The organism is Brevundimonas sp. NPDC046655 (assembly GCF_044901625.1).
GTDB lineage: Bacteria > Pseudomonadota > Alphaproteobacteria > Caulobacterales > Caulobacteraceae > Brevundimonas.
The window spans coordinates 1,239,055-1,353,061 of record NZ_JBJDPV010000001.1 but is presented as its reverse complement, the minus strand read 5'-3'; the positions used below and the strand labels follow the sequence as shown (position 1 = coordinate 1,353,061).

The following is a 114,007-nucleotide window of genomic DNA, read 5'->3' as shown; positions in this document are numbered from 1 at the left end:
GAGGGCTTCAAGGCCATCCATATGCCGTCCAACACTGGCGCGGGCGTGATCCTGGCCGGCCTGTCGACGGTCGTGGGCGTCGCCCTGATCTGGTATATGTGGTGGCTGGCCGCGCTCGGCTTCTTCGCCCTGATCGCCTACGCCATCTTCCATACCTTCAACTACAAGCGCGACTACTACATCCCGGCCGAGACGGTGCAGGCGACCGAGGACGCGCGCTCCAAGGCCTTGGCGGCCGCAACGTCGCAGGGATGATCCGATGAGCCACGCTTCTTCCCTGAACCCCGACTACGTCGACGAGGCCGGGCGGCCGATCTATCACCCGGTCGAGGAGCCGCATCACCCGGAAGGCCACAGCACCATGCTGGGCTTCTGGATGTATCTGATGAGCGACTGCCTCATCTTCGCGATGCTGTTCGCCGTCTATGCGGTGATCGGCGGCAACTATGCCGCCGGCCCGGCGCCCAAGGACCTGTTCGACCTGCCGCTGGTGGCGCTGAACACGTCCATGCTGCTGCTGTCGTCGATCACCTACGGCTTCGCCATGCTGGCCATGGTCAAGAACCGCACGGCCCAGATGCAGACCTGGCTGGCGATCACCGGCCTGTTCGGCCTCTGCTTCCTGGGGATCGAGCTCTATGAGTTCGCCCACATGATCCACCTGGGCGCCACGCCCCAGCGCAGCGGCTTCCTGTCGGCCTTCTTCTTCCTGGTCGGCACCCACGGCCTGCACGTCACCTTCGGCACGATCTGGCTGGTCACCCTGATGGTCCAGGTCTGGCAAAAGGGTCTGATCCCGGCCAACAAGCGCCGCCTGATGTGCCTCAGCCTGTTCTGGCACTTCCTGGACGTCATCTGGATCGGCGTCTTCACCTTCGTCTATCTGTTCGGGATGCTGCGATGAGCGCCGAGGCCCACAACGAACACGCTGTCGATCATCACGACGATCACTACCACGGCGACGATCACGACCATGGCTCGTTCAAGAGCTACATGATCGGCTTCCTGCTGTCGGTCGTGCTGACGGCGATTCCGTTCTGGCTGGTCATGACCGAGGCCCTGGCGCCCCAGACGACCGGTCTGGTCATCACGGCCTTCGCCGTGGTGCAGATCATCGTGCACATGATCTTCTTCCTGCACATGAACCATAAGTCCGAGGGCGGATGGAACATGCTGGCGCTGATCTTCACCATCGTCATCGTGGTGATCGCCGTCGCGGGCTCGGTCTGGGTGATGTACCATCTGAACGTCAACATGATGCCCACCCACGACATGCAGACCATGGGCTGAGCCCCAGCGGGGGAGGCAGGGAGAAGCGCCATAGAGCCGTCGTCGCGACCTGTCCGGCCGCCGCGCAGCATGACCGCCCTGATCCTGGGCGCGGTCGTGTTCGCGGTTCTGTTCGCGGGCTTCTCGGCGCTCGGCGTCTGGCAGGTGCAGCGGCTGGCATGGAAGCAGGACCTGATCCGTCAGGTCGACGCCCGCATCCACGCCGCGCCCGTCGCCGCGCCGCCGCCGGGCCAGATCATCACGCGCCAGGCCGATCAGTATCGTCGGGTCGTCGTCAGCGGCCGCTTCGATCATCGGCGCGAGGCCCTGGTGAAGGCGGTCACGGACCTCGGTCCAGGCTATTGGGTCGTGACGCCGCTGACGACCGATCAAGGCTTCACCGTCCTGATCAACCGGGGCTTCGTTCCGCCCGAGCGTCGGAAGGCGGCGGATCGCGCCGCGGGTCAGATTGGGGGGCCGCACACCGTTGTCGGCCTGCTGCGTCTCAGCGAGCCGGATGGTGGTTTCCTGCGCGCCAATGATCCGGCGGGTGACCGCTGGTTCTCGCGCGATGTGACGGCCATCGCCAAGGCGAGGGGCCTCGAAGGGCCGGTCGCGTCCTACTTCATCGACGCCGACGCCACCCCCAATCCCGGCGGCTGGCCGCGCGGCGGCCTGACCGTGGTGCGCTTCGCCAACAGCCACCTGATCTATGCCCTGACCTGGTTCGGGCTGGCGCTGATGTCGGCGGCGGGCTTTGTCTTCTTCCTGCGCGAGGAAAGGAAGCGCAGGCGATGAGCGCGATGCGGTTCGCGCGCAGCCTGCTGGGTCTGGACGACCGGGCCGAGGCGTCGGTGTCGCCGGGCGCGGCGGGGCGGCGCAACATGCTGTTGCTGATCCAGTTGCGCTGGCTGGCGGTGATCGGCCAGGTGGTGACGATCACTGTCGTCCACTGGGGGCTGAAGATCCCGCTGCCGCTGGGGATGCTGTTGCTGGCGCCGGCCGGGCTGGCGATGATGAACCTGGCCAGCGCCCCGGTCACCCTGCGTCGTCAGAGCGTGACCGATCCCGAACTGATGCTGGCGCTCTTCGTGGACGTGGCCGCTCTGACCTGGCTGCTCTTCTTCAGCGGCGGGACCAGCAATCCCTTCGCCGCCCTCTATCTGATGCAGATCGTGCTGGCGGCGGTGCTGCTGCGGCCGCCCTACGCCTGGGGCTTTGTTCTGGTCACCAGCGCCTGTCTGGCCTGGCTGGCGGTCTGGCACCAGCCGTTGCCGCTGCCGCCCGACACCGACGCCCACATGGGGCTGATCCAGGCCGGCGCCCTGGTCAACTTCATCCTGATTGCCGTGCTGCTGGTCGCCTTCGTGACGCGCACGACGCAGAACGTGCGGGCGCGCGACGCCTACCTAGCCGACGCGCGGCAGCAGGCGGCGGAGCAGGATCACATCGTCCGCATGGGGCTGCTGGCCTCGGGCGCGGCGCACGAACTGGGCACGCCCCTGGCCTCGCTGTCGGTCATTCTGAGCGACTGGAAACGGATGCCGGCCCTGGTCGCCGACGCGGACCTGACGTCCGACATCGCCGAGATGCAGGCCGAGGTCGAGCGTTGCAAGACCATCGTCACCGGCATCCTGATGTCGGCGGGCGAGGCGCGGGGTGAGGCGCCGACCATCACCACCCTGGGCGGCTTCCTGTCCGAGATCGTGGCGGACTGGCGTGAAAAGTCGAACGACGCCATGGGTGTGGTGCTGAAGGATCCAACGCCGCGCAATCCGCGCATCATCGCCGACCCCGCCCTGAAGCAGGTGTTCAGCGCCCTGCTCGACAACGCCCATGAAGCCGGGGCCGAGCGAATGGTCATCGCGGCGACGCTGGGCGACGATCTGCTGTCGGTCGAGTTCAACGACGACGGCCCCGGCTTCACGCCCGACATCCTCGAGCGGCTGGGCCAGCCCTATCAGTCGACCAAGGGACGGGCGGGGGCGGGGCTGGGGCTCTTCCTGCTGGTCAATGTGATGCGCAAGCTGGGCGGCGGCGTCGTCGCCGTCAATCGACGCGACGGGGGCGCCAGCGTGCGCCTGACCCTGCCTCTGGAGGCCCTGGCTCCCAAATGACCGAACCGAACGACGCCCCCCGCCAGTTGCTGATCGTCGAGGATGACGAGGCCTTCGCCAAGACCCTGCGCAAGTCGTTCGAACGACGGGGCTATGAGGTGGTTGCGGCGCGCAGCCACGAGCAGCTGGTGGAACTGCTGGCGGTTCATCATCCGCGCTACGCCGTGGTGGATCTGAAGCTGGGGGCGGCCTCGGGCCTGACCTGCGTTCAGACCCTGCATGCCTTTGATCCGGAACTGGATATCGTGGTCCTGACCGGCTTCGCCAGCATCGCCACGGCGGTCGAGGCCATCAAGCTGGGCGCGCGTCACTATCTGGCCAAGCCCGCCGGCACGGACGAGATCGAGGCGGCCTTCGCCCGACAGGAAGGCGACCCCGACGCCGCCCTCAGCGCCCGTCCGACCTCGATCAAGACCCTGGAGTGGGAGCGCATCCATGAGGTTCTGGCGGAGACCAATTTCAACATCTCCGAGACCGCGCGGCGTCTGGGGATGCACCGCCGCACCCTGGCCCGGAAGCTGGAGAAGCGTCAGGTCACCTGACGCCGCTGGTCAGTGCGCGCCGCGTCCGAACAGGCGCAAGGCCTGATGCAGCAGAACGGCCAGCGCCCCGCCGACGATCAGGCCCAACAGGGCCGACAGCAGGGCGGTGATCGTCCAGCTGATCGCGCCGGCTAGCGGCCCGAACACCGCCCCGACCGCATGAGCCAGATGCTCCACGGGTTCCGCAGGCCAGGCGAGGCCCAGCGTGTGCGTGCCGTGCAGCAGAATGCCGCCGCCGACCCACAACATGGCCACGGTGCCGATGACGGACAATGACGAGAAGACGCCCGGCATGGCCTTGACCAGGCCGCGCCCAACGGCCCGGCTGGTCCTGGATGCGCGTTCGGCCATGTGCAGGCCGATGTCGTCCAGTTTCACCAACAGGCCCACTGCGCCGTAGACGGCCACGGTCATGGCCAGGCCGACCACGATCAGAACCCCGGCCTGGGTGGCGAGCGGCGCGTCGGCGACGTCGGCCAGGGCAATGGTCATGATCTCGGCCGACAGGATCAGGTCGGTCCGCACGGCGCCTGCGACCGTGGTCTTTTCCAGATGGGCGGGGTCGTCGCTGACTGGGGCTTCCTCGGCCTCGTGGCCGCCGAACATCTCCAGCACCTTCTCCGCCCCTTCGAAGCAGAGGTAGGCGCCGCCGCACATCAGCAGGGGCGTGATGGCCCAGGGCGCGAAGGCGGTCAGCAACAGCGCGACCGGCAGGATCAGCAGCAGCTTGTTACGGATCGAGCCCACGGCGATCTGGCCGATGATCGGCAGCTCGCGGCTGGGCGACAGGCCAGTGACGTACTTCGGCGTGACTGCGGCGTCATCCACCACGACCCCGGCCGCCTTGCTCGCGGCCTTGCTTGATGCGGCGCCGACGTCGTCGATGGAGGCGGCGGCCAGCTTGGCGATGCTCGCTACATCGTCGATCAGGGCCATCAGTCCAGAGGGCATGGGCGCACCAGCAAGGCAGTAGGAAGGGCAGAGCCTGTTTCCTGCCTGCGACAATGAGTCTTGGGAAGAGGCTGCGCTTCGCCTTCAACAGGAACGCAGCGAATGGCGCGCCGATATCCCCCGAGAAGGGAGAGCCTGGTCTGGACATATTTGAGAGAGACGATGGTGGGTGATCACAGGTTCGAACTGTGGACCCGCTGATTAAGAGTCAGCTGCTCTACCAACTGAGCTAATCACCCGTACCGTCGTCTGCGCCCTTGGTGTGGCGCCGGTTCTTCGCAGCGACCCGCTGGGTTGCCCGAAGGGCCGTCCTATTACTCAGGAAGCGGAGCGGGCGCAAGGGCTGATTGCGGGATTTTCTAAAGTTTGTTCCGCGCGCTAAGGTCGCGGCCGGAATCAGCCGCCGGCAGACGCGGCACGAGGAAATTACACACATGGCGTTCTGGAACCGTCGGCGATCGATCGATGCCATGCTGGTCCCGCATGAGGGGCCGGCGCTGAAAAAGACGCTGAGCTGGCCGCACCTGATGGCCCTGGGCGTCGGCGCCATCGTCGGCACCGGCATCCTGACCCTGATCGGGGTCGGCGCCGGGCTGGCCGGTCCTGCGGTGCTGATCAGTTTCGCCCTGGCCGGTCTGGTCTGCGCCTGCGCGGCTCTGGCCTATGCCGAGCTGTCGACCATCATGCCCGCCTCGGGCAGCGCCTATACCTATTCCTACGCCTCGCTGGGCGAGATCTTCGCCTGGGTCGTGGGGTGGAGCCTGATCCTGGAGTATTCGCTGGTCGTCTCGGCGGTGGCCGTGGGCTGGTCGGGGTACGCCATTCCCTTCCTGGCCGGCCTGGGCATCGACCTGCCGCTGGCCCTGACGGTCGGCCCGCACGTCGAGGGCGGTCTGATCAACCTGCCCGCCGTCTTCATCATCGCCGTGGTGACCGGCCTGCTGCTGATGGGCACCAAGGAAAGCGCCACGCTGAACGCCGTGCTGGTGCTGGTGAAGATCGCCGCCTTGGTGGCTTTCGTCGCCATCGCCCTGCCGAACTTCGACGCCGCCAACTTCACCCCCTTCATGCCGCACGGTTTCGGCGCCCCCTTCGTCCAGACGGGCGTCATGGCGGCGGCGGCCATCATCTTCTTCGCCTTCTACGGTTTCGACGCCATCGCCACGGCGGCCGAGGAGACCAAAAAACCCGAGCGCGATCTGGCCATCGGCATCATCGGCTCGATGGTGGTCTGCACGGTCCTCTATATCGTCGTCGCCGCCGCTGCGATCGGCGCCGCGCCCGTCGCCAGCTTCTCGGACAGCCCTGAGCCCCTGTCGCTGATCATGCGCGGCCTCGGCCAGGGCGTGGCCGCCCAGTGGATCGCCGCCGCCGCCGTCATCGCCCTGCCGACCGTGCTGCTGGCCTTCCTGTTCGGCCAGAGCCGCATCTTCCTGGGCATGGCCCGCGACGGCCTGCTGCCCAACCGCCTGGCCAAGATCTCCAATCGCGGCGTGCCGGTCGTGGTGACGGTCTTCACCGCCGTCGTCGTCGCCATCCTGGCCGGCATCATGCGTCTGGATGAACTGGCCTCTCTGGCCAACGCCGGCACCCTGATGGCCTTCATGGCCGTGGGCGTCAGCCTGATCGTGCTTCGCGTGCGCGAGCCGAACCGCGAGCGCAAGTTCCGGACCCCGCTGTGGTGGCTGGTCGGCGGCATCGCCATCATCGGCTGCATCGTCTTCTTCTTCAGCCTGAAGGCCTCGACCCAGCTCTACTTCCTGCTGTGGAACCTGTTCGGCCTGGCCATCTATCTGCTGTGGTCGTCGAAGAACGCCCGTCTGGCCAAGAGCCCGGAAGCCTGATGGCGCGACGTGATCTGACGGGGGCGGTGGATTTCACCGTCCTCGAGACCATGACCGGCGGCATGGATGATGTGACCGAAGAGGTGCTGGGCCTGTTCGTCCAGCAGGCGGCCCTGTGGTCGCCGCTGCTGGACGCGGCGTCCGAGGGCTGGCGCGATGCCGTCCACACCATTCGCGGGGCCAGCGCCGGCATCGGCGCGCGTGATCTGGCCGCGGTCTGCCATGAGGTTGAGCACGGCGAGCAGGCGCTGGCCGCGGCGGGACTGGAGCGGGTCAGGACGGCGCTGGACGTGGCCCTTGGCGACATCGCCGCCTACCGCCACGAACTGATGCTGAGGGGTCTGAAGGGGTGACCCTTGGTCCTTCTCCCTCAAGGGGAGAAGGAAAGTTTAGCCCCGCGTGGCGTCGTACTTGGCGAACTCGTGGGCGATGCAGCGGTCGATCAGCAGACGCCACACCGGCTCGGCGATGTCGGGCGACAGGCCGGCGGGTTGGGCGGCCGCCAGGACCTTGGCCACCACGTCGTCGATGCGGGCCTGGTCGAAGACGGCGTCGCGGTTCGGCTTGATGCGGGCGGCGGCGTCCATGTAGCGCTGACGCTCGGCCAGCAAGGTCACCAGGGCGCGGTCGAGGGCATCGACGCCCTGACGCACGTCGACCATGGTGGCGCAGTCTTCCGGGGCCTTGCGGTCGTCGATGGCGACGGTGCGGGGGGCGGTCATCAGGTCAGCCGACAAAGGCGCGCTCCAGAACATAGTCGCCGGGTTCGGCGTTCGAGCCTTCCTTAAGGCCGTAGGATTCCAGCAGTTCGCCGGTCTCCTTGATCATGGCCATCGAGCCGCACAGCATGACGCGGTCGCTGTTGGGCGAGAAGCCGATGGGCAGTTGCAGGTCGGCGAAGACGTCGCCCGACTTGATGCGGTCGGTGATGCGGCCCGGCGTCTCGAACCGTTCGCGGGTCACGGTCGGATAATAGGTCAACTGGGCCTTGGCCTCGTCGCCGATCAGCGGATCGTCGTGGATCTCGTGCGTAAAGAAGTCGCGGTAGGCCAGGTCGGCGACGTTGCGCACGGTGTGGCAGACGATGACCTGCTTGAAGCGGCTATAGGTCTCGGGATCGCGGGCGACCGACAGCCAGGGCGCCAGGCCCGTGCCTGTGCCGATCAGCCACAGACGCTCGCCGCCGGTCAGGGCGTCCAGCACCAGGGTTCCGGTCGGCTTCTTGCCCATCAGGACGCTGTCGCCCGCGACGATCTTCTGCAGGCGCGAGGTCAGCGGGCCGTCCTCGACCTTGATCGAGAAGAACTCCAGTTCCTCGGCCCAGAAGGGCGAGGCGATGGAATAGGCGCGCAGCACCGGCTTGCCGCCGTCTTCGCCGGGCAGGCCGATCATGACGAACTCGCCCGAACGGAAGCGGAAATCCTCGGGCCGTTTCACGCCGAAGCTGAACAGCTGGTCGTTCCAGTGGCGGACCCACAGGACCTCGAGGTCGTGGAAGGGGCTGGCCTTGACGGGGGGCGTAGCGAGGGAGGCGTCGGACATGGGGCCTAACTAGGCGGTCGCGGGCGAATGCGAAAGGCTCGCGGGCGTCGCAGCCGCGCAGATTTGCGGATGACGGCGGAAGATTCCGCCTCTAGCTTCGCCGCCATGCGCACATTTCTTCTTGCTTCGACGATCCTGATGGCCGCGACCTCGGCCTTCGCCCAGTCCACGCCGCAGCCGGCGACGCCCCCGGCGGCGACGGCGCCCGCATCCTCGATCCTGACGGTCGAGCGGGTCTTCGCCAATCCGTCCCTGTCGGGGCCGGTGGCCAAGGGCGTCAGCCTGTCGCCCGACGGCGAACTGCTGGCCTTCCTGCGCTCGCGCGAGGACGACGTGGACGTGCTGGACCTGTGGGCCGCGCCGGTGAAGGGGGGCGAGCCGTTCAAGCTGATCGACGCCCGCGCCCTGGTGCCGGACGCCGGCGAACTGTCCGAGGCCGAGAAGGCGCGCCGCGAGCGCATGCGCATCAGCCAGCGCGGCGTGGTCGAATATTCGTGGGACGAGCAGGGCCGCTACATCCTGGCCCCGCTGGAAGGCGACATCTTCCTGGCCAACCGCGCCGACGGCAGTGTGCGTCGCCTGACGGAAACCACGGCGGACGAGATCGACGCCAAGGTCTCGCCCAAGGGCTCCTTCGTCAGCTTCGTGCGCGATCAGGACCTGGTGGTGCTGAACCTGGCCACGGGCGCCGAGCAGGCGATCACCACGGACGGCGAGGGCCTGATCACCTGGGCCACGGCCGAGTTCATCGCTCAGGAAGAGCTGGATCGCGACACCGGCTACTGGTGGAGCCCGGACGAGCGCTTCATCGCGCTGCAACGCACCGACGAGACGCAGGTGGATGTGATCCCGCGCCTGGACATCACCGGCGGCGGCGCTTCGGTGATCGAGCAGCGCTACCCGCGCGCCGGTCGCCCCAACGCCTTGGTCGAGCTCTATGTGCAGGACGTGCAGGCCGGCAAACGGGTCAAGGTCGACCTGGGCGCCAATGCCGACATCTATCTGGGCCGCGTCAACTGGGCCAAGGACGGGCGGACCATGTACGTCCAGCGCCTTTCGCGCGACCAAAAGACCCTGGACCTGCTGAGCGTCGATCCTGCGACCGGCGCCAGCCGCGTCATCGTCACCCAGCGTTCGACCGCCTGGGTGCCGCTGACCCATAGCTTCAAGGCGCTGGAGGACGGCAACTTCATCTGGGCCTCGGAAGAGAGCGGTTGGAACCACCTCTACCTCTATAACCGCGACGGTCGCCGCCTGCGCGCGATCACGCAGGGGAACTATCCGGTCAAGTCGCTGGCGGGCGTCAATCCGACGACGGGCGAGGTCTTCTTCACCGCCTCCATGCGCGACGGCAAGGAATACCCGATCGAGCAGCAGCTGTTCCGCGCCAGCTACAAGCGGACCGCAGCCCCGACCGAGATCACGCCGCGCGGCGGCTGGTGGAGCGCCTCGGTCAACGACACGGGCACGGCCTATGTCGGCAACTATACCGACGTGAACACGCCGTCGCAGTCGGCCCTCTATTCCATTGACGGCACGCGCGTGCGCTGGATCGAGGAAAACAAGCTCCAGCCCGGCCACCCCTTCTGGCCCTATGCCGAGCGCCAGCAGAAGCCGACCTTCGGCACGCTGCAAAGCCACGGCGAGACCCTGATGTGGCAGATGACCACGCCGCCGGGCTTTGATCCGACCAAGACCTATCCGGTCGTCATGCAGGTTTACGGCGGCCCCTCGGGCGGCGGGGTCAAGAACGCATGGCAGGGCGCGACCAACCAGCTTCTGACCGAGGCCGGCTACATCGTCTTCCGCCTGGACAACCGGGGCGAGGGCGACCGTTCGGCGGCCTTCAAGCAGGCCCTCTATCTGAAGATGGGCCAGCCGGAGATCGAGGATCAGGTCATCGCGGCCGACTACCTGCGGTCGCTGCCCTACGTTGACGACAGCCGCATCGCCATGATGGGCTGGTCCTATGGCGGCTTCATGAGCCTGATGGCCCTGACCGAGCCGAAGATGGGTCTGGCCTCGGCCCTGGCCGGCGCGCCGCCGACCGAGTGGAGCCTCTACGACACGGCCTATACCGAGCGTTACATGTCGACGCCGCAGGCCAATGTGGAAGGCTATGCCGCATCCGACGTGCTGGGGCGTCTGGACAACCTGACCGGACGTCTGCTGCTGCTGCACGGCATGGCTGACGACAACGTCATCTTCGAGAACACGACGCGGGTGCTGGACGGGCTTCAGGCCAAGAGCATCCCGTTCGAGACCATGCTCTATCCCGGACAGCGCCACGGCGTGCGCGGCAATGAGAGGCAGCTTCACCTATGGCGCACCTACCTCGACTTCCTCGACCGCACCATCGGCACGCGGGCGCCCGTCAAGGCGGATTGATCGCGGCGGCGGCTGCCGGAGCTCTCTGTTGGGGGGCTGCAACCCCGGCAGCCGCACAGGCGACGGCATCCCATTCCGGCTGCCGATTGCTCAGCCAGATGGCTCCTGCCGAGCAAGCCGAAATTCGTCGCGACGCCGCCGCGCGCGGACGTTCCATTCCGGATGGAGCAGACGTCGAGATCTGCCGAGAGAGGGCGACCTCTGCGGCGTCGTTCATCGGAATGCTGCAGACCATGGATGAGCGCTACCGAAGCGTGCTGCGATGGTCGCCGCCAGACGCCTTGAGGATACAGGACGGAGGCAACGCCCAGATGCAGGGCGTGATGGTTCTGCTCAAGGACAACATCGAAAGCCGCGACATGCCGACCACGGCCGGTTCGCTGGCCTTGCTCAGCCATGCGCCCGGCCGTGACGCGCCCATCGTGGCGCGGCTGCGAGATGCGGGGGCTGTCATCCTCGGTAAGACCAATCTGTCGGAGTGGGCCAATATCCGCTCGTCGGACTCGATCAGCGGCTGGAGCGCCGTCGGCGGCCAGACGCGCAACCCCTATGACCCGGCGCGCACGCCCTGCGGCTCGTCTTCGGGCAGCGCGGTGGCGGTGGCCATCGGACTGGCGCCGATCGCCATAGGCACCGAGACGGACGGCTCGATCACCTGCCCGGCCTCGGTCAACGGCGTGGTGGGGTTCAAGCCGACTGTGGGCCTGGTCAGCCGCACCCATATCGTGCCCATCAGCCATTCCCAGGACACCGCCGGTCCCATCGCCACGACGGTCGAGGACGCGGCCATCGTCCTGAGCGTCATCGCCGGTTCCGATCCCGCCGATCCGGCCACCGTCGAGGCGGATGCGCGCAAAGTCGATTATCGCGCGGCGCTGGACGCCAACAGCCTGCGCGGCGCCCGCATCGGGGTGATGCGCTTCCTGCTGCCCGCCTATTCGGCCGAGACGCGCGCGGAGTTCGAGCGGGCCCTGGTCGCCCTGCGCGCGGCGGGGGCCGAGGTGGTCGAGATCGAACAGGCCCCGCCCGACCTGCGCGCCATCGGCGGCTGGGAGCTGACGGTCCTGCTGACCGAGCTGAAGCACGATCTGAACCTCTATCTGGCCTCGACCGACCCCGCTCAGGTCAAGGCGCGAACCCTGGCGGACGTCATCGCCTTCAACGCCGCCGAACCGCGCGAAACGGTCCTGTTCGGCCAGGACCTGTTTGAGCGGGCCCAGGCGACTGGCGGCCTGACCGACCCCGCCTATGTCGAGGCGCGGGCGAAGTCGCTGAAGGCGGCGGGACCTGACGGGATCGACCGCATGATGGCCGAGCACCGCGTCGTGGCCCTGATCGCGCCGACCACCTCGCGCGCCTGGACCAATGATCCCAAAGACGAGGACGACATGCAGGGCTCGGCCAGTCGGCTGGCGGCGGTGGCGGGCTACCCGCACCTGAGCGTGCCCATGGGCTTTGACCGGGGGATGCCGGTGGGCCTCAGCTTCATCGGCGGCAAGTGGGACGACGCCCGCATCCTGTCGCTGGGCCATGCCTATGAGCAGGCCACGCATGAGCGCCGACCGCCGCCCATGCCCCAGCCTGCCCTCTGAGCAACCTCGGCCGTTCAGGCGGGTTAAACGGCCATGGAAAAGCTGTTCAACCATTTCGCCAATACGACGGCCAAGGTCGCGGGACGGCCGTGGACCTTCATCCTGTGTCTGCTGCTGGTGCTGGGCTGGGCCGTAACGGGCCCGGTCTTCAAATTCAGCGAGACCTGGCAACTGGTGATCAACACCGGCACGACCATCATAACCTTCCTGATGGTCTTCCTGATCCAGAACACCCAGAACCGCGACGCGGCGGCCATGCACGCCAAGCTGGACGAGCTGGTCTATGCGGTGAAGAAGGCCGATGCGGGCTTCATCGGCATCGAGCACCTGACCGACAAGGAACTGGCGGTCATCCTGAAGGAGGTCGAGCGGCGCGGGCGCGACATCCACGCCGGACAACCGGCGCGAGCGGTCCGGGGACGGCCGGCCTCTCGTGTCGAGGAGGACGGCGCGGTCGAAGGCGGGACGAAAAATAGAGTCTAATTCGTCTGAATAGTCTGAAATCCCTCCGGGGCGCTGGCGGACCGCTCACTATGGCGCATGAAGGGACGGGCGCGCGCCAAATGGGCCAGAGAGGCGCGCAAACGCCGTGATTTTCAGGGATTGGAGCGGCGAGGTAGGCGGGCGACATTGATTTCAATGTTGCGCCGACACCCCTCATCCGGCCCTGACGGGCCACCTTCTCCCTCAAGGGGAGAAGGGGCGCGGGGCTTAGTCGCGGTAGTTGAGCGCCGGGGCGCGGTCGCCCAGCAGGGCCTCGTATTTGAAGTCCGGTCCGCGGCGACGCTCGAACTCGGTCTTGGCGGCGGCGATGGTGTCCGGGCTCTGGAACAGTTCGGCGGTGGTCAGGGCCAGGGTCTTGGCGGCCAGGTGCGCGCCCTTCAGGCCGATGGTCGAGCCGGCGGCGACCACGTTCTGCCAGCTGTGGCCCGCCGAGCCGGGGACGAAGGTGGCGGTGGACAGGCCGACGGTGGGTGCGACCCAGGACACATCCGAGACATCGGTCGAGCCGCCGAAGTCGCCGCCGATCACGGCCGGCTCGATCGTGCCGACGGAGGCCAGGTCCGGTTTGGTCGGCAAGGTCTTCTGGATCTCGGTGGCGAGGGCGATTTCCTCGGGCGTCCAGGTGATGCCGCCGACATGGCGCAGGTTGCGGTCCATGACGGTCATCAGGGCCTCGTTCGGCAGCATGGAATAGACGCCGCCGATGGCCTCGAACTCGACGCGGGTGCCGGTGCCGAGGGCCGCGCCTTCGGCCGCCTTCTTCACCCGCTCCAGCACGTCGCGGACGATCTGCGGGTCATTGTGGCGGACGTAGTAGTAGCTCTCGGCGAAGGCGGGGACGACGTTGGGCGCCTTGGCCCCGTCGGTGATGGCGTAGTGGATGCGGGTACGGTCGGGAATATGCTCGCGCATCAGGTTGACCATGGCGTTCATGGCCTCGACCCCGTCCAGGGCCGAGCGGCCGCGATCGGGGGCGGCGGCGGCGTGGGCGGCCGTGCCGTAGAAGCGGAACTTGCCCGAGACATTGGACATGGTGTCGCCCTGACGGGCGCTGTTGACGTTGCCGGGGTGCCAGTGAACGGCCACGTCCACGTCGTCGAACAGGCCGTCGCGGACCATATAGACCTTGCCCGAGCCGCCTTCCTCGGCGGGGGTGCCATAGACGCGCAGTTCGCCCTTGATGTTGTTGGCGACCATCCAGTCCTTGACCGCGATGGCGGCGTGGACCGAGGCGGCGCCGAACAGGTTGTGACCGCAGCCGTGACCGGCGTGGCCGCCCGCGCTTTCCTGCACCGGGTTCATCGTCTGCGACAGCCCGGGCAGGGCGTCGTATTCGGCCAGAACCGCGATGACCGGGCCGTCGCCGTTCTTGAAGCTGGCCAGGAAGGCGGTGGGTTCATTGGCGATGCCCGGCGTGACCTGGAAGCCGGCCTCGCGCAGCTGGCCCTGCAGCAGGTTCGAGCTTTGGGTCTCCTGATAGCCCAGCTCGGCGAACTTCCAGATTTCGAGCGCCGCGTGGTCAAGGGCCGGCTGGTTGCGCTCGACCGTGCCGGTGATCTGGGCGCGGGCCTGGGGCGACAGTTCGGCGGCGAAGGCCGGGAGGCTGAGGCCGGTCAGGGCGGCGGCGAGCGCCAGGGCGCGCATCGAGACGGGTTTCATCGGGAACTCCACAAACGGACGGCGAATAGACGAAGGGCGGAAGACGATGGCTCGCCTTCCGCCCGAGAGGATCAAGACCAGATCAGAAGGTCTTGCGGAAGCTGGCGTACCAGTAGCGGCCATAGGGCTGATAGACGGTGCCGACGAAGCCCGCGGCCGACAGGGGCGGTTCCTCGTCGGTCAGGTTGCGCACGCCGACGCGCACAGCCGTTCCGGCCAGGCGGCCCTCGTCGAACTGATACTCGCCATAGAGGTTGGCGGTGATGGTGGCGTCCACCGTCCAGTAGTCGCCCGCCGAGTTGGTCAGGCTGTCGTCATAGAGGGACGAGATGTACTGGGTGAAGGCGCCGACGGTCCAGGCGTCCTTGCGCCAGGTGCCGGACAGGGACCACTTCCACTCGGGGCGACCCAGATCGCGGATCATGTCGCCCATGCTGCCGCCCAGGGAGATCGACGAAGCGATGTCGCCCTTCTCCTTGGCGTCCACCAGGGCCTGAGCGCCCGGCGCCAGCTCCAGGTAGTATTTCAGCAGGTGCGAGACGTTCAGGTTCAGGCTGAAGTCGCCGTAAGCCGTGTCACGCAGGCTCCACATGGCACCCAGATCCAGACCCTCGACAGTCTGGGGCTGCTGGTTGGTGTAGGCGTCGGTGATGTATTGCACCTCGCCGACGGCGGTCAGGCCGGTGCCTGCGAAGATGGCCTGATCGGCGGCGGTCGCATCGGCGCGCACGACATTGGGGTTCGAGCTGCCCTGCTTGCGCAGCAGGTAGTCCAGGATCAGGGCGTTCTGGCCGCGGAACAGACCGACCATGCCGGTCTGCTCGACCTGCCACCAGTCGGCGGTGAAGGTGAAGTTTCCGAACTGTTCGGGGACGAAGCGGGGCTGAACGACCAGGCCGAAGGACAGGGTTTCGGACTCTTCCGGCTGCAGGTCGGGGTTGCCGGAGCGGCGCTCGGCCGTGAGCTTGCGGACGTGGGTCTGGCTGGCGTTGGCCTTGTCCACGAAGCTGTTGGGGATGCCGGAGACGGTGCTTGCGCCGCACTGGCTCATATCGGTGATGGCTCCCCGACGCAGCAGGGCCTCGCAGTAGATGTAGTCGTTCGAGCTGTTGGAGCGGGTGATCACCGTGGCGTTGATCTGCTCCAGGTTGGGGGCGCGGAAGCCCTGGGCCCAGGAGCCGCGAACGCGGAAGCCGTCGACGATGTCCCAGGCGGCGGCGACCTTGGGCTTGGCCACGTCGCCGAAGTCTGAATAGTTCTCGAAGCGGCCCGCGACCTGCACTTCCAGATTGTGAACCAGCGGGATGTTCATCTCGGGCGACACCAGGGGCGCGGCGAACTCCAGATAGGCGGAGAAGACGTCGCGCTCGCCGTAGGTGTCGGGGTTTTCCGACGAGTTGATCAGGTCGCTGTAGGTCGCGCCGGATTTGTCGGTGTAGCGGATCGTGCCGTCGATCCGGCTGTCGCGATCATCCAACTGGGTCTCGGTGCGCGCCTCGATGCCGGCCGCCATGCCGACCGGGCCGCCGGGCAGGGTGAAGAGGTCGGGACGAGAGATCTTGAAGTCCAACAGGCCCAGCTCGGTCTTGGTCTTGCGGACCATGTCGACGCGAATGGCGTCCAGAGCTTCCTGATTCGACGGGGTGGCGTCGCCGAAGCGCGGATTGGCCGGGTCGCCGCCGTTGAAGAAGTTGTAGGCGTCAGGCGTCGACTTGGCCGCCCATTCCGCCAGCCGGGTCGTCGAGATGTTGTCTGACACGTCCTTGGCGGTGGCTTCGGACCAGAGCAGGGCCGATTCCCAGTTCCAGCCGCGCCATTCGCCGCGCAGGCCGCCGAGGGCGCGGAATTGCTCGTTCGTCACCTCGACATTGATCGGCCCCATGTCGTTGAAGCGATAGCCGGTCAGGCGCACGTCCCGCTTGAACGGGTTGTAGTAGTTGGTCCCGGCGATGGTCATCACGACCGACGACAGGGTGTTGATGGGGGCCTGGCGCGCATTGGATTGCGCGTAATAGGCGCCCAGTTCGCCGAAGGCCTCGACCGCGTCGTTGATCTGATAGCGGCCGGTCAGGAAGAGGTTGAAGCGATCGACCTCGGGCACGACGGTCAGGTCTTCCTTGGCCGTGTCCGCCAGCAGGGAGGCGTCGACATTGGTCGTCCGCTTCAGGCACAGGCCGTCGGCCAGGGCGGCGGCGCATCCCGCCAGGGTGTTGGGCTGGATGGTGAAGGTCGTGAAGCTCTGACCGCCGTAGGAGGCGGCGCTGGGCAGGGTGAACTGGCCCCAGGGCGTCAGCGACGACAGGCCGTTCAAGGCCGAGCCGGTGAAGCCCGTGCCGTCGAACAGGGGCCGCTTGTCGTCAGAGGCGGTGAAGGACTGATCCAGCGTCGAGAGCTCGTCGCGGTGGTCATAGTTGAAGAAGAGCGAGACGTTGCCGCGTCCCTCGGCGATGTCCTGGCCGCCGTAGAGGGAGAAGTTGGTCTCCCACATATCCGTGCCCTCGGCGAAGCCGTACTGGGCCGAGACGGTCCAGTCGGTCATGTCGTCGCGCAGGACCGTGTTGATCACGCCGGCCACCGCGTCCGCGCCGTAGATGGCGGCGGCGCCGTCACGCAGGACTTCAAGCCGCTTCAGCCCTGACACCGGGATGGCGTTGGTGTTGTAGGTCAGGACGGGGACCAGGTGCTCGTTGGCCTGGGACGTCGGGTGACCGACGACGCGGCGGCCGTTCAGCAGCACCAGCGTGTTGCCGATGCCGAGGCTGCGCAGGTTGACCGACCCGGTGTCGCCGCGCGCCGAGTTGGAGCTGGCGGGCAGGTAGGAGGAGTTGAAGGTCACGTCGCCCATCTGCGGGATGGTGCGCAGCAGTTCGTCGCCCGAGGTGGCGGCGGCGGCCAGGATCTGCTCCTCGCCGACCACGGTGACGGGCAGGGCGGCGGTCACCTTGGCGCCGCGGATCTGCGAGCCGACCACGACGATCTCGTCGACCTGGGTGGCCTGTTCCTCGGGGGCGTCCTGAGCGACGGCGCCGGTCGTGGCGCCGAACAGGGCCGTGGTGGCCAACATGGCCGTCTTCAAGCTTCGACGAGCGAAGGCTGCACGCATGATCTGGTTATCCCCTGTGGTGGTCATCGAGCTCGGTATCCCCCCGAGGCACGAGTGGTGGCGGTCGGACTGTTGGCAGACGTGAAACGCACGCCGGGCGCCGCACATGGCAATGCGCCTGGCCCGGATGTTCTGTCTCGAGGTTGACTAGAAGCCGCCACAATCGCGCCGTCAACCGTTTAAGGTCAAATATTGCTGTTGTTCAAGATTCTGAGCAAGGTAATCACCTCAAAACGGCCTTGAGTTCGCTCTTTCGGCAATGCTATCGCTCTAAGCAGGCGTTCTTCGTCGAGCGCGGCCTGGTTCCAGGCTTCATGTTTCGATGAATTTGACGCGAATTGTGACGGGGTGGCTATGCGTTCTCACGTGAAGATTCTGGCGGTCGCCGCGGCGGCTCTGTTGGCGGCGGCGCCCGCGCTGGCGCAGGAAGCGGCGGTCCCGACCCGGCCCGCGGTCGGCAGCGGCGGCGACATCGTCAGCTATGGCCAGATCCACAGTCCAACGATCGGGCGGGGCGGCATGGTGGTGAGCCAGAGCGCCCTGGCGACTCAGGTCGGCGTCGACATCCTGAAGCAGGGCGGCAATGCCGTGGACGCGGCGGTTGCGGTCGCCTTCGCCGAGGCCGTGACCCTGCCGCGCGCGGGCAACATCGGCGGCGGCGGCTACATGATCGTGCATATGGCCGCGACGGCGGATCGCCCGGCCCAGGACATCGCCATCAACTATTACGGCACGGCGCCGCGCGCTGTGACCCCGGACTTCCTGCTGGACGACAGCGGCAAGTTCGACCGCCGCGCGCCCTCCAGCTTCCGCAATGTCTCGGTGCCCGGCACGGTCGCGGGGATGTGGGAGGCGCACAAGCGGTTCGGCGCACTGACCTGGGCCCAGGTGGTGGCGCCGTCGGTCAAGCTGGCCGAGGACGGCGTCATCCTGTCGGACGGCGAGGCGGACGCGACGGCTGGTCGCGCCACGGTTCTGGCCACCGACCCTGGCGCGCGCGAGGCCTATCTGAAGGCGGACGGCACGGCCTATCGCGCGGGCGAACTGTTCAAACAGCCGCAACTGGCCTGGAGCCTGCGTCAGGTGCAGCAGGGCGGGGCCGACGCCTTCTATCGCGGCGAACTGGCGAAGAAGATCGTCGAGGGCGTGCGGGCGCGCGGCGGGATCATGGATGCGCAGGATCTGGCCGATTACCGCGCCGACGTGACCGCGCCGATCTGGTCCACCTATCGCGATCATCGCATCGCCTACATGCCGCCGACCGCCTCGGGCGTCAGCGTGGCCGAGGGGCTGAACCTGCTGGAGCACTTCCCCATGCGCGAGCTGCGCTGGGGCAGCGTCGACAGCCTGCACCTGATCTCGGAAGCGATGAAGATCGTCTCCTCGGACCGTCGCCTGATCGGCGGCGCGCCGCAGTGGACAACGCCGGCGCAGGGACTGGCCAGCAAGGAATTCGCCGCCGAGCGGGTCAAGCTGATCCGCATGGATCGCTCGCTGGCCGCCGCCGACATCCCGGAGGGCAACCCCTATCCCTACGAGAGCCAGGACACGACCCACTATTCGGTGGCCGACGCCCACGGCAATGCGGTGTCGAACACCTATACCCTGTCCAACTCCTACGGCGCCCACGTCGCCCCGGTGGGGACGGGCATCCTGCTGAACAACTCGCTGGACAACTTCTCTTGGGGGACGCGAGGCGAGCCGAACTCGCCGGCGCCGGGCAAGCGGCTGGGCTCGACCATCACCCCGATGATCGTCTTTGACGACGACAAGCCCTGGCTGGTCACCGGCACGCCGGGCGGCGGCTACATCATCGCCACCATGGTCCAGCTGATCTCCAACGTCATCGACCACCAGTTGAACATCGCCGAGGCGGCCATGCGTCCGCGCCTGAACCAGGGCGGGGGCGACAGCCCGCTGGAACTGGAAGGCGGCTTCTCGCCCGACGTCGAACGCCTGCTGCGCGAGCGTGGCCACACGGTCCGCCCGTCCATGACAATGGGCAGCACCCAGTCCATCATGATCGAGGGCGATCGATTCCTGGGCGCGGCGGATACGCGCCGTCCCGACGCCCTGGCGCTCGGCGTCCAGTAGATCTCAGTCAACCGCGGGGGGCGGCTCATGTTGCGCACGGTTCTGCTGGCGAGCGTCGCCGGTTTGGTTGTGGCCGCCGGGACGGCGCCGGTTCTGGCGCAAACGGGAAGCCCCGCCGCCGCCGCGTCGTCAACGTTTGCCTGGCAGGACGGCCTGTTCGGCGTTAAACTGGACCGCCAGAAGGGCAAGGCGACGGTGCGTCTGCCCGCGCCGGGCGCGGACGGGGTTCTGGGCCGCTATCTCTATCAGCCGGGACTGTCGGCGGGGTTGGGCATGGACGGGGCCGGGCTGGACCGCTCCGGCCTGGGGCAGGCCCAGGTCGTGGCCTTCCGCAAGGTGGGCAATCGCGTCTTCGCCGAGTTCGAGAACACCCGGTTCCGCGCCGTGGACGCCGACCCCGATCAGGTGAACGCGGTCGCCGCCTCCTTCGCGCCGTCGGTCGTCTGGTCCGGCGAGGTGGTCGAGACGGGGGCGGACGGTTCGGTCAGCGTCGACCTGTCGGGCTTTCTGGAGCGCGACGCGGTCAACGCCGTCGGACGCCTGAAGCGGGCGCGGCTGGGCACATTCAAGGCGGCGCCGACCCTGGGCTACCTCGCCGCCGATCAGACCCTGGTCTTCCCGGACAATGTCGAGTTCCAGACGGTCCAGACCTTCACCAGCGATGAGCCGGGGCCCGAGCTGTCGCGCGTCGCGCCGGAGTCGCGCTCGGTCACCCTGGCGGTGCGCCATTCCTTCATTCGCCTGCCGGACGACGGCTTCCAGACGGTGCTGCATGACCCGCGTTCGGGCACCTCGGCCCAGGTCATGGTGACGGACTTCGCCGCTAATCTGGATCAACCGGTGGTCAGCCGTCTGGCCCGTCGTTTCCGTCTGGAGAAGACCGATCCGACCGCCGCGCGCTCGACGGTGAAGAAGCCCATCGTCTTCTACGTGGACCGCGCCGCCCCGCCCGCCATCCGTCAGGCCCTGATCGAGGGCGGCAACTGGTGGGCGCAAGCCTTTGACAAGGCGGGATACATAGACGCCTTCCGGGTCGAGCTGCTGCCTGAAGGGGCGCACCCGATGGACGCGCGCTACAACATCGTGTCGTGGGTCCACCGCGAGACGCGCGGCTGGTCGACCGGCACCAGCGTCAACGACCCGCGCACCGGCGAGATCGTGCGCGGGGTGGTGCAACTGGGCTCGCTGCGCGACCGTCAGGACAAGATGATCTTCGAGGGTCTGGTCGGCGCCGACCGCGCCGGCACGGGCGGCGAGGACGATCCCGACCGTCTGGCCTATCAGCGCCTGCGTCACCTGTCGGCGCACGAGATCGGCCATGCCCTGGGCATCGCCCACAACTTCGCCGCCTCGACCTATGAGGACCGGGCCTCGGTCATGGACTATCCGGCGCCCTGGGTGATCGCCGATGGCGAGCGTCTGGACTTCAGCCGCGCCTATACGACCGGCGTCGGCGCCTGGGACCGCTATGTGGTGGACTGGCTCTATGGCGATGCGCCGGGGCAGGACGCGGTGGCGCGTCGCGCCGGACTGGCGGCGGAGGCTCAAGGCAAGGGCTATCGCTTCGTCAACGACACCGACACCCGGCCGCTCGGCAGTCTGCAGCCCTACGCCGCCATGTGGGACAACGGGACCGACCCGGTCGCCGAGTTCGCCAATGTCATGGCGGTGCGGCGCATCGCCCTGTCGCGCTTCGGCCTGGCCAATCTGCCCGCAGGCGCGCCCGCAGCGGACCTGCGCCGCGTGATCGTGCCCATCTACCTCTATCACCGCTATCAGACCACGGCGGTCGGGCGCCAGATCGGCGGCGTGGACTATGGCTACGCCATCAGCGGCGACGGTCATGAGCGGGCCGAGGTCGTGCCTGCCGACAAGCAGCGCGCGGCGCTGGAGGCCCTGATGCAGGCGCTGTCGCCGGCCGAGCTGGACCTGCGCGACGACCTGATCGACCTGCTGTCTTCGGCCCAGTCAGGCAATCCCGACCGGCAGATGCAGATCGAGCTGTTCGAGGGCAAGACCGACGCCGTGTTCGACCCGTCATCGGCCGCGGCGGCGGCGTCCGAGGTGGTGTTCGAGACCCTTCTGGCGCCTGAGCGGCTGAACCGTCTGGTCGAACAGCAGCGTCTTGATGCAGGGCAACTGGGCCTGACCGAGGTGCTGGACCGGACCGCGACGGCAGTGGGGCCGGGGGGCGGCCTCAGTTCGCGTCAGGCCGAGCTGCGCCGCGTGACCCGGGCGCGCTACGCCGCCTATCTGGCCGCTTTGATCCAGGGCAAGGACCTGTCATCCACGGCCCAGGGCGCGGTGCGCGACAGCGCGCGCCGCTTCGGCGAGCAGTTGAAACGCTGCCGCGGCGACCGGCTGGAAACGGCCCAGTGCGCCTGGCTGGCCGATGCTCTGACCGGGCCGGTCGAGGGCCTGAAGGCGCTCAGCGAGACCCTGCCGGTCGCCCAGGCCGTGCCGCCGGGCGCCCCGATCGGCGGCGGCGAGTGGCATTGAACGACCGGCTGGCGGGGGCTTAACGCTCCCGCCAGGTCTTGCCCGTGACGCCCTCATAGTTGGTCGCGTGATAGACGCCGCGCGCCACCGCGCGGGCCAGGACGTCGGCGGCGACGTTGCCCAGTTGGGCCACTGCGACCTGACGCATGGCCGGGTTGTCGATGACCTTCTTGCCGGTGGACAGACAGAACAGAGTGTCGCCGTCGAACGGCGCGTGGGCGGGGCGGATGGCGCGCGCCATGCCGTCCTGGGCCATGATGGCCATGCGCTGAAGCTCCACGCGAGTCAGGGCGACGTCGGTGGCGATGCAGGCGATGGTGGTGTTCTCGCGCGGCTGGGGCCGGAACTTGGACAGTCCCCAGTCCTCGGCCGAGGCGTGCAGGCCGGATGAGCCGAGGCCGCCGAACTCGTCGCCGATCTCATAAGGCGCGGCCCAGAAGGTCTTGCCGCCCGGCGCCACGACCGAGCCGACGCTGTTGACCGCGACGATGGCGCCGACCGTCCAGCCGGAGGCCATGACGGCCGAGGCCGAGCCGATGCCGCCCTTCAGCGCGCCGGCCTCGGCGCCATAGCCCGCGCCGGCGGTGCCCAGGTCGAAGCGGTCGCCGGCTGCCTCGAGCGCCTGAACCGACAGGCGACGATAGGGCGGCTCCATTTCCCACTTCTTGTTGCCGCCGTTGGCCAGATCATAGAGGCAGGCGGTCGGGATGATGGGCGAGGGGGGCACGCCCGGCGCGCCGCCCATGCCGTAGCCGCGCCCGCGCATCCCCATCCAGGCGGCGACGCTGTCGGCCGAACCCAGACCGTAGACCGAGCCGCCCGACAGGATGATGGCGTCCACCTCCTGCACCAGGTTTTCGGCGCGCAGGACGTCCGTCTCGCGCCCGGCGGGGCCGCCGCCGCGCACGTCCACGGCGGCGACGGCGGGCTTTTCGGCCAGGATGACGGTGACGCCGGTGCGGACGCCTGCGTCGTGCGCCTGTCCGACCTTGATGCCCTCGACGTCGGTGATGAGGTTCAGCGGCCCGGTGCGGCCGGAGGCGCGGGCGGCGCTTTGGGCGGCGGGTTTGGCGCTGGCGGCGCCGGCGGCGGAGGCTGCGGCGCCGATCAGGGCCGAGCCGAGGACGGTTCTGCGGTTCATCCGGCGGTTTCCTTTTCCAGAGCGTGATTGCGGACCAGATCCGGCGTCGCCGCCAGAAGTTTCTGCGTATAGGGGTGCGAAGGGGCGGCGAAGACGGCGGCGGTGTCGCCCTGTTCGACGATCTTTCCGGCCTGCATGACCAGCAGGCGATCCGTCACCGTGCGCACGACGCTGAGGTCGTGGGTCACGAACAGATAGGACAGGCCGAGCCGGTCTGACAGGTCGGCCAGCAGGTCCAGCACCTGGGCCCGCACCGAAACGTCCAGCGCCGAGACCGCCTCGTCCAGACAGATGACCGAGGGCTCGGTGATCAGGGCGCGGGCGATGGCGATGCGCTGGCGCTGGCCGCCCGAGAACTCGTGCGGATAGCGGTCGGCGGCGCTGCTGCTTAGACCCACGCGCTCCAGCATTTCATCGACGCGGCGGCGGGCCTCGGCGGGGGTGGGTTTGGCGTCCAGCAGGTGGAAGTTTTCGGCCACCAGATCGCTGACCTTCCAGCGCGGGTCGAAGCTGCCGTAGGGATCCTGGAACACCACCTGGATGTCGCGGCGGATGGATTTCAGCGCGGCGCCGCGCGCGGCGGTGATGTCGCGGCCCTTGACCCGGACACGGCCGCCTTGCGGGGTTTCCAGGGCGAGGATGGCGCGCAGCAGGGTGGACTTGCCGCAGCCGCTTTCGCCGACCAGGCCGACGCTCTCGCCCGGCTGGATCGACAGGCTGACCTGATCCACGGCGCGAAAAGTGTTCGACCTGCCGAACAGGGCGGGCGCGCCGCCGTATTCGCGCACCAGACCCTCGACCTGAAGCACGGGGGCGGCGTCGGCCTGGGGGCGCCTGTGGCGCGTCGGGGTGTGGGTGGCGTTGGCCAGCAGGCGCTGGGAATAGGCGTGGGCCATGCCGGTGCGGATGCGGCTGACCGGCGCTTCCTCGACCAGTTCGCCGTCCTTCATCACCGCCACGCGGTCGGCGGTTTCGGCCACGACGGCGAGGTCGTGGGTGATGAGGATCAGGCCCATGCCGTCCTCGCGCACCAGCCGCTTCAGCAGGTCCAGAACCTGGGCCTGCGTCGTCACGTCCAGCGCCGTCGTCGCCTCGTCCGCGATCAGCAGTTTCGGCGTCAGGGCGATGGCGATGGCGATGGCCACGCGCTGCCTCTGGCCGCCCGACAACTCGTGGGGATAGCGGTTCAGGGGGAAGCGTTCGGCGGGCAGGCCGACCCGGTCCAGCACGGAACGGGCGACGCAGAGGGCTTCCTTGCGCGAGGCCTTCTTGTGCAGGCGGACCGTCTCGGCGACCTGATCGCCGATGGTCATGACGGGGTTCAGGGCCGTCATCGGCTCCTGGAAGATGATGCCCACGTCGCGGCCGCGCACCTGCTGCATCACGGCGTCGGGCGCGTTCGAGACGACCTGACCGTTCAGACGGATCTCGCCCGTCAGGGTCGCCCGCGGCGGCGTCAGGCCCAGCACGGCCAGGGAGGTCATGGACTTGCCCGAGCCGCTCTCGCCGACAAGGCCGAGGATTTCGCCGGGGGCGACGGACAGGCTGACATTCTTCAGGATCGGCGTGGAGCCGATCGACAGGCTGAGGTCGCGGATGTCGAGGACGGTCATGGTCAACGCTCCCGCCGCACGCGCGGGTCGAACAGGTCGCGCAGGCCGTCGCCGGTCAGGCTGAGACCCAGCACGGTCACGAAGATGGCCACGCCCGGCATGATGGCCAGCCAGGGCGCGAAGCCGATCATGGTCTGGGCCTCGGCCAGCATCCGGCCCCAGCTGGGCGCGGGCGGCTGGGCGCCCAGGCCGACATAGGACAGCCCGGCCTCGGCGACGATGCCGACGGCGAACTGGATCGCGGCCTGAACCACCAGCAGGCTCATCAGATTGGGCAGGATATGCTGGAGCGAGATCAGGGCCTTGGACTTGCCCGCCGTGCGGGCGGCCAGGACGTATTCGCGGGTCCACAGGCCCTGCGCCGCGCCGCGGGCGACACGGGTGAAGACGGGGATGTTGAAGACGCCGATGGCGATGATCGCATTGATCGCGCCCGGCCCCATGACAGCGGTGATCATCACGGCCAGCAGCAGGGCGGGGAAGGCGAAGATCAGGTCGTTGCCGCGCATGACCAGTTCGTCGATCCAGCCGCCGCGCGCCGCCGCGGTCAGGCCTAGCGGCGTGCCTATGCCGACACCGATGCCGACGGCGACGAAGGCCACGATGAGGGAGTTCTGCGCCCCCGCCATGATCATCGACAGCACGTCGCGGCCGAAGTGGTCGGTGCCGAACGGGTGGGCGGCGGAGGGCGCGGTCAGCTTGGCGGCGATGTCCACCGCCTCGACGTCATAGGGCGTCCAGACGAGGGCGAGGAGGGCGGTCAGCAGGACGACGGCGGTCAGCGCCGCGCCGACGATTAAGGACAGGGGCCAGCGCACGCGGGGCTTGGCGGCGGTGACGGTAGGGGCGTCGGTCATGCGCGGCGTCCCCTCAGGCGCGGATCGGCGAACAGATAGGCCAGGTCGATCAGGAAGCTGACCAGAACCACGGCGAAGACCAGCACCACCACCACGCTCTGAACCACGATCAGGTCGCGCTGGGTGATGGCCTGGAAGACCAGACGGCCGAGGCCGGGCAGGGAGAAGACGTTCTCGATGATGATGCCGCCCGCCAGCAGGAAGGGGAACTGAAGGCCGAGAATGGTCAGGACCGGGATCCAGGCGTTGCGCAGGGCGTGCCGCCACAGGGCCTGATTGACGCTCAACCCCTTGGCGCGGGCGGTGCGGACATAGTCCTCGTTCATCGTGTCGAGCAAGGCGGTGCGCAGGACGCGGGCGAGGATGGCGGCCTGCGGCGCGGCCAGCGCGACGGCGGGCAGGATGAGGGCCTTGAAGCCGGGCCAGAAGCCGGCGCTCCAGCCGGGGAAGCCGCCGGCTGAGAACCAGCCCAGGTTCACCGAGAACAGCAGGATCAGCAGCATGGCGATCCAGAAGTTGGGCAGGGCGACGCCGACCTGGGTCACGCCGATCAGGCCGGTGTCGACGGCGGTTCCCCGGCGGCTGGCGGCGGTGACGCCGATGGGCAGGGCGACCAGCAGCGACAGGACGGTGGCCATCAGGGCCAGCGGCGCCGACACCGCCAGACGTTCCGCGATCAGGCCGCCGACCGGCACCTGATAGGTGTAGCTGGTTCCGAACTGACCGGTCAGCAGGTCGCCGAGCCAGGCGAAGTAACGCTCAAAGCCCGAACCTTCGAGGCCCATCTGCTGGCGCAGGGCGTTGATGGCCTCCGGGCTGGCGTTCAGGCCCATCATGTAGCTGGCCGGATCGCCAGGCACGACCTGCAGCAGCAGGAAGATGACCACGGTCGCCGCCAGCAGGGTCAGGGCGTGGCCGCCCAGCTTCTTCAGCAGCCAGGCCGCGCCGAAGCGCCAGGCGACGAAGGCCAGCAGGGCGACGCCCGCGATCAGGCTGATCCAGCCCCAGGGCAAACCGCCGCCCGCGCGCTCGGCGCTGGCGGATGCAGCGGCGCCCGCGCCGGTCCACCAGGCGCCGGTGACGTCGTTGGCGGCGATGGGGCCGTTGATCCACAGGCCGTTCACGTCCGCCTTCCACACGCCGATGCGCGAGGACTGGAACAGGAAGCCGTTGACGGCGTCATCGGCGATGCGGCGTTGCAGGTCGCCCAGAAGGCGGTTGCGCGTCGGCTCGTCCGGGGCGGCGTTCACCTGGGCCAGCAGGGCGTCGAAGGCGGGGCTGTCGTAGCCGAAATAGTAGTCCTTGCGGCCATAGATGTCGTAGTCCATCGGCTCGACGTGCTCGACGATGGTCAGGTCGAACTGGCGGCGCTTGAACACCTGATCCAGCCACTGGGCCCATTCAAGGTTCTCGATCCTGGCGCGGATGCCCGCCTGGGCCAGCTGCGAAATCAGCACCTCGCCGCTGCGCCGGGCGTAGGGGCGGGGCGGCAGGCGCAGGGTCACGTCGATGCCGTTGGGATAGCCCGCTTCGGCCAGTAACTGACGCGCCTTGGCCGGGTCGTGCGGGGACAGGCCGGTCAGGTCGACATAGCCCGGCGCCTGACGCGAATAGTGGCTGCCGATCGGCTGGCCGAAACCGAACATGGCCCCCTGGATCAGGGCCTCGCGGTCGATGGCGTAGGACAGGGCCCGGCGCACCCGCACGTCGTTGAACGGCGCCCTGGTGTTGTTGATGCCCAGGATGACCTTGCCCTCGGATGCGCCGACGACGACGCGGAAGCGCGGGTCGCGCTGGAACTGGGCGACGTTTTCGGGCGCGGGATAGTTGGGGAAGGCGTCCACGTCGCCGGCGCTGACGGCGGCGAAGGCGGCGGTCGGGTCGCTGATGAAGCGGAAGACGACGGTGTTCAGGCGGGGCGCGGCGCCCCAGTAGCCGTCACGGCGCACCAGCGTCAGCTGACTGCCGCGCTGCCAGCTCTGCAGCTTGAACGGGCCGGTGCCGACCGGGGTGACGGCGTTGGTCGCGGCGCTCTTCGGCGAGACCATGACCGCGTCGCCCCAGGCCAGGACATAGGGCAGGGTGGCCATGGGTCGCGACAGATGGATGCGGATCGTGGCGGGATCGATGACCTCGACGCTGCGGATCGGCGCGAACAGGGCCTTCTGCGCGTTGGTCGAGCCTTCGGCCGTGATGCGGTCCAGCGAGAACTTCGCCACCGAGGCGTCGAAGGGCGAGCCGTCCGAGAAGGTGACGCCGCGCCTAAGGTGGAAGGTCCAGGTCAGGCCGTCGGGCGCAGCTTCCCACGATTCCGCAAGGGCGGGCGCAACGATCCCGGTCTGCGTCAGCCTGGTCAGGCCCTCGAAGACGTTGGCGTAGACGACTTCATCCACCGCCGCCGCCGCGCCCGAGGTCGGGTCGAGGTTGGGCGGCTCCAGCGGCAGGCCCAGGATCAGGCGGTCCCGGGCGGCGGGCGTCTGGGCGTGGGACGGGGCGCCGTGCAGGGCGAGCGAAAGGGTCAGCGTCAGGGCAAACAGCAGCCGCGCCGCCAGCCCGCGTCGCGTCCGCCCGATCACCGAAGTCCTCGCCCCTGTTCTCGTCACCTTGCCTTGATCTCCCCCTCGGCGACGCGGCCGATCTTTGTCAGCCTACGTCATGGATTTCCAATCACGCCATCGAATACGCGCGCCTCACCACGGCTGGCGCGCCAGCGAGGCGGGGCAGGCGGCCGTGGCTTCGCTAGCGGCGGCGCGGGCGGCCTCGAACTCGACCTTGGCCTTGGCGAAGTCGGCCTGGAAGACCGGGTCTGCTTTCAGCCGGGTGACGATGGTCGCGCCGACGATACGGCCCGCCTCGACGTCGCTGGGATAGTGGACGCCGCAGACCGCACGGCTTTCGCCATAGGCCAGGCCGCGGCGCAGGATCTGATCGGCGCGGTCCGGCGCCAGTTCGGCCAGCACAAGGGCCCAGGCCCAGCCCAGGGCCGAGTGGCCTGACGGATAGGAACCGCTGGCCGCCAGCCAGCTTTCCGGCGCGATGCAGGTCGGCAGGGATTCGACCACGAAGGGACGCTTGCGGAAGTAGCCCTTCTTGGCCGGCGTCTGGATCATCTCCAGATCGCCCAGCATCTTGCCCATCAGCAGGGTGAGGGTCGGCATCTTTTCGGGCTCGAACTTGAAGCCCAGGGCGCAGTCGAAAGCGCGCGGCGCGCCCGGCGTCTCAATCTCGTTATCAGCGCGGGCGATGACCCAGCGTTCGGTCCCTTCGAGTGACCGCATCTCGCGATAGGCGGCGATGTCGGCCTGTTCGCGCAGCGAGCCCTCGGCGGGCGGCGGCGGCAGGAAGTTGGCGGCGTTGGGCGTGTTCTCGGCCGTCAGATAGCCGTGCGGATGATCGCGGAAGCCGGTCCAGAAGGCAGCGGGCGCCGGCGTCTCGAGGGCGGCCGTTTGAGGCGCAACCGCGCCGGCGCAGCCGCCCAAAGCCCCGCTCAGGGCCAGAGCCAGGCTCATCGCGACGAGAGAGGAGGCGAGGCGCGGCTGGGTCATGAGGAAGCTCCGGTGGAAGGGGATCATGCGGCGACGGCGCCGGGGCGACCCGACTCCACGGTCCAGGATTTCAGGGTCGACAGGCTGGCCCTGGGATCGCGCACGTCGCTGATGACCTGATAGCGCGTGTCCATGCGGTCGGGGCGCACGTCGATCGACATATAGCCGCGCGGGCGGCTGTCGAAGAACTTGATCTGGGGATTGTTGGGCATAACGGCCATCAGGCCGTCGTAGCTGGGGCCGGTCGAGGTGATGGAGGTGCCGACGAACTCGGTGGCCACGGTGGCCGACGACGGGTCGCGGCTGTCCAGCTTCACGTCATTGGTCCAGAAGGAGTGGTAGTCGCCGCTGAGGACCACGGGATTGGACGGCTTGAGCTCGGAGAGGGCCGAAGTCAGGCGGTCGCGCGCGGCGGGGAAGCCGTCCCAGGTGTCGGTCCAGTAGCGGTTCTCCTCGGCCGGACTGCGGGCCAGACGCAGGCCCGCCATGACCAGGTTCTGGCCCAGGATGTTCCAGCGCGCCTCGGCGCGGGCCAGGCCGTCGTAGAGCCAGCGCTCCTGCTCGAAGCCGAGGAAGGTGCGCGACGGATCCATGCGGTCGGTGCAGGTCGCGTCCGTGACGATCTGGCCCTTGCCGCCGTTGGCGCCGTCGCTGCACGGCTGTTTCGAGCGGTACTGGCGGCCGTCCAGCATGAAGAACTCGGCCAGTTTGCCGTAGCGGACGCGGCGATAGATAGGCATCTGCATCGCGGCGCTCAGGCGCGTGCGGCGGATCGGCATGGCCTCGTAGAAGGCCTGATAGGCGGCGGCGCGCCGCTGCAGGAAGTCGGTCGGGGCGACGCCCGAGACCTTGGACCAGACGCCGGAATAGTCGTCCTGAACCTCGTGGTCGTCCCAAACGGCGAGGCAGGGAGCGGCGGCGTGCAGGCGCTGCAGGTTGGCGTCGGTGCGGTGCAGGGCGTAGCGGTTGCGATAGCCCGCCAGGGTCGTCGCCTCTTCCAGATTGTAGGGACGCACGACCTGATCGGCGCGGTCCGGCCCCAGGCTGTATTCATAGATGTAGTCGCCCAGGAACAGGGTCAGGTCCGGCGCCTCGTCGGCCATGTGGCCATAGGCGCTGAAATAGCCGCGCTCCCAGTGCGAGCAGGAGGCGACGGCCAGGCGCAGGCGGTCGGCCTGGGCGTTCGGGGCGGGCGTGGTCAGGGCGCGGCCGGTCGGGCTCTGCTGACCCTGGGCGGTGAAGCGGTACCAGTAGGGGCGGCCGGGGGCGAGGCCCGCGACCTCGACATGCAGGCTATGCGCCGCGTCGGCCGAAGCGGCGGTGTCGCCGGCGGCGACGATGCGGCGGAACTGGTCGTCGGCGGCGACTTCCCAGCGCACGGGAACGGCGGCGGACAGGCCGCCCAGACCGTCGGCGGCCAGGGGATCGGCGGCCAGGCGGGTCCAGATGACGAAGCCGTCGGGGGCGGGATCGCCGCTGGCGACGCCGAGCGGGAACAGATAGGCGCCGCCCGCCTGGGCCCGACCGAAGCTGAGCACGGCGGGCGCGACGACCAGGCCCGTCAGCAGGGCGCGGCGATCAAGGCGGGAGGACGGGAAACGCATGAAAACAGACGGGTCCGGGGGAAGCGGGAAAAGGCGGGGGCGAGCCGGCCGAAGCCGACCCGCCCCTTCGGGGGAGAGGGTTAGAAGTCCATCGACAGGCGCACGCCGTAGGTGCGGCCCTGGCTGGGCGAGGTGGTCGGACGGGCCGAGCCGTTGAAGCCGTTGCGGGTCTCTTCGTAGTAGGTGTTGAAGAGGTTGCGGCCCCACAGGCCCACGCGCCAGTTGGCGCCGGTCGGGGCGACGCTGAAGTTGGCGTTCCACAACCAGTAGGCGTCGATGATCGACGAGGAACTGACCGAATAGAGCTCGTCGCGATAGTTGTAGTTGGTCTCGGCGCGCAGGTCCCAGCCGGCCAAGCCCCAGTCATAGGCGATCGAGCCGCCGTAGTTCATCTTGGGGAAGGACAGGCGTTCGCCGGAACGGTCGTTCGAGATGATGACGTCCCAGGGGCCGTTGACCGGGTTGGCGGCGTCGGTCTTGGCGCCGTCGATGGCGAAGTATTCGTCATACTCGCCGGTCTTGTAGCCGATGTTCTGGCTGATGGTCAGGCCGTCCAGCGGCACCCAGGTCAGCTCGATCTCGCCGCCCATGATGTGCGACTTGGGCACGTTGGTGATCTTGCCCAGGCGGCCGGTGATCCGGTCGTATTCCAGGCCCTGAACCTGCTGGTCCTTGTAGTCGTAGTAGAAGAGGGCGCCGTTCAGACGCAGGCGGCGGTCGAACAGGTCCGACTTGATCCCGGCCTCATAGGCGATGACGATTTCCGGCTTGAAGGGGGTCGCCGAGGTGGCGTTGTAGGTGGTGAAGCCGCCCGATTTCACCCCGCGCGCCACGCTGGCGTAGAACAGGGCGTCGTCGGTCAGCTTGTATTCCAGACCCAGACGGCCGGAGACCTCGTTCAGGTCGGTGTCGTAGCTGGTCGTCGGCGGGGGCGGGTTGGGAGCCACGAAGGTGCCGCCGCTGTCCAGGGTCCGCTCCTCGGTTTCCCAGCGCAGACCGGCGATCAGGTTGAGCTTGTCGTTCACCTGATAGGAGTTGTGGGTGAAGATCCCGAAGGCCGATACCGACTGACCGTAGCCGGTGTTGATCAGGTTCGGGTTGCCTCGGAAGTTTGTGTAGAAGCCGCCGTCGATGCTTTCGTCGGCATAGTGGGCGCCGACCATCCAGCTGAGCGGGCCGTCGTCATTGGAGCTCAGACGCAGTTCCTGAGCAAAGACGTCGATGTCGTTGTAGAAGAAGACGTTCGACTCGTTGAAGCGCGTGCCGTCCCAGTCGTTGAACTCGCTGCGCGAGAAGGTCTGATAGGCGGTGATCGAGGTCAGGTCAGCCCAGCCGAGATTAGCCTTGATGCGGGCGCTGACGTCAAAGCCATCGTTGTCGCGGAAGGGCTTGGCGTTCAGGCCGACCCCGGCCACGGCCGCCATGGCCGGCGAGATGCCCCAGCCGGTGATGCGCCAGGCGGTGTCCTTGGGATAGGTCACGGCGCCGCCCGAGACCGCGTACGGGCCCAGCAGGCGGAAGCCGCGGCCATCGGACTTGTCGATCGAATAGGTGGCGGCCAGGTCGACGGTGACATCTTCGCTCGCGTCCCAGGTCAGGCGGCCGCGGAGGGCGGTCTTGTTCAGGTCGCCCAGCTTCTCGCCGGTGTCGCGGTGATACTGCCAGGCGCCGCCCTGTTCGGTGACGGCGGCCAGGCGGCCCAGCAGGTTGGGCGCGATCTGGCCCGAGACATAGCCCTCGACCTTGTAGCGGTCGAAGGTTCCGTATTCGGCGTTGAAGCCGGCGCGGAAGTCGGCCGTCGGCGCGTTGGTGATGATGTTGACGGCGCCGCCGGTGGTGTTGCGGCCATAGAGGGTGCCCTGCGGGCCGCGCAGCACCTCCATCCGGGCGATGTCGAACAGGGCGCCCTGCGTTGTCACCGTATAGGGGTGGGCCACTTCATCGACGTAGATGCCGACGGTCGAGGCGTTGTTCGAGGAGTATTCGCGCGCGCCGATGCCGCGGATACGGAACTGGGGCTGACCGCCGCCGAACTGGCTGTCGACCTCCATATTGGGGACGGCGTTCTCCAGATCGTTGACGACCGAGATGCCTTTTTCGTCCAGTTGCTCGCCGCCGATGACGCTCAGCGAGACGCCGACGTCCTGGCTGGCCTGTTCGCGGCGTTGAGCAGTAACAATGATTTCGCCAATCGTCGTTGCGTTTTGATCATTGTTATTTGAAGTGGATTGAGCGGATGCGACAGACGATGCGGCAATCGTCAGGATGCTGATGGAAGCGCTGAGCAGTAACTTGTTCATATTATCCCCCTCGTCGTCGGTGCTAGATTTATGGCGTACGACGAATGATCTGTGACAGGTGATCGATAAGCTCATCGATCTGCGCGCGGCTGATAATCAGCGGAGGCGACAGGGCGATGACATCTCCGGTCACGCGGATCAGAATTCCTTCGTCAAAGGCGGTGTGGAACACTTCCATCGCCCGGGCGCCGGGCGCGTCGGGGCGCGGCACCAGCTCGATGGCCGCCACCATGCCCAGGTTGCGGATGTCGATGACGTGCGGCAGCCCCCTCAGACTGTGCACGGCCTCTTCCCAGTAGGGAGCCAGTTCGGTCGCGCGCTGGAATAGGCCTTCGTCCTCATAGACGTCCAGCGTGGCGAGCCCGGCGGCGGCGGCCAGCGGGTGGCCCGAATAGGTGTAGCCGTGGAAGAACTCGATGCCCGGCGCGGCGGCCTGATTGACCACGGCGTCATAGATCTCGCCGCGTACGCCGACCGCGCCCATCGGCACGGCGCCGTTGGTCAGGCCCTTGGCGCAGACCAGCAGGTCGGGAATGACGCCGAGGGTTTCGGACGCCGTGGCCCCGCCGATGCGGCCGAAGCCGGTGATGACCTCGTCGAAGATCAGAAGAATGCCGTGGCGGGCGGTGATCTCGCGCAGCCGCTCCAGATAGCCGACCGGCGGGACGATGACGCCCGCCGAGCCGGACATGGGTTCGACGATGACGGCGGCGATGGTCTCGGCCCCGTGCTCGGCGATCAGGATCTCCAGTTCATCGGCCAGGTGCGCGCCCCAGGCCGGCTGGCCGCGCGAGAAGGCGGCTTCTTCCAGGTTCAGCGTGTGCGACAGGTGGTCGACGCCCGGCAAGGTCAGGAAGCCGCGTCTGTTGTTCTCCAGGCCGCCGACGGAGATGCCGCCGAAGCCGACGCCGTGGTAGCCCTTCTGCCGTCCGATCAGACGGGTGCGGTTCTCGAAGCCGCGCGCCCGCTGGCAGGCGAGGGCGATCTTCAGGGCGCTGTCGACGCCCTCCGAGCCTGAGCCGGCGAAGAAGACGTGGTTGATGTCGGCGGGGAAGAGCATCCCCAGACGGGCGGCCAGTTCGAACACCAGGGGGTGCCCCAGCTGGAAGGTCGGGGCGTAGTCGAGGACCTCGGCCTGATGCTGGATCGCCTCGACGATCGGCTTGCGGGCGTGGCCGGCGTTGACGCACCACAGACCGGCGGTGCCGTCGAGGATCGGGCGACCGTCCGGGGTGAAGTAGTGCATGTCCCTGGCCGAGGCCAACAGCCGCGGATGCGCCTTGAAGCTGCGGTTCGCGGTGAACGGCATCCAGAAGGGATCAAGGTCGTTGGCGGCCCGTGCGGTCATGCAGACATCCTTTCAGAACGCCCAGTAGTCGATGAATGTCAGGGGAAAGGAAGCCTGTTATTCGCGCGCCGTAAGTCTTTGATTTTTTGAGACTTGAACCTTGCGCGATCAGGAAATTGGGCGCCCCGATCAGGGGGCGGGCTGGAAGGCGTACGGACACCTTCCAGCCCGGCGGCGATCCTCAATACTGCAAGCTGAGGCGTGCGCCGATCGTGCGCGGCCGACCCGGCTGGGCGATGTCGGCGCTGGTGAAGAAGTTGCGCGTCAGGTCGTATTCCTGATCGAACAGATTACGCGCCCAGAAGGTGACGGACCAGTTGGCGCTCTCTGGGCCGACCGTCACGCTGGCGTTGGCCAGCCAGTAGTCCGGCACGTCGTACTTGACGCCCAGCCACGACGGGTACTCGTCACGGTAGCTGTAATTGGCCTCGGCGGTGACGGCGAAGCCGCTGACCATCCAGTCGTAGCTGATCGAACCGGCGTAGCTCCAGGCGGGGAAGAGAATCGGGTCGCCCGCCTTGTCTTCAAAGATGGCCATGTTGGCGGCACGCGACGCGGGGACGTCGAGGGCTTCGTATTCGTCGTACTCGCCCTTCTTGTAGCTGAGCGACTGGCTGATCCGCAGGCCCTGGATAGGCTTGAGCACCGCCTCCAGTTCAGCCCCCCAGATGTGGGACGAGGGCACGTTGGTGAAGCGGCCGACGGGCCCGTTGGCGCCCCAGACCGCCGACAGAACCTGCTGGTCGGTGTAGTCGTAGTAGTAGGCGGCGCCATTGAGCTGAACGGCGCGCGAGGGATCGGCCTTGAAGCCGACTTCGTAGGCCCAGAGGATTTCCGGGTTGAAGGGCTCGATGCCGCTGCGATTGCCGGTGTTGTAGGTGGTGAAGCCGCCCGACTTGGCCCCGCGGCTGGCCGAACCGTAGATCAGGATGTTGTCGGCGGGCGTGAACTCCAGCGCCGCCTTGCCGGTGAGCGGCGTCATCTTGGTGTCGACCGTGGTCGGGGGCAGGGCGGTGGCGCCGCCGAAGGCCGAGCCGAAGCCTTGAAGCTCGCGCGTTTCTTCCTCGTAGCGCAGGCCGACGATGGCCTTCCAGCGCTCGGCGAAGGCGTATTCCGCCTGACCGAACAGGCTCCAGGATTCGACCGACTGGTCATAGGTGACCTGGGCGTAGGTGCCGTAGATGTCGATGAAGTCCGAGAAGTAGCGCTCGTTCAGGTCCTGCTTGGAATAATAGAAGCCGGCCACCCAGGTCAGGGCGCTGTCGTTGTCCGAGGCCAGGCGCAGTTCCTGCGAGAGGACGTCCACATCGCTGCCGAAGAAGGTGTCGGCCTCGACCGAGGCGCTGGAATCCCAGTCGCCGTATTCGCTGCGGTCCAGGGTCTCGTAGCTGGTGATGCTGGTCAGGTTCATGCCCTTGAGCGCCAGGTTGGCGTTCAGCGACGTGCCCCAGGACGAGTTGTCGCGACCCGGCTTGTCCGTGACGTCGCGGCCGATCGAGGCTGCGAAGCGCGGCGACAGGCCCCAGCCGGTCTTGGAGTGATCCTTGTCCGCGAGAATGGTCGGGCCGGTTCCGCCGCGCGTGCGCAGGTCGCTGAGCAGGTAGAGGCCCTGGTTCTCGGACTTGTCGACGCCGCCATGGACGTCGAGCAGCAGGGACAGGCTTTCGCTCGGATCCCAGGCCAGCAGGGCGCGGGCGCCGGTGCGGTCGGCGTCGCCGAGCGATTCGCCGGTCGTGCGGTTGCGCTGCCAGGCGCCGCCCTGTTCGGTCGAGACCGCCAGACGGCCGCGCAGGCCGCCCGCCAGCGGGCCCGAGACATGGCCCTCGGCGCGGAACAGGTCGTGGCTGCCCCATTCGGTCATCAGGCCGGCCGACAACTCCTCGGTCGGGCGCTTGGTGACGAAGCTGATGGCGCCGCCCGTAGTGTTGCGGCCGTAGAGGGTGCCTTGCGGCCCGCGCAGGACCTCGACCCGGTCGATGTCGAAGATCAGGCCCTGGGTCATGACCGGGACCGGATAGGCGACCTCGTTCACATAGACGCCGACGGTGGGCGAGTTGTTCGAGGCATAGTCCTGGAAGCCGACGCCGCGCATCCGGAACTGGGCTGCGCCGCCGCCGAAGGCCGGTTCGACCTCGAGGTTGGGCGTGGCGTTCTGAAGCTGGTTGACGTTGGTGATGCCCTGCTGGACCAGGCTTTCGCCGCTGAGGACGCTCAGGGCGATGCCGACGTCCTGGGCCGCCTGCTCGCGGCGCTGGGCGGTGACAATGACTTCGTCGATCGTGGTGGCTCGGTCAGGCGGCGCCTGCTGGGCCATGGCGGTGGTGGAACACAGGGCTGCGAGCGCCCCGACGGATACGCTGACCAAAAGACGATTCATCGCCTCATCCCTCCCATGACGCCGCGCGGACCTTTCTTCAGCGGTCTCGTTGCGGCCGAGGCGGAACGACGGTTCCGCCACCCGTAATCTATCCTCGGCCTCGGGGCGTTGTGCAATGCAGCAAGCCCTGCCTGTCCCTTGGCCGCCTCCCGGTGTCACTCCACTGTCACGCACGAAGTAGCTGGCGAAACGACAAGATCGACAAGCCTGTTTCTTCAGGAGGCCAATGGGCTGAGAAGATGGGTAATTTTATTTTTCTCGCTCAGTATTCTGAGCAAGTGCAACGCGGGGTCAGAAGGTCGGCGGGGTGCAGGCGCTGATGACGACGCAGGGGACGTCGCCGACATTGCGGAAGCGGTGGGGCAGGGTGCTGGGGAAGAGGTAGCCGTCGCCGGCTTTCAGCACCCGCGACTGGCCGTCCACGGTGACTTCCAGACGGCCGGAAATGATCAGCCCGCCCTCTTCGCCCTCGTGAGAGAGCATGACGCGGCCGCTGTCCGAGCCGGGCTGATAGGTCTCGTGCAGGATCTGCAGGCTGCTGTCCTGACCCGAGCCGAGCTGGCGATAGGAGACCTCGCCGCGCGAGATGTCGGTCAGTTCGTCGTGGCGATAGAAGTGCTTGGTCGGGGTCTCGAACTCGGAGCTGAAGAACTCGCCGAGCGACACGCCGGCGGCGTCCAGCAGCCGTTTCAGCGAGCCGACCGAGGGGCTGGTGCGGCCGCTCTCGACCAGGCTGACGGTGCTGGACGGCACCCCGGCCTTACGCGCCAGCGCCCGCTGCGACAGGCCCAGCCGGTCCCGAAGCGCCCGCAGGCGCGGGCCGATGATGTTGTCGCCGTCGTCGCCGTCGCCACGCGCCATGTCGCTCATCCTCGCTTGCGGGTCAGAAGGTCATAGGCCGCGCGGGCCATGACCTTGGCCGAGTTGGTCATGTCCTCGATGCCGACCCATTCGTCGGGCTGGTGCGCCAGGTCGAGCACGCCGGGTCCATAGGCGATGCAGTCCTTCAGCTTGCCGATCCGGTCGACGTGCTTCTGGTCATAGGTGCCGGGCGAGCAGACGAACTGGGCCTTGCGTCCCAGCACGGTCTCGATGGCGGCGGCGGTGGTGCTGGCGACGGGACCGTCGCGGTCGGCCATGCTGGGCGCCACCTGGAAGAGGTCGCGCATTTCGTAGCGGAAGCCGTGGCGCTGGGCCGCCAGGCCGTCGAGGATGGCCTTCACCTCGCCCTTCACGTCCTCCAGCGTCTCCTCGATCAGGAAGCGACGGTCGATGATCATGCGGCTGGAATCGGCGACGCAGGGCGCGGGCAGGCCGTCGAAGCCCTCGGCCTGACCGCCGTGGATGGAGTTGATGTTCATGGTCGACTGACGGGCGCCCTCGGGCACGACCGGCATGTCGGAATGGCGGGCGGCCATGGCAGGGTAGAGCTTGGATTCAAACTCTTCCATCACCGCGCCCATGTGGCGGATGGCCGAGTCGCCCAGGAAGGGCATGGAGCCATGGGCGATGCGGCCCTTGGTCTCGATCTCGGCCCACCAGACCCCGCGGTGGCCGATACAGACCCGGTCCACGTTCAGCGGCTCGGGGATGATGACGTGGTTGACGCGCGGCTCGGAGAACCAGCCGCGTTCGGCCAGATAGGCGACGCCGCCGTAGCCGCCCGATTCCTCGTCCACCGTGCCGGAGATCTCCAGCGCGCCGGGCAGCGGCAGGCCGGAATCGATCAGGGCCTCGACCGCGATGATGGAGGCGGCCAGGCCGCCCTTCATGTCGCAGGCACCCCGGCCATAGACACGGCCGTCCTTCACCTCGCCGCCGAACGGATCGACGGTCCAGCCGGAGCCGACCTCGACCACGTCGATGTGGCTGTTGAAGTGGACGCAAGGACCCGGTTCAGACCCGGTCCAGCGGGCGATGACATTGGTGCGCGGATACTGGTCGCTGTCGCCCGGCGAGCCTTCGCCGCGCACATACTCGACGGTGAAGCCGCGCTTCTTCAGTCGCTCGCCGATGTATTCGGCGCAGGGGCGATAGGCCTCGCCCGGTGGGTTGACGGTGGGAAAGCGGATCAGGTCCTGGGTCAGGGCGACCAGTTCGTCGGTGCGGCCGTCGATCAGGTCCATGACGGTCTGCAAGGTGGGGGCGCTCATTGGTCGATCCTCACGCGAACTGGGCGTCCAGCGCGGCCAGAACCGCGTCGGTCATCTGAAGGGTGGAGACGGGGGCGACGCCGGCTTCCGCGATGTCGGGGGTGCGGACGCCGCTGGACACGACCTGACGCACGGCGCGCTCCAGCTTGTCCGCCAGGTCCGCCCGATCGAAGGACCAGCGCAAGCACAGGGCGAAGGACAGGATGGCGGCGATGGGATTGGCGACGCCCTGGCCCGCGATGTCAGGGGCCGAGCCGTGGATCGGCTCGTACAGGCCCCGGCTGCGCCCGCCTTGTCCAAGCCCGGACAGGGAGGCCGAGGGCAGCAGGCCCAGCGAACCCGTCAGGGCCGCCGCCGCGTCGGACAGGATGTCGCCGAACAGGTTGTCGGTGACGATGACGTCGAACTGGTCAGGCCGCCGGACCAGCTGCATGGCGCAGTTGTCGGCGTACATGTGCGACAGCTCGACGTCGGGATAGTCGGCGGCGACCTCGGTCGCCACGGCGCGCCACAGGGCGCCGGTTTCCATGACATTGGCCTTGTCCACCGAGCAGAGGCGGCGCTGGCGGGTGCGGGCCAGCTCAAACGCAGTGCGGCAGACGCGGGCGATCTCGGCCTCGGTATAGGCCTGGGTGTCGTAGGCGCGGCGCTGGCCGTCGGGGGCGATCTCATTGGCGCGCGGCAGGCTGAAATAGACCCCCGCCGTCGCCTCGCGCACGATCAGGATGTCGAGGCCCCGGATCAGCTCGGGCTTCAGCGCCGAGGCGTCCAGCAACTCGTCGAAGCAGACGGCGGGGCGCAGGTTGGCGTAGAGGTCCAGCGCCTGACGCAGGCGCAGTATGCCCATCTCGGGCCGCTGGGCGCGGGGCAGGTGGTCCCACTTCGGCCCGCCGACGGCGCCGAACAGGACGGCGTCGGAGACCAGGGCCTGATCCACCACATCCTCGGCGACGGGGGCGCCGACGGCGTCGATGCTGGCGCCGCCCGCCAGGCCCTCGCTCAGCTCAATTCGCAGCCCGGCGTTCCGGGCCCAGTCGACGACGCGCAGGGTCTCGCGGATGATCTCGGGTCCGATGCCGTCGCCGGGCAGGACCAGAAGCTTGAACAGGCGGTCAGATGCAGCGGCCACCGTCGACCTCCAGCGCCACGCCCGTGATCATCGAGGCGTCGTCCGAACAGAGGAAGGCGGCGGCGGCGCCCATGTCCTCGGGCGTCGAGAAACGGCCGATGGGGATGGAGGCCAGGAACCTGGCCCGCACTTCGGGCGTGTCCGCGCCCATGAAGGTCTTCAGCAGGGGGGTGTCGCCCGCCACCGGGTTCAGCGCGTTCACCCGCAGCTGGAAGGGCGCCAGCTCGACCGCCATGGCCCGCGTCGCCGTGATGACCCAGCCCTTGGAGGCGTTGTACCAGGTCAGGTTCGGCCGGGGGCTGACCCCGCCGGTCGAGGCGATATTGAGGATGGCGCCGCACCCCTGGGCCTTCATCGCCGGAACGAAGGCTTTCGACATCAGATAGATGGCGCGCATGTTGACGCTGGCGATGCGGTCGAAGGCTTCATCCGACAGTTCGTCCAGCGGCTGGGGCGTGTGGCCGACCCCGGCATTGTTGACCACGATGTCGACCCCGCCCAGCAGGCGGTTGGCGGTCTCGGCCAGGGCGGTGACGTCGGCGTTGCTGGATACATCCACCTGCACGCCCAGTGCTTCGTCGCCCAGTTCAGCGGCCAGGGCGCGAGCGGCGTCCCCGTTCAGGTCGGCGACGATGACGCGGGCGCCTTCCTCGGCGAAGCGGCGCGCGATTCCGGCGCCGAAGCCGGAGGCTCCGCCCGTGACGATCGCTCGCTTGCCCTCCAGCCGCTTCGATCTGTTCCCCTCCAAGACGCTACTCCCTGCTATCCGTGATGAGCCGCGACGGTCTTCAGGGTGGTGAAGGCGTAGAGCGCCTCGAACCCCTTCTCGCGACCGTGGCCCGATTTTCCGACGCCGCCGAAGGGCAGTTCGACCCCGCCCGCTGCGCCGTAGTTGTTGATGAAGACCTGTCCGGCCCGCAGCCGTTTCGCCAGCCGCATCTGCCGCCCGCCGTCGGCGGTCCAGACGCCCGCGACGAGGCCGTAGTCGGTGCCGTTGGCGATGGCGACCGCCTCGTCTTCCGTCTCGAACGGGATGACGACGACGGCGGGGCCGAAGATTTCCTGCTGCGCCAGCGGGTGGTCGGGCGCGACGTTTGCGAACAGAGTGGGCGCGACATAGGCGCCGCCCTCGGGCAGGTCGGCCAGGGTCGCCTGCGCCACGATCAGGCCGTCGGCGCGGCCCTTTTCGATGAAGCTGTCGACCATGGCCTGCTGCTTCTTCGACACCAGCGGGCCGACATCGCGGTCGTCCATTGCGGGGCCGACGGTCAGGGCGTCGAAGCGCTTGGCCATGCGGCGCACGACTTCATCATAGACGCCGCGCTGGACCAGGACGCGCGACCCGGCCGAGCAGGTCTGGCCTGCGTTCTGGACGCCCGCGTTGACGAGGAAGGGCAGGGCCTTGTCCAGATCGGCGTCGTCGAAGACCAACTGGGGCGACTTGCCGCCCAGCTCCAGCGTCACGGGCACGGCGTTGAGGGCCGCCGCCTGCTGGATGGCCACGCCCACCCCGGTCGAGCCGGTGAAGGACAGGTGGTTGATCCCCGGATGGGCGGCCAGCGCCGCGCCCGCTTCTGCGCCCGTGCCGGTCACGACGTTCAGCGCGCCTGCAGGCAGACCACAGTCGGCGGCCACATGGGCGAAGGCGAGGGCGGTCAGAGAGGCTTGCTCGGCAGGCTTCAGCACTACGGCGTTGCCGACGCACAGGGCGGCCACGACCGAGCGGCCGATGATCTGCATCGGGTAGTTCCACGGGATGATGTGGCCCGTCACGCCGTGCGGCTCGCGCAGGGTGTAGACGGTGTAGCCGTCCTGGAAGGGAATGGTCTCGCCGTGCAGCTTGTCTGCCGCGCCTGCGTAGAACTCGAGGTAGCGGGCCAGGGCGATCACGTCGTTGCGGGCCTGCTTCAGCGGCTTGCCGACGTCCAGCGCCTCAAGCTCGGCCAGCAGGTCGATGCGGGCTTCGACCTCGCGCCCGATGCGGGCCAGGATGCGGCCGCGTTCAACCGCCGTCATGCGGCCCCAGTTTCCGTTGAAGGCGGCGCGGGCGGCCTCGACGGCGGCGTCCACGTCCTCTGATCGGCCTGCGGCCAGCGTTCCCAGGGATTCGCCGTTCGAAGGATTTTCGATCGGCAGAACGCCGCCGCCGACCGGCGCGCGCCAATGGCCGCCGATGAAGACCTGATCGGTAGGAAAGGGCGCGACCATCAAGCTCTGCTCATCTTCATCGCTCGCCGCCGCGAACGTTCGAAAGCCAGTGGGCCTGATTATGGATTATGCAACAAGCCCTTTTTGATCTGGTTGCAAGTGCCTGATTTTGCGTTCGACGTGATCGGAATTCTGATCGAAATGCGCACAGGTGATCATCATCGAGCGGATCGACGACGGCGCCGGTTGAGGGGCTCGACGCTGCGCGACGGCAAAGCTAGGCTTTCTTGATGAAGCCTTCGTCGCTGCAGGAAGTCCTGCTCATCGTCATCCTGGTCATAGGCGCTATCGGCGCCGTGCTGTCCGCCCTGGCGGTGCTCGTGGCGTTCGGCGTCAGCCTCTATGCGGCCATCGTCGGCTGACAGGGGCATGGCGATCGCAGGGACGCTGCCCCGAAGGGCGACTGCTTTGATCAAAGGCCGGTGGCGGAGAGGGTGTCGGATTCCGGGCCTTTTCAGCCCTATTCACCGTTGTTCAGAGGTAGGTTGAACCCAGGTGTGGCTTGAGTTTGGTCGCTTCAGGACGTTGCATATTGTTGCACTCAAGCGCAGATTTTTTGATGGGTGAGTTGATGGGTTTTATGATGGGTTGTTGGATGGGTGGAAAATGCCCCGGAAAGCAGATGAATTAGGACCATTGGCGGTGTCGCGGCTAAGCGAACCTGGCCTGCATTTTGTTGGCGGGGTAGCGGGGCTAGCCCTGCAAGTGCTGTCAAGCGGCGGGCGAAGCTGGATCTTGCGCGCAACCATGGGCAAGCGGAGGAGAGACCTGGGTCTCGGGGGCTATCCCGATGTGACGCTGGCGCGAGCGCGAGAGGCCGCCCGCGACGCGCGGGAGCAGATCCGGCGCGGTATTGATCCAGTCGAAGCAGGTCGTGAGGCGCGCCGAGCGGTGAGAACGCCCGCCGTCGTTGCGATCTCGTTCCGCAAGGCCGCAGAGGCCTATATGGCGGCGCATGAGGCTAGCTGGAAGAATCCCAAACACAGGGCGCAGTGGGCGGCCACGCTTGAAACCTATGTCTATCCGGTGATCGGCGACCTGGGCGTGGAGGAAGTCGCTCTTCCTCATGTGATGCGAATTCTGGAGCCCATCTGGACGATCAAGACCGAGACCGCGAGCCGCCTTCGCGGGCGTGTGGAAATGGTGCTCGATTGGGCCGCGGCGCGCGAATACCGATCTGGTCCCAACCCCGCACGTTGGCGGGGGCATCTGGACAAACTCCTCGCCAAGCCATCCCGGGTCGCGAAGGTTGTTCACCACAAGGCCTTGGGCATCGACCAAATGCCTGCCTTCATGGCCAGGCTTGCTGAAGAAAAAGGGACAGGCGCGCGGGCGCTTGAGTTCACCATTCTCACCGCAGCGCGCTCGGGCGAAGTGCGGGGCGCCAGATGGTCCGAGATCGATCTTCCGGCCGCCCTGTGGGTCGTGCCGGGTGAGCGGATGAAGGCGGGGCGGCCGCATCGTGTGCCGCTTTCGTCAGGCGCGCTCGCGCTTCTCGCTGCGACGCGCCGGAATCCGGACATTGATCTGGTCTTCGCCAATATCGATGGCGAGGCGCTCTCGAACATGACCCTTGCTTCCGTGCTTCGCCGCATGAAGGTCGAGGCCGTGCCGCACGGCTTCCGGTCGACGTTCAGGGATTGGGTGTCGGAGAAGACCGCGCATCCTCAAGAAGCTGCCGAGATGGCGTTGGCGCACACAGTGAGCAGCAAGGTTGAGGCGGCCTATCGTCGTGGAGACATGATGGCGAAGCGATTTCGGCTGATGGAGGACTGGGCGGAGTTCTGCCTGGGTTAGCCCTGCGGCTAGCCTTCGCGCCTGTGTTTCCTTGTGGTTGTTCAGGTATCAATCGCAGTCGCCTGGGAACTGCCTGGACCCTGAATGAGGGGTGAGGGGGCGATGATCCACCCGGCTCCGGACGGCCTCGATGAGGGGGCGATCTAGCTTGAGCCGAGCTCTTCGATGACAGGACACCGGATTTGCCTGCCGTCGCCACAGTCGGCGACGGTCTGCCTCAACAGAGCTTGAAGCCGGAGCAGGTCGGCGATCTTGGCTTCGATGCTTACAAGGTGGTCCTGAGCCATGTCGCGCACTTCGCTGCAGGATTGGACCGTCGGCTCGCTTAGAGCGATCAGCCGCCGAATGGCGTCTATGCCGAACCCGAGTTCGCGTGATCGGCGGATGAATCTCAGTCGCTGGGCGTGTTCAGGCTCGTAACACCGATGTCCGCCGGGGGTTCGGGCCGGCGCAGGCATCAGTCCGATACGTTCATAGTAGCGCACGGTCTCCAGGTTCACCCCGGCGCTGAGCGCGAGGCGCCCGATGGTCAAATTCTGTCTCGACACGCTCTTGATCCCGTAGTGGCTACGGGTTGTAGCCTGTATCAGAAGTCAGACAGGATAGCCCATGGCGACCGACCCAAACCGCACCCGCATTCCAGAAGTCGCCGTCAGCGCCTCAGCGGCGGTCGGCGGGTTCGCTTCCCTTCTTGCATGGGCGGCCTGCTGCGTCCTGCCGTTGGTGCTGTCGATTGCAGGCGTATCCTTCGCGGGCGTCACCGTGTTCGCCGGCGCGCGCCATTGGTTGACCCCGATCGCCGCCGTGGTTCTGGCCGCCGGGTGGCTGCTGCACTGGCGCCGCTCTCGGATGTGCCGACGCGATACGGCCTGCGGACGACCTTCACCGCTGGCCTTCTGGCTGCTTGTCATCGCCACGCTGCTGATCGTGCTTTCTCTCGCCTGGGAGCCCTTTGTCGAGCCCTGGCTCCTGCCTCAACTGGCGGCCGTCAAATGAAGGCGCCCGTCCTGCTCCAGTCCACGCTGACCTGTCCGCATTGCGGCCATGTCGCGACCGAGACCATGCCCACCGACGCCTGCATCTGGTTCTACGACTGCCTCGGCTGCGGCGTGAAGCTGAAGCCCTTGCCCGGCGATTGCTGCGTCTTCTGTTCCTATGCCGACGTGCCCTGTCCGCCGATCCAGGAGGATGGCAAGGGCTGCTGGGGCTAGCGATAGTACGCATCTGGACCGAAGCCCCGCGTCGCCAAACCTGGTGAACGCGGGCGTTCCGTTTCTTCGTTGATCGCCAGTTTGCCTTTGGCGTTGAGCCGGCCTGAACGCGACGGCGGGCAGGTCATTGGCCGCGTCGATCGGCACGCCCGACGCCTTCACTCGGAATATCGGGCCACCAGTTGACTGGCATGGGCACGGGTCAAGGCGGTTGTCTTGGACGGTAGCAAACAGAGCCTAGTGTCTGTCGTGCAAGCATCCGCTATGGTCACCTAGGACCTCAATCACGCGGCAGTTTGCAGCCGAATCCTGGGCGCATTCCGTCATGCGCGCGACCTCGGTCCGCAAAGCGGTGAGCCGCGCGATCTTGTGGTCGATATCGGCGAGGTGGGACCGGGCGATGCTGTCGGCTGATAGACAGGGGCGGCTCGGGTCTCCTGCCAGCGCCAGAAGTTCACGGATCGGTTCGATCTCGAAGCCGAGTTCGCGCGCGTGTCGAATGAACCGCAGGCGTCGCAGATCATCGGCATCATAGAGGCGCCGGTTTCCTTCCGAGCGAGGCGGCGCCGGCAGGAGCTGAATCTGTTCATAGTAGCGGATCGTCGGCGCCTTGATCCCGCTCGCTTTGGACGCCTGGCCTATCGTCACGCCCTGGCTCATTTTATCGCTTGCTCCTCTAGTCGCTAGAGGAAGTAGCGTCGCCCGGCGTTCGAAACAAGGAGCTCTCATGCCGCCGGAAACTCTGGAAACCCGATATCGCGTGACCGGAATGGATTGCGCAGGCTGCGGCTCCAAGGTCGATACGGCGGTCCGGAAACTGCCGGGCGTCACAGATGTCGCGGTGGCCGTCTCTTCAGGCCTGCTGAAGGTCACACACGACGCCGATTTCGCAGGTGAGGGCGTGCTTCGCCAGATCCGCAATCTGGGCTACGGCGTGGAGGTCCTCATTCCGCTGGAACCTTCGGCGGGTTCGGAGATCACCTCATCGAGGCTGAAGGGCCCCTGGTGGTGGACCCGAAAGGCCAAGCTGACGGCGGCCTGCGGCGTCGCCCTGATCGCAGCCTATGTCTTGGGCTACCTGTTCCCCGCCGTCGAACGCGAGGCCTTTCTGGTCGCCCTGGCGGTCGGTCTTGTCCCGGTCGGCTGGCGTGCGATCACCGCCGCCCGGTTCGGGTCGCCGTTCTCGATCGAGATGCTGATGACGATCGCTGCGGTCGGGGCCGTGTTCATCGGGGCTCAGGAAGAGGCGGCGGTCGTCGTCCTTCTCTTCCTGGTCGGTGAAATGCTGGAGGGCGTCGCTGCAGGCCGTGCTCGCAAGAGCATCCAGGGGTTGACCGACCTGGTCCCCAAGACCGCCCTTGTCGAGGTCAATGGTCAGGTCAGCGAAGTTCCGGCTGAAGGCCTGGCGGTCGGCGTTGTCATCCTGGTGAGGCCCGGCGACCGCGTACCGGCGGATGGGGACATCGTTGAAGGCGAAGGCGAAATCGATGAAGCCCCGGTGACGGGGGAGAGCGTTCCCAAGCGGAAAATGGTCGGCGACCCTGTCTACGCCGGGACCATCAATGTAGGCGGCGTCCTGCGCGTCAGGGTCACCGCGGCCGCCGCCGACAACACCATTGCGCGGGTCGTGCGTCTGGTGGAGGAGGCGCAGGAATCCAAGTCGCCGACCGAGCGTTTCATCGACCGCTTCTCGAAGATCTATACGCCCCTGGTTCTCGTCGTCGGCGCCCTGGTCGCGACCGTGCCGCCGCTCGTGTTCGGGGCAGGGTGGGGCGAATGGATTTACAAGGGCCTGGCGATCCTGCTGATCGGCTGTCCCTGTTCCCTGGTGATCTCGACGCCGGCGGCCATCGCTGCAGGTTTGTCCGCCGGCGCACGGCGGGGGCTGCTGATGAAGGGCGGGGCCGTGCTCGAAACCCTCGGCAAGATCACCGCCGTCGCCTTCGACAAGACGGGAACGCTGACGTCCGGCAAGCCGCTGGTGACCGACATCGTGGCCGGCGCACGTCCGGAAGCCGAGATGCTCGCGCTGGCGGCGGCGCTGGAAACCGGATCGAGCCACCCCCTGGCCGTGGCCATACTCAATCGCGCCAAGGCCGAGGGCGTGTCCATCCTGCCCGCTTCGGCGGCCCGGGCGATCGCGGGGGAGGGCGTGGAAGGGACCGTGGGGGGCGAAGAGGTCTTCCTGGGCTCGCCTCAGGCCGCCGCGCGGCGGACTTTGCTCTCTGCGTCTCAGGATGAGGCGGTCGCGCGCTTCAATGCGCAGGGCAAGACCGTTTCGGTCGTCGTGATCGACGGCCGGGTCGTGGGCTTCCTGGCCATAAGGGACGAGGCGCGGTCCGACGCAGCGGCGGGCTTGGCTCGTCTGAAGGCCATGGGGGTTCGCTCTGTCATGCTGACGGGGGACAACCAGCGCACCGCCGAGGCGGTCGCCAGCGGCCTCGGCGTCGAAGCGCGCGCGGAACTGCTGCCGCAGGACAAGCAGAGGATCGTCAAGGAACTCCAGGCCCAAGGTCTTGTCGTCGCCAAGGTCGGCGACGGCATCAATGACGCGCCAGCACTCGCCGCCGCCGACATCGGCATCGCCATGGGCGGCGGCGCCGACGTGGCTCTTGAGACGGCTGACGCGGCGGTGCTGCACGGTCGGGTCCAGGACATTCCCGACATGATCGTCCTGTCGAACGGGGTGATGGGCAACATCCGTCAGAACATCACCATCTCCCTGGGCCTGAAGGCCGTCTTCCTGGTCACGACCTTGATCGGCGTCACCGGTCTGTGGCCGGCTATCCTCGCCGATACCGGGGCGACCGTGCTGGTGACCGCCAACGCCATGCGTTTGCTGCGATGGAAGCCGAGGTGACCCGCGACGTTTCACGTCCGTCGACGATCGGTCCTGAAACAAGGCTGGGCTTGCGGCGTTTGATGCCTCGTTCTCGTTTGCCGCTCGCCTGCGTTGTGCTAGGAAGTGATCATGTTTGAATGGTCGAACAGGACACTTCTGGCGGGGGCGCTTCTTGCGCTCATCATCGTCGTGTTCGGTTTCCTGCCGGCCGCGGAGGCGGCGACCTGCGCGCCGGAAGCCCAGGCTGATGCCGCGGCCTCATCCTTTTCGGCCTCGCCCGAGCAGAACCAGGAACAGGGCAAGGGCGGCGACCTAAAACACGGCGGCTGCGCCCATGGTCACTGTCACCACGGCTCAACCGGCATACAGCCTTTGTCGATCGCTGTTCCGGCCAAGCTGGACAAGACTGGCGGCCCCAAGGCGCCGAAGTGCGACCAGATGGCGTCCCGAACGCCGGCCGGCCCGGACCGCCCACCCAGAGTCTGACTCGAATGCCGCGCCTTCGTGCGCCCATCCGTCAGAAATCTGGGAAATGAACCATGTCTTCCTCACATCGTCGGTCGCCGCTCCTGGCGGCCGGCTGCGCCGTGGTCGCCGTAGCGACAGCGGCCGCTGCACCTGCCTGGGCTGATCCTGCGCCAAGCTATGAAACCCTGCTCGGACGCATCGGCCAGACGCCGGTCAACGTCGAGGCCGGCGCCTTGCTCGACGCCGCCGAGGCGCGCGTTCGTCAGGCGCGCGTGCGCCCCAATCCTCAACTCGGCCTGAGCGTCGACGGCGTCCTGGGGAGCGGTCCCTATGACGGCTACAGCAATGCCGAGACCAGCCTGGCTGTGACCCAGGACCTTGAACTCTGGGGGCGTCGCAGCGCCAGGGTGGAGGTCGCGCGCGGGGAAGCCGGCGCAGCCGCTCTTCGCCGCGATCTCGCCGGCGTAGACGCTGCGGGTCGGCTGGCGCTGGTTTACGCCGAGGCCGAGGCGGCTGATCGTCGATTTCAACTGGCCAAGGAGGCCTTGACCATCACCCTGGCCGACGCTCGCGCCGCCCTGTTGCTGGTGGAAGAGGGGCGAGAACCCCTGTTGCGCGGCATTCAGGCGGAAACCGAGGCGGCCTCGGCGCGTGCTTCGCAAGACGAGGCCGGCGCTGAACGCGAGGCCGCTTTCGCGCGGTTGACGGCGACGGCGATGTTGCCGACGGCCGTCACCTCCATCGACGCAGGCGTTCTGGATCGCACGCCATCGGCGTCGGAGCCCTCCGGATCGATTTCGCCCGTCGTGCGCGTGGCGGAAGCGGAGCGCGACACGGCCGAACGGCGTATCCGGGTGGAGCGGATCAATGCTCGTCCCAACGTCAGCGCTTCGGTCGGGGTGAGGCGCTACGAAGCCGAAGACGCCACCGCATTGACGTTCGGCGTCAGCATGCCCCTGCCGCTGTTCGATCGAAATCGGGGCAATATCCAGGCGGCCCAGGCTGAGTTCCGGGCGGCGGAAGCCCGTCTCGACGGCGCTCGCCTCGAAGAAGCCGCCGATCGAAGCGCGGCTCTGGCGCGCCTCAACGCCTCCGTCAGTCGCGTGGGAGCGACGGACGCCGGCGTGACCTCGGCCGAGGAGGCCTATCGCCTTTCTCGGCTGGGTTTCGAAGCCGGACGCATCTCCCAGCTTGAACTGCGCGCATCCCGCGCCGCCCTGATCTCCGCCCGCACCGCCGCCGTTGACGCCCGCCTCGCGCGCGTCCGTGCGGAAATCGACCTCGCGCGCCTGCAAGGCCGCATCCCGTTTGGAGCCGCCCTGTGAACACCCTGATCAAGACCAGAAAGACCTGGCTGATGGCCGGCGCCGCCGTTGCGGTCATCGTCATCGGCGGCGCGGCCTTCCTCATGACCCGCGACGGGCCTGCGCCCTCGCCGGCGGTTGAGGCGCCCGCAGAAGCCGGCCATGAAGGCGAAGCCGCGGGCGAAGCGGAGGAGGGCGTTATCAACCTGACCCCTGCGCAGATCGAAGCTTCAGGCATCACTGTTATGGCGGTCGGGCGCGGTGGAGGCGGGGAGACCCGCCTTGCCGGCCGTGTTGAACCCATGATCGATGCGCGCGCCGCCGTGGCCGCTTCAGTGGGCGGCCGGGTCGAGCGGGTTCTGGTGGCGCCGGGCCAGTCGGTACGCGCCGGCCAGGCCCTGGCGGTGCTGGTCAGCGGCGACGCCGCCACCTTCCGCGCCGACGCCGACGCCGCCGCTGCGGCGGCTGACGCGGCGCGGCGCGCCTATCAGAGGAACGACAGCCTGGCGTCCCAGGGCGTGGTGGCGCGCCAGGAGGTCGAAACCTCGCGCGCCCAATCGCTCAGCGCCGACGCCGCGGCCCGGGCCGCGCGCGCCCGCGCCTCTGCTGCAGGCGGGCCCAATGCCTCGGGGCGGATCAGCGTCTCCAGCCCGATCTCGGGCGTGGTGACTTCGGTTCTGGTCGGTCCGGGCGGGTTCGCGCCTCAGGGCGGCGTGGTCGCCGAGGTCACCAACCCGGCGCGTGTGGAACTGGTGTTCAATGCGCCGCCGGCCCTGGCCGCCCAGGTTCGGGCGGGATCGTCGTTGCGTGTTCAAGGTCCTGCCGGTGAATTCGATGCGATCGTCACGGGCGTAGCCGCGGGCGGCGCCGGCGAGAGCGGTGCGACGGTCATTCGCGCCCGGCCGGCCGGCGGAGCCTTGCCGCCGGCCGGTTCGCCGGTCAGCGGCGCCCTGGTGACGGGCGGCGAAGCCGACGGCGTGACCGTTCCTACCGAGGCCGTCCAGACGGTCGATGGCGGTACTGTCGTCTTCGTCCAGGTTGAAGGCGGCTTCCGCGCCGTTCCGGTCATGGTCGGCCGCCAGGCCGGCGGCCGGACGGAGATCGTGCGGGGCCTGACCGGCGCCGAACGCATCGCCGGGGCCAAGGCCTTCCTGCTCAAGGCGGAGCTCGCCAAGGGCGAAGCCGAGCACGGCCACTAGGAGCGACGGAATATGTTTAAAGCTCTTATCGAAGCGTCCGTCCGTTTTCGCTGGTTCGTCGTCCTGGCCGTGGCGCTCGTCGCCGCGCTTGGCCTGTTCGAACTGACCAAACTGCCGATCGACGCCGTTCCCGACATCACCAATCGACAGGTCCAGATCACGACCGTCGCCCCGGCGCTGGCGCCCGAGCAGATCGAACGCCAGGTCACCTATCCGCTTGAGACGGCCATGGCCGGCATTCCGGGACTGCAGAGCACCCGCTCCCTGTCCCGCAACGGCTTCAGCCAGATCACCGTCGTCTTCACCGACCAGACCGACATCTATTTCGCCCGCCAGCAGGTGGCCGAGCGGATGCGGCAGGCGTCGGAGAAGCTGCCCGAAGGCGTCGAGCCCAATCTGTCGGCCATCACGACCGGCCTGGGCGAGGTGCTGATGTGGACGGTCGACTATGTCCCCTTCAGCCCCAAGACCACGGTCGCCAACGGCAAGCCCGGCTGGCAGGCCGACGGATCCTATCTGACGCCGGAAGGCGAGCGGCTGACCACGCCGCAGCAGCGCGCCACCTATCTGCGCACGGTTCAGGACTGGATCATCGCCCCGCAGATGCGCACGGCGCCCGGCCTGGCCGGGGTCGACGTCAACGGCGGCTATGTAAAGGAATATGCCGTCCGGCCTGACGCCGCCGCCCTGACCCGCTACGGCCTGGGCATGAATGATCTGGTGCAGGCGCTGGACCGGGCCAACACCCAGGCGGGCGCCGGCTATGTCCAGCGGGCAGGCGAGGCCCTGGTGGTCCGCACCGACGCCCTGGCCACGACGGTCGAGGACCTGGCCCAGGCGCCGGTCGTCAATCGCGGCGGTCTGGTGGTTCGTGTCGCCGATGTGGCGACGGTCGAGATCGGCCAGGCGCCGCGCCTCGGCGGGGCCAGCCGCGACGGGCATGAGGCGGTGCTGGGCACCGCCCTGATGCTGGCCGGCGAGAACAGCCGAACCGTGGCTCAGGCCGCGGCCGAGCGGCTGGAACAGGTGGCGGCCACCTTGCCGCCCAGCGTGGTCGCCGCGCCGGTGCTGAACCGCAGCGATCTGGTCAACTCGACCATTTCGACCGTGGCGCGCAACCTGATCGAAGGCGCCCTGTTCGTCATCGTCGTCCTGTTCCTGCTGCTCGGAAACTTCCGGGCGGCGGCGATCACGGCCCTGATGATCCCGCTGTCTTTCCTGTTCGCCGTCATTGGCATGAACCGGTTCGGCATCAGCGGAAACCTGATGAGCCTGGGCGCGCTCGACTTCGGCCTGATGGTCGACGGCGGCGTGGTGGTGATCGAAAACACCCTGCTGATGCTGACCCAGCGGCGGGGCGAACTGGGGCGGATGCTGACCCGTCACGAACGTCTCGGCGTGGCCATGCAGGCGGCGCGCCAGATGGTCAAACCGGCCGCCTTCGGCCAGCTGATCATCCTCCTGGTCTTCACGCCGCTGCTGATGCTGGAAGGGGTGGAGGGCAAGACCTTCGTGCCCATGGGGGCGACGGTCATGCTGGCCCTGGTCGGCGCCTTCATCTTCTCCTTCACCTTCGTGCCGGCGATGACGGCTCTCCTGGTGAGGGATCCCAAGACCGTCCATCTGGGACCGGACGGCAAGGCCGAGGAGCATGAGACCCGCATCCTGCGATTTGCTCGTCGGTGGATCCAGCCGGCCATCGGCGCGGCCGTCGCTCGTCCCAAGGTGGTCCTGATCGCCGCCCTGGCGATGCTGGGCGTGGGGGCCGTCTCCTTCATGAGCCTGGGCCGGGAGTTCATCCCGACCCTGGACGAGGGCGATATCGCCATGCAGTCGCTGCGCGTGCCTTCCGCCTCTTTGGAGCAATCCCTGGCCATGCAGATGGCCCTTGAACGCGCCATCAAGGCTCAGCCCGAGGTGGAGACCATGTTCTCCAGGACGGGCACGGCCGAGGCCGCTGTCGACCCCATGCCCGCCAACATCTCGGACGCGGTCATCATCCTCAAGGATCGCAAGGACTGGCCGAATCCCAAGCTGTCGAAGGAAGACCTGATCGCCCGGATTGAAGATGTCGCCAGCCAGCAGATCGGCAACAGCTTCGAGTTCAGCCAGCCGATCGAACTACGCTTCAACGAACTGATCTCGGGCGTCCGCACCGACCTCGCGGTCATGGTCTATGGCGACGATTTCGACACCTTGCAGAAGACGGCTGATGCGGTGGCCGCCAAGCTGCGGGCCACGCCCGGCGCGGCCGACGTGCGGGTGGAGCAGGCGTCCGGCCTGCCGACCCTGACCATCAGCGTCGATCGGTTCGCGGCGGCCAACTACGGGCTGTCGGCGGCCGACGTCTCGGAGGCGGTCTCGGCCGCCGTCGGGGGCGCCGAGGCGGGTCGTATCTTCGAGGGCGACCGTCGCTTCGATGTCGTCGTGCGTCTGCCGGATGACGCGCGAAACGATCCGGCGACCCTCGCCGCCCTGCCCATCGTCTCGAGCACGGGGGTGATCGTGCCCCTGTCGTCGGTCGCGCGTATCGAGACGGCTGAAGGACCGAACCAGATCAGCCGTGAGAACGGCAGCCGACGCATGGTGGTCCAGGCCAATGTGCGCGGTCGCGATCTCGGCGGCTTCGTGACCGACGCCCAGGCGGCGGTGGCCGACATCGCCCTTCCGGTCGGCTATCGCCTCGACTGGGGTGGACAGTTCGAGAACCTGAAACGGGCCGAACAGCGCCTGGGTCTGGTGATCCCGATCGTCTTCATCCTGATCGGCGTCCTGCTGTTCATGGCGCTGGGATCGTTTGCGGAGGCCGGCCTGGTCTTTGCCTGCGTGCCTCTGGCCCTGGTCGGCGGGGCGCTGGCGCTGTTGCTCAGGGGGATGCCCTTCTCGGTGTCGGCGGCGGTTGGCTTCATCGCCGTGTCGGGCGTTGCGACCCTGAACGGACTGGTGCTGATGCAGGCGATCCGGGAGCGGCTGCAGGCCGGACTTGAGCCTGTCGCGGCCGCCATCGAAGGGGCGTCCAGTCGCCTGCGAGCGGTGCTGACCACGGCCCTGGTGGCCATCGTCGGCTTCATTCCCATGGCGCTGGCGCACGGGGCGGGGGCCGAGGTGCAGAAGCCGCTGGCCACTGTGGTCATCGGCGGTCTGCTGACGGCGACGGTCCTGACGCTCCTGGTCCTGCCGACCTTTGCAGCAAAGGCGGTCAAGCATCGTAAATCGGAGGGGATCGAGGACTGAGCCCCCTCGCACCAACGGACCGTGGGCAGCGACGACCGCCGCCCACGGTTCGCCTTCCGAAGCCTGCGGCCCCAATTCAGAGCCGTCACCGGCTCTCATCTGAAAGTCTCCCAATGGTCGATATCCAACGCGTCCAGTTGTGGCGCAAATACATCCTCGCTGCGGGCCTAGCGGTCATGTTGGCGTGGACGGCCACGGTTCAGGCCGTCCCCTATCTGGAGCACCCTGTCGAACACCTCGGCCTCGTCAGCATCCTGGCCTGCATTCTGGGGCGCGCCTGGTGTTCGCTCTATATCGGCGGTCGCAAGAAGCAGGAGATCGTCGACGTCGGTCCCTATTCCATCAGTCGCAATCCGCTTTACGTGTTCAGTTTTTTCGGTGCATTCGGAGTCGGCGCGCAAACAGGCAGCCTTGTCGTCGCCGTCGTTTTCGCTGTGGCGGCCTATGGGGTCTTCCGTGTCGTGGTCGGCCGCGAGGAAGCCTTTCTGGTTCAGGCCTTCGGGCCACCCTATGAGGCCTACGTCTCCAGCACCCCGCGTTTCCTGCCGAATTTGTCGCTATGGCGGGACGCCGACGTGCTTTCCATCCGGCCCGTCTTCTTCTTGCGAACGGTCCGGGACGGTCTGGTCTTTCTACTCGCCGTGCCGGTGTTCGAGTCCCTGGAGCTGCTGCAACGCGCCGGCGGGTTCACCTCCCTGTTTCAACTGCCCTGAGCGGAGCCTGGAGATGAGCGAAATGGCGATGCGGACGTGGAGGATGTCTCATGCCCAAGCGTCGGCGTAAGGCCCGACGACCGGCCGTTCGGCGGAGCGCGGAGCGACGCGTTCATCCGGCGGTCGGCATAGGCCTTCTTCTGTTTGCCGTGACGGGAGCGGGGATCGGCGGCTTCCTGTTCTCGTTCATCTGGCTCGGACTCTATCGTCTGCCGCTGCACCTCGGCTTTCCGGCGGCTCTTGTCGGGCTCGGCGCCATCTATGCCGTGATCGGAAAGCGCGATCGCCACATGTTGATAGGTCTCGGCCTGCTGTTCCTCGTCTTGGTTGGGGGAACCGCGGCGCTATACGTCTCAAGAGACGAAGTGCAGCTCGGGCATATCGATCGTTCGACCATGTCTATGAACTGAAGCAGGGCGGCGCGCCGGCCGGACCCGTCCTTCCTGGCGACGGCGAGAGCCGGTGCGTCTCCCTGATGCAGGGAGCGCCCCGGCGTTGTGGAACCGTCCTAGTGCGACATCAGCCACGACAGTTCGACGTCGGTCTGAAGGCCGCTTGTCATGCCGCCCCACACACGTTGCGCCAAGGGTCCGCGACCGAAGGCCCCGGTGACGATCAGGTCGGCGCCGAGACGGCGAGCTTCGCCGAGAAGGTCTTCAGCGCCCGTGGAGCCAACTGACGCCGGGATAGGGTTGACGGCGGCTGTCACGTCGTGCCGCTTCAGATGAGCCGCGACGGCTTCGAGCTGACCCTGTTCGACCTCGTCCCCGACGCCGATCACGGTCACGACTTGAGCGCGCTGGAGCAGCGGCAGGGCGTCGTGCAAGGCGCGCCTCGCCTGAGGCGCATCCTTCCAGCCGATGACCGCATTGGAAAAGCCGCGGCCCTTGGCCGCCTGCCCGAAACGCAGGACGGGGCCGCCGCCGTGGATGGCGAGTTCGCCTGCGTTGGGAAGCAGGCAGGCGACCGGCGGCGCCGAGGAGGTGACGAGCAGATCGGCAGTGAGCAGGTGATCGCACAAGGAGCGGGCGGGCTCCGCCACGCCGGAAATCCATTCGGCGGTTTTCGCATCGGAGCCGAAGACCTGAAGAAAAGCGCCGTGGGCGGCAGCGAGGGCGGCCTCCATTCTTCGCGTGTCCTCGAGGACCGAGAGGGGGTTGCTCGCCAGAGCCGTCCTGAGCGCCGACGTGCGGGGCCAGGCGAAGCAGGCCGCTTTCACTCGAGCGTCGAACCCCGCGGCCAGATCGCGAGCATATTCCAGGGTCTGGACGAGATCGTCCCTCGGCGTCGCATCAACGATGATGTCGCGGTAGATCATGGCGGTTCTCCCGTCCTGTCCCTGTATGCCAGCAATCGCAGGGCGTTGAACACGACCAAAAGGGTGGACCCCTCGTGCATGGCGACGGCGGGGCCGATGCCGAGGCCGAATATCGTCGCGGGGACGAGGATCGCCACGACCCCCAGGCTGGCGAAGACGTTCTGCAGGATGATCGTCCGGGTTCGACGACTGAGACCGACAGCGAAGGGGAGGTGGGCCAAATCGTCGGCCATCAGGGCGACGTCAGCGGTTTCCAGCGCCACATCCGAACCCGCGGCGCCCATGGCTATGCCCACAGTGGCGTTGGCCATGGCCGGAGCGTCATTGACGCCGTCGCCGACCATGGCGACCTTGGCCTCAGCTCGGAGCCTGTGGATCGCCTCGACCTTGTCTTCGGGCATCAGATCGCCCCAGGCCTCGTCGAGCCCGACCTCGCGCGCCACCGCGTCGGCGACCTTCTGATGGTCGCCCGAGATCATGATCATGCGGCGAATGCCCAATTTTCGGAGCTGCGCGAGCGCGATACTGGCGGCCTCGCGCGGCGTGTCCATCAGGCCGATGGCGCCCAGGTCCCGGTCCCCCTGCCGAACGACCATGGTGGTCCTGCCATTGTCCCGCAGGGCCGCGATCGCTTCCTGCATCGGGCGGGACAGGGGGGCGACGCCCTCTGAGCCGAACAGTTCGGCCTTGCCGATCAGGATCGTCTGGCCGTCTACCTGGGCGGAGACGCCGCGTCCCGTCAAACTGTCGAGGTCGGAAGCGAGAGGCAAGGCGGTCTCACCGAGCCGCTCGCGACCATCACGCGCGATGGCCCGAGCCAAGGGGTGGTCGCTCAGACTCTCGACTGCGACCGCTATCGACAGCAAGGCGGTTTCCGTCACGCCGGGGGCGGGGACGACATCAGTGATGCGGGGGCGCCCCTCGGTCAGGGTGCCCGTCTTGTCGAAGGCGATGGCCGAAAGCGATCCCAGGTTTTCGAGTGGGCCGCCCCCCTTGACCAGGACGCCGCCGCGGGCCGCCCGCGCCACCCCCGAAAGCACCGCGCTGGGCGTGGCGATGGCCAGTGCGCAAGGGCTAGCGGCGACCAGGACCGCCATCGCGCGATAGAAGCTGTCGCGGAAGGGTTCGTCCACCACCACCCCGGCGAACAGGAGAAGGGTCGCCAGGGCCAATACAGAAGGCACGAAGATGCGTTCGAACTTCTCGGTGAAGCGTTGGGTCGGCGACTTCTGCGTTTCCGCCTCGCTGACCATCCGCACGACCTTGGCGAGGGCGCTGTCTGTCGAGCGTCGGGTCACTTCGATCTCGATGGCCCCGCTGCCGTTGATGGATCCGGCGAAGACGCGATGGGCGGCGTCCACCGCATCGGGGGTGCGGCGGGCTTCGGCCTCGTCATCGACCGGACGCTTGTCCGCCGGAATGCTCTCGCCGGTGACGGGAGCCTGGTTGATGCTGCTGACACCCTTCAGGACAAAACCGTCGGCCGGGAGGCGCGCATCGGGTTTCACGACGACCACGTCGCCAACCGCCAGCTCCTCGACCGGCGTCTCCACCAGTTCGCCGTTCTTCCGAACCAGCGCGGTGCGCGGCGCGAGCTCCGCCAAGGCCTCGATAGCGTGCCTGGCTCGCCCCATGGCGTAGTGCTCCAGCGCATGGCCCAGGCTGAACAGGAACAACAGCAAGGCGCCTTCGGCCCAGGCGCCCAGCGCGGCGGCTCCGGCGGCCGCCACCAGCATCAGGGTGTCGATCTCGAACCGCTTAAGCCGGAGGTTTTCGATCGCCTCCCGAAGGGTGAATACGCCGCCGAAGACATAGGCGCCCAGATAGAAGGCCAAAGGAACCCACGAGGGCAGGGCGAGCAGTTTTTCGATGGCGAACCCGACAATCAACAAGGCGCCGCAGACAAGAGCGAAGATGAGTTCCGCGCCGCCGCCATGGGCGTGGGCAGGCTCTGCGCCATGTTTCGGTTGGCCCGACCCGTGGCCGTGATCGCGACGTTCGACCGACTCCGCAGGGGGCGCCGCCGGTTTGGCTCTCATTCCGAGAGCCCTGTCCAGCTCCTCGCGGAGCGCGGGTTCGCCTATGATCGTGCGATCGTACTCGACACGGACTGTTCCTCCAGCGCCGACTTCAGCTTCCAGGACGCCCGGGGCGGCCCTAAGTCGTGCGCCGATCGTCCGTGCCTGGCGCTCATATCGACTGTCGATCCGCCACACGGCGTGGCCGTATCGCTGGGAGATGTCGGCGCCGGCCGCTGCAGCGAGTTCGCGAATCCGGGCCATAGACAGGAGGTCGGGATCAAAGTGAATGCACAGCTGCGCGGCCGCTTCATCGCTCATTGCGACGACGTGGACGTCGTCGACGCCCTCTCTTCCACGGATATCAGAGAGCAATCGGGCGACACAGGCGTCGGCCACGTCGGGGACGTCCGGCAATAGCAGCGGAATGTCGAGTCGGAGCTTTTCAGTCATTCTCGATCTCTGGCTCAGCGTGACGTGAAGTTGCGTTGATCCAGATCACACCCATGCAGTCGGCGCCGTCAACGCATAGTCGCCGTTTCCACGGCGACTTGGGACGAATACCGATTCCAAGCGGCGCAGGGGCAGGGTCTGGCGCTCCTGTTCTCGTCGTTTCGATCGATCAGGACTGTTGCGGGGCGAAGCATGTTCGCCAATGATCGATCAGGCCAGACATCGACGGCGCCCACCAGGAAGAGCTTCATGGCCCAAGGTCATTCTCACGGCGCCGACGCCAGCAGCAAGCGCCTGATATGGGCGCTCGCCCTGACGTCCAGCTTCCTGATCGCCGAAGTCGTCGGGGCCGTGGTGTTCAAAAGTCTGGCCCTGCTGTCGGACGCGGCGCACATGTTCACCGATGTCGCTGCGCTGGCGATCGCGCTGGCGGCGATCAAGATAGGCGAGCGTCCGGCCGACGCTGTGCGGACCTTTGGCTATCGCCGGTTCGAAATCCTCGCCGCCGCCTTCAACGCCGTCCTGCTGTTCGTGGTGGCCGGCTACGTCCTCTATGAAGGAGTTCTGCGCCTGTTTTCGCCGGAACCCGTTGGCTCCGTCGGGATGCTTGTCGTCGCCTCCCTGGGCCTGGTCGTGAACCTCGTGTCGATGCGGCTTCTGGCCTCTGGGGCGAACGCCAGCCTGAACGTGAAAGGGGCCTATCTGGAGGTTTGGGCCGACATGCTGGGCTCCGTCGGGGTGATCGGCGGCGCCGTCCTCATCATGCTGACGGGCTGGACCTGGGTCGATCCGGTTGTCGCGATCGGCATCGGCCTTTGGGTGTTGCCGCGGACCTGGATGCTGTTGAAGAACACCACCCATATCCTCCTTGAAGGCGTGCCCAAGGGCCTGTCTCTGGAGGCGGTGCGCGCGACGATCGCGGCCGTGCCGGGTGTGGCTGAAGTCCACGACCTGCACCTATGGGGCGTCAGCAGCGATGATGTGAACGGCTCGGTCCATCTGGTCGTTGCCGAAGGCCAGGCCGCTGAACAGGTGCGTCGGGCGGTGCTGGCGCAGATGAACGACGTTCACGGCATCGACCACGCCACCGTTCAAATTGAAACCGGCGACGGCGACGGGGCTGGCGTCGGTCACGGGTCTGTCGCTCACCAATAGAGCTTCTCCCACCTGCCCGATGAGGGCCAGGCAACGCGGCGACTGTCCTTGTCGATACAGACCGGTAGAGACCTGACCGATACTCTGGGGCTTGACGGGGTTACAGCCCCGGGCCGGGGCGGGCCTTCCCCCCCCCCCCCCCCGAGTGAAGCCGCTGGTCCTCTCGGTCCGATACATTCGGAGATAACCAGCTAGGCCTTGGCCGAGCCCTGCCGTTTCGAACCGGAGGTACGCGCAAACCCGATTGCCAGCACGACGAGCGTTAGAAGCTGGACCCCGACGCCTTCCACGGTGGGGTAGAGGCCCAAAATCTCGATACGCGGCGCCCAGGTGATCGGGTGGACATCGAGCCAACCCGCTTCCTGAAGCGCCGCCACGCCTTTCCCGACAAGAACGACCGACAGGACGGCCATGAGGATTGAGCTCAGCGAGAAGAACCGACCGATCGGCAGATGTTTGCTGTAGGCGAGCAGCGCCCAGGCCGCGAACGCCAGGATCGCCACTGCGGTGAGCGCGCCGGCCAGCATGCCGACATGGCCGCCCTGGCTCCAGATCGCCGCATAGAAGAGGATCGTCTCGAAGACCTCCCGGTAGACCACGACGAAGGCCAACAGGAAGAGGAACCATGCCGATCGCTTCGAGAGCGCCTTGGAGAGCTTGGCGCGAATATAGGTCTGCCAGGCGTCGGCATGCGACTTGCCGTGCATCCAGATGCCGACGGAAACGAGCACGACCGCCGCCAGAAGCGAGCCAAACCCTTCAGTGAGCTCTCGGCTGGCCCCGCTGATGGAGATGAAGAAGGTCGCGGCCGCCCAGGTGGCGCCGCCGGCGACCAGAGCCGCCACCCATCCTCCGTGGACGTAACGCAACACCTCAGGCCGGTCGGCCTTCCTGAGGAAGGCGATCATCGCCACCACAATGAGCAGCGCCTCCAGTCCTTCGCGAAGCAGTATCGTGAAGGCGCCGATGAAGCTGGCGAGATTGTCCGCCTTCTGGGGCGCCAGGGCCCGCTCGGCGGTGTCGAACAGGGCGTTCAGACGAGCGATCCGGTCCGCGACCTCCGTCTCTGCCGCGCCCTTGCTGATCGACACGCGGAGATCGGTCATGGCCGTCTCGATGCGACGTAGAAGGGCGGTGTCTCGCGCGCCAAGCGCCGGCTCGACCGGCTCGACGCCGTCGAGATAGGCCGACAGCGCCAGGTCGGTCGCGGCCTTTCGGTCTCCCCGACGATAGGCGGCTTCACTCTCCGCCAGACGCGTCCGAGCCAGGGTGAGGGTCGATCCCTTGGGGCGAACCGCCGCCTCCGGGTGGCGGCGCAGATAGGCCGTCACCGCCCGCGCCTTCGTCTCGCCGATGCGGGCCGCCAACTCCGCCGGCGTCGCCTGCGTGACGGCAGCCAGATCCGGGTAGCCGGTGCGGATCGCCGGGTCGCTCTCCCAAAGACGCCGGCCTTCGACCGCTTCGGCGTCAGTGAAGGCGAAACGGCCGACGTAGAAGGCCAGAGCCCAGCGGTCCTCAGCCGGTAGATGGGAAAAGCTGGCCATCGCCGTGCCGTCGAGCCCCTGGTCGATCACCTGGTACAGGCCGAAGACGCTGCGTTGGCGGGCGCGCTCGACGTCTGCGAATGCAATAGGAGCAGGATCAAGTCCTTGCGCGCCCGCGCCGTCGGCGCGCCCTGTGGCGCCATGGCAGACAGCGCATTGCGCGTCATAGAGGGCGGCCCCCTTGGCCAGGTCGGGCGGGAATGACGGCGCCAGCGGACTTGGATAGGCCGCCAGAACCGCGGCGGCCAAGCTTTTGGCCTGGCCGGCGACGGTGCGCGGATCGCTCCTGTTCCGGATAGCGACTTGAAGAGCGAGAGCGTCCCGGACCAGATCGGCCTTGGTCTGCGTGGAGGGCAGGGCTTCCAGGCGGGTGAGGATCTGGCCGCTGAATTCGACCATCTCTCCGTATTCGGCGGGATTGGTCACCTGGCCGTTCTCTACCGCGCCGGCGTAGTCGACCGCCACGTAGTCGAGCAGCCGCCACGCGACCTGTGCCTCCGAGGCCGAGGCCGTCTGGGCCAGTGCGGGGGCGGTCAGGCCAAGGGTGAGCAGGAGGACGATCAGGCTGAGCAGAGGGCGCATCGGAAACCTAGTTGTGAGCCGTTCGCATTAGCATTCGAACGGCGCGTGTGTCGTGCATTATTGTGGGGCCGAATGATCGTGCAGGGCCTCAATCACCTTGCAAGCCGAGACCCGTCCGCCCGCGCATTCAGCGGTCATGCGCGAAAGCGCGCGCCGGAGGGCCTGCAACTGGGTGATCTTCTGCGTCACTTCGGCGAGATGACGTTCGGCTATGGTGTTGGCTTCGTCGCAGGCGCGGTCGGGATGATCGGAGAGATCCAGCAGGGACCGGATCGAATCCAGGTCGAAGCCAAGTTGGCGTGCATGCCGGATGAAGGTCAGCCTTTGTTCGGCGTCATCGTCATACATCCGGCGGTCGCTGGCGGTTCGGGGCGGCGCCGGCACCAATCCGATCTGCTCGTAGAATCTGATCGTCGGAATTTTTATGCCGGTGGCGGCGGCGAGTTTGCCGATGCTGCGAGGTCCGGACGAAGTGGGCGAGGGGCGTGTCATCGCTCAAACATGGGTCGAAGTCCTGGAGACTGGGGCGGAAAGACGGGCATGAGGCGCGCTCGGATACTACCGGCCGAGAATCAACAGGACGATGGCGATGACCATGGCGGCAAGCGTCGAGGCGCCGGTAAGCGCCATGCCGAAAGCGCGTGCGGCGGCGCCCTTGGCGTAGCCGATCGCGAACATTACACGACCGAGGAGATAAAGCGTCACCAGAGCGGGGATCAGGATCAACTCCTCGCCTCGCAAAACAACGGCGAGGATCAGATGTGCGCCGACGGCCAGGACGGTCTGCTCAAGGGAATTCTGCAACACGGCCGCAGGCACGGCGAGCCGAGCGCTGGGCGGGCCGTAGGCGGCTCCTGGTCGGTCCTCATCCGACCGATACCGAATGCTGGCGACAAGCCGCAGGCAGCCGGCGAGCCACACGAGCACCGGCAACTCCCACTTGAGGGCGTAGGCCAGGCGATCGGCCGTCGCCATGTCGGTCTCGACGCCGAATGGCGCGGGAGGAATCCACAGCCAGGTAGCCGTCAGGCTGCTTGCGGTCACGCCTATGGCCAGGGCGGAGCGAACGGCTATGGACTTTTTTTCGGGGGGCCCCGTCATCGAACGGTGGGTTCGATCGTGGGGGACGACGTCCCGGGTTCGGCCCCGCTTCGCGAAGCCAACAGAAGCAAGCCGATGCCGCAGACGATCGCTGCATCGGCAAGGTTGAAAGTGGGCCAGTGCGCATCGCCCCAGTGAAGATCTATGAAATCGGTCACGTGCCCGAAACGCAGGCGATCCAGCAGGTTCCCGAGCGCGCCGCCGACCATAAGGCTCAGGCCGGCGGCAAGAAGAGGTCTGCGTGTTCGCCAGGCCCAGATCGACAGCACGGCGATGATCAGCAGCGAGACGATGCTCAAAACCCAGCGCCCCATGTCCCCGGAGCCGGCGAAAAGGCCAAAGGTGACCCCTGGGTTGAACCCGAGGCGAAGCGCGATGAAGGATGTCAGATTGACCACGTCCTCAAGGTTCCCGCGGGCCATGGCCTTGGTGGCCTGGTCCACAACAATGACCGTCACGGCGAGGCCGATAGCCATCGCGCGGACGTTCAGCACCCTGGCGCCTCGGCGCTCCGTGAACACCATGATCGTGCGTTCTCCTGTTGATGCGACGATCTATGCATCCTCTAGCTACTGGAGGATCAAGCCCCTTCCGCAGGGGCAGGGCAAACGCTTTTCTCAATCCGGGGCTGGCTGAAGGAAAGGTGCGTTTGAGGCTGATGTGGTGGCTTTGGCGTTGGGATCTGACCAGGCAATGCCGGCGGCTGCGCGTCGTGGGATCCGGTGGGGCCTTGCGGCCGGTTTCGTCGCTTGGGCTCGTCGGTCTGGACGAGCGGCCGGTCGGATCTCAAGATCGTCGCATGGGCAGTCCGGCAAGACCGTGTTTCAATGACGGCTCCAATGTTTACCGCTGCCTGCCAATGCGCGCTGTTTTCCGAAACTAGTCAACGTGGGCGGCCGTGCCCGGAACAGGAGGGCGTCCATGAAGACATCGAACGCTGAGCATGACCGTCAGAGACGAACGCTGATGATCGTGCTGATCCTGAACGGTCTGTTGTTCGTCGGGCTCGGGCTCGGCGGATTGCTGGCCAACTCCAGCGCCTTGCTCGCCAATGCGCTGGATAACGCCTCCGACAGCCTTGTCTATTTGATCAGCTTTCTGGCGGTTGGCCGCGCTCTCGCCTGGAAGCTGCGCGCCGCGAGAACCTCGGGTGTGCTGTTGCTGATCTTCGCCGCAGGCGTTCTGATCGACGCCGGCCGCCGATGGTGGCTGGGAACGGAGCCTATTGGCTGGACCATGATCGGTTTGGCCGTCGTCGCAGCGGTGGTCAACCTGATCTGCCTAAAGCTACTGCGCGGCTTGAAGGGCGACGATGTAAACCTGCGCGCCGCCGAGACCTTCAGCTTCAACGATTTCGCCTCAAACGGGGGCATCCTCGTCGCCGGCGCCCTGGTCCTGTGGTTGAAGCAGTCCTGGCCTGACCTGGTGGTCGGCGTCATCGTCGCCGGAATCGCCGCGAAGGGCGGTCTCGAGATTCTCGAAGGCGCCCGAAAGATCAACATACAAAGGGCCTCTGACGGAGCGTCCCGGGGCGGCTAGCGTCAAGAGGCAATCCATGGGCGGAGAGTGAGCCGATCCAGTCAGCCGGCCCATCATTTGCGGCGCAATTCAAGGATTGGGGAGGGCGGGTTTCGGTCGACTTCCCATGAGGAGGCGGATAGCGACCGAGGAGTTCGCGATGCGATCGATCCCCAAACCCGACCTTGAACACGCCCGCGCCCTTGCTGCAGGCGCCGGCCTCCCGGCCATCGAGTTGATGGATGAGCGAACCTTGTTGGCCTTGATGCTCAAGCGGGCTTCGCTTCCGACCAACCCTCATCGTCTCGCCGGGGATCTCCTGGATCGCTTCGGCGCCCTGGCCGCGGTTGTCGCAGCGGACGCGTCAGAGCTGGCCCGAACGCCCGGCCTGGACGTCGCCGCCGTCGCGGACCTCTCAAGCTGCTGCGACAGGTTTGCGTTCATTTGATTAGATCCGATGTCTGCGCGCGGCCTTCGATCTCGTCCTGGACGGCCTTGCTGGCCTATGTCCGGGGGGCGCTGGCCCACGAGCCCCGGGAGCAGTTTCGCGTGCTCTACCTCGACAAGCGCAACATCCTGATGCGCGAGGAGCATCGGGCGGACGGCACCGTGGATCATGCCCCTGTCTACGTCCGGGAAGTGGTGCGGCGTGCGCTGGAGTTGTCCGCCTCGGCCATGATCCTCGTCCATAATCATCCCTCGGGCGATCCGACACCCTCGCGCGCGGACATCGAGATGACCCGCCGGGTCATCGAGGCCGCCCGGGTTTTCGACATCCAGGTCCATGATCATGTCGTGGTCGGCCGGGAGGGCGAACAGAGCTTTCGCGCCCTCGGTCTCATCTGAGGCCCCGCGTCATGTCGCTCCGGCTCATCGTCGCCGCCCTGGGCGGGGACATCCATTCCGGCGGGCGAAGCGCCAATGTGCCGGCCCCGGGCCACAGCCGCGCCGACCGGTCCGTCTCCCTTCTCCTCGACGGCGACCGGGTCGTGATCCACGGCTTCGGAGCGGCGGACTGGCGTGCGGTCCGTGAGCATCTGCAGGGGCTCGGCTTCATTGATCCCTGGGGGCGTCTGAATAGCCAGGGCGTCCAGCCACGCTTGCGAGGCGGCGATCCTGCCTTCCCTTGCGCCCGTCATCCGAGCGATGGTGGAAGACGCTATCCCTCGCTCCAACGCCGCCAGCGTAGCTGCTGCAGCCGCCATCGGAAGGGACCGCATCCGCCCGAGCTGGCGGCTCGTGTGGCCGCCTTGGTCCCAAACGGACGCCTCTCGCCTATCTCGATGTCCGAGGACATAGAGACGGCCGAAGGGTTCGCAGAGGCGTTGGCCCCTACGATCCGCGATTTTCTGTCGGAGCTGCACTAGCGATTGCCAGAGCTCTGGTCGCTCGGCGGGATCTGATTCTGATCAAGTCGGGCTGCTTCAGTGAACGCTGCACCCCCTAGGGATCAGCTTGCCCTGCGCCGATGTGGCGACGTCCGGCTCGAACCATGTCAGAGCTACATTCTCAACAGGTCTCATCTGGAGCTGCCATGTCCGACCCACTCCGCGACCTGATTGAGCGAGAGCGTGAACTCAGCCGGCTCATGAATCCGCTAACTGAAGTGGGCGCCAACCTGGGCGCCTATGAACGTTCAATCGTTCGGGCCGCCGCCGAACTGGACGTGATGAGCCTGATGAGGGATCGGGCGGATATTGAGGCGCGCGCGGCGGGCTTCCTGTCTCCCGACCAGCACCGCAACCTCGCTCTCGACCTTTTCCAGCGGATGCCGACAGGCTCTGAGCTCTTGATGCAGGAGATGCAGCGAGCCGATGCTCTCGCCCGGGAAGCCGCGGGCCTCCACGGCAGGAGCATCAGTGAGCTCGCCGTGGAAGCTGCGAGCCTCCATCAGCGCTGGGAAGAAGCTTTCCGGCTACCATCGGCAATGGAGACCGCGCGGCTCTATCAGGAACAGGTCGACGCCCTGCAGGGCCAATCGATGTTGTTCCATGACAAGCCGGGGCAAATCATGGCGGCCATGACGTCCATGACCAGGCCCTGGCTCAACGACGCCATGCTCGATCACTCCGTGCTCGGCATGATGGAGATGCAGACCATCGGCGCAGTGCTGCGTCACTCGGATCCGTTCGGTGCGGATATAGGCGACCTGCTCAGGCCGGCTTTAGGCGACTGGCGTGAGGTGGTCATGCCTACGGTGGATGTCCTGATGGATCCCGTGGCGCGTACTGCTCTCTACTATGACAAAGGCTACAGTCCTGACCTGACCGCTTTTCCACGCGGCGCCTTCGTCGAGGGCATGCATCATGCGGGTCTGGACCTGGACTCGTCCGAAGATCTTGATGACGACGAGGCCGATGCGGACGAAACGTTGGAAGCTTCGTTTGCAAGAAATCGATCGGCGTTTGACCAGCTGCAACGCTTTGAGGTGGCGTTGCGCCGTTTCATCGACGAGCGGATGACCGAGGCCTTCGGTCCCGACTGGTGCATCACCCAGGCGCCGGAAGGCACAAGCGACAATTGGCGTCAGAAGCAGGCGACGGACGCCAAGGCGACCGGAGCGATCAAGCCTCTGATCGAGTTCGCGGACTTCACGGATTACCGAGCGATCATTGAGAAGAAGCAGAACTGGAAAACCGTCTTCGCTCCGGTCTTCAACAGGTCCACAGATATTCAGGAATCCTTTCAGCGGCTTTATCCGGTGAGAATCGCCACCATGCATGCGCGAATGATTACCCAGGACGACGAGATGTTGCTCACCGTAGAAACGCGTCGGATTCTACGAGCCATCCGTAAGGCGTGACAGGCCGGTTCAGTCCGAACGGCGGAACTCGTTGCGACGAAGCAATGTTCGAAGCGGGCTGCCGGTCATGCGGCTCAGCTTGATGTGCGGTGGCGGTTTGTTGATCCTGATCGAGCGTCGTTTCCGAAGTTGCTGGGAATGGTGTTCTTGAAATGTTCCCGTTTCGGTTCTAGGTTGATCAGAGCCGTAGCGGTCCTGCAGCTTGGCTGGACAATGGAGGGCGGTTGATCGATTGAAGGAGCATGCCTGGAAACGTTCCTCAGCCGACGCCGATCATTCACATGACCCACATCGGCAACCTTGACGAGATTCTCGCAAAGGGCGCCTTGAGTTCTACCGCACGCCTGCAGGCTGCTGACGCGCGGTATAACAATATCGCCTACAGCTCGATCCAGGCGCAGCGTGCAGCGCGGCAGGTCCCGTGCGGTCCTGGCGGCTGTCTGCACGATTACGTGCCCTTCTATTTCACGACGCGCAGCCCGATGCTCTACACCATCCATCGTGGCAACGTGCCGTGCGAGGGAGGGCAGGGCGCGCTGGTGCACCTGGTGTCGACCGCCCAGAAGGTCGTGGAAGCCGGCCTGGGCTTCGCGTTTACCGACGGTCACGGAATCATGACCTACTCCAGCTTCTTTGACGATCTGGGGCGGCTGGGGGAGGTCGACTGGGATGTGGTCGGCAGTCGACAATGGGCTGATACGCTGGAGGACGGCGACCGCAAACGCCGCAAGCAGGCCGAGTTTCTCGTGCGGGACGCATTCCCGGTTACGCTTCTCAGCGGCTTGGCGGTGCAGTCCGCGGCTCGCAAAGCCGAAGTCGAGGCTCTTCTGGAGCGCCGAGGCGTTAGAATGAAAGTGGTGGAAAAATCCGCCTGGTACTACTAGGGAGCCGACGATGATCACCTTCTCGAAAGGCGACCTGCTCCAGTCCGGCGCCGAGGCCGTCATTAATACGGTCAACTGCGTCGGGGTGATGGGCAAGGGTATCGCCCTGCAGTTCAAGCAGGCCTTCCCCCGCAACTATGATGCGTACCGGCGCGCCTGCGACGCGGGCGAAGTACGTCTGGGCGAGATGTTCGTCTTCGATACCGGAAGCATGATCAATCCGCGCTGGATCATCAACTTTCCGACCAAGGGTCACTGGAAGGCGAAATCCCGCCTGTCCGACATCGAGACCGGCCTTGAGGATCTGAAGCGAGTGATCCTCGAGAATGGAATTCGCTCGATCGCCGTGCCGCCGCTCGGATGCGGCAATGGCGGTCTGGACTGGGCTGAGGTTGAGCCTGTGATCCGCCGCGCCCTGGGCGACCTCAATGAAGTGGATGTTCGGCTCTTCGCTCCTGGAGCAGCGCCGAAAGTCGATGAGATGAGAGTGGGTACGACCCGCCCCAACATGAGCCGTGGACGAGCGCTCGTGCTGACGCTTCTGGGTCTCTATGGGGCAGCGGGTTACCGCCATAGCCTCCTTGAGGTGCAGAAGCTGACCTACTTCCTGCAAGCGGCGGGCGAGGATCTCAAGCTGGGCTTCCAGAAGTACCAGTACGGCCCCTACGCCGAGAATCTCAATCACGTGCTTCAGCGGATCGAGGGGCACTTCATTCGAGGGTACGGCGATCGCAGCCAAGCGGCGGAGATCGCTGTACTGGAAGGCGGCCGTAGGGAAGCCGAGGCCTACCTCGCCGGCGATGAAGCCGCCCGGGATCGTCTCGACCGCGTGGCCGAGCTCATCGCGGGTTTCGAGACCCCCTACGGTCTCGAACTCCTGTCTACCGTCCACTGGGTCCTGGTTCATGACGCCGAAGCGTCCGGCGACCCGGATCGCGTGGTTCAGGCTGTGCACGCCTGGAATTCTCGGAAGGCCGCTGTGATGCGAGAGCCTCACATCCGCACGGCGCTCGATCATCTCCAGCGGAATGGTTGGGCGAACCGGGCGCACGCCGCCTGAGCCAGGACGGGACTCCGATCCGTGGCAGCGGATCGGAGTCGGTTCGTCAAATAGCGGGCGCAACGGGTCGTCTGCTTTAGCTCGAACCTAGTTCTTCGATGACGGCGCCGGATTTTGTCTTCGTCGCCACAGTTGGCGACGGTCTGCCGACGTGGCGAAGCCTCGGCCTCGGGGGCGCGTATGCTGGCGCTAAGCGGTCCTGATGGCGATCGCGGACAGGTCGTTGGCCGCATCGATTGGCACGCCCGAAGCCTTCCGCTCAGAGTAGCGGTCGACCAACTGACCGGCGTGGACGCGGGTCAGGACGGTGAAGCGCACCAGCTCCTCCATCACGTCGACGATGCGGTCGTAGTAGCTGGAGGGCTTCATGCGGCCGTTGTCGTCGAACTCCATGAAGGCCTTGGCGACGCTGGACTGGTTGGGGATGGTGATCATCCTCATCCACCGGCCCAGCAGGCGCAGGGTGTTGACCGCGTTGAAACTCTGAGAGCCGCCGGAGACCTGCATGACGGCCAGGGTGCGGCCCTGGGTCGGGCGCATGCCGCCCATGTTCAACGGCAGGTGGTCGATCTGGAGCTTCATGATCCCCGAAATCTGGCCGTGGCGCTCCGGGCTGCTCCAGACCATGCCTTCCGACCACAGGGCGTGTTCGCGCAGTTCATGGACGGCGGGGTGGTCGTCGTGGTCGACCTGGTCGGTCAGCGGCAGGTCGGACGGATCGAAGATGCGTGTCTCGCAGCCCATGAAGCGCAGCAGGCGCGCGGCCTCCTCAACGCACAGTCGGGAAAAGGACCGATCCCGCAGTGAGCCGTAGAGCAGCAGGATGCGGGGCGGATGGTCGTTCGGGCCGAGGCCGAGCGCCGGCTGGCTGGACAGGTAGGCCGGGTCGAGCGCGGGCATGTGGTCGGGATCGGGCAGGACGCGAAGGCGGGTCATTGGGGGCGCAACTCCTTGAACATGAAAGTCGCCGAGGCCGGGCACAGGGTGCTGAACTGCCGGGAGGCGGCTATGGCGGGCGGCGCCGCCGAACGGGGAAGGGCGGTGTAGCCGTGCCGCTGGAAGAAGGCGGTCGCCGAGGTCGTGAGCAGGTAGAGGGCGAACGCATTCTGCTCGGCCCCCATAGTTTCCAGCCAGGACAGGATTGCTGAGCCGTGGCCTTCGCCGCGACGGTCGTCGATGACAACGATGGAGCGGATCAGGGCGTCGGAGCCGACCTGCTCAAGCCCGCCGTAGCCAATCAGTCCGGCATCGTCCTCGAAGCGGTAGAAGCTGCGGCCGGGTTCGCGGAGATCATCTGTCGGCAGTCCCGCGGTCTCCAGCGCTGCGGTCAGGTCGGGAGTGGGGGCGGACAAAGCCACGCCGTTGAAGGCCATCAGCAGGCGTCCTTCTTCGGGGCGGTGTCGGGGAAGTAGCGGCGGCCCAGCCACAGGGCGACCGACACCAGCAGGATCAACACCGGCACCTCGACCAGCGGACCGATGACGGCGGCGAAAGCCACTGGCGAGGCCAGGCCGAAGGCGGCGATGGCGACGGCGATCGCCAGTTCGAAATTATTGGAGGCGGCGGTGAAGGCCAGGGCCGTGGTGCGCGGATAGTCCGCCTCGATCAGCCGCCCCATCAGGAAGCTGACCACGAACATGACGAAGAAGTAGATCGTCAGCGGGACGGCGATGCGTAGGGCGTCCAGCGGCAGGGCGACCACGTCGCCGCCCTTCAGGCTGAACATGGCGACGATGGTGAAGAGCAGGGCGATCAGGGTGATCGGGGCGATGCGCGGCAGGAAGCGCGTCTCGTACCAATCGCTCCCCTTCCTCGCGACCAGGGTGCGCCGGGTCAGGAAGCCGCCGAGGAAGGGCAGACCCAGATAGACCAGGACGGCGCCGGCGATGGTCCAGACGCTGACGTCGACCACGCTGCTCTCCAGCCCGAACAGGGGGGGCAGCACGGTCAGGAACAGCCAGGCGTAGAGGCTGAAGAAGGCGATCTGGAAGATCGAGTTGAAGGCGACCAGGCCCGCCACATACTGGTTGTCGCCGCGCGCTAACTGGTTCCAGACCAGCACCATGGCGATGCAGCGGGCCAGGCCGATCAGGATGACGCCGGTCATGTATTCCGGTTGATCGCGCAGGAAGATCACCGCCAGGGCGAACATCAGCACCGGCCCCAGCACCCAGTTCTGGAACAGGGACAGGGCAAGCACGCGCTTGTCGGCGAAGACGCGCGGCAGTTCCTCGTACTTTACCCGCGCCAGCGGCGGATACATCATCAGGATCAGGCCGACGGCGATCGGGATATTGGTCGTCCCGACCGACAGGCCGTCGATCCAGCCGGGCAGCGCCGGCACGACCGTACCCAGCAGCACACCCAGCGCCATGGCGACGAAAATCCACAGCGTTAGCCAGCGGTCGAGGAAGGCCAGGCGGCGCTTCGGTTGATCAGTGATGACGGCCTCGACCATCAGCGGACCCTCCGGCCCTCGGCGTCGATGACGACTTCGCCGTCCTCCTTGGTGAAGGGCTTGAGCCCTTCCGGCGGCAGAAGGTCGAGAACCGCCTCGGACGGCCGGCACAGCTTCACGCCCAGTGGGGACACGACGATGGGACGGTTCAGCAGAACCGGATGGGCTTCGATGGCGTCCAGCAGTTGATCGTCCGTCAAGGCGGGATCACCCAACCCAAGTTCAGCGAAGGGCGTACCCTTCTCGCGCAGCAGGCTGCGCAGCGGGACGCCCATGCGCTCGACCAGCCCCAGGATCATGGCGCGGCTGGGCGGCGTCTTCAGATACTCGACGACGTGCGGTTCGATCCCGGCGTGGCGGATGAGGGCCAGGGTGTTGCGCGACGTCCCGCAGGCGGGATTGTGATAGATGACGACGTCCATGATGACCTCAGGCGCGGCAGGGTGAGAGTTCGGCCAGCAGCGGCTCGCACAATTCGGCGCGGCCCTGGCAGCAATCCTTCAGCAGAAACAGGACCAGCGCCTGAAGGCGATCGAGGTCGGCCCGGTAGATGATCGAGCGGCTGCGGCGCTCCGAACTGATCAGTCCGGCGCGGGACAGAACCCCGAGGTGCGCTGACATGGTGTTGGCCGGCACCGCGAGGGCGTCCGCGATCTCGCCGGCGGGCAGGCCTTCGGGTTCGTGCCGGACCAGCAGGCGGAAGGTCTCAAGGCGCGTCGGCTGCGCCAGGGCGGCCAGAGCGAGGATGGCGGGTTCTGATTCCATAATTCCAAGATAATAGAATTAATGAGGCGTGCAAGTCCCGCGTCAGCGTACTGCGGCCACGACATTGGCGGGAAGGCTGCATGGCGCCGGAACCTGAGGCAGGTCTGGTCGGTTTCAATGTGGTCCTCAGGCCTTCCGAGGACTGTGGTTCCGACCATCAGATTTGACGCCCTCCCGGGCGTGGGTGGGTCGAGACTGCGCCAAGGGAAAAAGCACTGATCGTCCCTTGCGCTCGGGGGCTGTTCCCGAAGCGAGGCAAGGCGATCGACAAGGAGCCGGGTGATGAAAGTCAACGAATGCATGAGCACGGACGTGCAGGTCTGCGCGCCAGGCGACACCATGGCCGACGCCGCGCGGATGATGAAGAAGATTGACGCCGGCTTCCTGCCGGTCGGTGAGAATGATCGCCTGGTAGGGATGATCACGGATCGGGATCTGGCGGTTCGCGGGGTTGCGGAAGATCGGGGTCCGAACACGCCTGTACGGGATATCATGAGCGCCGAGGTCCTCTATTGTTTTGACGACGAGAGCCTCGACGACGTCGCCTCCCAGATGGGCGCCCAGCAAGTCCGCCGGCTCCCTGTCCTTAGTCGAAGCAAACGCCTTGTGGGGGTCATATCCCTGGGCGACATCAGCCAGGCCGGGGGAAACGGCTCTCAGGCCGCCACAGCGCTGGCGGGGGTGACCGAACCGAGTGCGCGTCACAGTCAACATTGAACGCTCCGGTCCCGTTGCTTCTCGGACGCACCGCCCTTCCCCCTTGCTCAGGCGCCCGGCAGGCGTTGGGAGGGAGGAGGTTTTGATCGCCTCGCTCGCATATGAAGCGACGCCAGGCCGATCATGGCGACAAGACTGAAGACGGCGCCGGACAGGAAGGCCGCCTGCGGCCCTGCCAGGGACCAAAGGCCGCCTGCCAGGCTGCTCGCCGCCAGCAAGGCGACGCCGGTCGCGAGATTGAAAACGCCGAAGGCGGTTCCCCGCAGTCGAGCGGGGGCCGTGTCGGCGATCAAGGCGGCCAGCAGCCCCTGGGTCATGCCCATGTGGAGCCCCCAGAGCAGCACCCCGATCAGGACGACTCCAATTGAGGTAGCGAACGCCAGGGCCAGGTCGGCCAGCACCAGAACGCCCAGGCCCAGGACCAGCAGCATTCTCCGATCCAGATGGTCGGACAAGGCCCCGACGGGCGCGGCCACGGCGGCATAGACCACATTCATGACGATCATCACGGCGGGAACCAGGGCCATGGTGAGGCCGACGTCCTGAGCCCTCAGAACCAGGAAGGCTTCACTGAACCGAGCCATGGTGAACACGACGCCGACGGCCACGACCGACCAGAAGGGTCGCCCCATGGCCCTGACCTCGCTCCATCGGATGGGCGAGCGAGCAGCCCTGGCCTCGCCATGCTTCTTCGGCTCCTCGACGCCGAACACGAGCAGAAGCACGGCGATGACGCCCGGGACGACGGCCCAGGCGAACACGGCGCGAATGTTTCCGGCCAGGGCCAGCATGAGCAGAATGGCGATCACAGGACCCATGAAGGCGCCGATCGTGTCCAGCGACTGACGAAGCCCGAACGCGGCCCCTCGGGTCCCGGGCTCCGTAATGTCAGCCACGAGCGCATCGCGTGGGGCCCCTCTCACGCCCTTGCCGATCCGATCGGCGAAACGGGCGCCCAGCACCTCGAACGGCGTGACCGCCAGGGGGAAGAAGGGCTTGGACACGGCGCCGAGGCCATAGCCGAGAACCGCCAGCAGTTTGCGGTTGCCCAACCGGTCGCTGAGCCAGCCGGAGAAGACCTTGGTGATGGATGCGCTGGCTTCGGACACGCCTTCGATCACGCCGACCAGGGCAACGCTGGCGCCCAGGGTGGTGACGAGGAAGACGGGCAGCAGGCTGTGAATCATCTCCGAGGAGATGTCCATGAACAGGGATACGAACCCCAAAGCCCAGACGCCGCGAGGGACCGCTCGCAAACCTCGACCGATCATCAACATCCTTCCCGCGCTGAAGGGCCTCTCGAGCCCGACCAACGTCGCCTATTCGGCGGCTACGGTATTTATGTGCGGCAATGCGCGCCCTCTGGGTATGATGTGAATCCTGAGTCTGTCCTGGACGATCGACGGATTTAGTGTGGTCGCCGCCCTTGAGGCGGGGGTCCGCGAGAGGCGGCCAGCGGAACGATGGCCTCGTAGACGGGTTCCCTTGAAACCAAACCTTGATGATCAGGTATTGCTGATCATTGAGCAGGTCCGAGCAGAAAGGTGCGCCTGATGCCTGACCGTACCTATTGGGGAGTAGCGGCGATATCGATCGCCGTCGTCTCCTGGCTTCTTTACCACTACCTCGCGCCCCGCACGTGGAGAGAATGGACGCGCGCTGGTGTCCTCCAGGCCTTTCTCATCGCCTTCTACGCCGAGATGTATGGGTTTCCGCTCACCCTGTACGTGATCACCCGTGTCTTCGGTCTCGAGGCGGGAGGTGGGCTTTGGCGCGGAAATCTTTGGGTTTACCTGACCGGCGTTCCCGAGATCATGTACGTGTCGATGATCGTGGGATACGGCGTTGCGGCCCTTGGGATCATGCTGATCATTGTCGCCTGGCGGCAACTGCACGCGGGGGTCAGGGAGGGTCGGCTCGTTACGCAGGGCGCATACGCCTATATGCGGCACCCCCAATACTCCGGACTGTTCATTGCGATCCTGGGCGAGGGGGTGATCCACTGGCCCACCGTCTTCTCCCTTGCGGCCTTTCCGGTGATTGTCATCGCCTACGCATGGCTCGCCAGGAGCGAGGAGCGCCAACTGCTCAGCCAGTACGGCGATGACTACAGGCGATATTGCAGCCAGACGCCGATGTTCATTCCGAGGGTCGCCGCATGGCGCTCGTTGATTCGATGGATCGCTTCACCCGGGCCGGGAGGAAAGGCCACCTAGGAGCCAGTCATGGATCAGAACTTCGTTATAACCATCATAGCCTTGATGCTGTTCATCTGCTGCGTGGCGCCCATGATCGTGAGGAGCCTTCGCCGAGGGAAGACGGACGCTCCGAAGCGTAAGATCGACCCCGACCCGAAACGCAAAGAATAGGCCCTCACTGAACGGCTGCTTCTCAACCCGATTCCGACCAGGGCGATGGGCGCCCTGAATGGGATCAGACGCTTAGATTTAAACGGTCGGTTGGACTGGTCCCCGCCGACAGAATGTCAGGACGCGAGCAATGATGAACTGCATGAACATGATGAGCGGCATGGGCGGCATGATGATGCTGGCGATGGGCGTCCAATGGCTCCTCGCCGTCGTGCTGGCTGTGCTGGGGATCGCGGCGCTGGTGAAGTACCTGCGGACGCCATCGAGATAGGTTCGGCTGCGGCCGAGCCCCGCATGGCCTGACGCGAATGTGTTCCGATCAGACGCCTTCGGCCGGAAAATAGTCTCGGGCCTCGACAGGGGTGGCGAGTTCCAATCGTTCCGTCAGTTCTTCCATCTCCCGTCCAAGGAGGTCGTTGAAGGATTTCAGTCCCGCCGATTTCAGCCGGGGCGAGGCCTTCTCGAGAGCCACGATCATGGGGGTGATCTCGCCCTCGAGCAGCAGGTCGAAATCGGCTTCTTCGACGCCCATTTCTACGAAGAAGGCGTTCAGGTCCTCGCCCGTCATCTCGTCGAAATGCTTCGCCGCGCCAATCTGGAAAGCCAGCTCATGGGTGAAGTGCCGGCTTAGCCGAATGGGCAGAAGGTCATAGAGGGGGGCGAAGCGAGGGGCGCCAGGCGCATCGTAAAGGATGGCGTGGTTCTTGGCGTGATTGTCCGTATTGCCGATGCAGAGATTGAAGATGGTGGTTCTGAGGAAGGCGAGGCGGCTGGCGGCGGGGTCGCGCGTCTGGTCCAGGACCGAGATGGCGGCGCTGACGTCGAACCAGCGGCCGGGTTGACCCCGTCTCTGGTACTTGAGCTCTGAAGGCAGGCCTAGCGCCTGGGCGAAATCCTCCTGATGGATTCGGGTGACGACCCCGTCGGCGACGTGGCGGTCGAACCTCTCGATCAGCAAGGCGTCGACATCGCCGATCCGGATCGCGGTAGGCACGGAGACATCCAGGCCAGCGGCCGAGGCCAGAATGGCGGCGGCCTCTTCATAACGTGCGTCCCGCGCGTCGCGGCGCGCCGGCACCTTCAGGATATGGGTCGTGGGCACGCGCGACCCGTATCTGGGCAGGGCGAAGGCGCCATTGGGCAGGAGGGTGACGGCGACCTTGCTTTGCACGCCGGCGACCGGAGACGGGTCTGTGACCTCCGTTGGAAGCCGCCGCTCGTCGCGTAGCGATTTGACGATCTTCAGCAGGGAGCTGTCGTCGAGGGGTTCATAGTCCTCGGCGAGGACGCCGGGACTCTTGATCGGCGGCATATCCAGCGGGAGGCAGGAGACGCTGCCGGCGCAATCCACGCCCAGATGCTTCAGGAGGCCTACTACATCGTCGCGGGCCAGCGCTTCGCGCTCCATGATCCGCTGCAGCTGCGTATTTTCCGGCAGCAGGTTGGCGAAAAAGGCGCGTGTCTCCACGTCGCCGAATGCTTCGTCCTCGACCGGCAGGGAGAGAGACAGGGGGGCGCCGCCGGCGGCGACATAGTCGGCGTCATAGAGGAAGGCCGTGTCGCCATGTGCGGTTCTTGCGAGCCGCCCCGCCGGGGTGGGAAAGCCGTCCATCCAGACGGCGAGGACGTCTTCAGCCATGAGAGTCCTGCGCTGTCAGCGTGAGGCCGAGCGCCTGACAGGCGGCCAGCGCCTTGCCGAGTTCGATCGTGGGCTTTCCGGCTTCCAGTTCGCTGACGAACCGGCGACCGACGCCAGCGTGTTCAGCCAACTGCTGCTGGGTGAGCTTGAGCGCCAGGCGCTTTGTGCGAACGAGGTTCCCGAGGGCGGCGCCGTCAAGCAGCGGTATGGGTTCGATCCGGGGCGGCAGCGGCCGGGCGGCGCCGCCCGCGGGTGGGCTTTCCAGTCCGGACGACTTCAGGGCGCTCAGGATCAGCGCAACGGCGCCGGCTGATGGCTTTGACCTTTCCGAAGGGGAGGGCTTTTCCACGCGAGAAACGCCTGGCTTGAGCATTTGCCCCGCCCGAGCTTTGAAGGTGATCCTCATCTCGCGGGCGCCGGTGTCGTCCAGCAGGGCTCTGAGCGCGTTCGACTGGGTGGGGTATCGAACAAGGCGCGAGGTCTTGCCTAATTTTCCGGGGCTGGACAGGCCGCCCACTCGCGAGCGCGCCTCCGTTGAGGCGGCGGCGAGGCCGACGGGGAGCTGGGGCGGTCTGGTCTTGCTCATGGTCAAATTCCCGTACGGGAACACATATAGAGCGTGGGGCGTCGGAATGCAAAGGCATGATCCCGATCGGGATCACATCTTGCTCCTGAGTGTGACGCGAAGCTGATGGGAGTGTTTTGCTTGCCTAGGGACGCCGTTCCGGTGACAGTAGCCTGTCCGCTCGGATGGCCGTCGCTATGTCCAGGCGAAAGCTAAAGGCGTCGGCGCGCGAGCTCTCGTGTTCTTAACAGCCCGGCGGACACCCTCCCTCATTGTGGCGCTTGGCGTGGCGGCGAGGTAGGCTTTTGCAGAAGTGATTTGAGGCGCGGATGCGAACGAACCTGGCAGGCATGATCGATCCGACGACGCTCCGATCGCAGGACGGGCAGTTCCATGCGGGCTGATCTCGACCATCTGCCGGCCAAACAGCAGCGCGAGCTGGAGCGCGTTCGTACGACCCTGCTGACCGAGTTCGACGCCGCAATAAAGAGCGGGGGCGGGGGCACCCAGTCTTGGCGGCGCGACGGCCGGGTGCTGAAGATCATCCTGTTTGGCTCCTACGCCCGCACCGACTGGGTCGACGAACCCGACAACGGCTACCTGTCCGACTTCGATCTGCTGGTGATCGTCAGCCACGAAAAGCTGACCGACATCGCCGACTATTGGTACGTCGCCGAGGACAAGATCCTGCGCGACCCCGCCGTGGGGCGGACGGTCAACATCATCGTCCACACCATGGCCGAGGTGAACCAGGCCCTGACCCGGGGCGAGTATTTCTGGACCGACATCCTGCGCGACGGCGTGGTGCTGTATGAGTTGCCGGGACATCCATTCGCTCAGCCGAAGCCGATGACGGCCATGGAAGCATGCGACGCCGCCCAGCGGCATTTCGCAAAGTGGATTGGGAGCGTCGACAGGTCCCTGGAGACCGCCAAGGGGCAACTGGCGAATGAATCCGATCTCGGGTGGAGAAGGGATGCTGCATTTTCACTCCATCAGGCGGTTGAACGTGCCTACGTCTGCTTCCTGCTGGTTCACACCTTCTACTTTCCGCGCTCCCACAACATCAAGTTCCTCCGGTCGTTGGCTGAGGACACCGACAAGCGACTGACCGGCGCTTGGCCGAGGGAGGAGCGTGCCGACAGACGGCGCTTTGAGCTTCTGAAGCGCGCCTATGTCGAAGCGCGCTATTCCGACGAGTACGACGTCAATGCTGAGGACTTGGCGCTCCAGTTCGAATCCGTGGTCCGGCTCCGAAACCTGGTCGCCGCAGCCAGCAATGAGCGGATCGCGGAGCTCGCGCGGGACGCGGAGGCCGGGGCCTGACCTCATCTCCATGGCGCGAGCGGGCGACGGTGACCTTCTCCGCCTGTCCGGGCGCTCAGTTCTGGATACGTCGGTGACCGACCCCATTGCGAACCTTGGCCGCTGAGGCGCAGGGTCGCCTCATGTTGTATTTCGTCCTCAAAGCCACGATCTCGGGCCTTCTGATCGCCGCTGTCTCGACGCTGGCCAAGCGCTATCCCGGGTTCGGCGCCCTGGTGGCCTCCCTGCCGCTTGTTTCAGTTCTAGGCATGATCTGGCTATGGCGGGACAGACCGGACGCCGGGAACATGGCGGCTCACGCCGAAGCGACCTTCTGGTATGTCCTGCCGTCGCTGCCGATGTTCCTTCTGATCCCGGCCCTCCTGCGGCAGGGAGTGTCATTCTGGATCGCGTTGGCGGCTGGATGCGCCCTGACCATCGTTCTCTACGTGGTGATGACCTTGGTCGCGTCGCGCTTCGGGCTTCAGTTGTAGGGCGAAAGGCAGGGGCGGATTCGAGGTCGGCTCGGTCGGGAGCAGGCCCGTCCTCAGGATCCTAGTGTCTGTCGTGCAGGCAGTTGCCATGGTCGCCGAGGGCCTCGATGACCCGGCATTTTGAAGATGTATCCTGGACGCATTGCGTCATGCGGGCGACCTCGGCTCTCAAGGCGGTGAGGCGCGCGATCTTGTGGTCGATATCGGCGAGGTGGGACCGGGCGATGGTGTCAGCCGAGTGGCAGGGGCGGCTCGGATCACCGGCCAGCGCCAGAAGCTCGCGGATCGGTTCGATCTCGAAACCGAGTTCACGCGCGTGTCGAATGAACCGCAGACGACGCAGATCGCCGTCGTCATAGAGGCGCCGGTTGCCTTCCGTGCGGGGGGGCGAAGGCAGGAGCTGGATCTGTTCATAGTAGCGGATCGTCGGCGCCTTGATCCCGCATTCCTTCGACGCCTGGCCGATCGTCACGCCCTGGTTCATTTTACCGCTTGCTCCTCTAGTCGCTAGAGGAAGTAGCGTCGGCTGGAGTTTGAAACAAGGAGCACGCTCGTGGCGGCGGAAACCCTGGAAACCCGATATCGCGTGACCGGCATGGATTGCTCAAGCTGCGGCTCCAAGGTCGATACGGCGGTGCGCAAACTTCCGGGCGTCATCGATGTTGCGGTGGCGGTCTCCTCCGGCGTCCTGAAGATTCAGCACGGCCCCGATTTCGCTGGGGACGATGCGATGCGACAGGTCCGCAATCTGGGTTACGGCGTCGAGACGCTCGCTCCGCCGACCTCGACGACGGGATCGGAGATCGTCTCTCCCGCCGACAACCCGCCTGCGGCGAAGGGCCCCTGGTGGTGGACCCGAAAGGCCAAGCTGACGGCGGCCTGCGGCGTCGCCCTGATCGCAGCCTATGTCTTGGGCTACCTGTTCCCCGCCGTCGAACGCGAGGCCTTTCTGGTCGCCCTGGCGGTCGGTCTTGTCCCGGTCGGCTGGCGTGCGATCACCGCCGCCCGGTTCGGGTCGCCGTTCTCGATCGAGATGCTGATGACGATCGCTGCGGTCGGGGCCGTGTTCATCGGGGCTCAGGAAGAGGCGGCGGTCGTCGTCCTTCTCTTCCTGGTCGGTGAAATGCTGGAGGGCGTCGCTGCAGGCCGTGCTCGCAAGAGCATCCAGGGGTTGACCGACCTGGTCCCCAAGACCGCCCTTGTCGAGGTCAATGGTCAGGTCAGCGAAGTTCCGGCTGAAGGCCTGGCGGTCGGCGTTGTCATCCTGGTGAGGCCCGGCGACCGCGTACCGGCGGATGGGGACATCGTTGAAGGCGAAGGCGAAATCGATGAAGCCCCGGTGACGGGGGAGAGCGTTCCCAAGCGGAAAATGGTCGGCGACCCTGTCTACCCCGGGACCATCAATGGAGGCGGCGTCCTGCGCGTCAGGGTCACCGCGGCCGCCGCCGACAACCCCATTGCGCGGGTCGTGCGTCTGGTGGAGGAGGCGCAGGAATCCAAGTCGCCGACCGAGCGTTTCATCGACCGCTTCTCGAAGATCTATACGCCCCTGGTTCTCGTCGTCGGCGCCCTGGTCGCGACCGTGCCGCCGCTCGTGTTCGGGGCAGGGTGGGGCGAATGGATTTACAAGGGCCTGGCGATCCTGCTGATCGGCTGTCCCTGTTCCCTGGTGATCTCGACGCCGGCGGCCATCGCTGCAGGTTTGTCCGCCGGCGCACGGCGGGGGCTGCTGATGAAGGGCGGGGCCGTGCTCGAAACCCTCGGCAAGATCACCGCCGTCGCCTTCGACAAGACGGGAACGCTGACGTCCGGCAAGCCGCTGGTGACCGACATCGTGGCCGGCGCACGTCCGGAAGCCGAGATGCTCGCGCTGGCGGCGGCGCTGGAAACCGGATCGAGCCACCCCCTGGCCGTGGCCATACTCAATCGCGCCAAGGCCGAGGGCGTGTCCATCCTGCCCGCTTCGGCGGCCCGGGCGATCGCGGGGGAGGGCGTGGAAGGGACCGTGGGGGGCGAAGAGGTCTTCCTGGGCTCGCCTCAGGCCGCCGCGCGGCGGACTTTGCTCTCTGCGTCTCAGGATGAGGCGGTCGCGCGCTTCAATGCGCAGGGCAAGACCGTTTCGGTCGTCGTGATCGACGGCCGGGTCGTGGGCTTCCTGGCCATAAGGGACGAGGCGCGGTCCGACGCAGCGGCGGGCTTGGCTCGTCTGAAGGCCATGGGGGTTCGCTCTGTCATGCTGACGGGGGACAACCAGCGCACCGCCGAGGCGGTCGCCAGCGGCCTCGGCGTCGAAGCGCGCGCGGAACTGCTGCCGCAGGACAAGCAGAGGATCGTCAAGGAACTCCAGGCCCAAGGTCTTGTCGTCGCCAAGGTCGGCGACGGCATCAATGACGCGCCAGCACTCGCCGCCGCCGACATCGGCATCGCCATGGGCGGCGGCGCCGACGTGGCTCTTGAGACGGCTGACGCGGCGGTGCTGCACGGTCGGGTCCAGGACATTCCCGACATGATCGTCCTGTCGAACGGGGTGATGGGCAACATCCGTCAGAACATCACCATCTCCCTGGGCCTGAAGGCCGTCTTCCTGGTCACGACCTTGATCGGCGTCACCGGTCTGTGGCCGGCTATCCTCGCCGATACCGGGGCGACCGTGCTGGTGACCGCCAACGCCATGCGTTTGCTGCGATGGAAGCCGAGGTGACCCGCGACGTTTCACGTCCGTCGACGATCGGTCCTGAAACAAGGCTGGGCTTGCGGCGTTTGATGCCTCGTTCTCGTTTGCCGCTCGCCTGCGTTGTGCTAGGAAGTGATCATGTTTGAATGGTCGAACAGGACACTTCTGGCGGGGGCGCTTCTTGCGCTCATCATCGTCGTGTTCGGTTTCCTGCCGGCCGCGGAGGCGGCGACCTGCGCGCCGGAAGCCCAGGCTGATGCCGCGGCCTCATCCTTTTCGGCCTCGCCCGAGCAGAACCAGGAACAGGGCAAGGGCGGCGACCTAAAACACGGCGGCTGCGCCCATGGTCACTGTCACCACGGCTCAACCGGCATACAGCCTTTGTCGATCGCTGTTCCGGCCAAGCTGGACAAGACTGGCGGCCCCAAGGCGCCGAAGTGCGACCAGATGGCGTCCCGAACGCCGGCCGGCCCGGACCGCCCACCCAGAGTCTGACTCGAATGCCGCGCCTTCGTGCGCCCATCCGTCAGAAATCTGGGAAATGAACCATGTCTTCCTCACATCGTCGGTCGCCGCTCCTGGCGGCCGGCTGCGCCGTGGTCGCCGTAGCGACAGCGGCCGCTGCACCTGCCTGGGCTGATCCTGCGCCAAGCTATGAAACCCTGCTCGGACGCATCGGCCAGACGCCGGTCAACGTCGAGGCCGGCGCCTTGCTCGACGCCGCCGAGGCGCGCGTTCGTCAGGCGCGCGTGCGCCCCAATCCTCAACTCGGCCTGAGCGTCGACGGCGTCCTGGGGAGCGGTCCCTATGACGGCTACAGCAATGCCGAGACCAGCCTGGCTGTGACCCAGGACCTTGAACTCTGGGGGCGTCGCAGCGCCAGGGTGGAGGTCGCGCGCGGGGAAGCCGGCGCAGCCGCTCTTCGCCGCGATCTCGCCGGCGTAGACGCTGCGGGTCGGCTGGCGCTGGTTTACGCCGAGGCCGAGGCGGCTGATCGTCGATTTCAACTGGCCAAGGAGGCCTTGACCATCACCCTGGCCGACGCTCGCGCCGCCCTGTTGCTGGTGGAAGAGGGGCGAGAACCCCTGTTGCGCGGCATTCAGGCGGAAACCGAGGCGGCCTCGGCGCGTGCTTCGCAAGACGAGGCCGGCGCTGAACGCGAGGCCGCTTTCGCGCGGTTGACGGCGACGGCGATGTTGCCGACGGCCGTCACCTCCATCGACGCAGGCGTTCTGGATCGCACGCCATCGGCGTCGGAGCCCTCCGGATCGATTTCGCCCGTCGTGCGCGTGGCGGAAGCGGAGCGCGACACGGCCGAACGGCGTATCCGGGTGGAGCGGATCAATGCTCGTCCCAACGTCAGCGCTTCGGTCGGGGTGAGGCGCTACGAAGCCGAAGACGCCACCGCATTGACGTTCGGCGTCAGCATGCCCCTGCCGCTGTTCGATCGAAATCGGGGCAATATCCAGGCGGCCCAGGCTGAGTTCCGGGCGGCGGAAGCCCGTCTCGACGGCGCTCGCCTCGAAGAAGCCGCCGATCGAAGCGCGGCTCTGGCGCGCCTCAACGCCTCCGTCAGTCGCGTGGGAGCGACGGACGCCGGCGTGACCTCGGCCGAGGAGGCCTATCGCCTTTCTCGGCTGGGTTTCGAAGCCGGACGCATCTCCCAGCTTGAACTGCGCGCATCCCGCGCCGCCCTGATCTCCGCCCGCACCGCCGCCGTTGACGCCCGCCTCGCGCGCGTCCGTGCGGAAATCGACCTCGCGCGCCTGCAAGGCCGCATCCCGTTTGGAGCCGCCCTGTGAACACCCTGATCAAGACCAGAAAGACCTGGCTGATGGCCGGCGCCGCCGTTGCGGTCATCGTCATCGGCGGCGCGGCCTTCCTCATGACCCGCGACGGGCCTGCGCCCTCGCCGGCGGTTGAGGCGCCCGCAGAAGCCGGCCATGAAGGCGAAGCCGCGGGCGAAGCGGAGGAGGGCGTTATCAACCTGACCCCTGCGCAGATCGAAGCTTCAGGCATCACTGTTATGGCGGTCGGGCGCGGTGGAGGCGGGGAGACCCGCCTTGCCGGCCGTGTTGAACCCATGATCGATGCGCGCGCCGCCGTGGCCGCTTCAGTGGGCGGCCGGGTCGAGCGGGTTCTGGTGGCGCCGGGCCAGTCGGTACGCGCCGGCCAGGCCCTGGCGGTGCTGGTCAGCGGCGACGCCGCCACCTTCCGCGCCGACGCCGACGCCGCCGCTGCGGCGGCTGACGCGGCGCGGCGCGCCTATCAGAGGAACGACAGCCTGGCGTCCCAGGGCGTGGTGGCGCGCCAGGAGGTCGAAACCTCGCGCGCCCAATCGCTCAGCGCCGACGCCGCGGCCCGGGCCGCGCGCGCCCGCGCCTCTGCTGCAGGCGGGCCCAATGCCTCGGGGCGGATCAGCGTCTCCAGCCCGATCTCGGGCGTGGTGACTTCGGTTCTGGTCGGTCCGGGCGGGTTCGCGCCTCAGGGCGGCGTGGTCGCCGAGGTCACCAACCCGGCGCGTGTGGAACTGGTGTTCAATGCGCCGCCGGCCCTGGCCGCCCAGGTTCGGGCGGGATCGTCGTTGCGTGTTCAAGGTCCTGCCGGTGAATTCGATGCGATCGTCACGGGCGTAGCCGCGGGCGGCGCCGGCGAGAGCGGTGCGACGGTCATTCGCGCCCGGCCGGCCGGCGGAGCCTTGCCGCCGGCCGGTTCGCCGGTCAGCGGCGCCCTGGTGACGGGCGGCGAAGCCGACGGCGTGACCGTTCCTACCGAGGCCGTCCAGACGGTCGATGGCGGTACTGTCGTCTTCGTCCAGGTTGAAGGCGGCTTCCGCGCCGTTCCGGTCATGGTCGGCCGCCAGGCCGGCGGCCGGACGGAGATCGTGCGGGGCCTGACCGGCGCCGAACGCATCGCCGGGGCCAAGGCCTTCCTGCTCAAGGCGGAGCTCGCCAAGGGCGAAGCCGAGCACGGCCACTAGGAGCGACGGAATATGTTTAAAGCTCTTATCGAAGCGTCCGTCCGTTTTCGCTGGTTCGTCGTCCTGGCCGTGGCGCTCGTCGCCGCGCTTGGCCTGTTCGAACTGACCAAACTGCCGATCGACGCCGTTCCCGACATCACCAATCGACAGGTCCAGATCACGACCGTCGCCCCGGCGCTGGCGCCCGAGCAGATCGAACGCCAGGTCACCTATCCGCTTGAGACGGCCATGGCCGGCATTCCGGGACTGCAGAGCACCCGCTCCCTGTCCCGCAACGGCTTCAGCCAGATCACCGTCGTCTTCACCGACCAGACCGACATCTATTTCGCCCGCCAGCAGGTGGCCGAGCGGATGCGGCAGGCGTCGGAGAAGCTGCCCGAAGGCGTCGAGCCCAATCTGTCGGCCATCACGACCGGCCTGGGCGAGGTGCTGATGTGGACGGTCGACTATGTCCCCTTCAGCCCCAAGACCACGGTCGCCAACGGCAAGCCCGGCTGGCAGGCCGACGGATCCTATCTGACGCCGGAAGGCGAGCGGCTGACCACGCCGCAGCAGCGCGCCACCTATCTGCGCACGGTTCAGGACTGGATCATCGCCCCGCAGATGCGCACGGCGCCCGGCCTGGCCGGGGTCGACGTCAACGGCGGCTATGTAAAGGAATATGCCGTCCGGCCTGACGCCGCCGCCCTGACCCGCTACGGCCTGGGCATGAATGATCTGGTGCAGGCGCTGGACCGGGCCAACACCCAGGCGGGCGCCGGCTATGTCCAGCGGGCAGGCGAGGCCCTGGTGGTCCGCACCGACGCCCTGGCCACGACGGTCGAGGACCTGGCCCAGGCGCCGGTCGTCAATCGCGGCGGTCTGGTGGTTCGTGTCGCCGATGTGGCGACGGTCGAGATCGGCCAGGCGCCGCGCCTCGGCGGGGCCAGCCGCGACGGGCATGAGGCGGTGCTGGGCACCGCCCTGATGCTGGCCGGCGAGAACAGCCGAACCGTGGCTCAGGCCGCGGCCGAGCGGCTGGAACAGGTGGCGGCCACCTTGCCGCCCAGCGTGGTCGCCGCGCCGGTGCTGAACCGCAGCGATCTGGTCAACTCGACCATTTCGACCGTGGCGCGCAACCTGATCGAAGGCGCCCTGTTCGTCATCGTCGTCCTGTTCCTGCTGCTCGGAAACTTCCGGGCGGCGGCGATCACGGCCCTGATGATCCCGCTGTCTTTCCTGTTCGCCGTCATTGGCATGAACCGGTTCGGCATCAGCGGAAACCTGATGAGCCTGGGCGCGCTCGACTTCGGCCTGATGGTCGACGGCGGCGTGGTGGTGATCGAAAACACCCTGCTGATGCTGACCCAGCGGCGGGGCGAACTGGGGCGGATGCTGACCCGTCACGAACGTCTCGGCGTGGCCATGCAGGCGGCGCGCCAGATGGTCAAACCGGCCGCCTTCGGCCAGCTGATCATCCTCCTGGTCTTCACGCCGCTGCTGATGCTGGAAGGGGTGGAGGGCAAGACCTTCGTGCCCATGGGGGCGACGGTCATGCTGGCCCTGGTCGGCGCCTTCATCTTCTCCTTCACCTTCGTGCCGGCGATGACGGCTCTCCTGGTGAGGGATCCCAAGACCGTCCATCTGGGACCGGACGGCAAGGCCGAGGAGCATGAGACCCGCATCCTGCGATTTGCTCGTCGGTGGATCCAGCCGGCCATCGGCGCGGCCGTCGCTCGTCCCAAGGTGGTCCTGATCGCCGCCCTGGCGATGCTGGGCGTGGGGGCCGTCTCCTTCATGAGCCTGGGCCGGGAGTTCATCCCGACCCTGGACGAGGGCGATATCGCCATGCAGTCGCTGCGCGTGCCTTCCGCCTCTTTGGAGCAATCCCTGGCCATGCAGATGGCCCTTGAACGCGCCATCAAGGCTCAGCCCGAGGTGGAGACCATGTTCTCCAGGACGGGCACGGCCGAGGCCGCTGTCGACCCCATGCCCGCCAACATCTCGGACGCGGTCATCATCCTCAAGGATCGCAAGGACTGGCCGAATCCCAAGCTGTCGAAGGAAGACCTGATCGCCCGGATTGAAGATGTCGCCAGCCAGCAGATCGGCAACAGCTTCGAGTTCAGCCAGCCGATCGAACTACGCTTCAACGAACTGATCTCGGGCGTCCGCACCGACCTCGCGGTCATGGTCTATGGCGACGATTTCGACACCTTGCAGAAGACGGCTGATGCGGTGGCCGCCAAGCTGCGGGCCACGCCCGGCGCGGCCGACGTGCGGGTGGAGCAGGCGTCCGGCCTGCCGACCCTGACCATCAGCGTCGATCGGTTCGCGGCGGCCAACTACGGGCTGTCGGCGGCCGACGTCTCGGAGGCGGTCTCGGCCGCCGTCGGGGGCGCCGAGGCGGGTCGTATCTTCGAGGGCGACCGTCGCTTCGATGTCGTCGTGCGTCTGCCGGATGACGCGCGAAACGATCCGGCGACCCTCGCCGCCCTGCCCATCGTCTCGAGCACGGGGGTGATCGTGCCCCTGTCGTCGGTCGCGCGTATCGAGACGGCTGAAGGACCGAACCAGATCAGCCGTGAGAACGGCAGCCGACGCATGGTGGTCCAGGCCAATGTGCGCGGTCGCGATCTCGGCGGCTTCGTGACCGACGCCCAGGCGGCGGTGGCCGACATCGCCCTTCCGGTCGGCTATCGCCTCGACTGGGGTGGACAGTTCGAGAACCTGAAACGGGCCGAACAGCGCCTGGGTCTGGTGATCCCGATCGTCTTCATCCTGATCGGCGTCCTGCTGTTCATGGCGCTGGGATCGTTTGCGGAGGCCGGCCTGGTCTTTGCCTGCGTGCCTCTGGCCCTGGTCGGCGGGGCGCTGGCGCTGTTGCTCAGGGGGATGCCCTTCTCGGTGTCGGCGGCGGTTGGCTTCATCGCCGTGTCGGGCGTTGCGACCCTGAACGGACTGGTGCTGATGCAGGCGATCCGGGAGCGGCTGCAGGCCGGACTTGAGCCTGTCGCGGCCGCCATCGAAGGGGCGTCCAGTCGCCTGCGAGCGGTGCTGACCACGGCCCTGGTGGCCATCGTCGGCTTCATTCCCATGGCGCTGGCGCACGGGGCGGGGGCCGAGGTGCAGAAGCCGCTGGCCACTGTGGTCATCGGCGGTCTGCTGACGGCGACAGCCCTGACGCTGCTGGTTCTGCCGACTTTCGCCGCCAAGGCGGTCAAGCATCGGAAATCGGAGGGGATCGAGGATTGATTGCTCGCAATCAGGACGACCGTCAGCAGCGTCGTACGCTGCTGACGGTTCTTGGTCTCAACGCCGGCCTGTCGGCAGGGCTCGGAATCGGCGGCTGGGCCGCCGATTCCAGCGCTCTGTTGGCCAATGCCGTGGACAACGCCTCCGACGCCGCAGTCTATCTGATCAGCTTTCTGGCGATCGGCCGCGCGGAGTCATGGAAGAGGGGGGCGGCGGGCCTTTCCGGCGTCATGCTTCTCGTCTTCGCAGGCGGCGTTCTCATCGACGCCGGGCGTCGGTTCCTGACCGGAACCGAACCGATGGGTCCCATCATGATCGGTCTTGCGGTCGTGGCGGCGGTGGTCAACCTCATCTGTCTGCAGATGATCCGTCGCCAGGCCAGCGGCGACGTGAACATGAAGGCGGCCGAGACCTTCAGCTTCAATGATTTTGCCTCGAACGGGGGCATTCTCATCGCCGGCCTTCTGGTCATGTGGCTCGGACAGGCCTGGCCGGACCTGCTTGTCGGCGTCCTCGTCGCCGCCATCGCTGCGAAGGGCGGAATCGACATTCTGGGCGAAGCCGGCCGGTCCGGAACGAACGGGGAGCCGCGCGAATGACGCTGCCCAACCCGCCCTGCGGCTTATCGCTTCCCCCTGGATCGAACGGGCGACAGCGCCCGCTCCAGAAGAGGATTTTGGATCAATGATCGACATTCAATCCGTGCAGCGATGGCGGAAGCTCTTCATCGCCGCCTGTCTTCTCGCGCTCCTGGCGTGGACGACGCTCGTGACGGCCGTGCCGGCGCTTGAACACCCGGTCGAACACCTCGGCCTCGTCGCCATCATGGCCTGCATCATCGGCCGCAGCTGGTGCTCTCTCTACATCGGCGGGCGCAAGAAGCAGGAGATCGTCGCCGCCGGACCCTATTCAATCTGTCGAAATCCCCTCTATGTCTTCAGCTTCATCGGCGCATTCGGCGTAGGGGCCCTGTCCGGCAGCCTCAGCGTCGCCTTCGTGTTCACCCTCATCTGCTGGCTCGTGTTCCGGATCGTGGTCGCCCGCGAGGAAGGCTATCTGACCGAGGCCTTTGGCGCGCCCTATCAAGCCTATTGCGCGCGGACCCCCCGTTTTCTGCCCAACCCCGCGCTTTGGCGGGATGAGGCGGAGGTGCTCATCCGTCCGGCCTTTTTTGTTCGGACGGTGCGCGACGGGCTGGTCTTTCTTCTGGCGCTTCCGCTGTTTGAGGCGCTCGAACGCCTGCAGCATCTCGGCTGGTTCGACGCCATTCTGCAACTGCCGTGAGACCGGGGAGAAGCGAGGTGATCAAACGAAACCGGACGGACTTTCACGCAACGGCTTTCGCTAGGGCGAACTGCACGACGGGCAGGGCGAATGGCCATCGATCGCCGCTTGATCACCTATTGTTCTCGACGCCTGGAGCTCGCCGATGACCAGGACCATAAGACTGACGCTTGCCCGCCTTTTGCCCGACGTGCCAGGGGGCTCTGACGCCTGCGTCGATCGCCTGATCACGTCCCTGCGCGAAAGGCAGGGCGTGTTCGAGGCTCATCTTGCCGATAGGGACGGTGTCCCTGTCCTCTGCATTCATTACGACCCCGACCTGGTGACCCTGCAGCAGGTGCGTCAGGCGGCTCTCAAGGCGGGTGTGGAGATCAGCGAGCGCTTCGGGCATGTCAGCGGCTGGTTGACGGGGCTGCGCCATGCACGCCACGCCCGAACCGTTCAAGACGCTCTTGCGGAGCAGGACGGGATTGTCGAGGCGGCGGTGGATGTGTCCGGCGCCTTCCATCTGGAGTTCGATCGGGGGCTGGCGAGCTGGTCGGAAATCGATCGCTTCATTCAGTCCCAGGGTCTGCGGGCTACGGATACGCCGTCGGAAACCTCGGCGCCGGCGCATCCCTCCAGGGAGGAAGGCTCCCATGAGCACGCCCATATGGAGGGCGAGAAGCATGACCATGCCCACGGCGGCTTGCTTGGGCCCAATACGGAGTTGATCTTCGCCCTGGCTTGCGGCGGTCTGCTGGGGCTGGGTTTCGCCATAGAGAAGCTGGCGGCCGGCGTCCCGGCGTGGATGCCTCTCGGTCTGTTCATCGCCGCCTACGGGTTCGGCGGCTTCTTCACCGTTCGCGAGGCGTTCGAGAACCTTCGCCGCAAGCGCTTCGAGATCGACACCCTCATGCTTGTCGCCGCCGCAGGCGCGGCGGCGCTCGGCGCCTGGGCCGAGGGCGCGCTGCTTCTGTTCCTGTTCAGCATCGGTCACGCCCTGGAGCACTACGCCATGGGGCGGGCCAAGCGCGCCATCGAGGCGCTTGCCGACCTGGCGCCCCGCACCGCCCGCGTGCGCCGAGGCGATCAGGTCGTCGAACTGCCGGTCGAAGAACTCCAGGTGGGCGACACCGTGGTGGTCCGGCCCAATGAACGCTTGCCGGCCGACGGCTTCGTGGTGGTCGGCACGACCAGCATCAACCAGGCGCCGGTGACCGGCGAGAGCATGCCGGTCGACAAGCAGCCGGTCGCAGACCTGGCTTCTGCACGCGCCCAGACCGTCCAGATCGGATCGGCGTCCATCGTCTTCGCAGGCACCATCAACGGCGCCGGCGCCATCGAGATCGAGACGACCCGCAAGTCCAGCGACACCACCCTTGCCAAGGTGGTCCGCATGGTCACCGAGGCGGAAACCCAGAAATCGCCGACCCAACGCTTCACGGACCGTTTCGAGCGGGTATTCGTGCCCCTGGTGCTCGCCTTCGCTTTTGTCCTGCTGTTCGCCTGGGTTGTGGTCGACGAGCCGTTCCGCGACAGCTTCTATCGGGCCATGGCGGTGCTGGTCGCCGCTAGCCCGTGCGCGCTGGCCATCGCCACGCCGAGCGCCGTCTTGTCCGGGGTTGCACGTGCGGCCCGGGCCGGCGTTTTGATCAAGGGCGGCGCGCCGCTTGAGAACCTCGGCTCGCTCAACGCCATCGCCTTTGACAAGACCGGCACTCTGACCGAAGGCCGCCCACGCATCACTGACATTATTCCCGTGCGCGGAACGCATGAAAGCGATCTCCTGGCCACCGCAGTCGCCGTGGAACGCCTGAGCGACCACCCGTTGGCGGAAGCCATCGCGAGGGACGGAGGGGAGCGCCTGGGGGAGGCGACGATCGCGGCTGCGTCTGACCTGAAGAGCCTGACCGGAAAAGGCGTAACGGCTCAGCTCGGAGGCGACACGATCTGGATCGGCAAGCCGGAGATGTTCGGCGCCGACGGCGTCGCGGGGCTGAGCGATGAAGCGGCCATGGTCGTCACGCAACTGCGCCTGCAAGGGCGAACCTTGATGGTGGTGCGCCGAGGCGCGCGGGACCTCGGCGTGATCGGCCTCCTCGACACGCCCCGAGCCGCCGCACGGTCGGCGATCACGGCGCTGAGGTCCCTGGGCGTCCAGCGCATGATCATGATTTCGGGTGATCACCAGAGGGCGGCTCAGGCGATCGCCGGACAGATCGGTCTGACCGAGGCATGGGGCGACCTCATGCCGGAGGACAAGGTCGACGCCATCAAACGTCTGCGCGCCGAAGCCAAGGTCGCCATGGTCGGCGACGGCGTGAACGACGCCCCCGCCATGGCGACGGCGACTGTGGGCATCGCCATGGGGGCCGCCGGCTCCGACGTGGCCCTCGAGACCGCCGACGTGGCTCTGATGGCCGACGATCTCTCGCACCTGCCTTTCACGATCGGGCTCAGTCGGCGAACCCGCAGGATCATTCTCCAGAACCTGGTCGTCAGCCTGGGCGTCGTCGCCTTCCTGGTGCCGGCCACAGTTCTCGGCCTGGGCATAGGTCCGGCGGTCGCCTTGCATGAAGGCTCGACATTGCTGGTGGTGATCAACGCCTTGCGTCTTCTCGGCTATCGTGACCCGATATCGGTGTTGAAACGGGATGAAAACCTCGGGGACGTCGCAGGCTCTCCCGTGCTTCAGGGGAAGTCCTCATGAAACGGATGAGGTGGGCGTCGGTCGTGGCCCTGTTTCTCGCCCTTTCGGCCTTTGCATTCGGCCTGTTTTCGCTGCCGTCGCGGACCCAGGTCGACACCCGGCCTGCGGTGGACGGCCGCTCGATCGATAACCATGCGGGCCATGCCGACGCGCCCTCCGACAGTGCCTCCACGCGCTCCTATCGCGAGGCGAGCGTCCGGATGTCCCAGAGCCTGGACATCGACTACACCGGCGACGCCGATGAGGACTTCCTGCGGGGATTGATCGCCCGTCACGAGGGCGCGGCCGCAATGGCGCGCATCGCCCTGGAATACGGCGACGACCCGGAGGTACGCGGGTTCGCCGAGGAGACGATCCGCAACCAGGAAGCCCAGATCCTGCGGATCAGGCTGCTGCTGGTGCGACGCGAGAGAGGGGCGGCGCCGGCCGCCCGGTCCTGAGGCCATGGCGAAGAACCGTTTCAAGGGCCGCGAACGCGGCCAGCGCTGGCGCGAGGGGCGTTACGGGAAGCGGAACCGCCGTCCCGGTTTCAAACGCCTCGAGAAGCCTCGGCCGGTGCTCGAGATCCTGGCGGCTGCGGTCGTCAGCCTCATCACGGCCGCCATCATGTTATGCGTGGCCGTCATCCTGCTCGGCGCCTACAAGGTTCCGCTGCACCTCGGGTACGGCGCCTTCATGGGCATGGCGGCGATCGGCTGTCTGATCGTGGGGCGGCGAGACCGCGTCGCCCTGATTTCGACGGCCTGCATTGGCCTGCTCGGGATCGTGGGAACAATTTGCTTCTATGCCGGTCGCGGAGAGATCCAGCTACGGACTCATGAGCATAGTGTCCCGACGGCGGCGGGAACCGCGAGGCCCTAGGATTCATGCCGATCGTTCGGCTAGGGTCTTTAACCGACCCACGGAAACGCCAGGCGATCTGTTTCCCGTCGCAGACGGAAGGCGGCGTTTCCCAGGCGAGTGGAGCGCATGGGTGGACCTAATGCGACATCAGCCACGATAGTTCGGCGTCGTCCTGAAGACCGCTCGTCATGCCGCCCCACATGCGCTGCGCCAGGGGACCGCGACCGAAGGCCCCCGTTACGATCAGGTCGGCGCCGAGACGGTGGGCTTCGGCGAGGAGGTCCGCGGCGCCCGTGGATCCCGCGGTCGCCGGTATATGGCGGACGGCGGCCGGCGCATCGTGCCGCTTCAGATGAGCGGCGACGTCTTCGAGCTGGCCTTGTTCGACCTCGTCGCCGACCCCGACCACGGTGACGGTCTGAGCCCGCCGGAGCAGCGGCAGAGCATCATGCAGGGCGCGTCTCGCCTGGGGCGCGTCCTTCCAGCCGATGACCGCATTCGAGAGATCGCCGCTTGCGGCCGCCGCTCCAAGACGGAGAACGGGGCCGCCGCCGTGCAGGGCGAGCTCTCCGGCGTTGGGAAGCGCACAGGCCATCGGCGGCGCCGACGAGGTGACGAGCAGATCGGCGGTGAGCAGATGATCGCGCAAGGGGGGACCGGGCTCCCCCATGCCGGAAAGCCAATCGGCGGTTTTCGAGCCGGAGCCGAACACCTGGAGGAAGGCGTCGTGGGCGCCGGCGAGGGCGGCGTCCATTCTTCGGGTCTCTTCCAGGACCGACAGGGGGTTGCTCGCCAGAGCCGTCCTGAGCACCGACGTCCGGGGCCAGGCGAAACACACCGCCTTCAGTCGGGCGTCGAACCCTGCGGCCAGGTCGCGCGCACGCTCCAGGGTCTGGACGAGACCGTCCCTTGGCGTAGCATCGACGATGATGTCGCGGTAGGTCATGGATGTTCTCCTTTCCAGTCCTTGCATGCCGGCGGCGCAGGGCGTCGAGCATGTCCGTCTAGCTTGCTCATTGGCGGCGCCGTTGCGTTGATCCAGATCACACATCCAGGGGCTGGATCATCAAGGCATCCCTGTCTCTGTTCCAACGACTCCGCAGCGTCTGTTCCCTGACGATCGGGACGTCGGTTCAGCTGTGCGTTTGACGTGTCTTCGATAGGGGCGAGGTCCATGAGGATAGAAGCCCGCAGGATCATGATTGTTGCGAGGCGAGGCGTGTTCGCCAATGATCATTTGAGGGCGAAGCTTGGAAGCCCTGACCAGGAGCAGACCGCTATGGCCGAAGGACATGCTCATGGGGCAGGGGCCAGCAGCAAACGCCTGATGTGGGCGCTCGTCCTGACGACGACCTTTCTGATCGCCGAAGTCGTCGGGGCCGTGGTGTTCAAGAGTTTGGCCCTGCTATCGGACGCCGCCCATATGTTCACCGATGTGGCTGCGCTGGCGATCGCGCTGGCGGCGATCAAGATTGGCGAGCGGCCGGCAGACTCCGTGCGGACCTTCGGCTATCGTCGGTTCGAAATCCTCGCCGCCGCCTTCAACGCCGTCCTGTTGTTTCTGGTGGCGGGCTACGTCCTCTATGAAGGCGTTCTGCGCCTTTTCGCGCCCGAACCCGTCGGCTCCGTCGGGATGCTGGTCGTGGCTTCCCTGGGCCTGGTCGTGAACCTGGTGTCGATGCGGCTGCTGGCCTCCGGTGCGAACGCCAGCCTGAATGTGAAGGGGGCCTATCTCGAGGTCTGGGCCGACATGCTGGGTTCCGTCGGGGTGATCGGCGGGGCCGTCCTCATCATGTTGACGGGCTGGGCCTGGATTGATCCGGTGGTCGCGATCGGCATCGGTCTGTGGGTGCTGCCGCGCACCTGGATGCTCTTGAAGAACACCACCCATATCCTGCTGGAAGGCGTGCCCAAGGACCTGTCCTTGGAGGCTGTGCGAGCGACGATCGCCGCCGTGCCGGGGGTGGCCGAGGTCCATGACCTGCACCTTTGGGGCGTCAGCAGCGATGATGTGAACGGCTCCGTTCACCTGGTTCTTGCCGAAGGCTGGGACGCTGAGCGGGTTCGTCGTGCGGTTCTGGCGCAGATGAACGACGTCCATGGCATCGATCACGCCGCCGTCCAGATCGAATCCGGGCCGGCCGGGGAGGGGGAGGCCTTGGGTCACGGGCGTATCGCTCATCCATAGGGTTGAACCGGTCCGTACATCTCAGACCTTGCGGACCCTCGTTCAGGACGCGGGGCAATGACCGACCCGAGCGCTGCGACGTCGACGGCCCGAGTCGCCAGCCTTCCAGAATAATCTCGCGCTCCTGAAATATTTTGAGGGTTCCGGTACGGAAATGCGTATTGGATCTTCCGGCGTCATCTTTGGATTTGTGCGACGCACAATGAGTTCATGCGTCATCATTTGGCGCGTTGGAAAATAGTCACGTCCAACCCACCCTCACCAACGAGGTGACGATTCTGTGTCTATTTTGAGTGGAATGCGTCATCTTTTTGCGCACATCTGTCGAATGCGGGCATGAAACATGACGGTTTGGCGGCATTCATATGTATATACATGACTTGACTCCCCTGACGCCCAACCGGAACGTGGCGATGCAGGACCGGTTCGTCTGGGCCGAAACGCGAGGGGAATGACCATGAACCGCATGAAAAAGAGGCTCTTGTTCGCAGGTGCGGTAATCTCCGCCACCATGTGCGGAATGCCCGCATTCGCGCAGGAAGCCGAGACGACCAACGTCGGCGAAATCGTCGTCACGGGCAGCCGGATCAAGCGCCAGGACATCAGCGGGGTCGGTCCCGCCACGGTCGTCACAGGCGAGGATATCGAGCGTACGGGGATCACGAACGTGGAGGCGCTGCTGCAGCGACTGCCGTCGTCCGCAGGGGCTGCCGGCAATCAGACCAACTCCTATTGGACCGGCAACGGCTACGGCACGGCGCAGGTCAATCTGCGAGGCCTCGGCATCAACCGGACCCTGACGCTGATCAACGGTCGGCGGATCGTCAACGGCGGCACGGGCGCCAACAGCGCTCCGGATCTGAACATGATCCCGACCGCCATTATCGGCCGAATGGACGTGCTGAAGGACGGCGCCTCCGCCATCTACGGCGCCGACGCCGTCGCGGGCGTGGTCAACATCGTCACCATCAACGATTTCGAGGGCCTCAAGCTCTCAAGCAAGTATGGCGTCACGGACGAAGGTGACGGCCAGGACCTCTCCTTCGACCTGTTGTGGGGCATGCGCGGCGACCGCGGCGGGGTCACCGCCGCCCTGACCTATCAGAAGACGGAAGCCGTCAACCTGGCGAGCCGCGCTCCCTGCGGGCTGGGCGAGATCAACGGAAAGCTGGCCTGCGTCGCGAGCGCCACGACGCTCGGGGGCCGGGCCGTGCTTCCCAACGGCCAGCAGATCAACTTCAACCAGATCCCGGGCGGCGACGGGGACTTCTTCGAACCCTACAACGCCGCCAAGCATAACTATAACGGCAACCCCTTCCTCAACGCCGTGTCGCCGATCGAGCGCCTCAGCACGGCCATCCTGGCCGACTACCAGCTGACCGACACCGTCAGCCTGTTCGGCGAAGTCTTCTTCACCCACAGGGAAAGCAACCAGCTCGCAGCGCCAGGGGCCCTGCGGAACCTGAAGATCGCGGCGTCCCATCCGACCAACCCGACGGGTCAGGACATCACCCTCATTGCACGGCGTCTCGCCGAACCGGGGCCGCGTCACTTCTTCCAGGAAACCGACACCTATCGGTTCGTCGGCGGCGCCCGGGGCGCCATCGCCGGCGACTGGACCTGGGAAGCCGCCGTCAACTGGGGACGCAACACCGGCGTCGACGGGATGACCAATATCGCCAACCTTCAACGGGTCGGCGAAACCCTGAACACCGCCGTCTGCAGCAACGCGGCGGGCGCGGCCATCCCCTGCGGTGACTATCTGGGCGCCGGAGACCTCAGCAAGGAGGTGCTCGACTATATCCTCTTCACCTCGCGCGACACCGGGGGGAATGAGCAGCGCAGCGTCACGCTCGACGTCACCGGCACGGTGCTCCAGCTCCCGTCCGGACCGCTCGCCGCCGCGGCGGGTCTCGTCTACCGCGAGGAAAAGGGCTGGCGCGATCCTGACGCCCTCACCGTTCTGGGTATCGCCAACACCAACCAGCAGGACCCCATCGCCGGCTCGACCAAGGCCAAGGAAGCCTATGTCGAACTGTCGGCGCCGCTCCTGTCCGACCTGCCGTTCATCCAAAGGCTCGAGCTCGACGCGGCCGTCCGCTATTCGGACTATGACCTGTTCGGCGGCAACACCACCTACAAGCTGGGCCTGAACTGGAGCGTCGTCGACAGTCTTCGCCTGCGGGCCACCTTCGGCACCGGCTTCCGGATTCCAAGCGTTCCCGAACTGTTCGGCGGCGTTGCAGAGGGCAATCTGACGACGACTGATCCGTGCAGCCGCTACAGCACCAGCGGAAACGCGACGCTGATCGCCAACTGCCAGGCTTCCGGCGTGCCGGCTAACTATGTGCAACTCGGCAACACGGTCCTGACCACGGTCGGCGGCAATCAGAAACTCTCGCCCGAAACGGCCGAGACCCTCACCCTGGGTCTGGTCTGGCAACCCGAGCAGGTCAAAGGCCTGTCCCTGACCGTCGACTATTTCGACATCAAGATCGAAGACGCGATCCGGTCCATCCCGGGGTCCACCAAGCTGGCCATCTGCTACGCCTCGCCGGGCATGAACCACCCCTTCTGCGGCCCGAACAACTTCACCCGCAGTCCCCTGACCGGCGAAGTGAACTTCCTCTCGGCCCAGCCGACCAACGCCGGCCTGGAAACCATGAAGGGCGTCGACATCGGGGCGCGCTACGCCTTTGATCTCGGCGACCGCCGCGCCAGCCTCGACTGGAACACCACCTATCTCGGCGAATATGTCGTGACGCCTTTCCTGGGCGCCGATCCGATCATCTTCGACGGCCATATCGGCGGCGGCAACGGCGGCTATCCCCACTGGCGATCGAACGTCAGCGCCTCGGTTGTCGATGATCGCTGGACGGCGACCTATTCGGTGCAACTGATCGGCAAGGCCACGGACTTCAACGCCGCGCCGGGCGACATCGGCTATGAGACGCCGAACCTCTTCTACCACAACGCCCAGTTCGCCTATCGCCTGGGTGAGAAGGCTGACATCGCCTTCGGCATCGACAACCTCTTCGACAAGAAGGCGCCGTTCATCCAGAGCTGGACCGACGGCAATACCGACACCATGACCTACGACCTGCTTGGCCGTCGCGGCTACGTCCGCCTGACCTATCAGTTCAACTAACCTGCCACTTCCAGAAACACCGGGCGGCCCCCCCATGGCTCCCGCCTGGTGTTTCAACGTCCCCCAAACAGTGAGTATCAAATGGTGCGCTGGCCTTCCGTAGCGCGAAAAGCCCACAAGTGGCTTGCGCTGATCATCGGCGTTCAGGCCCTCTTCTGGGTCGTGAGCGGCCTCTACATGACCGCCGTCCATATCGACATTATCCATGGCGATCATCTGGTGCGGACACCCGTCGCCGAACCGATTTCCATGGGCGGCCTGGTCGATCCTGCGGTCATTCTCAAGACTGCCGGCGGCGCTCAAAGCCTGCGTCTCGACCAGCAGCTGGGACAGCCTGTCTATATCGTCAGCCAGACGAGCGGCCGGTCCCTGTTCGACGCCCGGTCCGGTGAGAAGCTGCCCCTGATCGACGAAGCCGGCGCACGGCGGCGCGCCGAGCAGATCTACGCAGGGGATGGCGGTGTCCGCGAAATGGAGCTGCTGTACGAAATCCCCGGCGAGATCAGGGGGCGTCCAGCGCCGATCTGGCGGGTGCAGTTCGAAGGCCTGTGGCGGCCCACCCTCTATATCTCGCCCCAGACCGGCGAACTCGTGGCCAAGCGTCATGACCTGTGGCGCACGTTCGACTTCGTCTGGATGTTCCACATCATGGACTATGAGACCCGCGACAACGTCAACAACATCCTGCTCAAGGTCGCGACCTGGATGATGGTGGTGACCTCCCTCACCGGGGCCTGGCTCCTGCTCTACAGCTTCCGTCGCAAGCGCCGCGTGCGCAAAGCCGCAGCGTGAGGATCATCAGATGTTTCTAATCCGTAGACTGCACAAATGGTTCGGCCTGGTCCTGGGTCTTCAATTTCTGCTCTGGGCCATCAGCGGCGCCGCCATGGCGCTGATCGATCACCGCAAGGTGGCTGGTGAAGATTCCATCGTCCACTCTACGCCGTCGCCCACGCCCGCTGGGGTGCTGTCGCTGGCTCAGGTCGCCCAGGCGGTGGGCCAGCCGATTTCCCGGATCGAGCTGCGTCCCTTGCAAGACGCCTGGGTTTACGCCGCCACGACGCCCAGCGGCGTCCAACTGGTCGACCCCGTGGACGGTCGCCGCATCGTCATCGACGACGCCCGCGCCAAGACGCTGGCCGTCGCAGCCTTCAACGGCACAGCGCCGGTGACCTCCGTGGCTCTGGTCGAGAAGCCGACGCTGGAGACGCGAGATTTCGCGCTTCCGGCCTGGCGGGTCGAGTTCGCGGACAAGGAGAAGACGACCCTGATCCTGAACGCCGTCACCGGCGAGGTCGCGGGCGCCAAGACCAACACCTGGCGGCTCTGGGACTTCTTCTGGATGATCCACATCATGGACTACACGGATCGCCAGAGTTTCAACCATCCGCTGATCATCATCATCGCCACCGGGTGTCTGTGGTTGGCCCTGAGCGGTTTCATCATGTTGTTCAGCGCCTTCCGACGCCAGGATTTCGCCTATATCCATGACGGGATCGAATGGCTGCAGCGCCGCCGTTGAGACTGCGCCGGGGCGTTCTGCGCCCCGGCGCCTTCCTGTTGGATTGGCGGCCAATGCGGGCCAAGCTGAAGCTTGGCCCGATTAACGGACATGACGGGGAGGAACGACTCCATGGATCTCACGCTCCACCGACGCATCCGCTCCGACATCGCCGACCGCATCCTGTCGGGCGAATGGTCGCCCGGGTTCCGCATCCCCTTCGAGCATGAGCTGATGGAGGAGTATGGTTGTTCGCGCATGACCGTGAACAAGGCCCTCGCGCCGCTGGCGGAACGGGGCATGATCATACGCCGTCGACGCTTCGGGTCCTTTGTGGCGCGGCCGCGGATACATTCCTTCGTGCTGGATATCCCGGACATACAGGCCGAGATTCTCAATCGCGGCGAACCCTATGATTTCGAACTCCTGTCCCGGAAGGTCCGGGCCGCGCACAAGCGGGACGCGGAAGAACTTGCACTCGCCGCATCCGGCGAGGTGATCGAGTTGCGCTGCCTCCACCGCAGCAGCGGTCGTCCTTTCGCGCTCGAGGAACGGTTGATCAGCCTGGCCTCCGTGCCCCAGGCCCGGGACGCCGATTTTACCCAGGGTCCGCCCGGCACATGGCTGCTGGAGCGCGTTCCCTGGACGGAAGCCGAGCACAGAATCCGAGCCGTGAACGTGTCCCGCGCAACCGCGCTGACCCTAGGGATCGATCCTGCTGCGGCCTGCCTTTCCCTCGAACGCCGGACGTGGCGGCGAGCGGAGCGCATCACCTTCGTTCGACTGACCTTTCCAGGGGAAGCCTATGATCTCGGAGCGCGGTTCGCGCCCTCGGACCCTGCAGAGGCTTCGGACTAGGACGCCGACCCGGGCTCGACCGAGCCCTGGGCCTCTTGTTCCAGGAGATGGCGGCCCTGGCGGACGGACGGCGCGAGGCGGAGCCCTGCGCCATTTACAAAATTCGCTGCGACGGACGTCGCTTCTGACGAAAATGTGGAATCAGGAAGCAGGGGCTCAATGTCTGCAAACTCGACCAGGGTTCTGATTATCGGCGCGGGACACGCGGGGGGCTCGGCGGCGGCGCTGCTGAGGCAGTATGGCTTTGCGGGCGAGATCGTCCTGGCGGGCGAGGAGGCGGCGGCGCCCTATCAGCGACCGCCCTTGTCCAAGGCCTGGCTGAAGGGGGAGGCGGGTCTGGAGGACCTGCTGCTGCGCCCCGAGAGCTTCTACGCCGAGCAGCAGATCGACCTGCGCACCGGCGTCACCGCGACCGCCATCGACGCGGGAGCCAAGGCGGTGACCTTCGCTGACGGCGTGGTCGAAGCCTACGACGTGCTGATCCTGGCCACGGGCTCGATGGCGCGCAAGCTGGCCATCCCCGGAGCCGACCGCCCCGACCTCATGGAACTGCGCACGCTGAACGACGCCGAACGACTGAAATCTGCGCTCGCCCCCGGCAAGCGTCTGGCCGTGGTCGGCGGCGGCTATGTCGGGCTGGAGGCGGCAGCCTCGGCCCGCGCCCTCGGCGCCGAGGCGGTGGTGATCGAGCGCATGGACCGGGTGCTGGCGCGCGTGGCGTCGGAAACCCTGTCCGCCTTCTTCACCGACTATCACCGGGCGCGCGGCGTCGAGATTCTGACCGGCGCCGAGGTGTCGGGCTTTGAGGGCGGCGGCGTTCGCCCCGAAGGCGTCCGGCTGGCGGACGGAACCCTGATCGCTGCGGACGCGGTTCTGGTCGGCGTCGGCGCCCTGGCGCGCGAAGCCCTGGCGCGAACGGCGGGTCTGCCTTGTGAGAACGGCGTGGTCGTGGATGAGAACGCCCGCACGGCGGATCCCTCAATCTACGCCATCGGCGACGTCACCCATCGGCCCATCCCGGTCCACGGCGGGCGGATGCATCGGCTGGAAAGCGTTCCGAACTCCCTGGAACAGGCCAAGCAGGCCGCCGCCGCCATCGTCGGCCGAGCGCCCCCGGCGGCCGAAGTGCCCTGGTTCTGGTCGGACCAGTATGACGTCAAGCTTCAGATCGCCGGCCTTCCGTTTGACGCCGACCATCAGGTGGTGCGTGGCGATCCGGCCAGCGGCGCTTTCGCCGTCTTCCACCTGAATGGCGACCGCATCGTTTGCGTCGAAGCGGTCAACGCCCCGGCCGATTTCATGGGCGGACGGCTGCTGATCGGCAAGGCGACGCCAGTGGATCCGGTCCTGCTGGCGGACCCCTCTGTTTCGATGAAGAGCGTCTGATCCGGCGCGCAGCAGCCGATAGCCGTCGCAGCGGGAAGCATCGCGTCTTGGCCCTCAACCGGCGCAGCAAGAGAGTTTGGCGACGTCCTTGTTGAACGTCAGCGCCGCCAGTTTCAGGCCCTCGACGGTCGTGAGATAGGGGAAGATCGTGTCGCCCAACTGCTCCACCGTCATTCCGCACTTGATGGCCACCGCTGCGGTCTGGATGCTGTCGGCCCCTTCCGGAGCAAGAATGTGCGCGCCGAGGAGCCGCCGCGTGCCGCGATCCGCCACCAGCTTGATGAGCCCGCGCGTGTCTCTGGCCGCGAGCGCGCGCGGGACGTGATCCAGGGTGATCATCGAGGTTTGGACATCATGCCCGGCCGCCCGTGCGGCGGCTTCCGTGAGCCCGACTGTCGCCACCTGGGGATCGGTGAACACGACCGCCGGCATGGCGCTGTTGTCGTAGGACAGACTGTCGCCGTTGAGCGCGTTTCGAGCAGCGAGCCTGGCACCGTAGGCCGCCATATAGACGAACTGGTCACGCCCGGTGACGTCACCGACGGCGTAGACGCCGGGGCGGGTCGTGCGCATCCGGTCGTCCACGACGATTCCTCCGTTTTCGGAGACGCTGACCCCCGACTCGGCAAGACCCAGGCCGTCCGAGTTGGCGATCCGGCCTGTCGTCATGAGCACGCGCTCGGCGGTGAGCACCCTCCGGCTGTCGCCCTGCGTAAGGGTGAGCGACACGTCCGTTTCCGAATGGGCGATAGCCTCGTAGGTCGCCCCGACAACCACGGTGACGCCCTCGTCTGAGAGGTAGCGTTGCAGCGCCTCGCTGATCTCGGGTTCACCTTCCGGCAACAGACGTGACCGGCACACGAGCGTGACCTGCACGCCGGCCCGGCTGAACATCTGAGCCAATTCCGCGCCTATGTATCCACCACCGATCACCAGCAAGGACTGCGGCAGCGCCTCCAGTTCGAGCGCGGTCGTGCTGGTCAGATAGGGGACAGTGTCGATCCCAGCGATCGCCGGAATCGCCGGTCGCGATCCCGTCGCGATGATCACCTTGTCGGTGGTGAGCCGGACATCGCCGACCTCCACGCCGCCCAAGACGAGCCTGGCTGCGCCTTCGTGGTAGGCGATGGCGTCGTAGCCTTGCAGGACATCTTCGTATTTGGCCTGACGCAGAGCGTTCACCAGTTGGTCCTTCTGGCGGATCACCTCGGACCAGGCGCTGATTTCAGCAGTGGCTCTCACGCCGTCGAAACGGCTTGCGGCCCGCGCCTGGTGCAGGGGCTCCACCGCGCGGATCAACGCTTTCGACGGCACGCAGCCTATGTTCACGCAGGTCCCGCCAATCGTTCCGGCGCCGACGAGCGCTACCCGCGCTCCCTCTTCGGCTGCCGTAATGGCGGCGGAGAAGCCGGCTGAGCCAGCGCCGATCACGACCAGATCATAGGTCTCTGCGGCGTTCCGGGAGAGAGGGCGACAGTCACTCATACTGCTCGGTGCTTTCAAATCTTGTGTCCGCCGTTGGGCGGGCGGCCTGCAACCGGACAGGCCTGGCGGCCCGCTACGGCGCGACGGCAGGGAAGGCCGGAACGGGTGGGCTCGTCAGGAAGTAGAACTGCATGGCGCCGCCGATGTTCGTGCCGATGACGCCCACTAGCGAAACCTGGTTCCGCTAGTGGCTGGCCCGAACACGCGCGGGATAGCCGGCGTTGGTCGAGGCCTGAGCCAGGACTGTCGGCGTCACTCGCACGTCGTCGTAGGTCACGGTCGCCACGGCCCGTCCGGCGTCGCCAGGGTTCACGGATACAGCCGTAACGCCCGGAACCCGCGAGATAGCGCGTCGAACGATAGGGGCGCACGTCACACAGGACACATTGGTGACATCCAGCGTCACCGTGCGTTCGGCCGCCTGCGCCGTTTCGGCAGTGAAAAGCGCCGCTGCAACTGCAAGGGCGGCGCGGATGGAAAGGGTCATGGCCTTGATCTCCAGGAACTCACGCGCCGAGTAGCAGCGGCGCAACATAGGGAAATGCGACGGCGATGGCGACGAGCACGGACGCCGCCCAAAGCGCGATCTTGACAAGGCGGGTGGAGCCCGGTCGAGCGCAGGTCTCGCCTTCGGCGCAGGCGGTGCGAGGACGACGATAGACGCGGAAGAATCCGACACCCAGGAAAGCCACCGCCGCAACGATGAAATAGGGTTGATAGGGCGCGAGGACCGTGACGTTGCCGATCCAGGCCCCGCTGACGCCGAGCGCGAACAACACCAGCGGCAGAACACAGCAGGACGACGCGCCGATCGCGGCAGCAAGGCCTGCAACCGCCAGCCACGCACGGCTGGACGACTTGTCGGCTGGGGCCGCGGCGTTTCCGTTGGGGTTCTCGATGCCGTCCGAGGCGGCCATTGCCCACTCCTTCTCTTGGTGATGAAGGCAAGATAGGGTCTGTAGCGACTACAGATACAAGGGCTTTATCTTCGATGGACAAATTCGCCCTGCGTGACACGACGCCGCAGTTCGCGATCGGCGTGCTGTCGCGCCGAACCGGCGTCAACATCGAGACCGTCCGCTACTATGAGCGGATCGGCTTGATCCCTGCGCCGGCTCGCAGCGACGGGGGGCACCGCCTCTACGGCGGGGGGCACCTCCTTCGGTTAAACTTCGTTCGGCGGGCTCGTGATCTCGGTTTCACGCTGAATGAGGTTCGAGCCCTGCTGGACTTGGCGGAACAGCGGGATCGACCCTGTACCGAGGTCCGCGAAGTGGCCGCCGTGCACCTGACTGATGTGCGCTCCAAGATCGTCAGCTTGCGGGCGATGGAGCGGGTTCTTTCCGACATGGTGGCCCGTTGCGCCGAAGGCTCGACGCCGGACTGCCCCATCATCGAGGCGCTGTTCGACACCGAAGCGGTGCACCCCGTTTGATGGGTTGCGAAATTTAAGTCGATGATTTCTACGCCGTCATAGGGTGTGGGTGGTGGCCGTCCTTCTGGCCTTCAGGAGCTACAACAACCTCGGCGACCTCGGTCGGCTTCGTCATATCGGCCTGTTTGTCGTCAGCGCCACCTTGCCGGCCCTCAGCCAGACGCGCGCGCCCCTTCCTCCGGCGGTTGACCGACGGCGTTGGTCTCTTCGCCCTGGCGCCGTGTCTGCGCGGACTGCTGGCGATCAGCCTGGCTGCTGCGGCGGGCGGGGCGATCCGCACCTGCAGGATCACGTGCAGGACAAGGGGACGGATGAGACTACGCATGCCGATCCCTATGTGATCGACGAGCGACACAGGCGCTGGCCGTGGTCCAGGCGGTGAGGCCGCTCGCTCTCCTGTCTCTGTCATTGACCGGCGGCGGAACCGCCGGCCGACGACGAAGGCGTGAACCCCCTGTGGATCAGACGACGCGTTTCACTTCGGTGTAGGCACCTTCGGTCTTGAGGGTGACTGTCACGGGTGCGCCCGTGCGATTGCGCCAGAACCAGCCGTGACTGCCGGTGAAGGCCGCCGTCAGTTCGCCGGTTTCGCTCTGGGACGAGCCCTTGCCGTAGCCGTGGTAGGAGACGCCGGGGCGATCCGCGTGGGTGTCGAAGTTCAGGCGTCCGCCGCTGCTCGTCCAGGTGAAGCGGGCCTTGGCGCCCTCCGTCATGACCAGTTTGATTTCGGCGCCCTGGTCGGGCGCCAGGGTCAGTATGGTTTCATCGGTGCGCTGGCCGGAGGCGGCGTCGGGCGCCGGGCTGGCGGCCGCGGATTGGGCGACCGCAGCGACGACGACGGGCGCTGGACTCGCCTCGATCGGAGCCGCGGCTGCAGCGGCGTCCATCGCCTCGTCCGCCTTGGCTTCCGCAGCCAGGGAGACCTTGATCCGGCCCATCTCGGTCAGGCCGAAGACCGTTCCCACCCGGGTCGGATCGACGCCGTACTCGGACGGCAGGACGACAGTGACGAGCAGGCCGGCGGCGACGACGGCGGCGATGCCGGTCGAGCGGAGCAACTGACCCGTGGTGGGCAGGTCGGACAGGCGGGGTTTGTCAGCGTTGTACATGGTTCAGGTCTCCGGTCAGGCGACGAAATAGCCGACGAGCTGGTAGCCCGTCAGAATGAAGCCGAGGGTCATGAGGACGACGTTGGCGAGATAGGCGTGTTTGAAAAAGCTCTCGCTGCGGCGCCAGAAACCCATGACGATGAGGATGGCGCCGAGCGCCAGAAGCTGGCCGATCTCCACGCCGATGTTGAAGGCGACGAGATTGACCAACAGGCCGTCGGGGGACAGCTGGAAGTCCTGCAGCTTGGTGGCCAGGCCGAAGCCGTGGAACAGGCCGAACACCAGGGTGGCGACCTTGGTGTTGGGCTGGAAGCCGAACCAGCGCTGGAAGGCGCCCAGGTTGTCGAGCGCCTTGTAGACGACCGACAGGCCGATGATCGCATCCACCAGGTAGCTGGAGACGCTGATGTTGGTCAGCACGCCGAGCAGCAGGGTCGTGGAGTGACCGATGGCGAACATGGTCACGTAGATGCTGATGTCTTTCAGCCGGTAGAGGAAGAAGATCACCCCGAACAGGAACAGCAGGTGGTCGTACCCGGTCACCATGTGCTTGGCGCCGAGATAGACGAACGGCCAGAAGACGATCCCGGAGGTTTCCTGGATATAGCCCTTGTCGCCCTCGGCCACGCCGTGGGCGAGCGCCTGGGCGGCGGCGCCGTCGATGATGAAGAAGATGAGGACGGCCAGAAGCGCCGTCGCTGGGGATTTCAGCCAGGACCAGGGGTCGTGGCGGGACGCGATTGTCATGTGAATCCTCTTGGGCGGAAATCGAGTGTGCGGGAGGAAGGGGGCGGCGCGGCCGAAGCCGCGCCGCCCGGACGCCCTCAGGGCCGGCGGCTGAAAGGCAGGAAGCGCCGGGGATCGAAGCGGGCCAGGCCGCCGGGTGCAGCGCCCGTGGTCCCGTCAGGCTTCGATCGCCCGTGCACCAGGCTGTAGAGGGCTGGCAGCACGAGCAGGGTGAGCAGGGTTGAGGAGATGATCCCCCCGATCACGACCGTGGCCAGCGGGCGCTGGACCTCGGCGCCGGCCCCGACGTTGAGCGCCATGGGCACGAAGCCGAGGCTGGCGACCAGGGCGGTCATCAGCACCGGCCGCAGCCGGGTCAGGGCGCCTTCGCGAAGGGCCTCGCCCAGGGGTTTGCCCTCGGCGATCAGGCTGCGGATGAAGGTGACCATGACCACCCCGTTCAGCACCGCCACCCCCGAGAGGGCGATGAAGCCGACGCCGGCGGAGATCGACAGCGGCAGGCCTCTGAGCATCAGGGCCGCGACCCCGCCGGTGAGCGCCAGGGGCACGCCGGAGAAGACGATGGCGCTGTCCTTGACCGAACGGAACAGGGCGAACAGCAGGCCGAAGATCAGCAGCAGCACCGCCGGCACCACCAGTTGGAGCCGTTTGGCCGCCGAGATCAGCTGTTCGAACGTACCGCCGTAGGTGACCCAGTAGCCGGCAGGGACGACCACGTCGGCTTCGATCCGCTTCTGCACCTCGCCGACGAAGGAGCCCAGATCGCGGTCGCGGACATTGGCTGTCACCACGATGCGGCGCTTGCCGTTTTCGCGGCTGATCTGGTTCGGCCCCTTGACGAGTTCGATCACGGCGACCTCGCTCAGGGGAATGAACCGGCGCGCCTGGCCCTCGGCGGCCGGCAGGGGAATCTGCAGGCGGCCGATGGCGTTGACGTCCGAGCGCAGGTCTTCCGGCAGGCGGACCACCACGTCGAAGCGACGGTCGCCCTCGAAGATCTGGCCCGCGGTCGTGCCGCCCATGGAGGTCGAGATGACCGACTGGACGTCGTCGAGGCTCAGGCCCAGGCGCGCCATGGCGGTGCGATCAGGCGTGATCTGCAGCACCGGCAGGCCGGTGATCTGCTCGGTCTGGGGATCGGCCGATCCCTCGACTGAAGCGACGACGGCCTCGACCTCGGCGCCCAGCCGCAGGAGTTCGTCCAGATCGTCGCCATAGATCTTGACGGCGACGTCGGCGCGAACGCCGGACAGCAGTTCGTTGAACCGCATCTGGATGGGCTGGGTGAACTCGTATTTGCTGCCGGGAATCTCGCTGACGGCGGCTTCCATCTCCGCGACCAGGTCCCCGCGCGACTTGCGGGGATCAGGCCAGTCCCTGCGGTCCTTCAGCATGATGAAAGTGTCGGCGACCGACGGCGGAACGGGATCGGTGGCGACTTCGGCGGTGCCGATCTTGGCCACGACCCGCTCGACCTCGGGGAATTTCGCCAGACGGGCCTCCAGCGCGGTCTGCATCTGGACGGCCTGGGTCAGGCTGGTGCCCGGAATGCGCAGGGCGTGCATGGCGATGTCGCCTTCGTCGAGATTGGGCACGAACTCCGAGCCCATTCTTGAAGCGCCGAAGCCGGCGATGACGACGAGGACTACGGCCAGCCCCACCATCAGCCTGCGGCTCCTGAGGGCGAAGTCGAGCGCGGGCTGATAGCCGATCCGCGCCCAGCGCATGAGGAAGCTGTCCTTCTCCTCCACCTTGCCCGTGACGAACATGGCGACGGCGGCGGGAACAAAGGTCAGGGACAGCAGCAGGGCCGCCGTCAGGGCGATGACCACGGTGATGGCCATCGGATGGAAGGTTTTGCCCTCGACCCCGGTCAGGGCGAAGATCGGCACATAGACGAGGGTGATGATCATCACCCCGAACAGGGAGGGGCGGATCACTTCGCTGGAGGCGGAGCCCGCCAGTTCGAACCTTTCCTCTCGGGTCAGGATGCGCCCCAGACGATGCTGGGCCTCACCAAAGCGACGCAGGCAGTTCTCGACGATGATGACGGCGCCGTCGACGATCAGGCCGAAGTCCAGCGCCCCCAGGCTCATCAGATTGCCCGAGGTGCCGGTGCGCACCATGCCCGTGATCGTCATCAGCATGGTGATGGGGATGACCGCCGCCGTGATCAGGGCGGCGCGGATGTTTCCGAGCAGGAGGAAGAGGACGACGATGACGAGCAGGGCGCCTTCGACCAGGTTCTTCTCGACCGTCTTGACGGCCCGCTCGACGAGGTCGGTCCGGTCATAGACCGGCGACGCCTTCACCCCCTTGGGCAGGGCCTTGGCGGCTTCCTCCAGGCTGGCCGCGGCGGCCTGGGCCACGACGCGGCTGTTCTCGCCCGCCAGCATCAGGACGGTGGCCAGCACCGTCTCCTTGCCGTTCTCGGTCGCGGCCCCCGTCCGTAGCTCCTCGCCCATGTCGACGTCCGCGACGTCGGCGACGCGGATCGGCACGCCGCCGCGCGTAGCGATGACCACGGCGCCGAGATCCTCGCGGCTGGTCGCCTGGCCCGGCACCCGGATCAGATACTGTTCGCCGTAGCGTTCGACATAGCCCGCGCCGACGTTGGCGTTGTTCTTCTCCAGCGCCTCGACGATCTCGGCCATGGTCACGCCATAGGCGGACAACCGCTCTGGTCGCGGGGTGACGTGGTACTGCCGCTCATAGCCGCCGATGGTGTTGACCTCGGTGACCCCACGGGTGTTGCGAAGCTGGGGCCGGATGACCCAATCCTGCAGGGTGCGCAGGTCCTCGGTCGAATAGGGCTGGCCGTCGGGCCTCCGGGTGCCGGGCTCGGCTTCGACCGTATACATGAAGATCTCGCCCAGCCCCGTGGCGATGGGACCCAGCTCCGGTGTGATCCCCGGCGGAAGCTGGCCGAGCGCGCCTTGCAGCCGTTCGTTCACCAGCTGGCGAGCGAAATAGATGTCGGTGCCGTCGTCGAAGATGACGGTCACCTGGCTCAGGCCGTAGCGCGAGACCGAGCGGGTGTATTGCAGTCCCGGCACGCCGGCGACGGCCGTCTCGACGGGGAAGGTGATGCGTTGTTCGGCTTCCAGCGGGGAATAGCCCGGCGCCTCCGTATTGATCTGGATCTGGACGTTGGTGATGTCGGGGGTGGCGTCGATCGGCAGGCGCTGGAAACTCCAGACGCCGACGACGCAGGCCGTGAGGACCAGCCCCATGACGAGCCATCGGAAGCGGATCGACAGGGCGATGATGCGATCAAGCATGATGCGCGCGCCCCCTAGTGGTCATGGCTCGCGCCGGACTTTTCGATGTCCGCGCGAATGAGGAAGGCGCCGTCGACGACATATTCGGTCCCGGGCTCCAGGCCGCCGAGGACCTCGGTCCATTCGTCGGTGCGGCGGCCCAGTTCGAGCATCCTCACCTCATAGGTGTTTCCGACCCTGGCGTAGACGACGGTGAAGTCACGGAAGGGCTGGAGGGCTTTGGTCCGCACCGCGAGCGGCGCCTCGCCTTCGCCGACCTGGACCGATCCCTGGACGCCCAGACCCGGACGCCAGACGCCGTTCTGATAGGGCAGCTCGACATGGGCGACCAGGGTCTGGCTCAGGACGTCATCCGACGGCAGGATGGCTTCGATCACGCCGCTGGCCCGGTGTTCGCCGGCCAGGCTCGTCACCTCCACCCTCTGGCCGACACGCACGCGTTCGGCGTCGCGCGGATAGAGGAAGAACTCGGCGTGAAGCCGGGTCGGATCGCCGATGACCAGCATGGGCGCGCCGTTGCCGGTGATGGCGCCGGGGTTGGCGTTCTTGGCCAGGATGACGCCGGAGATCGGCGCCGTGACGGCGTAGGTCTGCAGGCTTTCGCTGGATTCCACGCGCGCCAGGACCTGGCCGCGCGTGACGCGTTGGCCGAGCTGGACGTTCATGGCCACGACCCGACCGGGGTAGCGGGCGTGGACCTCGCTCTGGCCTTCCGGCGTGATCTCGACGCGCCCGCTGAGCGGCAGGCTTTCCCCGAGGACGGCGGGGCCGGCCGTCTGGGTCGTGACCCCGCCGGCCTGGGCGGCCGTCGGGGTGATGACCGTGCGGCCTTCATAGGACTGATAGGTCCAGGTCGAGCGCTTGGCGGCCTGGGTCGCGTTCACGGCCACGTCGAAGGAGTGGGGCTCGAACACGACGCCGGGGCTGGCGAGATAGTCCTTTTCCGGGGTGAACTGGAAACGGTCGACCTTGGGGCCCAGGCGGGTGAGCGCGATGTCGGCCGACACAAGGGCGGGATCGAGGGGCTTGTCCTTGAGGTAGGGGTAGAGGCGGAACAGGGGCTCGGGACCTTCCTCATAGATGGTGATCTCGAGCGAGAAGTCGCCGTCGCGCAGCAGGCGGCCGTTGTGGGGGCCGCGTTCATAGTCGGCGGCGGCGGCCGCTTCGGCCTCGCCGCCCTCGGCCGGCTTGGCGCGCTCGCCGCAGCTGGAGAGGGCCAGGGCGCAGGCGGCCATGGCCGCCCCGCCGAGAAGGCGGGCGGAGATGGAGCGGATCATGGTTGGATCTCCGGGCCGATCAGATCGGCATGGGCGCCGGTCAGCCGGTCAAGGCGGGCGCGATCAAGATGGAAGGCCTGAAGCGCCGTCACGCGGCGCGCCCGGGTCTGCAACAGGGCCGTGTGGGCGCTCATGACGTCGTTGTAGGTGAAGCCGCCGCGCGCGAAGCCGTCCCGGACCAGGGTCACGGCGCGTTGCGCTTGCGGCAGGGTTTCCTCGGCGATGCGTCGGGCTTCGTTCGCCCGCGCCAGCAGTTGGACCTGCAGGCGGGCGATCTCGCGTTCGCGGTCGATGCGCAAGGCGTTCATGTCCGCCTGAGCGGCATGGCCTTCGGCGCGCGCGCGGTCGATGGCGCCCTGGTTTCGATCATAACGCTGCAGGGGGATCGATCCGCCGACGACGAGGGCGACCTCGCTGTCCCAGATGTGCCGGACGCCGACGCTGACCGTGGGGTCGGGAACAGCGCGCGCCTCCTCGACGCGGGCGCGGCCCTCGGCGATGGAACGCTGGGCCGCGAAGACGTCCAGATCGGCCTGGGCGGGCGCGCCCGCCGCGACGCGGGCGGCGCTGACGTCCTCGAACGCGGCGGCGCCGATGACGAAATCTGCGCCGCCGTCCCAGAACTTGGCCAGGGTGATGCGGGCCATGCGCACCGTGATCTCGGCCTGGTCGAAGTCGATCTGGGCCTGGGCCAGTTCGGCTTCGGCGCGGGCTCCGGCGAACAGCGGGTCACGCGCAGCTTTCACCCGGCGTTGCACTTCCGTCTGGAAGCGCTCGGCCAGGACGAGCCGTTCGCGGGCGATCTCCAGCTGGGCTTCGGCCGTCAGGACTTCGGACCAGTTGCGCTGGACCCGTTCAAGCCGGTCCAATTGGGCCACGCGGGCCTGGGCGGCGACGAGACCGGTTTCTCCGCGCGCCAGCGTCACCCGGGCGGAACGGTCTCCGCCTCTCTCCAGGCGCTGCTCATAGGAGAGGGTCGTCTCGGTTCGGCCGAGAATGTCTCCTCCGCCGAACGTGGGGAGGTTCTCGACCATCAGGCCGACGACAGGGTTCGGGCGAGCGTCAGCCTGCCGCACGCCGGCTTGCGCCGCCTCTGTGCGAGCGGCGGTTCCGGCCAGGGCGGGATCGGCCCCGACGGCGCGGCGTAGGGCCTCTTCCAGAGGAAGGGGGCGGGCAGGGGCGGTCGCGGGCGTCGCCTGGGCGAGCGCCTCGACGGGCGGCCAGGCCGCCGCGAGTGTGAGCGCGAGGGCCGAAACGGCCGCACGACGCGCCCACGATCCGGCGGGGCCGGACATGGGATGTCTCAAGGATAGTCTCCAGAACAGGGGCGCGCGCGGCCGAGCGGCCGCGCAGGATCAGGCGATCAGGCGCGCGTGTCTTGGAGGGCGTGAAGGGCCGTCGCCGGTGAGGCCGGGCGGCAGGGCGTGAGGCGAAGGCCCCAGGTCGACGGCGGCCATGAGGCCGGATCCGGCGGGATGCGCCGGGCTGGTCAAGGCGAGGTGGATATCGCCGCCGCCGTTGTGGTGATGATTATAGGGGGCGTCCTGGCCATTATCGGCGGCGTCGAGAGACGCGTCGCTTCCCGGCGTTTCACCGGCCTGGACCTGATCGGGGTGATGATCGTGGTCGTGGGCCACGTCCGCCATGGCCTCATAGGACACGCCGGGGAACTGTGTGCCGTGTTGGACGCGGTGCTGGTTGTTGAGCACCCCATGCATCTGCACCGCGACCATGATGGTCACGCCGAGATAGATGCAAAGGAGGCGGATCAGTCGCGGCAAGTTGAAAATTCCCAGATCAAATTCCGTTAGGGGAAAATCGTATCCCGCGCAACGGACTGATGGTCGCTGGGGCGGAGGGCGGCGCGGCCATCGTCACGCTTCGGCCCGTGGGGGGGGGGGGGGCCCCCCCCCCCCCCCCCCACCGCCCCCCCCCCCCCCCCCCCCCCCCCCGCCCCCCCCCCCCCCCCGAGGGTGTGAGACAAAAACCC

101 protein-coding genes and 1 tRNA gene (1 of these 102 cut by a window edge) are annotated in these 114,007 nt (G+C 66.8%); 55 read left to right on the top strand and 47 right to left on the bottom strand.

All coding sequences use genetic code 11. The features are described 5' to 3' along the window. From cyoB to ACI2KI_RS06615, 6 genes are all read left to right on the top strand, one after another. Positions 1-255, top strand: the final stretch of a protein-coding gene (cyoB, locus tag ACI2KI_RS06640) for a cytochrome o ubiquinol oxidase subunit I (protein WP_292082050.1). The gene continues 1,731 nt to the left of window position 1, outside the view; 255 of the gene's 1,986 nt are visible here — the last part of the coding sequence; its start codon lies beyond the left edge, outside the window; the stop codon is at positions 253-255. Between the two features lie 4 nt (positions 256-259). Then, positions 260-904, top strand: coding sequence for a cytochrome o ubiquinol oxidase subunit III (gene cyoC, locus ACI2KI_RS06635; protein ID WP_292082053.1), 645 nt, complete (start codon positions 260-262; stop codon positions 902-904). Then, positions 901-1,290 (top strand): cytochrome o ubiquinol oxidase subunit IV, encoded by a 390-nt coding sequence (gene cyoD, locus ACI2KI_RS06630; protein WP_404618576.1) that lies wholly within the window; start codon positions 901-903, stop codon positions 1,288-1,290. Before cyoC ends, cyoD begins: the two co-directional genes overlap by 4 nt. A gap of 69 nt (positions 1,291-1,359) precedes the next feature. Further along, entirely contained in the window at positions 1,360-2,067 is a 708-nt protein-coding gene (locus tag ACI2KI_RS06625) for an SURF1 family protein (RefSeq protein ID WP_404618574.1), read from the top strand. After that, complete coding sequence (locus ACI2KI_RS06620) at positions 2,064-3,386, top strand: ATP-binding protein (RefSeq protein WP_404618572.1); 1,323 nt, start codon at positions 2,064-2,066, stop codon at positions 3,384-3,386. The genes ACI2KI_RS06625 and ACI2KI_RS06620 overlap by 4 nt, the downstream gene beginning before the upstream one ends. Then, positions 3,383-3,928, top strand: coding sequence for a response regulator transcription factor (locus tag ACI2KI_RS06615; RefSeq protein ID WP_404618570.1), 546 nt, complete (start codon positions 3,383-3,385; stop codon positions 3,926-3,928). The genes ACI2KI_RS06620 and ACI2KI_RS06615 overlap by 4 nt, the downstream gene beginning before the upstream one ends. 9 nt (positions 3,929-3,937) lie before the next feature. Here the strand turns inward: ACI2KI_RS06615 and ACI2KI_RS06610 are convergent, their stop codons facing one another. Then, on the bottom strand, positions 3,938-4,879 hold the full coding sequence (locus ACI2KI_RS06610) for a DUF808 domain-containing protein (RefSeq protein ID WP_404618568.1): 942 nt from the start codon (positions 4,877-4,879) through the stop codon (positions 3,938-3,940). A 163-nt stretch (positions 4,880-5,042) separates the two neighbouring features. Beyond that, positions 5,043-5,118 (bottom strand) — tRNA-Lys (locus ACI2KI_RS06605). 195 nt (positions 5,119-5,313) lie between these two features. Here ACI2KI_RS06605 and ACI2KI_RS06600 point away from each other — a divergent pair. Together ACI2KI_RS06600 and ACI2KI_RS06595 are read left to right on the top strand one after the other, a co-directional pair. Next, positions 5,314-6,723 (top strand): amino acid permease, encoded by a 1,410-nt coding sequence (locus ACI2KI_RS06600; RefSeq protein WP_404618566.1) that lies wholly within the window; start codon positions 5,314-5,316, stop codon positions 6,721-6,723. Further along, positions 6,723-7,076 (top strand): Hpt domain-containing protein, encoded by a 354-nt coding sequence (locus tag ACI2KI_RS06595; RefSeq protein WP_313472709.1) that lies wholly within the window; start codon positions 6,723-6,725, stop codon positions 7,074-7,076. The genes ACI2KI_RS06600 and ACI2KI_RS06595 overlap by 1 nt, the downstream gene beginning before the upstream one ends. Before the next feature lie 36 nt (positions 7,077-7,112). On the opposite strand, the gene ACI2KI_RS06590 is transcribed toward ACI2KI_RS06595, so the two are convergent. Both ACI2KI_RS06590 and ACI2KI_RS06585 read right to left on the bottom strand, forming a co-directional pair. After that, complete coding sequence (locus ACI2KI_RS06590) at positions 7,113-7,445, bottom strand: chorismate mutase (RefSeq protein ID WP_404618564.1); 333 nt, start codon at positions 7,443-7,445, stop codon at positions 7,113-7,115. A gap of 4 nt (positions 7,446-7,449) precedes the next feature. Next, on the bottom strand, positions 7,450-8,265 hold the full coding sequence (locus ACI2KI_RS06585; protein WP_404618562.1) for a ferredoxin--NADP reductase: 816 nt from the start codon (positions 8,263-8,265) through the stop codon (positions 7,450-7,452). A gap of 105 nt (positions 8,266-8,370) precedes the next feature. Between ACI2KI_RS06585 and ACI2KI_RS06580 the strand changes: the two genes are divergently transcribed. The 3 genes from ACI2KI_RS06580 to ACI2KI_RS06570 all read left to right on the top strand — a co-directional run bounded on the left by ACI2KI_RS06580 (position 8,371) and on the right by ACI2KI_RS06570 (position 12,728). Continuing rightward, the gene (locus tag ACI2KI_RS06580; RefSeq protein ID WP_404618560.1) at positions 8,371-10,653 is read left to right on the top strand and encodes a S9 family peptidase; all 2,283 of its coding nucleotides are present in this window, start codon (positions 8,371-8,373) and stop codon (positions 10,651-10,653) included. Positions 10,654-10,751: 98 nt separating this feature from the next. Further along, positions 10,752-12,245 (top strand): amidase, encoded by a 1,494-nt coding sequence (locus ACI2KI_RS06575; RefSeq protein WP_404618558.1) that lies wholly within the window; start codon positions 10,752-10,754, stop codon positions 12,243-12,245. Positions 12,246-12,278: 33 nt separating this feature from the next. Continuing rightward, positions 12,279-12,728: a low affinity iron permease family protein gene (locus ACI2KI_RS06570; protein WP_404618556.1), complete on the top strand. Its 450-nt coding sequence runs from the start codon at positions 12,279-12,281 to the stop codon at positions 12,726-12,728. A 228-nt stretch (positions 12,729-12,956) separates the two neighbouring features. On the opposite strand, the gene ACI2KI_RS06565 is transcribed toward ACI2KI_RS06570, so the two are convergent. Beyond that, positions 12,957-14,408, bottom strand: a complete 1,452-nt coding sequence (locus tag ACI2KI_RS06565) for an amidohydrolase (protein ID WP_404618554.1) — start codon at positions 14,406-14,408, stop codon at positions 12,957-12,959. A gap of 82 nt (positions 14,409-14,490) precedes the next feature. Further along, positions 14,491-17,472, bottom strand: a complete 2,982-nt coding sequence (locus ACI2KI_RS06560; protein ID WP_404618552.1) for a TonB-dependent receptor domain-containing protein — start codon at positions 17,470-17,472, stop codon at positions 14,491-14,493. Between the two features lie 393 nt (positions 17,473-17,865). Between ACI2KI_RS06560 and ggt the strand changes: the two genes are divergently transcribed. Both ggt and ACI2KI_RS06550 read left to right on the top strand, forming a co-directional pair. Continuing rightward, positions 17,866-19,605 (top strand): gamma-glutamyltransferase, encoded by a 1,740-nt coding sequence (gene ggt, locus ACI2KI_RS06555; RefSeq protein ID WP_404618550.1) that lies wholly within the window; start codon positions 17,866-17,868, stop codon positions 19,603-19,605. 27 nt (positions 19,606-19,632) lie between these two features. Further along, positions 19,633-22,104: a zinc-dependent metalloprotease gene (locus tag ACI2KI_RS06550; RefSeq protein ID WP_404618548.1), complete on the top strand. Its 2,472-nt coding sequence runs from the start codon at positions 19,633-19,635 to the stop codon at positions 22,102-22,104. Between the two features lie 19 nt (positions 22,105-22,123). On the opposite strand, the gene ACI2KI_RS06545 is transcribed toward ACI2KI_RS06550, so the two are convergent. The 14 genes from ACI2KI_RS06545 to ACI2KI_RS06480 form a co-directional block, all read right to left on the bottom strand. Beyond that, entirely contained in the window at positions 22,124-23,245 is a 1,122-nt protein-coding gene (locus tag ACI2KI_RS06545) for a P1 family peptidase (RefSeq protein WP_404618546.1), read from the bottom strand. After that, positions 23,242-24,858: an ABC transporter ATP-binding protein gene (locus tag ACI2KI_RS06540; protein WP_404618544.1), complete on the bottom strand. Its 1,617-nt coding sequence runs from the start codon at positions 24,856-24,858 to the stop codon at positions 23,242-23,244. Before ACI2KI_RS06540 ends, ACI2KI_RS06545 begins: the two co-directional genes overlap by 4 nt. A 2-nt stretch (positions 24,859-24,860) precedes the next feature. Continuing rightward, positions 24,861-25,715, bottom strand: coding sequence for an ABC transporter permease (locus tag ACI2KI_RS06535; protein WP_404618542.1), 855 nt, complete (start codon positions 25,713-25,715; stop codon positions 24,861-24,863). Further along, entirely contained in the window at positions 25,712-28,291 is a 2,580-nt protein-coding gene (locus ACI2KI_RS06530) for an ABC transporter substrate-binding protein (protein ID WP_404618540.1), read from the bottom strand. The genes ACI2KI_RS06535 and ACI2KI_RS06530 overlap by 4 nt, the downstream gene beginning before the upstream one ends. Before the next feature lie 114 nt (positions 28,292-28,405). After that, positions 28,406-29,260, bottom strand: coding sequence for a phosphatase PAP2 family protein (locus ACI2KI_RS06525; RefSeq protein ID WP_404618538.1), 855 nt, complete (start codon positions 29,258-29,260; stop codon positions 28,406-28,408). A gap of 23 nt (positions 29,261-29,283) precedes the next feature. After that, positions 29,284-30,864: an alkaline phosphatase D family protein gene (locus ACI2KI_RS06520; protein WP_404618536.1), complete on the bottom strand. Its 1,581-nt coding sequence runs from the start codon at positions 30,862-30,864 to the stop codon at positions 29,284-29,286. An 80-nt stretch (positions 30,865-30,944) separates the two neighbouring features. Continuing rightward, entirely contained in the window at positions 30,945-33,164 is a 2,220-nt protein-coding gene (locus ACI2KI_RS06515) for a TonB-dependent receptor (protein WP_404618534.1), read from the bottom strand. A gap of 28 nt (positions 33,165-33,192) precedes the next feature. Next, a complete protein-coding gene (locus tag ACI2KI_RS06510; protein ID WP_404618532.1) occupies positions 33,193-34,512 on the bottom strand; it encodes an aspartate aminotransferase family protein in 1,320 nt (439 codons plus the stop codon). A 181-nt stretch (positions 34,513-34,693) separates the two neighbouring features. Beyond that, entirely contained in the window at positions 34,694-36,889 is a 2,196-nt protein-coding gene (locus tag ACI2KI_RS06505) for a TonB-dependent receptor (protein WP_404618530.1), read from the bottom strand. Between the two features lie 291 nt (positions 36,890-37,180). After that, positions 37,181-37,750 (bottom strand): cupin domain-containing protein, encoded by a 570-nt coding sequence (locus tag ACI2KI_RS06500; RefSeq protein WP_292082099.1) that lies wholly within the window; start codon positions 37,748-37,750, stop codon positions 37,181-37,183. Positions 37,751-37,755: 5 nt separating this feature from the next. Continuing rightward, positions 37,756-39,042, bottom strand: coding sequence for an acetylornithine deacetylase/succinyl-diaminopimelate desuccinylase family protein (locus ACI2KI_RS06495; RefSeq protein ID WP_404618527.1), 1,287 nt, complete (start codon positions 39,040-39,042; stop codon positions 37,756-37,758). A 10-nt stretch (positions 39,043-39,052) separates the two neighbouring features. Further along, positions 39,053-40,150 carry a 3-isopropylmalate dehydrogenase gene (gene leuB / locus ACI2KI_RS06490; RefSeq protein ID WP_404618944.1) on the bottom strand — a complete coding sequence of 366 codons (1,098 nt, stop codon included), beginning with the start codon at positions 40,148-40,150 and terminating at the stop codon, positions 39,053-39,055. Positions 40,151-40,154: 4 nt separating this feature from the next. Beyond that, the gene (locus tag ACI2KI_RS06485) at positions 40,155-40,919 is read right to left on the bottom strand and encodes a glucose 1-dehydrogenase (protein ID WP_404618525.1); all 765 of its coding nucleotides are present in this window, start codon (positions 40,917-40,919) and stop codon (positions 40,155-40,157) included. A gap of 14 nt (positions 40,920-40,933) precedes the next feature. After that, on the bottom strand, positions 40,934-42,379 hold the full coding sequence (locus tag ACI2KI_RS06480) for an aldehyde dehydrogenase family protein (RefSeq protein WP_404618523.1): 1,446 nt from the start codon (positions 42,377-42,379) through the stop codon (positions 40,934-40,936). Between ACI2KI_RS06480 and ACI2KI_RS06475 the strand changes: the two genes are divergently transcribed. The 3 genes from ACI2KI_RS06475 to ACI2KI_RS06465 all read left to right on the top strand — a co-directional run bounded on the left by ACI2KI_RS06475 (position 42,335) and on the right by ACI2KI_RS06465 (position 44,176). Next, a complete protein-coding gene (locus ACI2KI_RS06475) occupies positions 42,335-42,610 on the top strand; it encodes a hypothetical protein (protein WP_404618521.1) in 276 nt (91 codons plus the stop codon). The genes ACI2KI_RS06480 and ACI2KI_RS06475 overlap by 45 nt on opposite strands. Beyond that, entirely contained in the window at positions 42,610-42,741 is a 132-nt protein-coding gene (locus ACI2KI_RS06470) for a hypothetical protein (RefSeq protein ID WP_292082107.1), read from the top strand. Before ACI2KI_RS06475 ends, ACI2KI_RS06470 begins: the two co-directional genes overlap by 1 nt. Positions 42,742-42,985: 244 nt before the next feature. Continuing rightward, complete coding sequence (locus ACI2KI_RS06465; protein WP_178825358.1) at positions 42,986-44,176, top strand: site-specific integrase; 1,191 nt, start codon at positions 42,986-42,988, stop codon at positions 44,174-44,176. Positions 44,177-44,319: 143 nt separating this feature from the next. Here ACI2KI_RS06465 and ACI2KI_RS06460 read toward each other — a convergent pair whose 3' ends face one another. Beyond that, on the bottom strand, positions 44,320-44,709 hold the full coding sequence (locus tag ACI2KI_RS06460) for a MerR family transcriptional regulator (protein WP_218650304.1): 390 nt from the start codon (positions 44,707-44,709) through the stop codon (positions 44,320-44,322). A gap of 76 nt (positions 44,710-44,785) precedes the next feature. Between ACI2KI_RS06460 and ACI2KI_RS06455 the strand changes: the two genes are divergently transcribed. Beyond that, positions 44,786-45,172: an MFS transporter permease gene (locus tag ACI2KI_RS06455; RefSeq protein ID WP_178825354.1), complete on the top strand. Its 387-nt coding sequence runs from the start codon at positions 44,786-44,788 to the stop codon at positions 45,170-45,172. After that, positions 45,169-45,387 carry a GDCCVxC domain-containing (seleno)protein gene (locus ACI2KI_RS06450; RefSeq protein WP_313104773.1) on the top strand — a complete coding sequence of 73 codons (219 nt, stop codon included), beginning with the start codon at positions 45,169-45,171 and terminating at the stop codon, positions 45,385-45,387. The genes ACI2KI_RS06455 and ACI2KI_RS06450 overlap by 4 nt, the downstream gene beginning before the upstream one ends. 237 nt (positions 45,388-45,624) lie before the next feature. Here the strand turns inward: ACI2KI_RS06450 and ACI2KI_RS06445 are convergent, their stop codons facing one another. Further along, on the bottom strand, positions 45,625-46,047 hold the full coding sequence (locus ACI2KI_RS06445) for a helix-turn-helix domain-containing protein (RefSeq protein WP_313104770.1): 423 nt from the start codon (positions 46,045-46,047) through the stop codon (positions 45,625-45,627). A 67-nt stretch (positions 46,048-46,114) separates the two neighbouring features. On the opposite strand from ACI2KI_RS06445, the gene ACI2KI_RS06440 reads away from it, so the two are divergent. The 7 genes from ACI2KI_RS06440 to ACI2KI_RS06410 all read left to right on the top strand — a co-directional run bounded on the left by ACI2KI_RS06440 (position 46,115) and on the right by ACI2KI_RS06410 (position 55,557). Beyond that, the gene (locus ACI2KI_RS06440; RefSeq protein ID WP_313104768.1) at positions 46,115-48,247 is read left to right on the top strand and encodes a heavy metal translocating P-type ATPase; all 2,133 of its coding nucleotides are present in this window, start codon (positions 46,115-46,117) and stop codon (positions 48,245-48,247) included. 111 nt (positions 48,248-48,358) lie between these two features. Beyond that, a complete protein-coding gene (locus ACI2KI_RS06435; RefSeq protein ID WP_207826189.1) occupies positions 48,359-48,715 on the top strand; it encodes a hypothetical protein in 357 nt (118 codons plus the stop codon). Positions 48,716-48,768: 53 nt separating this feature from the next. Continuing rightward, positions 48,769-50,022: a TolC family protein gene (locus ACI2KI_RS06430; protein ID WP_178826574.1), complete on the top strand. Its 1,254-nt coding sequence runs from the start codon at positions 48,769-48,771 to the stop codon at positions 50,020-50,022. After that, the gene (locus ACI2KI_RS06425) at positions 50,019-51,200 is read left to right on the top strand and encodes an efflux RND transporter periplasmic adaptor subunit (protein WP_225910410.1); all 1,182 of its coding nucleotides are present in this window, start codon (positions 50,019-50,021) and stop codon (positions 51,198-51,200) included. The genes ACI2KI_RS06430 and ACI2KI_RS06425 overlap by 4 nt, the downstream gene beginning before the upstream one ends. 12 nt (positions 51,201-51,212) lie before the next feature. Further along, positions 51,213-54,434, top strand: a complete 3,222-nt coding sequence (locus ACI2KI_RS06420; protein WP_404618516.1) for an efflux RND transporter permease subunit — start codon at positions 51,213-51,215, stop codon at positions 54,432-54,434. Between the two features lie 113 nt (positions 54,435-54,547). After that, a complete protein-coding gene (locus tag ACI2KI_RS06415) occupies positions 54,548-55,147 on the top strand; it encodes an isoprenylcysteine carboxylmethyltransferase family protein (protein ID WP_313472686.1) in 600 nt (199 codons plus the stop codon). A gap of 50 nt (positions 55,148-55,197) precedes the next feature. Further along, complete coding sequence (locus ACI2KI_RS06410) at positions 55,198-55,557, top strand: hypothetical protein (protein ID WP_404618514.1); 360 nt, start codon at positions 55,198-55,200, stop codon at positions 55,555-55,557. Between the two features lie 98 nt (positions 55,558-55,655). Here ACI2KI_RS06410 and ACI2KI_RS06405 read toward each other — a convergent pair whose 3' ends face one another. Both ACI2KI_RS06405 and ACI2KI_RS06400 read right to left on the bottom strand, forming a co-directional pair. Beyond that, entirely contained in the window at positions 55,656-56,465 is an 810-nt protein-coding gene (locus tag ACI2KI_RS06405) for a universal stress protein (RefSeq protein WP_404618512.1), read from the bottom strand. After that, the gene (locus ACI2KI_RS06400; protein ID WP_404618510.1) at positions 56,462-58,504 is read right to left on the bottom strand and encodes a heavy metal translocating P-type ATPase; all 2,043 of its coding nucleotides are present in this window, start codon (positions 58,502-58,504) and stop codon (positions 56,462-56,464) included. Before ACI2KI_RS06400 ends, ACI2KI_RS06405 begins: the two co-directional genes overlap by 4 nt. On the opposite strand from ACI2KI_RS06400, the gene ACI2KI_RS06395 reads away from it, so the two are divergent. Both ACI2KI_RS06395 and ACI2KI_RS06390 read left to right on the top strand, forming a co-directional pair. After that, the gene (locus ACI2KI_RS06395) at positions 58,424-58,903 is read left to right on the top strand and encodes a hypothetical protein (RefSeq protein WP_404618967.1); all 480 of its coding nucleotides are present in this window, start codon (positions 58,424-58,426) and stop codon (positions 58,901-58,903) included. The two genes, ACI2KI_RS06400 and ACI2KI_RS06395, sit on opposite strands and share 81 nt — an antisense overlap. A gap of 282 nt (positions 58,904-59,185) precedes the next feature. Continuing rightward, positions 59,186-60,091, top strand: a complete 906-nt coding sequence (locus tag ACI2KI_RS06390; RefSeq protein ID WP_184270874.1) for a cation diffusion facilitator family transporter — start codon at positions 59,186-59,188, stop codon at positions 60,089-60,091. Between the two features lie 191 nt (positions 60,092-60,282). On the opposite strand, the gene ACI2KI_RS06385 is transcribed toward ACI2KI_RS06390, so the two are convergent. From ACI2KI_RS06385 to lspA, 4 genes are all read right to left on the bottom strand, one after another. Beyond that, positions 60,283-62,217: a cytochrome c/FTR1 family iron permease gene (locus ACI2KI_RS06385; RefSeq protein ID WP_178826592.1), complete on the bottom strand. Its 1,935-nt coding sequence runs from the start codon at positions 62,215-62,217 to the stop codon at positions 60,283-60,285. A gap of 57 nt (positions 62,218-62,274) precedes the next feature. Continuing rightward, positions 62,275-62,709 carry a helix-turn-helix domain-containing protein gene (locus tag ACI2KI_RS06380; protein ID WP_178826590.1) on the bottom strand — a complete coding sequence of 145 codons (435 nt, stop codon included), beginning with the start codon at positions 62,707-62,709 and terminating at the stop codon, positions 62,275-62,277. A 66-nt stretch (positions 62,710-62,775) separates the two neighbouring features. Next, entirely contained in the window at positions 62,776-63,261 is a 486-nt protein-coding gene (locus ACI2KI_RS06375; protein WP_178826588.1) for an MAPEG family protein, read from the bottom strand. A gap of 53 nt (positions 63,262-63,314) precedes the next feature. After that, positions 63,315-63,842, bottom strand: coding sequence for a signal peptidase II (gene lspA, locus ACI2KI_RS06370; protein ID WP_218650374.1), 528 nt, complete (start codon positions 63,840-63,842; stop codon positions 63,315-63,317). A 397-nt stretch (positions 63,843-64,239) separates the two neighbouring features. On the opposite strand from lspA, the gene ACI2KI_RS06365 reads away from it, so the two are divergent. From ACI2KI_RS06365 to ACI2KI_RS06340, 6 genes are all read left to right on the top strand, one after another. Continuing rightward, positions 64,240-64,857: a cation transporter gene (locus ACI2KI_RS06365; RefSeq protein WP_003165001.1), complete on the top strand. Its 618-nt coding sequence runs from the start codon at positions 64,240-64,242 to the stop codon at positions 64,855-64,857. A gap of 139 nt (positions 64,858-64,996) precedes the next feature. Further along, a complete protein-coding gene (locus tag ACI2KI_RS06360) occupies positions 64,997-65,284 on the top strand; it encodes a hypothetical protein (RefSeq protein WP_003165000.1) in 288 nt (95 codons plus the stop codon). Beyond that, positions 65,281-65,682, top strand: a complete 402-nt coding sequence (locus ACI2KI_RS06355) for a RadC family protein (protein WP_306424861.1) — start codon at positions 65,281-65,283, stop codon at positions 65,680-65,682. The genes ACI2KI_RS06360 and ACI2KI_RS06355 overlap by 4 nt, the downstream gene beginning before the upstream one ends. A 688-nt stretch (positions 65,683-66,370) precedes the next feature. Beyond that, on the top strand, positions 66,371-67,639 hold the full coding sequence (locus ACI2KI_RS06350; protein WP_178826586.1) for a Swt1 family HEPN domain-containing protein: 1,269 nt from the start codon (positions 66,371-66,373) through the stop codon (positions 67,637-67,639). A gap of 281 nt (positions 67,640-67,920) precedes the next feature. Beyond that, positions 67,921-68,523 carry a DUF4433 domain-containing protein gene (locus tag ACI2KI_RS06345; RefSeq protein ID WP_081461864.1) on the top strand — a complete coding sequence of 201 codons (603 nt, stop codon included), beginning with the start codon at positions 67,921-67,923 and terminating at the stop codon, positions 68,521-68,523. Positions 68,524-68,533: 10 nt separating this feature from the next. Continuing rightward, positions 68,534-69,583: a macro domain-containing protein gene (locus ACI2KI_RS06340; protein WP_003164995.1), complete on the top strand. Its 1,050-nt coding sequence runs from the start codon at positions 68,534-68,536 to the stop codon at positions 69,581-69,583. A 189-nt stretch (positions 69,584-69,772) separates the two neighbouring features. Here the strand turns inward: ACI2KI_RS06340 and arsH are convergent, their stop codons facing one another. From arsH to ACI2KI_RS06315, 5 genes are read right to left on the bottom strand one after another with little or no spacing between them, the layout of a single operon-like run. Beyond that, complete coding sequence (arsH, locus tag ACI2KI_RS06335) at positions 69,773-70,519, bottom strand: arsenical resistance protein ArsH (protein ID WP_040345443.1); 747 nt, start codon at positions 70,517-70,519, stop codon at positions 69,773-69,775. Further along, a complete protein-coding gene (arsN2, locus tag ACI2KI_RS06330; RefSeq protein ID WP_178826584.1) occupies positions 70,516-70,956 on the bottom strand; it encodes an arsenic resistance N-acetyltransferase ArsN2 in 441 nt (146 codons plus the stop codon). The genes arsH and arsN2 overlap by 4 nt, the downstream gene beginning before the upstream one ends. Continuing rightward, entirely contained in the window at positions 70,956-72,041 is a 1,086-nt protein-coding gene (gene arsB, locus ACI2KI_RS06325; protein ID WP_207826182.1) for an ACR3 family arsenite efflux transporter, read from the bottom strand. The genes arsN2 and arsB overlap by 1 nt, the downstream gene beginning before the upstream one ends. Then, entirely contained in the window at positions 72,041-72,463 is a 423-nt protein-coding gene (arsC, locus tag ACI2KI_RS06320; protein ID WP_076222555.1) for an arsenate reductase (glutaredoxin), read from the bottom strand. The genes arsB and arsC overlap by 1 nt, the downstream gene beginning before the upstream one ends. 7 nt (positions 72,464-72,470) lie before the next feature. Then, positions 72,471-72,806 (bottom strand): helix-turn-helix transcriptional regulator, encoded by a 336-nt coding sequence (locus tag ACI2KI_RS06315; RefSeq protein ID WP_076222553.1) that lies wholly within the window; start codon positions 72,804-72,806, stop codon positions 72,471-72,473. Positions 72,807-73,088: 282 nt separating this feature from the next. On the opposite strand from ACI2KI_RS06315, the gene ACI2KI_RS06310 reads away from it, so the two are divergent. Continuing rightward, complete coding sequence (locus tag ACI2KI_RS06310; RefSeq protein WP_404618501.1) at positions 73,089-73,523, top strand: CBS domain-containing protein; 435 nt, start codon at positions 73,089-73,091, stop codon at positions 73,521-73,523. 47 nt (positions 73,524-73,570) lie between these two features. Here ACI2KI_RS06310 and ACI2KI_RS06305 read toward each other — a convergent pair whose 3' ends face one another. Then, positions 73,571-74,794, bottom strand: a complete 1,224-nt coding sequence (locus ACI2KI_RS06305; protein ID WP_198935242.1) for an MFS transporter — start codon at positions 74,792-74,794, stop codon at positions 73,571-73,573. A gap of 282 nt (positions 74,795-75,076) precedes the next feature. Between ACI2KI_RS06305 and ACI2KI_RS06300 the strand changes: the two genes are divergently transcribed. Together ACI2KI_RS06300 and ACI2KI_RS06295 are read left to right on the top strand one after the other, a co-directional pair. Continuing rightward, positions 75,077-75,739, top strand: coding sequence for an isoprenylcysteine carboxylmethyltransferase family protein (locus ACI2KI_RS06300; RefSeq protein ID WP_076222548.1), 663 nt, complete (start codon positions 75,077-75,079; stop codon positions 75,737-75,739). A gap of 283 nt (positions 75,740-76,022) precedes the next feature. Next, entirely contained in the window at positions 76,023-76,163 is a 141-nt protein-coding gene (locus ACI2KI_RS06295) for a hypothetical protein (protein WP_207826187.1), read from the top strand. Positions 76,164-76,211: 48 nt separating this feature from the next. Here ACI2KI_RS06295 and ACI2KI_RS06290 read toward each other — a convergent pair whose 3' ends face one another. Together ACI2KI_RS06290 and ACI2KI_RS06285 are read right to left on the bottom strand one after the other, a co-directional pair. Beyond that, on the bottom strand, positions 76,212-77,531 hold the full coding sequence (locus ACI2KI_RS06290) for a HipA domain-containing protein (RefSeq protein WP_076222546.1): 1,320 nt from the start codon (positions 77,529-77,531) through the stop codon (positions 76,212-76,214). Next, entirely contained in the window at positions 77,524-78,117 is a 594-nt protein-coding gene (locus ACI2KI_RS06285) for a helix-turn-helix transcriptional regulator (RefSeq protein WP_225910408.1), read from the bottom strand. Before ACI2KI_RS06285 ends, ACI2KI_RS06290 begins: the two co-directional genes overlap by 8 nt. 372 nt (positions 78,118-78,489) lie before the next feature. Between ACI2KI_RS06285 and ACI2KI_RS06280 the strand changes: the two genes are divergently transcribed. Both ACI2KI_RS06280 and ACI2KI_RS06275 read left to right on the top strand, forming a co-directional pair. Further along, positions 78,490-79,422, top strand: a complete 933-nt coding sequence (locus tag ACI2KI_RS06280) for a HEPN domain-containing protein (RefSeq protein ID WP_076222544.1) — start codon at positions 78,490-78,492, stop codon at positions 79,420-79,422. Positions 79,423-79,544: 122 nt separating this feature from the next. Next, positions 79,545-79,895: a DUF3147 family protein gene (locus ACI2KI_RS06275; RefSeq protein WP_076222542.1), complete on the top strand. Its 351-nt coding sequence runs from the start codon at positions 79,545-79,547 to the stop codon at positions 79,893-79,895. Positions 79,896-79,956: 61 nt separating this feature from the next. Here ACI2KI_RS06275 and ACI2KI_RS06270 read toward each other — a convergent pair whose 3' ends face one another. After that, on the bottom strand, positions 79,957-80,379 hold the full coding sequence (locus ACI2KI_RS06270) for a helix-turn-helix domain-containing protein (protein ID WP_178826578.1): 423 nt from the start codon (positions 80,377-80,379) through the stop codon (positions 79,957-79,959). A 69-nt stretch (positions 80,380-80,448) separates the two neighbouring features. Here ACI2KI_RS06270 and ACI2KI_RS06265 point away from each other — a divergent pair, with 69 nt between their 5' ends. The 10 genes from ACI2KI_RS06265 (at position 80,449) to ACI2KI_RS06220 (ending at position 93,620) form a co-directional block, all read left to right on the top strand. Then, positions 80,449-82,596: a heavy metal translocating P-type ATPase gene (locus ACI2KI_RS06265; protein ID WP_404618497.1), complete on the top strand. Its 2,148-nt coding sequence runs from the start codon at positions 80,449-80,451 to the stop codon at positions 82,594-82,596. 111 nt (positions 82,597-82,707) lie between these two features. Continuing rightward, the gene (locus ACI2KI_RS06260) at positions 82,708-83,064 is read left to right on the top strand and encodes a hypothetical protein (protein ID WP_207826189.1); all 357 of its coding nucleotides are present in this window, start codon (positions 82,708-82,710) and stop codon (positions 83,062-83,064) included. 53 nt (positions 83,065-83,117) lie between these two features. Further along, entirely contained in the window at positions 83,118-84,371 is a 1,254-nt protein-coding gene (locus tag ACI2KI_RS06255; protein WP_178826574.1) for a TolC family protein, read from the top strand. Next, a complete protein-coding gene (locus ACI2KI_RS06250) occupies positions 84,368-85,549 on the top strand; it encodes an efflux RND transporter periplasmic adaptor subunit (RefSeq protein WP_225910410.1) in 1,182 nt (393 codons plus the stop codon). The genes ACI2KI_RS06255 and ACI2KI_RS06250 overlap by 4 nt, the downstream gene beginning before the upstream one ends. 12 nt (positions 85,550-85,561) lie before the next feature. Continuing rightward, complete coding sequence (locus tag ACI2KI_RS06245; RefSeq protein WP_178826572.1) at positions 85,562-88,783, top strand: efflux RND transporter permease subunit; 3,222 nt, start codon at positions 85,562-85,564, stop codon at positions 88,781-88,783. Next, the gene (locus tag ACI2KI_RS06240) at positions 88,780-89,382 is read left to right on the top strand and encodes a cation transporter (RefSeq protein ID WP_178826570.1); all 603 of its coding nucleotides are present in this window, start codon (positions 88,780-88,782) and stop codon (positions 89,380-89,382) included. Before ACI2KI_RS06245 ends, ACI2KI_RS06240 begins: the two co-directional genes overlap by 4 nt. Beyond that, positions 89,285-90,067, top strand: coding sequence for an isoprenylcysteine carboxylmethyltransferase family protein (locus ACI2KI_RS06235; RefSeq protein WP_225910411.1), 783 nt, complete (start codon positions 89,285-89,287; stop codon positions 90,065-90,067). The genes ACI2KI_RS06240 and ACI2KI_RS06235 overlap by 98 nt, the downstream gene beginning before the upstream one ends. Positions 90,068-90,212: 145 nt before the next feature. After that, the gene (locus ACI2KI_RS06230; RefSeq protein ID WP_404618495.1) at positions 90,213-92,759 is read left to right on the top strand and encodes a heavy metal translocating P-type ATPase; all 2,547 of its coding nucleotides are present in this window, start codon (positions 90,213-90,215) and stop codon (positions 92,757-92,759) included. Positions 92,760-92,782: 23 nt separating this feature from the next. Further along, a complete protein-coding gene (locus tag ACI2KI_RS06225; protein WP_225910412.1) occupies positions 92,783-93,199 on the top strand; it encodes a DUF305 domain-containing protein in 417 nt (138 codons plus the stop codon). Positions 93,200-93,203: 4 nt separating this feature from the next. Continuing rightward, positions 93,204-93,620, top strand: coding sequence for a hypothetical protein (locus tag ACI2KI_RS06220; protein ID WP_178826562.1), 417 nt, complete (start codon positions 93,204-93,206; stop codon positions 93,618-93,620). A 118-nt stretch (positions 93,621-93,738) separates the two neighbouring features. On the opposite strand, the gene ACI2KI_RS06215 is transcribed toward ACI2KI_RS06220, so the two are convergent. Then, positions 93,739-94,548, bottom strand: coding sequence for a universal stress protein (locus ACI2KI_RS06215; protein WP_178826561.1), 810 nt, complete (start codon positions 94,546-94,548; stop codon positions 93,739-93,741). Positions 94,549-94,881: 333 nt separating this feature from the next. On the opposite strand from ACI2KI_RS06215, the gene ACI2KI_RS06210 reads away from it, so the two are divergent. From ACI2KI_RS06210 to ACI2KI_RS06185, 6 genes are all read left to right on the top strand, one after another. Beyond that, positions 94,882-95,790: a cation diffusion facilitator family transporter gene (locus ACI2KI_RS06210; protein ID WP_178826559.1), complete on the top strand. Its 909-nt coding sequence runs from the start codon at positions 94,882-94,884 to the stop codon at positions 95,788-95,790. Between the two features lie 520 nt (positions 95,791-96,310). Next, a complete protein-coding gene (locus ACI2KI_RS06205) occupies positions 96,311-98,938 on the top strand; it encodes a TonB-dependent receptor (RefSeq protein ID WP_225910413.1) in 2,628 nt (875 codons plus the stop codon). 81 nt (positions 98,939-99,019) lie between these two features. Further along, positions 99,020-99,730, top strand: coding sequence for a PepSY domain-containing protein (locus ACI2KI_RS06200; protein WP_178826557.1), 711 nt, complete (start codon positions 99,020-99,022; stop codon positions 99,728-99,730). Positions 99,731-99,740: 10 nt separating this feature from the next. After that, the gene (locus tag ACI2KI_RS06195) at positions 99,741-100,460 is read left to right on the top strand and encodes a PepSY domain-containing protein (protein WP_178826555.1); all 720 of its coding nucleotides are present in this window, start codon (positions 99,741-99,743) and stop codon (positions 100,458-100,460) included. 111 nt (positions 100,461-100,571) lie between these two features. Beyond that, positions 100,572-101,297 (top strand): histidine utilization repressor, encoded by a 726-nt coding sequence (hutC, locus tag ACI2KI_RS06190; RefSeq protein WP_035285203.1) that lies wholly within the window; start codon positions 100,572-100,574, stop codon positions 101,295-101,297. A 159-nt stretch (positions 101,298-101,456) separates the two neighbouring features. Further along, on the top strand, positions 101,457-102,683 hold the full coding sequence (locus tag ACI2KI_RS06185; protein WP_178826553.1) for an NAD(P)/FAD-dependent oxidoreductase: 1,227 nt from the start codon (positions 101,457-101,459) through the stop codon (positions 102,681-102,683). A gap of 54 nt (positions 102,684-102,737) precedes the next feature. On the opposite strand, the gene merA is transcribed toward ACI2KI_RS06185, so the two are convergent. The 3 genes from merA to ACI2KI_RS06170 all read right to left on the bottom strand — a co-directional run bounded on the left by merA (position 102,738) and on the right by ACI2KI_RS06170 (position 105,085). Beyond that, positions 102,738-104,114, bottom strand: coding sequence for a mercury(II) reductase (merA, locus tag ACI2KI_RS06180; protein WP_280523757.1), 1,377 nt, complete (start codon positions 104,112-104,114; stop codon positions 102,738-102,740). 238 nt (positions 104,115-104,352) lie between these two features. Next, positions 104,353-104,655 carry a heavy-metal-associated domain-containing protein gene (locus ACI2KI_RS06175; RefSeq protein ID WP_223850727.1) on the bottom strand — a complete coding sequence of 101 codons (303 nt, stop codon included), beginning with the start codon at positions 104,653-104,655 and terminating at the stop codon, positions 104,353-104,355. A 19-nt stretch (positions 104,656-104,674) separates the two neighbouring features. After that, complete coding sequence (locus ACI2KI_RS06170) at positions 104,675-105,085, bottom strand: mercuric transporter MerT family protein (protein ID WP_003164984.1); 411 nt, start codon at positions 105,083-105,085, stop codon at positions 104,675-104,677. Between the two features lie 74 nt (positions 105,086-105,159). Here ACI2KI_RS06170 and ACI2KI_RS06165 point away from each other — a divergent pair, with 74 nt between their 5' ends. Beyond that, complete coding sequence (locus tag ACI2KI_RS06165; RefSeq protein WP_003164983.1) at positions 105,160-105,603, top strand: helix-turn-helix domain-containing protein; 444 nt, start codon at positions 105,160-105,162, stop codon at positions 105,601-105,603. A gap of 461 nt (positions 105,604-106,064) precedes the next feature. Here ACI2KI_RS06165 and ACI2KI_RS06160 read toward each other — a convergent pair whose 3' ends face one another. The 6 genes from ACI2KI_RS06160 to ACI2KI_RS06135 form a co-directional block, all read right to left on the bottom strand. Further along, entirely contained in the window at positions 106,065-106,712 is a 648-nt protein-coding gene (locus tag ACI2KI_RS06160) for a hypothetical protein (protein WP_003164981.1), read from the bottom strand. A gap of 15 nt (positions 106,713-106,727) precedes the next feature. Continuing rightward, positions 106,728-107,459 (bottom strand): HupE/UreJ family protein, encoded by a 732-nt coding sequence (locus tag ACI2KI_RS06155; RefSeq protein WP_003164980.1) that lies wholly within the window; start codon positions 107,457-107,459, stop codon positions 106,728-106,730. 77 nt (positions 107,460-107,536) lie between these two features. Next, positions 107,537-110,740: an efflux RND transporter permease subunit gene (locus tag ACI2KI_RS06150; protein ID WP_178826551.1), complete on the bottom strand. Its 3,204-nt coding sequence runs from the start codon at positions 110,738-110,740 to the stop codon at positions 107,537-107,539. A gap of 14 nt (positions 110,741-110,754) precedes the next feature. Then, positions 110,755-112,017, bottom strand: coding sequence for an efflux RND transporter periplasmic adaptor subunit (locus ACI2KI_RS06145; RefSeq protein ID WP_046652901.1), 1,263 nt, complete (start codon positions 112,015-112,017; stop codon positions 110,755-110,757). After that, a complete protein-coding gene (locus ACI2KI_RS06140) occupies positions 112,014-113,312 on the bottom strand; it encodes a TolC family protein (RefSeq protein ID WP_046652900.1) in 1,299 nt (432 codons plus the stop codon). The genes ACI2KI_RS06145 and ACI2KI_RS06140 overlap by 4 nt, the downstream gene beginning before the upstream one ends. Before the next feature lie 60 nt (positions 113,313-113,372). Next, positions 113,373-113,798 carry a hypothetical protein gene (locus ACI2KI_RS06135; RefSeq protein WP_207826193.1) on the bottom strand — a complete coding sequence of 142 codons (426 nt, stop codon included), beginning with the start codon at positions 113,796-113,798 and terminating at the stop codon, positions 113,373-113,375. Positions 113,799-114,007 lie beyond the last annotated feature (209 nt).

Bases quoted from the DNA above. Each gene is read 5' to 3' on its own strand.
- cyoC (WP_292082053.1), top strand. From the start codon at position 260: ATGAGCCACGCTTCTTCCCTGAACCCCGACTACGTCGACGAGGCCGGG.
- cyoD (WP_404618576.1), top strand. From the start codon at position 901: ATGAGCGCCGAGGCCCACAACGAACACGCTGTCGATCATCACGACGAT.
- ACI2KI_RS06625 (WP_404618574.1), top strand. From the start codon at position 1,360: ATGACCGCCCTGATCCTGGGCGCGGTCGTGTTCGCGGTTCTGTTCGCG.
- ACI2KI_RS06620 (WP_404618572.1), top strand. From the start codon at position 2,064: ATGAGCGCGATGCGGTTCGCGCGCAGCCTGCTGGGTCTGGACGACCGG.
- ACI2KI_RS06615 (WP_404618570.1), top strand. From the start codon at position 3,383: ATGACCGAACCGAACGACGCCCCCCGCCAGTTGCTGATCGTCGAGGAT.
- ACI2KI_RS06610 (WP_404618568.1), bottom strand. From the start codon at position 4,879: ATGCCCTCTGGACTGATGGCCCTGATCGACGATGTAGCGAGCATCGCC.
- ACI2KI_RS06600 (WP_404618566.1), top strand. From the start codon at position 5,314: ATGGCGTTCTGGAACCGTCGGCGATCGATCGATGCCATGCTGGTCCCG.
- ACI2KI_RS06595 (WP_313472709.1), top strand. From the start codon at position 6,723: ATGGCGCGACGTGATCTGACGGGGGCGGTGGATTTCACCGTCCTCGAG.
- ACI2KI_RS06590 (WP_404618564.1), bottom strand. From the start codon at position 7,445: ATGACCGCCCCCCGCACCGTCGCCATCGACGACCGCAAGGCCCCGGAA.
- ACI2KI_RS06585 (WP_404618562.1), bottom strand. From the start codon at position 8,265: ATGTCCGACGCCTCCCTCGCTACGCCCCCCGTCAAGGCCAGCCCCTTC.
- ACI2KI_RS06580 (WP_404618560.1), top strand. From the start codon at position 8,371: ATGCGCACATTTCTTCTTGCTTCGACGATCCTGATGGCCGCGACCTCG.
- ACI2KI_RS06575 (WP_404618558.1), top strand. From the start codon at position 10,752: ATGGCTCCTGCCGAGCAAGCCGAAATTCGTCGCGACGCCGCCGCGCGC.
- ACI2KI_RS06570 (WP_404618556.1), top strand. From the start codon at position 12,279: ATGGAAAAGCTGTTCAACCATTTCGCCAATACGACGGCCAAGGTCGCG.
- ACI2KI_RS06565 (WP_404618554.1), bottom strand. From the start codon at position 14,408: ATGAAACCCGTCTCGATGCGCGCCCTGGCGCTCGCCGCCGCCCTGACC.
- ACI2KI_RS06560 (WP_404618552.1), bottom strand. From the start codon at position 17,472: ATGTTGGCCACCACGGCCCTGTTCGGCGCCACGACCGGCGCCGTCGCT.
- ggt (WP_404618550.1), top strand. From the start codon at position 17,866: ATGCGTTCTCACGTGAAGATTCTGGCGGTCGCCGCGGCGGCTCTGTTG.
- ACI2KI_RS06550 (WP_404618548.1), top strand. From the start codon at position 19,633: ATGTTGCGCACGGTTCTGCTGGCGAGCGTCGCCGGTTTGGTTGTGGCC.
- ACI2KI_RS06545 (WP_404618546.1), bottom strand. From the start codon at position 23,245: ATGAACCGCAGAACCGTCCTCGGCTCGGCCCTGATCGGCGCCGCAGCC.
- ACI2KI_RS06540 (WP_404618544.1), bottom strand. From the start codon at position 24,858: ATGACCGTCCTCGACATCCGCGACCTCAGCCTGTCGATCGGCTCCACG.
- ACI2KI_RS06535 (WP_404618542.1), bottom strand. From the start codon at position 25,715: ATGACCGACGCCCCTACCGTCACCGCCGCCAAGCCCCGCGTGCGCTGG.
- ACI2KI_RS06525 (WP_404618538.1), bottom strand. From the start codon at position 29,260: ATGACCCAGCCGCGCCTCGCCTCCTCTCTCGTCGCGATGAGCCTGGCT.
- ACI2KI_RS06520 (WP_404618536.1), bottom strand. From the start codon at position 30,864: ATGCGTTTCCCGTCCTCCCGCCTTGATCGCCGCGCCCTGCTGACGGGC.
- ACI2KI_RS06515 (WP_404618534.1), bottom strand. From the start codon at position 33,164: ATGAACAAGTTACTGCTCAGCGCTTCCATCAGCATCCTGACGATTGCC.
- ACI2KI_RS06510 (WP_404618532.1), bottom strand. From the start codon at position 34,512: ATGACCGCACGGGCCGCCAACGACCTTGATCCCTTCTGGATGCCGTTC.
- ACI2KI_RS06505 (WP_404618530.1), bottom strand. From the start codon at position 36,889: ATGAATCGTCTTTTGGTCAGCGTATCCGTCGGGGCGCTCGCAGCCCTG.
- ACI2KI_RS06500 (WP_292082099.1), bottom strand. From the start codon at position 37,750: ATGGCGCGTGGCGACGGCGACGACGGCGACAACATCATCGGCCCGCGC.
- ACI2KI_RS06495 (WP_404618527.1), bottom strand. From the start codon at position 39,042: ATGAGCGCCCCCACCTTGCAGACCGTCATGGACCTGATCGACGGCCGC.
- ACI2KI_RS06475 (WP_404618521.1), top strand. From the start codon at position 42,335: ATGGCCGCCGATGAAGACCTGATCGGTAGGAAAGGGCGCGACCATCAA.
- ACI2KI_RS06480 (WP_404618523.1), bottom strand. From the start codon at position 42,379: ATGGTCGCGCCCTTTCCTACCGATCAGGTCTTCATCGGCGGCCATTGG.
- ACI2KI_RS06470 (WP_292082107.1), top strand. From the start codon at position 42,610: ATGAAGCCTTCGTCGCTGCAGGAAGTCCTGCTCATCGTCATCCTGGTC.
- ACI2KI_RS06465 (WP_178825358.1), top strand. From the start codon at position 42,986: ATGCCCCGGAAAGCAGATGAATTAGGACCATTGGCGGTGTCGCGGCTA.
- ACI2KI_RS06455 (WP_178825354.1), top strand. From the start codon at position 44,786: ATGGCGACCGACCCAAACCGCACCCGCATTCCAGAAGTCGCCGTCAGC.
- ACI2KI_RS06450 (WP_313104773.1), top strand. From the start codon at position 45,169: ATGAAGGCGCCCGTCCTGCTCCAGTCCACGCTGACCTGTCCGCATTGC.
- ACI2KI_RS06445 (WP_313104770.1), bottom strand. From the start codon at position 46,047: ATGAGCCAGGGCGTGACGATAGGCCAGGCGTCCAAAGCGAGCGGGATC.
- ACI2KI_RS06440 (WP_313104768.1), top strand. From the start codon at position 46,115: ATGCCGCCGGAAACTCTGGAAACCCGATATCGCGTGACCGGAATGGAT.
- ACI2KI_RS06435 (WP_207826189.1), top strand. From the start codon at position 48,359: ATGTTTGAATGGTCGAACAGGACACTTCTGGCGGGGGCGCTTCTTGCG.
- ACI2KI_RS06430 (WP_178826574.1), top strand. From the start codon at position 48,769: ATGTCTTCCTCACATCGTCGGTCGCCGCTCCTGGCGGCCGGCTGCGCC.
- ACI2KI_RS06420 (WP_404618516.1), top strand. From the start codon at position 51,213: ATGTTTAAAGCTCTTATCGAAGCGTCCGTCCGTTTTCGCTGGTTCGTC.
- ACI2KI_RS06415 (WP_313472686.1), top strand. From the start codon at position 54,548: ATGGTCGATATCCAACGCGTCCAGTTGTGGCGCAAATACATCCTCGCT.
- ACI2KI_RS06410 (WP_404618514.1), top strand. From the start codon at position 55,198: ATGCCCAAGCGTCGGCGTAAGGCCCGACGACCGGCCGTTCGGCGGAGC.
- ACI2KI_RS06405 (WP_404618512.1), bottom strand. From the start codon at position 56,465: ATGATCTACCGCGACATCATCGTTGATGCGACGCCGAGGGACGATCTC.
- ACI2KI_RS06395 (WP_404618967.1), top strand. From the start codon at position 58,424: ATGTTTCGGTTGGCCCGACCCGTGGCCGTGATCGCGACGTTCGACCGA.
- ACI2KI_RS06400 (WP_404618510.1), bottom strand. From the start codon at position 58,504: ATGAGAGCCAAACCGGCGGCGCCCCCTGCGGAGTCGGTCGAACGTCGC.
- ACI2KI_RS06390 (WP_184270874.1), top strand. From the start codon at position 59,186: ATGGCCCAAGGTCATTCTCACGGCGCCGACGCCAGCAGCAAGCGCCTG.
- ACI2KI_RS06385 (WP_178826592.1), bottom strand. From the start codon at position 62,217: ATGCGCCCTCTGCTCAGCCTGATCGTCCTCCTGCTCACCCTTGGCCTG.
- ACI2KI_RS06380 (WP_178826590.1), bottom strand. From the start codon at position 62,709: ATGACACGCCCCTCGCCCACTTCGTCCGGACCTCGCAGCATCGGCAAA.
- lspA (WP_218650374.1), bottom strand. From the start codon at position 63,842: ATGGTGTTCACGGAGCGCCGAGGCGCCAGGGTGCTGAACGTCCGCGCG.
- ACI2KI_RS06365 (WP_003165001.1), top strand. From the start codon at position 64,240: ATGAAGACATCGAACGCTGAGCATGACCGTCAGAGACGAACGCTGATG.
- ACI2KI_RS06360 (WP_003165000.1), top strand. From the start codon at position 64,997: ATGCGATCGATCCCCAAACCCGACCTTGAACACGCCCGCGCCCTTGCT.
- ACI2KI_RS06350 (WP_178826586.1), top strand. From the start codon at position 66,371: ATGTCCGACCCACTCCGCGACCTGATTGAGCGAGAGCGTGAACTCAGC.
- ACI2KI_RS06345 (WP_081461864.1), top strand. From the start codon at position 67,921: ATGACCCACATCGGCAACCTTGACGAGATTCTCGCAAAGGGCGCCTTG.
- ACI2KI_RS06340 (WP_003164995.1), top strand. From the start codon at position 68,534: ATGATCACCTTCTCGAAAGGCGACCTGCTCCAGTCCGGCGCCGAGGCC.
- arsH (WP_040345443.1), bottom strand. From the start codon at position 70,519: ATGACCCGCCTTCGCGTCCTGCCCGATCCCGACCACATGCCCGCGCTC.
- arsN2 (WP_178826584.1), bottom strand. From the start codon at position 70,956: ATGGCCTTCAACGGCGTGGCTTTGTCCGCCCCCACTCCCGACCTGACC.
- arsB (WP_207826182.1), bottom strand. From the start codon at position 72,041: ATGGTCGAGGCCGTCATCACTGATCAACCGAAGCGCCGCCTGGCCTTC.
- arsC (WP_076222555.1), bottom strand. From the start codon at position 72,463: ATGGACGTCGTCATCTATCACAATCCCGCCTGCGGGACGTCGCGCAAC.
- ACI2KI_RS06315 (WP_076222553.1), bottom strand. From the start codon at position 72,806: ATGGAATCAGAACCCGCCATCCTCGCTCTGGCCGCCCTGGCGCAGCCG.
- ACI2KI_RS06310 (WP_404618501.1), top strand. From the start codon at position 73,089: ATGAAAGTCAACGAATGCATGAGCACGGACGTGCAGGTCTGCGCGCCA.
- ACI2KI_RS06305 (WP_198935242.1), bottom strand. From the start codon at position 74,794: ATGATCGGTCGAGGTTTGCGAGCGGTCCCTCGCGGCGTCTGGGCTTTG.
- ACI2KI_RS06300 (WP_076222548.1), top strand. From the start codon at position 75,077: ATGCCTGACCGTACCTATTGGGGAGTAGCGGCGATATCGATCGCCGTC.
- ACI2KI_RS06295 (WP_207826187.1), top strand. From the start codon at position 76,023: ATGATGAACTGCATGAACATGATGAGCGGCATGGGCGGCATGATGATG.
- ACI2KI_RS06290 (WP_076222546.1), bottom strand. From the start codon at position 77,531: ATGGCTGAAGACGTCCTCGCCGTCTGGATGGACGGCTTTCCCACCCCG.
- ACI2KI_RS06285 (WP_225910408.1), bottom strand. From the start codon at position 78,117: ATGAGCAAGACCAGACCGCCCCAGCTCCCCGTCGGCCTCGCCGCCGCC.
- ACI2KI_RS06280 (WP_076222544.1), top strand. From the start codon at position 78,490: ATGCGGGCTGATCTCGACCATCTGCCGGCCAAACAGCAGCGCGAGCTG.
- ACI2KI_RS06275 (WP_076222542.1), top strand. From the start codon at position 79,545: ATGTTGTATTTCGTCCTCAAAGCCACGATCTCGGGCCTTCTGATCGCC.
- ACI2KI_RS06270 (WP_178826578.1), bottom strand. From the start codon at position 80,379: ATGAACCAGGGCGTGACGATCGGCCAGGCGTCGAAGGAATGCGGGATC.
- ACI2KI_RS06260 (WP_207826189.1), top strand. From the start codon at position 82,708: ATGTTTGAATGGTCGAACAGGACACTTCTGGCGGGGGCGCTTCTTGCG.
- ACI2KI_RS06255 (WP_178826574.1), top strand. From the start codon at position 83,118: ATGTCTTCCTCACATCGTCGGTCGCCGCTCCTGGCGGCCGGCTGCGCC.
- ACI2KI_RS06245 (WP_178826572.1), top strand. From the start codon at position 85,562: ATGTTTAAAGCTCTTATCGAAGCGTCCGTCCGTTTTCGCTGGTTCGTC.
- ACI2KI_RS06230 (WP_404618495.1), top strand. From the start codon at position 90,213: ATGACCAGGACCATAAGACTGACGCTTGCCCGCCTTTTGCCCGACGTG.
- ACI2KI_RS06220 (WP_178826562.1), top strand. From the start codon at position 93,204: ATGGCGAAGAACCGTTTCAAGGGCCGCGAACGCGGCCAGCGCTGGCGC.
- ACI2KI_RS06215 (WP_178826561.1), bottom strand. From the start codon at position 94,548: ATGACCTACCGCGACATCATCGTCGATGCTACGCCAAGGGACGGTCTC.
- ACI2KI_RS06210 (WP_178826559.1), top strand. From the start codon at position 94,882: ATGGCCGAAGGACATGCTCATGGGGCAGGGGCCAGCAGCAAACGCCTG.
- ACI2KI_RS06205 (WP_225910413.1), top strand. From the start codon at position 96,311: ATGCCCGCATTCGCGCAGGAAGCCGAGACGACCAACGTCGGCGAAATC.
- ACI2KI_RS06200 (WP_178826557.1), top strand. From the start codon at position 99,020: ATGGTGCGCTGGCCTTCCGTAGCGCGAAAAGCCCACAAGTGGCTTGCG.
- ACI2KI_RS06195 (WP_178826555.1), top strand. From the start codon at position 99,741: ATGTTTCTAATCCGTAGACTGCACAAATGGTTCGGCCTGGTCCTGGGT.
- hutC (WP_035285203.1), top strand. From the start codon at position 100,572: ATGGATCTCACGCTCCACCGACGCATCCGCTCCGACATCGCCGACCGC.
- ACI2KI_RS06185 (WP_178826553.1), top strand. From the start codon at position 101,457: ATGTCTGCAAACTCGACCAGGGTTCTGATTATCGGCGCGGGACACGCG.
- ACI2KI_RS06175 (WP_223850727.1), bottom strand. From the start codon at position 104,655: ATGACCCTTTCCATCCGCGCCGCCCTTGCAGTTGCAGCGGCGCTTTTC.
- ACI2KI_RS06170 (WP_003164984.1), bottom strand. From the start codon at position 105,085: ATGGCCGCCTCGGACGGCATCGAGAACCCCAACGGAAACGCCGCGGCC.
- ACI2KI_RS06165 (WP_003164983.1), top strand. From the start codon at position 105,160: ATGGACAAATTCGCCCTGCGTGACACGACGCCGCAGTTCGCGATCGGC.
- ACI2KI_RS06160 (WP_003164981.1), bottom strand. From the start codon at position 106,712: ATGTACAACGCTGACAAACCCCGCCTGTCCGACCTGCCCACCACGGGT.
- ACI2KI_RS06155 (WP_003164980.1), bottom strand. From the start codon at position 107,459: ATGACAATCGCGTCCCGCCACGACCCCTGGTCCTGGCTGAAATCCCCA.
- ACI2KI_RS06150 (WP_178826551.1), bottom strand. From the start codon at position 110,740: ATGCTTGATCGCATCATCGCCCTGTCGATCCGCTTCCGATGGCTCGTC.
- ACI2KI_RS06145 (WP_046652901.1), bottom strand. From the start codon at position 112,017: ATGATCCGCTCCATCTCCGCCCGCCTTCTCGGCGGGGCGGCCATGGCC.
- ACI2KI_RS06140 (WP_046652900.1), bottom strand. From the start codon at position 113,312: ATGTCCGGCCCCGCCGGATCGTGGGCGCGTCGTGCGGCCGTTTCGGCC.